The 115,343-nt window shown below is 35.0% G+C and carries 97 protein-coding genes, 1 tRNA gene, 5 rRNA genes, 1 other RNA gene and 2 riboswitches (2 of these 106 cut by a window edge); of the genes, 39 read left to right on the forward strand and 65 right to left on the reverse strand.

Going from position 1 to position 115,343, the window contains the following annotated elements; all coding sequences use genetic code 11:
- The 16 genes from LG295_RS12510 to gltB all read right to left on the reverse strand — a co-directional run.
- Positions 1 to 2,349: ribosomal RNA gene (locus tag LG295_RS12510) — 23S ribosomal RNA — on the reverse strand (it extends 574 nt beyond the left edge of the window).
- 287 nt (positions 2,350 to 2,636) lie between these two features.
- Positions 2,637 to 4,189, reverse strand: a 16S ribosomal RNA gene (locus LG295_RS12515).
- A gap of 254 nt (positions 4,190 to 4,443) precedes the next feature.
- A 5S ribosomal RNA gene (gene rrf / locus LG295_RS12520) occupies positions 4,444 to 4,558 on the reverse strand.
- A 79-nt stretch (positions 4,559 to 4,637) separates the two neighbouring features.
- A 23S ribosomal RNA gene (locus LG295_RS12525) occupies positions 4,638 to 7,560 on the reverse strand.
- 287 nt (positions 7,561 to 7,847) lie between these two features.
- Positions 7,848 to 9,400 (reverse strand): 16S ribosomal RNA (locus LG295_RS12530).
- The 16S, 23S and 5S rRNA genes sit together here, the layout of an rRNA operon.
- A 528-nt stretch (positions 9,401 to 9,928) precedes the next feature.
- A complete protein-coding gene (recR, locus tag LG295_RS12535) occupies positions 9,929 to 10,525 on the reverse strand; it encodes a recombination mediator RecR (protein ID WP_017723276.1) in 597 nt (198 codons plus the stop codon).
- Between the two features lie 4 nt (positions 10,526 to 10,529).
- Positions 10,530 to 10,847 (reverse strand): YbaB/EbfC family nucleoid-associated protein, encoded by a 318-nt coding sequence (locus LG295_RS12540; RefSeq protein ID WP_002484224.1) that lies wholly within the window; start codon positions 10,845 to 10,847, stop codon positions 10,530 to 10,532.
- Positions 10,848 to 10,935: 88 nt separating this feature from the next.
- Positions 10,936 to 12,651, reverse strand: a complete 1,716-nt coding sequence (gene dnaX, locus LG295_RS12545) for a DNA polymerase III subunit gamma/tau (protein ID WP_326018545.1) — start codon at positions 12,649 to 12,651, stop codon at positions 10,936 to 10,938.
- Between the two features lie 59 nt (positions 12,652 to 12,710).
- Positions 12,711 to 13,241, reverse strand: a complete 531-nt coding sequence (locus tag LG295_RS12550) for a GNAT family N-acetyltransferase (RefSeq protein ID WP_107557991.1) — start codon at positions 13,239 to 13,241, stop codon at positions 12,711 to 12,713.
- A gap of 193 nt (positions 13,242 to 13,434) precedes the next feature.
- Positions 13,435 to 13,704: signal recognition particle sRNA large type (ffs, locus tag LG295_RS12555), an RNA gene on the reverse strand.
- A gap of 107 nt (positions 13,705 to 13,811) precedes the next feature.
- Positions 13,812 to 14,537 carry a trehalose operon repressor gene (gene treR / locus LG295_RS12560; RefSeq protein ID WP_107531216.1) on the reverse strand — a complete coding sequence of 242 codons (726 nt, stop codon included), beginning with the start codon at positions 14,535 to 14,537 and terminating at the stop codon, positions 13,812 to 13,814.
- Between the two features lie 28 nt (positions 14,538 to 14,565).
- The gene (treC, locus tag LG295_RS12565; RefSeq protein ID WP_326029031.1) at positions 14,566 to 16,200 is read right to left on the reverse strand and encodes an alpha,alpha-phosphotrehalase; all 1,635 of its coding nucleotides are present in this window, start codon (positions 16,198 to 16,200) and stop codon (positions 14,566 to 14,568) included.
- 86 nt (positions 16,201 to 16,286) lie between these two features.
- A complete protein-coding gene (gene treP / locus LG295_RS12570) occupies positions 16,287 to 17,714 on the reverse strand; it encodes a PTS system trehalose-specific EIIBC component (protein ID WP_107531218.1) in 1,428 nt (475 codons plus the stop codon).
- Positions 17,715 to 18,119: 405 nt separating this feature from the next.
- Positions 18,120 to 18,212: transfer RNA gene (locus LG295_RS12575), tRNA-Ser, on the reverse strand.
- 56 nt (positions 18,213 to 18,268) lie between these two features.
- Entirely contained in the window at positions 18,269 to 19,732 is a 1,464-nt protein-coding gene (locus tag LG295_RS12580; RefSeq protein WP_107557988.1) for a glutamate synthase subunit beta, read from the reverse strand.
- 20 nt (positions 19,733 to 19,752) lie between these two features.
- Positions 19,753 to 24,255 (reverse strand): glutamate synthase large subunit, encoded by a 4,503-nt coding sequence (gene gltB, locus LG295_RS12585; protein WP_404476000.1) that lies wholly within the window; start codon positions 24,253 to 24,255, stop codon positions 19,753 to 19,755.
- 139 nt (positions 24,256 to 24,394) lie between these two features.
- On the opposite strand from gltB, the gene gltC reads away from it, so the two are divergent.
- From gltC to LG295_RS12600, 3 genes are all read left to right on the forward strand, one after another.
- Positions 24,395 to 25,282 carry a glutamate biosynthesis transcriptional regulator GltC gene (gene gltC, locus LG295_RS12590; protein WP_107531221.1) on the forward strand — a complete coding sequence of 296 codons (888 nt, stop codon included), beginning with the start codon at positions 24,395 to 24,397 and terminating at the stop codon, positions 25,280 to 25,282.
- A 93-nt stretch (positions 25,283 to 25,375) separates the two neighbouring features.
- Complete coding sequence (locus tag LG295_RS12595; RefSeq protein ID WP_107531222.1) at positions 25,376 to 26,491, forward strand: YibE/F family protein; 1,116 nt, start codon at positions 25,376 to 25,378, stop codon at positions 26,489 to 26,491.
- Positions 26,488 to 27,270, forward strand: coding sequence for a YibE/F family protein (locus tag LG295_RS12600; RefSeq protein WP_107531223.1), 783 nt, complete (start codon positions 26,488 to 26,490; stop codon positions 27,268 to 27,270). The genes LG295_RS12595 and LG295_RS12600 overlap by 4 nt, the downstream gene beginning before the upstream one ends.
- Positions 27,271 to 27,398: 128 nt before the next feature.
- On the opposite strand, the gene LG295_RS12605 is transcribed toward LG295_RS12600, so the two are convergent.
- Positions 27,399 to 28,643, reverse strand: coding sequence for an ammonium transporter (locus tag LG295_RS12605; protein ID WP_107557985.1), 1,245 nt, complete (start codon positions 28,641 to 28,643; stop codon positions 27,399 to 27,401).
- A 109-nt stretch (positions 28,644 to 28,752) separates the two neighbouring features.
- Positions 28,753 to 29,589 carry a GNAT family N-acetyltransferase gene (locus LG295_RS12610; RefSeq protein WP_404476001.1) on the reverse strand — a complete coding sequence of 279 codons (837 nt, stop codon included), beginning with the start codon at positions 29,587 to 29,589 and terminating at the stop codon, positions 28,753 to 28,755.
- 211 nt (positions 29,590 to 29,800) lie between these two features.
- Here LG295_RS12610 and LG295_RS12615 point away from each other — a divergent pair, with 211 nt between their 5' ends.
- Complete coding sequence (locus tag LG295_RS12615) at positions 29,801 to 30,076, forward strand: hypothetical protein (protein ID WP_107531226.1); 276 nt, start codon at positions 29,801 to 29,803, stop codon at positions 30,074 to 30,076.
- 142 nt (positions 30,077 to 30,218) lie between these two features.
- On the opposite strand, the gene LG295_RS12620 is transcribed toward LG295_RS12615, so the two are convergent.
- Both LG295_RS12620 and LG295_RS12625 read right to left on the reverse strand, forming a co-directional pair.
- Positions 30,219 to 31,205, reverse strand: a complete 987-nt coding sequence (locus LG295_RS12620; RefSeq protein WP_326018558.1) for a LysM peptidoglycan-binding domain-containing protein — start codon at positions 31,203 to 31,205, stop codon at positions 30,219 to 30,221.
- Between the two features lie 156 nt (positions 31,206 to 31,361).
- Positions 31,362 to 32,147, reverse strand: coding sequence for an arylamine N-acetyltransferase (locus tag LG295_RS12625; protein ID WP_326018560.1), 786 nt, complete (start codon positions 32,145 to 32,147; stop codon positions 31,362 to 31,364).
- Positions 32,148 to 32,478: 331 nt separating this feature from the next.
- Between LG295_RS12625 and ilvD the strand changes: the two genes are divergently transcribed.
- Complete coding sequence (gene ilvD / locus LG295_RS12630; RefSeq protein WP_107531229.1) at positions 32,479 to 34,179, forward strand: dihydroxy-acid dehydratase; 1,701 nt, start codon at positions 32,479 to 32,481, stop codon at positions 34,177 to 34,179.
- Positions 34,180 to 34,560: 381 nt separating this feature from the next.
- On the opposite strand, the gene LG295_RS12635 is transcribed toward ilvD, so the two are convergent.
- The 3 genes from LG295_RS12635 to LG295_RS12645 all read right to left on the reverse strand — a co-directional run bounded on the left by LG295_RS12635 (position 34,561) and on the right by LG295_RS12645 (position 39,304).
- Positions 34,561 to 35,112 (reverse strand): GNAT family N-acetyltransferase, encoded by a 552-nt coding sequence (locus tag LG295_RS12635; RefSeq protein ID WP_107531230.1) that lies wholly within the window; start codon positions 35,110 to 35,112, stop codon positions 34,561 to 34,563.
- 261 nt (positions 35,113 to 35,373) lie between these two features.
- Positions 35,374 to 37,623, reverse strand: coding sequence for a YSIRK-targeted triacylglycerol lipase (gene lip, locus LG295_RS12640; RefSeq protein ID WP_404476003.1), 2,250 nt, complete (start codon positions 37,621 to 37,623; stop codon positions 35,374 to 35,376).
- Between the two features lie 349 nt (positions 37,624 to 37,972).
- Positions 37,973 to 39,304, reverse strand: coding sequence for a sodium-dependent transporter (locus LG295_RS12645; protein WP_199186495.1), 1,332 nt, complete (start codon positions 39,302 to 39,304; stop codon positions 37,973 to 37,975).
- Positions 39,305 to 39,601: 297 nt separating this feature from the next.
- Between LG295_RS12645 and brnQ the strand changes: the two genes are divergently transcribed.
- Both brnQ and LG295_RS12655 read left to right on the forward strand, forming a co-directional pair.
- Complete coding sequence (gene brnQ, locus LG295_RS12650) at positions 39,602 to 40,903, forward strand: branched-chain amino acid transport system II carrier protein (RefSeq protein ID WP_107531253.1); 1,302 nt, start codon at positions 39,602 to 39,604, stop codon at positions 40,901 to 40,903.
- Positions 40,904 to 41,144: 241 nt separating this feature from the next.
- Positions 41,145 to 41,516, forward strand: a complete 372-nt coding sequence (locus LG295_RS12655; RefSeq protein ID WP_326020496.1) for a DUF1801 domain-containing protein — start codon at positions 41,145 to 41,147, stop codon at positions 41,514 to 41,516.
- 347 nt (positions 41,517 to 41,863) lie between these two features.
- Here LG295_RS12655 and LG295_RS12660 read toward each other — a convergent pair whose 3' ends face one another.
- Positions 41,864 to 42,844: a ketoacyl-ACP synthase III gene (locus tag LG295_RS12660; protein WP_326020498.1), complete on the reverse strand. Its 981-nt coding sequence runs from the start codon at positions 42,842 to 42,844 to the stop codon at positions 41,864 to 41,866.
- Between the two features lie 189 nt (positions 42,845 to 43,033).
- Between LG295_RS12660 and LG295_RS12665 the strand changes: the two genes are divergently transcribed.
- From LG295_RS12665 to LG295_RS12675, 3 genes are all read left to right on the forward strand, one after another.
- Positions 43,034 to 43,792, forward strand: a complete 759-nt coding sequence (locus tag LG295_RS12665; protein WP_326020500.1) for an SDR family oxidoreductase — start codon at positions 43,034 to 43,036, stop codon at positions 43,790 to 43,792.
- A 31-nt stretch (positions 43,793 to 43,823) separates the two neighbouring features.
- Positions 43,824 to 44,144 carry a hypothetical protein gene (locus LG295_RS12670; protein ID WP_107531249.1) on the forward strand — a complete coding sequence of 107 codons (321 nt, stop codon included), beginning with the start codon at positions 43,824 to 43,826 and terminating at the stop codon, positions 44,142 to 44,144.
- A gap of 200 nt (positions 44,145 to 44,344) precedes the next feature.
- Complete coding sequence (locus LG295_RS12675) at positions 44,345 to 44,692, forward strand: MerR family transcriptional regulator (RefSeq protein ID WP_107531248.1); 348 nt, start codon at positions 44,345 to 44,347, stop codon at positions 44,690 to 44,692.
- Positions 44,693 to 44,792: 100 nt separating this feature from the next.
- Here LG295_RS12675 and LG295_RS12680 read toward each other — a convergent pair whose 3' ends face one another.
- Positions 44,793 to 45,530, reverse strand: coding sequence for a carboxylesterase (locus LG295_RS12680; RefSeq protein WP_107531247.1), 738 nt, complete (start codon positions 45,528 to 45,530; stop codon positions 44,793 to 44,795).
- A 188-nt stretch (positions 45,531 to 45,718) separates the two neighbouring features.
- On the reverse strand, positions 45,719 to 46,252 hold the full coding sequence (locus LG295_RS12685; protein ID WP_107531246.1) for a hypothetical protein: 534 nt from the start codon (positions 46,250 to 46,252) through the stop codon (positions 45,719 to 45,721).
- Between the two features lie 307 nt (positions 46,253 to 46,559).
- On the opposite strand from LG295_RS12685, the gene LG295_RS12690 reads away from it, so the two are divergent.
- Positions 46,560 to 47,297: a poly-gamma-glutamate hydrolase family protein gene (locus tag LG295_RS12690; protein ID WP_318832417.1), complete on the forward strand. Its 738-nt coding sequence runs from the start codon at positions 46,560 to 46,562 to the stop codon at positions 47,295 to 47,297.
- Positions 47,298 to 47,462: 165 nt separating this feature from the next.
- The gene (locus LG295_RS12695; RefSeq protein WP_325999183.1) at positions 47,463 to 48,674 is read left to right on the forward strand and encodes an alanine--glyoxylate aminotransferase family protein; all 1,212 of its coding nucleotides are present in this window, start codon (positions 47,463 to 47,465) and stop codon (positions 48,672 to 48,674) included.
- A gap of 132 nt (positions 48,675 to 48,806) precedes the next feature.
- Here the strand turns inward: LG295_RS12695 and LG295_RS12700 are convergent, their stop codons facing one another.
- The 9 genes from LG295_RS12700 to allC all read right to left on the reverse strand — a co-directional run bounded on the left by LG295_RS12700 (position 48,807) and on the right by allC (position 59,406).
- Positions 48,807 to 50,018, reverse strand: coding sequence for an MFS transporter (locus LG295_RS12700; RefSeq protein WP_107531243.1), 1,212 nt, complete (start codon positions 50,016 to 50,018; stop codon positions 48,807 to 48,809).
- Positions 50,019 to 50,234: 216 nt separating this feature from the next.
- Entirely contained in the window at positions 50,235 to 51,194 is a 960-nt protein-coding gene (gene arcC, locus LG295_RS12705) for a carbamate kinase (RefSeq protein WP_107531242.1), read from the reverse strand.
- Positions 51,187 to 51,975: a DUF2877 domain-containing protein gene (locus tag LG295_RS12710; RefSeq protein ID WP_241961573.1), complete on the reverse strand. Its 789-nt coding sequence runs from the start codon at positions 51,973 to 51,975 to the stop codon at positions 51,187 to 51,189. Before LG295_RS12710 ends, arcC begins: the two co-directional genes overlap by 8 nt.
- A gap of 8 nt (positions 51,976 to 51,983) precedes the next feature.
- Positions 51,984 to 53,249 carry a DUF1116 domain-containing protein gene (locus LG295_RS12715; protein WP_107531240.1) on the reverse strand — a complete coding sequence of 422 codons (1,266 nt, stop codon included), beginning with the start codon at positions 53,247 to 53,249 and terminating at the stop codon, positions 51,984 to 51,986.
- A gap of 1 nt (position 53,250) precedes the next feature.
- Entirely contained in the window at positions 53,251 to 55,011 is a 1,761-nt protein-coding gene (locus tag LG295_RS12720; RefSeq protein ID WP_318832419.1) for an acyl-CoA synthetase FdrA, read from the reverse strand.
- A 15-nt stretch (positions 55,012 to 55,026) separates the two neighbouring features.
- On the reverse strand, positions 55,027 to 56,076 hold the full coding sequence (allD, locus tag LG295_RS12725; RefSeq protein WP_107557971.1) for an ureidoglycolate dehydrogenase: 1,050 nt from the start codon (positions 56,074 to 56,076) through the stop codon (positions 55,027 to 55,029).
- A 161-nt stretch (positions 56,077 to 56,237) separates the two neighbouring features.
- A complete protein-coding gene (gene allD, locus LG295_RS12730; RefSeq protein ID WP_404476009.1) occupies positions 56,238 to 57,269 on the reverse strand; it encodes an ureidoglycolate dehydrogenase in 1,032 nt (343 codons plus the stop codon).
- Positions 57,270 to 57,284: 15 nt separating this feature from the next.
- A complete protein-coding gene (allE, locus tag LG295_RS12735) occupies positions 57,285 to 58,073 on the reverse strand; it encodes a (S)-ureidoglycine aminohydrolase (RefSeq protein WP_039068471.1) in 789 nt (262 codons plus the stop codon).
- A gap of 100 nt (positions 58,074 to 58,173) precedes the next feature.
- A complete protein-coding gene (gene allC / locus LG295_RS12740) occupies positions 58,174 to 59,406 on the reverse strand; it encodes an allantoate deiminase (RefSeq protein ID WP_107531236.1) in 1,233 nt (410 codons plus the stop codon).
- 163 nt (positions 59,407 to 59,569) lie between these two features.
- On the opposite strand from allC, the gene LG295_RS12745 reads away from it, so the two are divergent.
- The 3 genes from LG295_RS12745 (at position 59,570) to LG295_RS12755 (ending at position 62,457) form a co-directional block, all read left to right on the forward strand.
- Positions 59,570 to 60,400 (forward strand): alpha/beta hydrolase, encoded by an 831-nt coding sequence (locus LG295_RS12745; RefSeq protein ID WP_325999187.1) that lies wholly within the window; start codon positions 59,570 to 59,572, stop codon positions 60,398 to 60,400.
- A 19-nt stretch (positions 60,401 to 60,419) separates the two neighbouring features.
- Entirely contained in the window at positions 60,420 to 61,670 is a 1,251-nt protein-coding gene (locus tag LG295_RS12750; protein ID WP_107557968.1) for a M20 family metallo-hydrolase, read from the forward strand.
- Between the two features lie 199 nt (positions 61,671 to 61,869).
- On the forward strand, positions 61,870 to 62,457 hold the full coding sequence (locus LG295_RS12755) for a histidine phosphatase family protein (RefSeq protein WP_107557967.1): 588 nt from the start codon (positions 61,870 to 61,872) through the stop codon (positions 62,455 to 62,457).
- A gap of 284 nt (positions 62,458 to 62,741) precedes the next feature.
- On the opposite strand, the gene LG295_RS12760 is transcribed toward LG295_RS12755, so the two are convergent.
- On the reverse strand, positions 62,742 to 63,242 hold the full coding sequence (locus tag LG295_RS12760) for a GNAT family N-acetyltransferase (RefSeq protein WP_107531232.1): 501 nt from the start codon (positions 63,240 to 63,242) through the stop codon (positions 62,742 to 62,744).
- 555 nt (positions 63,243 to 63,797) lie between these two features.
- Between LG295_RS12760 and LG295_RS12765 the strand changes: the two genes are divergently transcribed.
- From LG295_RS12765 to LG295_RS12775, 3 genes are all read left to right on the forward strand, one after another.
- Positions 63,798 to 64,364 carry a sigma-70 family RNA polymerase sigma factor gene (locus tag LG295_RS12765; protein ID WP_325999189.1) on the forward strand — a complete coding sequence of 189 codons (567 nt, stop codon included), beginning with the start codon at positions 63,798 to 63,800 and terminating at the stop codon, positions 64,362 to 64,364.
- On the forward strand, positions 64,357 to 65,187 hold the full coding sequence (locus tag LG295_RS12770) for an anti-sigma factor (RefSeq protein ID WP_325999190.1): 831 nt from the start codon (positions 64,357 to 64,359) through the stop codon (positions 65,185 to 65,187). Before LG295_RS12765 ends, LG295_RS12770 begins: the two co-directional genes overlap by 8 nt.
- Positions 65,188 to 65,323: 136 nt before the next feature.
- Positions 65,324 to 66,799: a Mur ligase family protein gene (locus LG295_RS12775; protein WP_325999191.1), complete on the forward strand. Its 1,476-nt coding sequence runs from the start codon at positions 65,324 to 65,326 to the stop codon at positions 66,797 to 66,799.
- Between the two features lie 63 nt (positions 66,800 to 66,862).
- Here LG295_RS12775 and isaB read toward each other — a convergent pair whose 3' ends face one another.
- Together isaB and LG295_RS12785 are read right to left on the reverse strand one after the other, a co-directional pair.
- The gene (gene isaB / locus LG295_RS12780) at positions 66,863 to 67,735 is read right to left on the reverse strand and encodes an immunodominant staphylococcal antigen IsaB family protein (protein ID WP_404476012.1); all 873 of its coding nucleotides are present in this window, start codon (positions 67,733 to 67,735) and stop codon (positions 66,863 to 66,865) included.
- Between the two features lie 191 nt (positions 67,736 to 67,926).
- Positions 67,927 to 68,547: a D-alanyl-D-alanine carboxypeptidase family protein gene (locus LG295_RS12785; protein WP_107557964.1), complete on the reverse strand. Its 621-nt coding sequence runs from the start codon at positions 68,545 to 68,547 to the stop codon at positions 67,927 to 67,929.
- 605 nt (positions 68,548 to 69,152) lie between these two features.
- Between LG295_RS12785 and LG295_RS12790 the strand changes: the two genes are divergently transcribed.
- Both LG295_RS12790 and LG295_RS12795 read left to right on the forward strand, forming a co-directional pair.
- Positions 69,153 to 70,634: a catalase gene (locus LG295_RS12790; protein WP_107531764.1), complete on the forward strand. Its 1,482-nt coding sequence runs from the start codon at positions 69,153 to 69,155 to the stop codon at positions 70,632 to 70,634.
- A 22-nt stretch (positions 70,635 to 70,656) separates the two neighbouring features.
- A complete protein-coding gene (locus tag LG295_RS12795) occupies positions 70,657 to 70,983 on the forward strand; it encodes a PH domain-containing protein (protein ID WP_107531770.1) in 327 nt (108 codons plus the stop codon).
- 55 nt (positions 70,984 to 71,038) lie between these two features.
- Here LG295_RS12795 and allB read toward each other — a convergent pair whose 3' ends face one another.
- Positions 71,039 to 72,400 (reverse strand): allantoinase AllB, encoded by a 1,362-nt coding sequence (gene allB / locus LG295_RS12800; protein WP_107531765.1) that lies wholly within the window; start codon positions 72,398 to 72,400, stop codon positions 71,039 to 71,041.
- Complete coding sequence (locus tag LG295_RS12805) at positions 72,390 to 73,880, reverse strand: allantoin permease (protein ID WP_107531766.1); 1,491 nt, start codon at positions 73,878 to 73,880, stop codon at positions 72,390 to 72,392. The genes allB and LG295_RS12805 overlap by 11 nt, the downstream gene beginning before the upstream one ends.
- A gap of 315 nt (positions 73,881 to 74,195) precedes the next feature.
- Here LG295_RS12805 and LG295_RS12810 point away from each other — a divergent pair, with 315 nt between their 5' ends.
- Complete coding sequence (locus LG295_RS12810) at positions 74,196 to 75,815, forward strand: PucR family transcriptional regulator (RefSeq protein WP_107531767.1); 1,620 nt, start codon at positions 74,196 to 74,198, stop codon at positions 75,813 to 75,815.
- Positions 75,816 to 76,005: 190 nt separating this feature from the next.
- Here LG295_RS12810 and LG295_RS12815 read toward each other — a convergent pair whose 3' ends face one another.
- Positions 76,006 to 76,518 carry a GrpB family protein gene (locus tag LG295_RS12815; RefSeq protein WP_325999193.1) on the reverse strand — a complete coding sequence of 171 codons (513 nt, stop codon included), beginning with the start codon at positions 76,516 to 76,518 and terminating at the stop codon, positions 76,006 to 76,008.
- A 360-nt stretch (positions 76,519 to 76,878) separates the two neighbouring features.
- Between LG295_RS12815 and LG295_RS12820 the strand changes: the two genes are divergently transcribed.
- Positions 76,879 to 78,318, forward strand: a complete 1,440-nt coding sequence (locus LG295_RS12820) for an MDR family MFS transporter (RefSeq protein ID WP_107531769.1) — start codon at positions 76,879 to 76,881, stop codon at positions 78,316 to 78,318.
- 250 nt (positions 78,319 to 78,568) lie between these two features.
- Here LG295_RS12820 and cspD read toward each other — a convergent pair whose 3' ends face one another.
- From cspD to xpt, 11 genes are all read right to left on the reverse strand, one after another.
- Positions 78,569 to 78,769, reverse strand: coding sequence for a cold-shock protein CspD (gene cspD, locus LG295_RS12825; RefSeq protein ID WP_011303913.1), 201 nt, complete (start codon positions 78,767 to 78,769; stop codon positions 78,569 to 78,571).
- Between the two features lie 363 nt (positions 78,770 to 79,132).
- A complete protein-coding gene (locus LG295_RS12830) occupies positions 79,133 to 79,333 on the reverse strand; it encodes a hypothetical protein (protein ID WP_107530727.1) in 201 nt (66 codons plus the stop codon).
- Positions 79,334 to 79,368: 35 nt separating this feature from the next.
- The gene (locus LG295_RS12835; protein WP_325999194.1) at positions 79,369 to 79,563 is read right to left on the reverse strand and encodes a hypothetical protein; all 195 of its coding nucleotides are present in this window, start codon (positions 79,561 to 79,563) and stop codon (positions 79,369 to 79,371) included.
- Positions 79,564 to 79,966: 403 nt separating this feature from the next.
- Positions 79,967 to 81,241 (reverse strand): dicarboxylate/amino acid:cation symporter, encoded by a 1,275-nt coding sequence (locus LG295_RS12840; protein WP_107530730.1) that lies wholly within the window; start codon positions 81,239 to 81,241, stop codon positions 79,967 to 79,969.
- Between the two features lie 1,190 nt (positions 81,242 to 82,431).
- Positions 82,432 to 82,590 (reverse strand): DUF4260 family protein, encoded by a 159-nt coding sequence (locus LG295_RS12845; protein ID WP_404476013.1) that lies wholly within the window; start codon positions 82,588 to 82,590, stop codon positions 82,432 to 82,434.
- Entirely contained in the window at positions 82,553 to 82,660 is a 108-nt protein-coding gene (locus LG295_RS12850) for a hypothetical protein (RefSeq protein WP_404476892.1), read from the reverse strand. Before LG295_RS12850 ends, LG295_RS12845 begins: the two co-directional genes overlap by 38 nt.
- Before the next feature lie 256 nt (positions 82,661 to 82,916).
- Positions 82,917 to 83,363 carry a terminase small subunit gene (locus LG295_RS12855; protein ID WP_107530732.1) on the reverse strand — a complete coding sequence of 149 codons (447 nt, stop codon included), beginning with the start codon at positions 83,361 to 83,363 and terminating at the stop codon, positions 82,917 to 82,919.
- A 68-nt stretch (positions 83,364 to 83,431) separates the two neighbouring features.
- Positions 83,432 to 84,973, reverse strand: a complete 1,542-nt coding sequence (gene guaA, locus LG295_RS12860; RefSeq protein WP_017723341.1) for a glutamine-hydrolyzing GMP synthase — start codon at positions 84,971 to 84,973, stop codon at positions 83,432 to 83,434.
- Between the two features lie 21 nt (positions 84,974 to 84,994).
- Complete coding sequence (gene guaB / locus LG295_RS12865; RefSeq protein ID WP_107530733.1) at positions 84,995 to 86,461, reverse strand: IMP dehydrogenase; 1,467 nt, start codon at positions 86,459 to 86,461, stop codon at positions 84,995 to 84,997.
- Between the two features lie 38 nt (positions 86,462 to 86,499).
- Entirely contained in the window at positions 86,500 to 87,768 is a 1,269-nt protein-coding gene (gene pbuX, locus LG295_RS12870) for a xanthine permease PbuX (RefSeq protein WP_325999195.1), read from the reverse strand.
- Positions 87,765 to 88,346 carry a xanthine phosphoribosyltransferase gene (gene xpt, locus LG295_RS12875; protein ID WP_017723344.1) on the reverse strand — a complete coding sequence of 194 codons (582 nt, stop codon included), beginning with the start codon at positions 88,344 to 88,346 and terminating at the stop codon, positions 87,765 to 87,767. The genes pbuX and xpt overlap by 4 nt, the downstream gene beginning before the upstream one ends.
- 251 nt (positions 88,347 to 88,597) lie before the next feature.
- Positions 88,598 to 88,700, reverse strand: a riboswitch (purine riboswitch).
- Between the two features lie 227 nt (positions 88,701 to 88,927).
- On the opposite strand from xpt, the gene LG295_RS12880 reads away from it, so the two are divergent.
- The 4 genes from LG295_RS12880 to LG295_RS12895 all read left to right on the forward strand — a co-directional run bounded on the left by LG295_RS12880 (position 88,928) and on the right by LG295_RS12895 (position 93,191).
- The gene (locus tag LG295_RS12880; RefSeq protein ID WP_107530735.1) at positions 88,928 to 89,341 is read left to right on the forward strand and encodes a general stress protein; all 414 of its coding nucleotides are present in this window, start codon (positions 88,928 to 88,930) and stop codon (positions 89,339 to 89,341) included.
- A gap of 273 nt (positions 89,342 to 89,614) precedes the next feature.
- On the forward strand, positions 89,615 to 90,280 hold the full coding sequence (locus tag LG295_RS12885; RefSeq protein ID WP_107530736.1) for a hypothetical protein: 666 nt from the start codon (positions 89,615 to 89,617) through the stop codon (positions 90,278 to 90,280).
- 121 nt (positions 90,281 to 90,401) lie between these two features.
- A complete protein-coding gene (locus tag LG295_RS12890; RefSeq protein WP_107530737.1) occupies positions 90,402 to 91,460 on the forward strand; it encodes a hypothetical protein in 1,059 nt (352 codons plus the stop codon).
- 351 nt (positions 91,461 to 91,811) lie between these two features.
- Positions 91,812 to 93,191 carry an L-cystine transporter gene (locus LG295_RS12895; protein ID WP_107530738.1) on the forward strand — a complete coding sequence of 460 codons (1,380 nt, stop codon included), beginning with the start codon at positions 91,812 to 91,814 and terminating at the stop codon, positions 93,189 to 93,191.
- Between the two features lie 113 nt (positions 93,192 to 93,304).
- Here the strand turns inward: LG295_RS12895 and LG295_RS12900 are convergent, their stop codons facing one another.
- From LG295_RS12900 to nfsA, 6 genes are all read right to left on the reverse strand, one after another.
- A complete protein-coding gene (locus tag LG295_RS12900; protein ID WP_107530739.1) occupies positions 93,305 to 93,484 on the reverse strand; it encodes a hypothetical protein in 180 nt (59 codons plus the stop codon).
- Between the two features lie 96 nt (positions 93,485 to 93,580).
- Positions 93,581 to 94,471, reverse strand: coding sequence for an L-serine ammonia-lyase, iron-sulfur-dependent, subunit alpha (sdaAA, locus tag LG295_RS12905; RefSeq protein ID WP_325999197.1), 891 nt, complete (start codon positions 94,469 to 94,471; stop codon positions 93,581 to 93,583).
- A 12-nt stretch (positions 94,472 to 94,483) separates the two neighbouring features.
- Positions 94,484 to 95,161 (reverse strand): L-serine ammonia-lyase, iron-sulfur-dependent subunit beta, encoded by a 678-nt coding sequence (gene sdaAB, locus LG295_RS12910; RefSeq protein WP_107530741.1) that lies wholly within the window; start codon positions 95,159 to 95,161, stop codon positions 94,484 to 94,486.
- A gap of 12 nt (positions 95,162 to 95,173) precedes the next feature.
- The gene (locus tag LG295_RS12915; protein WP_107557779.1) at positions 95,174 to 96,208 is read right to left on the reverse strand and encodes a PTS sugar transporter subunit IIC; all 1,035 of its coding nucleotides are present in this window, start codon (positions 96,206 to 96,208) and stop codon (positions 95,174 to 95,176) included.
- Positions 96,209 to 96,484: 276 nt separating this feature from the next.
- A complete protein-coding gene (locus LG295_RS12920; RefSeq protein WP_107530762.1) occupies positions 96,485 to 97,060 on the reverse strand; it encodes a hypothetical protein in 576 nt (191 codons plus the stop codon).
- An 80-nt stretch (positions 97,061 to 97,140) separates the two neighbouring features.
- Positions 97,141 to 97,896, reverse strand: a complete 756-nt coding sequence (gene nfsA / locus LG295_RS12925; protein WP_107530743.1) for an oxygen-insensitive NADPH nitroreductase — start codon at positions 97,894 to 97,896, stop codon at positions 97,141 to 97,143.
- 320 nt (positions 97,897 to 98,216) lie between these two features.
- Between nfsA and LG295_RS12930 the strand changes: the two genes are divergently transcribed.
- The 9 genes from LG295_RS12930 (at position 98,217) to LG295_RS12970 (ending at position 107,948) form a co-directional block, all read left to right on the forward strand.
- Positions 98,217 to 100,211 (forward strand): catalase, encoded by a 1,995-nt coding sequence (locus tag LG295_RS12930; RefSeq protein WP_107557780.1) that lies wholly within the window; start codon positions 98,217 to 98,219, stop codon positions 100,209 to 100,211.
- A 329-nt stretch (positions 100,212 to 100,540) separates the two neighbouring features.
- Positions 100,541 to 100,894: a helix-turn-helix domain-containing protein gene (locus LG295_RS12935; protein WP_107530745.1), complete on the forward strand. Its 354-nt coding sequence runs from the start codon at positions 100,541 to 100,543 to the stop codon at positions 100,892 to 100,894.
- Between the two features lie 166 nt (positions 100,895 to 101,060).
- Entirely contained in the window at positions 101,061 to 101,996 is a 936-nt protein-coding gene (locus tag LG295_RS12940; RefSeq protein ID WP_107530746.1) for a LytTR family DNA-binding domain-containing protein, read from the forward strand.
- Between the two features lie 99 nt (positions 101,997 to 102,095).
- Entirely contained in the window at positions 102,096 to 102,944 is an 849-nt protein-coding gene (locus LG295_RS12945) for an ABC transporter ATP-binding protein (RefSeq protein WP_107530747.1), read from the forward strand.
- Between the two features lies 1 nt (position 102,945).
- Positions 102,946 to 103,656, forward strand: coding sequence for an ABC transporter permease (locus tag LG295_RS12950; protein WP_107530748.1), 711 nt, complete (start codon positions 102,946 to 102,948; stop codon positions 103,654 to 103,656).
- A gap of 376 nt (positions 103,657 to 104,032) precedes the next feature.
- A complete protein-coding gene (ahpC, locus tag LG295_RS12955) occupies positions 104,033 to 104,602 on the forward strand; it encodes an alkyl hydroperoxide reductase subunit C (RefSeq protein WP_017723357.1) in 570 nt (189 codons plus the stop codon).
- Positions 104,603 to 104,618: 16 nt separating this feature from the next.
- Positions 104,619 to 106,142 carry an alkyl hydroperoxide reductase subunit F gene (gene ahpF / locus LG295_RS12960; RefSeq protein WP_107530749.1) on the forward strand — a complete coding sequence of 508 codons (1,524 nt, stop codon included), beginning with the start codon at positions 104,619 to 104,621 and terminating at the stop codon, positions 106,140 to 106,142.
- A gap of 673 nt (positions 106,143 to 106,815) precedes the next feature.
- Positions 106,816 to 107,436 carry an NDxxF motif lipoprotein gene (locus LG295_RS12965; RefSeq protein ID WP_107530750.1) on the forward strand — a complete coding sequence of 207 codons (621 nt, stop codon included), beginning with the start codon at positions 106,816 to 106,818 and terminating at the stop codon, positions 107,434 to 107,436.
- A 296-nt stretch (positions 107,437 to 107,732) separates the two neighbouring features.
- On the forward strand, positions 107,733 to 107,948 hold the full coding sequence (locus LG295_RS12970; RefSeq protein ID WP_318832433.1) for a hypothetical protein: 216 nt from the start codon (positions 107,733 to 107,735) through the stop codon (positions 107,946 to 107,948).
- A 41-nt stretch (positions 107,949 to 107,989) separates the two neighbouring features.
- On the opposite strand, the gene LG295_RS12975 is transcribed toward LG295_RS12970, so the two are convergent.
- Positions 107,990 to 108,568, reverse strand: coding sequence for a histidine phosphatase family protein (locus LG295_RS12975; protein ID WP_107530752.1), 579 nt, complete (start codon positions 108,566 to 108,568; stop codon positions 107,990 to 107,992).
- A gap of 123 nt (positions 108,569 to 108,691) precedes the next feature.
- On the opposite strand from LG295_RS12975, the gene LG295_RS12980 reads away from it, so the two are divergent.
- Together LG295_RS12980 and LG295_RS12985 are read left to right on the forward strand one after the other, a co-directional pair.
- Positions 108,692 to 109,057, forward strand: a complete 366-nt coding sequence (locus LG295_RS12980; protein ID WP_107530753.1) for a DUF4870 domain-containing protein — start codon at positions 108,692 to 108,694, stop codon at positions 109,055 to 109,057.
- Positions 109,058 to 109,213: 156 nt separating this feature from the next.
- Positions 109,214 to 109,549, forward strand: a complete 336-nt coding sequence (locus LG295_RS12985) for a DUF4889 domain-containing protein (protein ID WP_107530754.1) — start codon at positions 109,214 to 109,216, stop codon at positions 109,547 to 109,549.
- A gap of 107 nt (positions 109,550 to 109,656) precedes the next feature.
- Here LG295_RS12985 and LG295_RS12990 read toward each other — a convergent pair whose 3' ends face one another.
- The 4 genes from LG295_RS12990 to LG295_RS13005 all read right to left on the reverse strand — a co-directional run bounded on the left by LG295_RS12990 (position 109,657) and on the right by LG295_RS13005 (position 112,835).
- Entirely contained in the window at positions 109,657 to 110,997 is a 1,341-nt protein-coding gene (locus LG295_RS12990; RefSeq protein ID WP_107557783.1) for a PepSY domain-containing protein, read from the reverse strand.
- A 275-nt stretch (positions 110,998 to 111,272) separates the two neighbouring features.
- A complete protein-coding gene (locus tag LG295_RS12995) occupies positions 111,273 to 111,899 on the reverse strand; it encodes a LysE family translocator (RefSeq protein ID WP_107530756.1) in 627 nt (208 codons plus the stop codon).
- A gap of 295 nt (positions 111,900 to 112,194) precedes the next feature.
- On the reverse strand, positions 112,195 to 112,509 hold the full coding sequence (locus tag LG295_RS13000) for a multidrug efflux SMR transporter (RefSeq protein WP_107557784.1): 315 nt from the start codon (positions 112,507 to 112,509) through the stop codon (positions 112,195 to 112,197).
- Positions 112,509 to 112,835, reverse strand: coding sequence for a multidrug efflux SMR transporter (locus tag LG295_RS13005; protein WP_107530758.1), 327 nt, complete (start codon positions 112,833 to 112,835; stop codon positions 112,509 to 112,511). The genes LG295_RS13000 and LG295_RS13005 overlap by 1 nt, the downstream gene beginning before the upstream one ends.
- A 51-nt stretch (positions 112,836 to 112,886) precedes the next feature.
- Positions 112,887 to 112,985, reverse strand: a riboswitch (guanidine-I (ykkC/yxkD leader).
- A 289-nt stretch (positions 112,986 to 113,274) separates the two neighbouring features.
- Here LG295_RS13005 and LG295_RS13010 point away from each other — a divergent pair.
- On the forward strand, positions 113,275 to 113,499 hold the full coding sequence (locus LG295_RS13010; RefSeq protein ID WP_029378839.1) for a hypothetical protein: 225 nt from the start codon (positions 113,275 to 113,277) through the stop codon (positions 113,497 to 113,499).
- A 41-nt stretch (positions 113,500 to 113,540) separates the two neighbouring features.
- Here LG295_RS13010 and LG295_RS13015 read toward each other — a convergent pair whose 3' ends face one another.
- Entirely contained in the window at positions 113,541 to 113,960 is a 420-nt protein-coding gene (locus LG295_RS13015) for a GNAT family N-acetyltransferase (protein ID WP_107530763.1), read from the reverse strand.
- 265 nt (positions 113,961 to 114,225) lie between these two features.
- Here LG295_RS13015 and LG295_RS13020 point away from each other — a divergent pair, with 265 nt between their 5' ends.
- Positions 114,226 to 114,405, forward strand: coding sequence for a hypothetical protein (locus LG295_RS13020; protein WP_017723370.1), 180 nt, complete (start codon positions 114,226 to 114,228; stop codon positions 114,403 to 114,405).
- 255 nt (positions 114,406 to 114,660) lie between these two features.
- Here the strand turns inward: LG295_RS13020 and merA are convergent, their stop codons facing one another.
- Positions 114,661 to 115,343, reverse strand: the 3' portion of a protein-coding gene (gene merA, locus LG295_RS13025; protein WP_318832434.1) for a hypothiocyanous acid reductase MerA. 640 nt of this gene lie beyond the right edge of the window; the window shows 683 of its 1,323 coding nt (coding positions 641–1,323); its start codon lies off the right edge, out of view; it ends in the stop codon at positions 114,661 to 114,663.

Here is a 115,343-nt window from a genome sequence, read left to right on the forward strand (position 1 = left end):
TCTATGAATGATTTCCAACCATTCTGAGGAAACCTTTGAGCGCCTCCGTTACTCTTTAGGAGGCGACCGCCCCAGTCAAACTGCCCATCTGACACTGTCTCCCACCATGATAAATGGTGCGGGTTAGAAATCCAACACAGCGAGGGTAGTATCCCACCAACGCCTCCACGTAAGCTAGCGCTCACGCATCTCAGGCTCCTACCTATCCTGTACAAGCTGTGCCGAATTTCAATATCAGACTACAGTAAAGCTCCACGGGGTCTTTCCGTCCTGTCGCGGGTAACCTGCATCTTCACAGGTACTATGATTTCACCGAGTCTCTCGTTGAGACAGTGCCCAAATCGTTACGCCTTTCGTGCGGGTCGGAACTTACCCGACAAGGAATTTCGCTACCTTAGGACCGTTATAGTTACGGCCGCCGTTTACTGGGGCTTCGATTCGTAGCTTCGCAGAAGCTAACCACTCCTCTTAACCTTCCAGCACCGGGCAGGCGTCAGCCCCTATACATCACCTTACGGTTTAGCAGAGACCTGTGTTTTTGATAAACAGTCGCTTGGGCCTATTCACTGCGGCTCTCCTGGGCGTTAACCCTAAAGAGCACCCCTTCTCCCGAAGTTACGGGGTCATTTTGCCGAGTTCCTTAACGAGAGTTCGCTCGCTCACCTTAGAATTCTCATCTTGACTACCTGTGTCGGTTTGCGGTACGGGCACCACAATTCTAGCTAGAGGCTTTTCTCGGCAGTGTGAAATCAACGACTCGAGGAAACAATTTCCTCTCCCCATCACAGCTTGACCTTAAGAGTGCCGGATTTGCCTAACACTCAGTCTTACTGCTTGGACGTACAATCCAATAGTACGCTTCGCCTATCCTACTGCGTCCCCCCATCGCTTAAAACGAATAATGGTGGTACAGGAATATCAACCTGTTATCCATCGCCTACGCCTATCGGCCTCAGCTTAGGACCCGACTAACCCAGAGCGGACGAGCCTTCCTCTGGAAACCTTAGTCAATCGGTGGACGGGATTCTCACCCGTCTTTCGCTACTCACACCGGCATTCTCACTTCTAAGCGCTCCACATGTCCTTGCGATCATGCTTCAACGCCCTTAGAACGCTCTCCTACCATTGTCCTTACGGACAATCCACAGCTTCGGTAATATGTTTAGCCCCGGTACATTTTCGGCGCAGTGTCACTCGACTAGTGAGCTATTACGCACTCTTTAAATGATGGCTGCTTCTAAGCCAACATCCTAGTTGTCTGGGCAACGCCACATCCTTTTCCACTTAACATATATTTTGGGACCTTAGCTGGTGGTCTGGGCTGTTTCCCTTTCGAACACGGACCTTATCACCCGCGTTCTAACTCCCAAGTTAAATTGATTGGCATTCGGAGTTTGTCTGAATTCGGTAACCCGATAAGGGCCCCTCGTCCAAACAGTGCTCTACCTCCAATAATCATCACTTGAGGCTAGCCCTAAAGCTATTTCGGAGAGAACCAGCTATCTCCAGGTTCGATTGGAATTTCTCCGCTACCCACAACTCATCCGCTCACTTTTCAACGTAAGTCGGTTCGGTCCTCCATTCAGTGTTACCTGAACTTCAACCTGGTCATGGGTAGATCACCTGGTTTCGGGTCTACGACCAAATACTCAACGCCCTATTCAGACTCGCTTTCGCTACGGCTCCACATTCACTGCTTAACCTTGCATCAAATCGTAACTCGCCGGTTCATTCTACAAAAGGCACGCCATCACCCATTAACGGGCTCTGACTACTTGTAAGCACACGGTTTCAAGTTCTATTTCACTCCCCTTCCGGGGTACTTTTCACCTTTCCCTCACGGTACTGGTTCACTATCGGTCACTAGAGAGTATTTAGCCTTGGGAGATGGTCCTCCCGGATTCCGACGGAATTTCTCGTGTTCCGTCGTACTCAGGATCCACTCAAGAGTGAACAAACTTTCGACTACAGGATTATTACCTTCTTTGATTCATCTTTCCAGATGATTCGTCTAGTTTATTCTTTTGTAACTCCGTATAGAGTGTCCTACAACCCCAACAAGCAAGCTCGTTGGTTTGGGCTCTTCCCGTTTCGCTCGCCGCTACTCAGGGAATCGATTTTTCTTTCTCTTCCTGCGGGTACTAAGATGTTTCAGTTCTCCGCGTCTACCTTCAGATATGCTATGTATTCACATATCGATAACATGACATAACTCATGCTGGGTTTCCCCATTCGGAAATCTCTGGATCAAAGCTTACTTACAGCTCCCCAAAGCATATCGTCGTTAGTAACGTCCTTCATCGGCTTCTAGTGCCAAGGCATCCACCGTGCGCCCTTAATAACTTAATCTTTTTTGACTTTCAACACGAACAAGTCGGTTGAAAACCCAAAATGTTATTAATCTGTGAGTGTTCTTTCGAACACTAGCGATTATTTCTTTTTGAATTCAAAGCTTGTTAAAAAACTCTAATTCACTCGGTTTTGCTTGGTAAAATCATAAATTTTACTTACTTATCTAGTTTTCAATGTACAAAAAATGCAATGAATACTCCAATGAGCACTCAAAACTGAATACAATATGTCAATGTTATTCCTATTTCATCTTCGTAAGAAGATGTTTCCGAATATATCCTTAGAAAGGAGGTGATCCAGCCGCACCTTCCGATACGGCTACCTTGTTACGACTTCACCCCAATCATTTGTCCCACCTTCGACGGCTAGCTCCATAAATGGTTACTCCACCGGCTTCGGGTGTTACAAACTCTCGTGGTGTGACGGGCGGTGTGTACAAGACCCGGGAACGTATTCACCGTAGCATGCTGATCTACGATTACTAGCGATTCCAGCTTCATGTAGTCGAGTTGCAGACTACAATCCGAACTGAGAACAACTTTATGGGATTTGCATGACCTCGCGGTTTAGCTGCCCTTTGTATTGTCCATTGTAGCACGTGTGTAGCCCAAATCATAAGGGGCATGATGATTTGACGTCATCCCCACCTTCCTCCGGTTTGTCACCGGCAGTCAACCTAGAGTGCCCAACTTAATGATGGCAACTAAGCTTAAGGGTTGCGCTCGTTGCGGGACTTAACCCAACATCTCACGACACGAGCTGACGACAACCATGCACCACCTGTCACTTTGTCCCCCGAAGGGGAAAGCTCTATCTCTAGAGTTTTCAAAGGATGTCAAGATTTGGTAAGGTTCTTCGCGTTGCTTCGAATTAAACCACATGCTCCACCGCTTGTGCGGGTCCCCGTCAATTCCTTTGAGTTTCAACCTTGCGGTCGTACTCCCCAGGCGGAGTGCTTAATGCGTTAGCTGCAGCACTAAGGGGCGGAAACCCCCTAACACTTAGCACTCATCGTTTACGGCGTGGACTACCAGGGTATCTAATCCTGTTTGATCCCCACGCTTTCGCACATCAGCGTCAGTTACAGACCAGAAAGTCGCCTTCGCCACTGGTGTTCCTCCATATCTCTGCGCATTTCACCGCTACACATGGAATTCCACTTTCCTCTTCTGCACTCAAGTTTCCCAGTTTCCAATGACCCTCCACGGTTGAGCCGTGGGCTTTCACATCAGACTTAAGAAACCGCCTACGCGCGCTTTACGCCCAATAATTCCGGATAACGCTTGCCACCTACGTATTACCGCGGCTGCTGGCACGTAGTTAGCCGTGGCTTTCTGATTAGGTACCGTCAAGACGTGCACAGTTACTTACACATTTGTTCTTCCCTAATAACAGAGTTTTACGAGCCGAAACCCTTCATCACTCACGCGGCGTTGCTCCGTCAGGCTTTCGCCCATTGCGGAAGATTCCCTACTGCTGCCTCCCGTAGGAGTCTGGACCGTGTCTCAGTTCCAGTGTGGCCGATCACCCTCTCAGGTCGGCTACGTATCGTCGCCTTGGTAAGCCGTTACCTTACCAACTAGCTAATACGGCGCGGGTCCATCTATAAGTGATAGCAAAACCATCTTTCACTTTAGAACCATGCGGTTCCAAATGTTATCCGGTATTAGCTCCGGTTTCCCGAAGTTATCCCAGTCTTATAGGTAGGTTACCCACGTGTTACTCACCCGTCCGCCGCTAACGTCAAAGGAGCAAGCTCCTTATCTGTTCGCTCGACTTGCATGTATTAGGCACGCCGCCAGCGTTCATCCTGAGCCAGGATCAAACTCTCCATAAATGAATTATGATGTTTGATTAGCTCATAAAATACTAATTTGTGTTATCTCTAACACTTGTTTTGAACCAACAATTTAATGTTGTGTTCGGAATTAACGTTGACATATTGCAATTCAGTTTTCAATGTTCATTTCTTCAATCACAAGAAATAATTTTACTCTCTTTGACTTAGAAAGTCAAGAAGTTATTAAAATTATTTTTTTGTTTTTGGGTAAAACTTCCATAAAAAAACGACCCAAGGGTCAATATGGAATTGCCTGGCAACGTCCTACTCTTGCGGAACGTAAGTCCGACTACCATCGGCGCTAAAGAGCTTAACTTCTGTGTTCGGCATGGGAACAGGTGTGACCTCTTTGCCATTGTCACCAGACAATGAAATGTATGAAATTATACATTCAAAACTAGATAGTAAGTAAAATATGATTTAACCAAAACAAAACATTTAAAATTTGATTAAGTCTTCGATCGATTAGTATTCGTCAGCTCCACATATCGCTATGCTTCCACCTCGAACCTATTAACCTCATCATCTTTGAGGGATCTTATAACCGAAGTTGGGAAATCTCATCTTGAGGGGGGCTTCATGCTTAGATGCTTTCAGCACTTATCCCGTCCATACATAGCTACCCAGCGATGCCGTTGGCACGACAACTGGTACACCAGAGGTATGTCCATCCCGGTCCTCTCGTACTAAGGACAGCTCCTCTCAAATTTCCTACGCCCACGACGGATAGGGACCGAACTGTCTCACGACGTTCTGAACCCAGCTCGCGTACCGCTTTAATGGGCGAACAGCCCAACCCTTGGGACCGACTACAGCCCCAGGATGCGATGAGCCGACATCGAGGTGCCAAACCTCCCCGTCGATGTGAACTCTTGGGGGAGATAAGCCTGTTATCCCCGGGGTAGCTTTTATCCGTTGAGCGATGGCCCTTCCATGCGGAACCACCGGATCACTAAGTCCGTCTTTCGACCCTGCTCGACTTGTAAGTCTCGCAGTCAAGCTTCCTTATGCCTTTACACTCTATGAATGATTTCCAACCATTCTGAGGAAACCTTTGAGCGCCTCCGTTACTCTTTAGGAGGCGACCGCCCCAGTCAAACTGCCCATCTGACACTGTCTCCCACCATGATAAATGGTGCGGGTTAGAAATCCAACACAGCGAGGGTAGTATCCCACCAACGCCTCCACGTAAGCTAGCGCTCACGCATCTCAGGCTCCTACCTATCCTGTACAAGCTGTGCCGAATTTCAATATCAGACTACAGTAAAGCTCCACGGGGTCTTTCCGTCCTGTCGCGGGTAACCTGCATCTTCACAGGTACTATGATTTCACCGAGTCTCTCGTTGAGACAGTGCCCAAATCGTTACGCCTTTCGTGCGGGTCGGAACTTACCCGACAAGGAATTTCGCTACCTTAGGACCGTTATAGTTACGGCCGCCGTTTACTGGGGCTTCGATTCGTAGCTTCGCAGAAGCTAACCACTCCTCTTAACCTTCCAGCACCGGGCAGGCGTCAGCCCCTATACATCACCTTACGGTTTAGCAGAGACCTGTGTTTTTGATAAACAGTCGCTTGGGCCTATTCACTGCGGCTCTCCTGGGCGTTAACCCTAAAGAGCACCCCTTCTCCCGAAGTTACGGGGTCATTTTGCCGAGTTCCTTAACGAGAGTTCGCTCGCTCACCTTAGAATTCTCATCTTGACTACCTGTGTCGGTTTGCGGTACGGGCACCACAATTCTAGCTAGAGGCTTTTCTCGGCAGTGTGAAATCAACGACTCGAGGAAACAATTTCCTCTCCCCATCACAGCTTGACCTTAAGAGTGCCGGATTTGCCTAACACTCAGTCTTACTGCTTGGACGTACAATCCAATAGTACGCTTCGCCTATCCTACTGCGTCCCCCCATCGCTTAAAACGAATAATGGTGGTACAGGAATATCAACCTGTTATCCATCGCCTACGCCTATCGGCCTCAGCTTAGGACCCGACTAACCCAGAGCGGACGAGCCTTCCTCTGGAAACCTTAGTCAATCGGTGGACGGGATTCTCACCCGTCTTTCGCTACTCACACCGGCATTCTCACTTCTAAGCGCTCCACATGTCCTTGCGATCATGCTTCAACGCCCTTAGAACGCTCTCCTACCATTGTCCTTACGGACAATCCACAGCTTCGGTAATATGTTTAGCCCCGGTACATTTTCGGCGCAGTGTCACTCGACTAGTGAGCTATTACGCACTCTTTAAATGATGGCTGCTTCTAAGCCAACATCCTAGTTGTCTGGGCAACGCCACATCCTTTTCCACTTAACATATATTTTGGGACCTTAGCTGGTGGTCTGGGCTGTTTCCCTTTCGAACACGGACCTTATCACCCGCGTTCTAACTCCCAAGTTAAATTGATTGGCATTCGGAGTTTGTCTGAATTCGGTAACCCGATAAGGGCCCCTCGTCCAAACAGTGCTCTACCTCCAATAATCATCACTTGAGGCTAGCCCTAAAGCTATTTCGGAGAGAACCAGCTATCTCCAGGTTCGATTGGAATTTCTCCGCTACCCACAACTCATCCGCTCACTTTTCAACGTAAGTCGGTTCGGTCCTCCATTCAGTGTTACCTGAACTTCAACCTGGTCATGGGTAGATCACCTGGTTTCGGGTCTACGACCAAATACTCAACGCCCTATTCAGACTCGCTTTCGCTACGGCTCCACATTCACTGCTTAACCTTGCATCAAATCGTAACTCGCCGGTTCATTCTACAAAAGGCACGCCATCACCCATTAACGGGCTCTGACTACTTGTAAGCACACGGTTTCAAGTTCTATTTCACTCCCCTTCCGGGGTACTTTTCACCTTTCCCTCACGGTACTGGTTCACTATCGGTCACTAGAGAGTATTTAGCCTTGGGAGATGGTCCTCCCGGATTCCGACGGAATTTCTCGTGTTCCGTCGTACTCAGGATCCACTCAAGAGTGAACAAACTTTCGACTACAGGATTATTACCTTCTTTGATTCATCTTTCCAGATGATTCGTCTAGTTTATTCTTTTGTAACTCCGTATAGAGTGTCCTACAACCCCAACAAGCAAGCTCGTTGGTTTGGGCTCTTCCCGTTTCGCTCGCCGCTACTCAGGGAATCGATTTTTCTTTCTCTTCCTGCGGGTACTAAGATGTTTCAGTTCTCCGCGTCTACCTTCAGATATGCTATGTATTCACATATCGATAACATGACATAACTCATGCTGGGTTTCCCCATTCGGAAATCTCTGGATCAAAGCTTACTTACAGCTCCCCAAAGCATATCGTCGTTAGTAACGTCCTTCATCGGCTTCTAGTGCCAAGGCATCCACCGTGCGCCCTTAATAACTTAATCTTTTTTGACTTTCAACACGAACAAGTCGGTTGAAAACCCAAAATGTTATTAATCTGTGAGTGTTCTTTCGAACACTAGCGATTATTTCTTTTTGAATTCAAAGCTTGTTAAAAAACTCTAATTCACTCGGTTTTGCTTGGTAAAATCATAAATTTTACTTACTTATCTAGTTTTCAATGTACAAAAAATGCAATGAATACTCCAATGAGCACTCAAAACTGAATACAATATGTCAATGTTATTCCTATTTCATCTTCGTAAGAAGATGTTTCCGAATATATCCTTAGAAAGGAGGTGATCCAGCCGCACCTTCCGATACGGCTACCTTGTTACGACTTCACCCCAATCATTTGTCCCACCTTCGACGGCTAGCTCCATAAATGGTTACTCCACCGGCTTCGGGTGTTACAAACTCTCGTGGTGTGACGGGCGGTGTGTACAAGACCCGGGAACGTATTCACCGTAGCATGCTGATCTACGATTACTAGCGATTCCAGCTTCATGTAGTCGAGTTGCAGACTACAATCCGAACTGAGAACAACTTTATGGGATTTGCATGACCTCGCGGTTTAGCTGCCCTTTGTATTGTCCATTGTAGCACGTGTGTAGCCCAAATCATAAGGGGCATGATGATTTGACGTCATCCCCACCTTCCTCCGGTTTGTCACCGGCAGTCAACCTAGAGTGCCCAACTTAATGATGGCAACTAAGCTTAAGGGTTGCGCTCGTTGCGGGACTTAACCCAACATCTCACGACACGAGCTGACGACAACCATGCACCACCTGTCACTTTGTCCCCCGAAGGGGAAAGCTCTATCTCTAGAGTTTTCAAAGGATGTCAAGATTTGGTAAGGTTCTTCGCGTTGCTTCGAATTAAACCACATGCTCCACCGCTTGTGCGGGTCCCCGTCAATTCCTTTGAGTTTCAACCTTGCGGTCGTACTCCCCAGGCGGAGTGCTTAATGCGTTAGCTGCAGCACTAAGGGGCGGAAACCCCCTAACACTTAGCACTCATCGTTTACGGCGTGGACTACCAGGGTATCTAATCCTGTTTGATCCCCACGCTTTCGCACATCAGCGTCAGTTACAGACCAGAAAGTCGCCTTCGCCACTGGTGTTCCTCCATATCTCTGCGCATTTCACCGCTACACATGGAATTCCACTTTCCTCTTCTGCACTCAAGTTTCCCAGTTTCCAATGACCCTCCACGGTTGAGCCGTGGGCTTTCACATCAGACTTAAGAAACCGCCTACGCGCGCTTTACGCCCAATAATTCCGGATAACGCTTGCCACCTACGTATTACCGCGGCTGCTGGCACGTAGTTAGCCGTGGCTTTCTGATTAGGTACCGTCAAGACGTGCACAGTTACTTACACATTTGTTCTTCCCTAATAACAGAGTTTTACGAGCCGAAACCCTTCATCACTCACGCGGCGTTGCTCCGTCAGGCTTTCGCCCATTGCGGAAGATTCCCTACTGCTGCCTCCCGTAGGAGTCTGGACCGTGTCTCAGTTCCAGTGTGGCCGATCACCCTCTCAGGTCGGCTACGTATCGTCGCCTTGGTAAGCCGTTACCTTACCAACTAGCTAATACGGCGCGGGTCCATCTATAAGTGATAGCAAAACCATCTTTCACTTTAGAACCATGCGGTTCCAAATGTTATCCGGTATTAGCTCCGGTTTCCCGAAGTTATCCCAGTCTTATAGGTAGGTTACCCACGTGTTACTCACCCGTCCGCCGCTAACGTCAAAGGAGCAAGCTCCTTATCTGTTCGCTCGACTTGCATGTATTAGGCACGCCGCCAGCGTTCATCCTGAGCCAGGATCAAACTCTCCATAAATGAATTATGATGTTTGATTAGCTCATAAAATACTAATTTGTGTTATCTCTAGCACTTGCTTTGAACCAACAATTTAATGTTGTGTTCGGAATTAACGTTGACATATTGCAATTCAGTTTTCAATGTTCATTTCTTCAACCACAAGAAACAATTTTACTCTCTTTGACTTAGAAAGTCAAGAACTTTATTTGAAATTGTTTTTTATGTTTCGTTTGTATGTTTGTCGTTTTGTTTCGTCCGACAAGTAAATACTATACACGCATAAAAACCTTTTAACAACGGTAAAATTTACACTTACTCTCTTTAAAAATCTCCTTTCATCAACAAAAACCAAACTTTAATCCAATATTTATGATTAAAGTCCCTTTTTCATTGTTTTTCACTGCTAAAAAAGGACTAGTCTCCACAAAAATCCTCTTATAGTCATACTTTATTTTATTTTACATTTTTTTAATTTTATTTATAAAAATAAGGCTACTCCAAAAAGGAATAGCCTTATACGCTATTTACTATGCGTTTCATGCATTGCTACATCTCTGTTCTTCCCATTATAGCTTTAGATAATGTAACTTCATCTGCATACTCTAAATCTCCACCTACAGAAAGGCCTTGCGCTAATCTCGTTACTGTTACACCAATCGGTTTCACTAGTCTTGAGATATACATAGCCGTCGATTCTCCCTCTAAATTAGGATTCATCGCTAGTATCAATTCTTTAACTTCTTCGTCTTTTAAGCGATCAATCAAGCTAGGTATATTAATATCTTCAGGTCCAATACCGTCCATAGGTGATATAGAACCATGCAATACATGATACAACCCTTTGTATTCACGCATTTTTTCCATTGCAATAACATCTTTGTCGTCTTCTACTACACAGATGACAGATCGGTCTCTTTGCTTATCTTGGCAAATATAACATGGGTCTTGTTCCGTGATATGCCCACATACACTGCAATAAGTTAATTCTCTCTTAACATCTACAAGTGATTTGGCAAATTGAACAACATCGTCTTCTTTCATATCTAATACATGAAACGCCAGACGTTGAGCCGTTTTAGGTCCAATGCCTGGCAGTTTCATGAAACTGTCAATAAGTTTCGAGATTGGTTCAGGATAGTGCATGCGATCACATTCCAGGAATGTTTAAGCCTTGCGTGTGCTTACCTAAACGTTCTTGTGTAAGTTCATCTGCTTTATTCATCGCTTCATTTGTAGCAGCAATCACTAAATCTTGTAACATTTCAATGTCATCTGGATCTACTGCTTCTTCTTTAATTTCTACATCTAGCACTTCTTTATGACCTGATACAGTTACAGTTACCATACCGCCACCAGCTGTACCTTGCACTTTTTCTTCTTTAAGCTTTTCTTGCTCTTCGCCCATTTTCTTTTGCATTTTTTGCATTTGTTTCATCATTTGTTGCATATTTCCGCCACCGCGCATAATTATATCCTCCTTAAAACTTTTACATCACTTTGTTGTGATTTATCTTTTGTCTCATTATACATGCCTTTTTGAACATTGTCATGTATCACTCTTCATCTATAACATTTACAGTACTTTCACCGAATAAGTCTTTTGCTTTTTGAACAACATCTACTTCCTCAGGAGTTTGAGTTGTAGTTTGTTCGTCATTTCCCGCTTCTGTTGTTGAACCAGTTTTTCTATTTTGAAGATATTCTGTTCTCACTCTCATCCATTGATCTGCTGGCACCCCAACTACTTTAACTGTTTTATCTATAATATTACAAACGACATTTTCAATGTTCTCTCTTTTTTCATCATCTTTATTAACAATTTCACAATGAATCTCTTCTTCAAGCTTGATAAGCACATGGGTCTCACTAGCCGCAACCGGTTCAGAATTTTGTAACAAGCTAACTAAAGATTTCATATCATTATTTTTGGCATGATCGACAACTTCTTGCCAATGATCTTTCAATTGTTTGATATCATCTTTATTCGCTTTATCTAAAACTTTGGCAATTTGTTGCATTGAAAAGGCATTTTTAGCTTGTCCACCTTTGCTAGAAGTACGCTTTGTTTGCTGCGGTGGTGTACTTGTTGCTATACCATTTGCTCTAATTGATTTAAGCTCATTTTCAAGTTGTTCCATTCTTTGTAGCAACACATCATTATTAGGCTCTGTTGCAACACCTGTTGTAGCAACTGTTTGAACATGTTCAGGTGTTTCTTTAATCATTTCAGCTAATTTCACTAACAACACTTCAAAATGCACGCTTTGATTCACACTGAAACGAATCGATACAAGTGTATCGTTAATAATATCTATCATTTTATATAGTACATCTAACTCAAAATGCATTAATGCATCATATTCAGTTTCTACATTAGAAGTTTTATTCATAATCGTATCTCTAACAAAATAAATCATATCATTAATCAAACGATTTACTTCTTTACCTTGAGACACAAATTTATGGTACGTTGCAAAGGCGTTTCTTACATCTCCTTCTACAACCTCTCTAAATAATTCATCTAATGCTTTCGCATCTACACTACCCGTGACATTTAAGGCATCTTCTAAGGTCAAGTGCTCATCACCAAAAGCAATAGCTTGGTCCATAATACTTAGCGCATCACGCATACCACCTTCAGAAGCTTTCGCTATAAAATCTAATGCCGTTTCATCATAATCAATTTGTTGTTCTTCTGCTACAAATTTTAATCTCTCTACGATTTCATTTTGACTAATTGCTTTAAAATCAAATCTCTGTGCTCTAGAGATAATTGTAGGCGGAATTTTGTGAGGTTCTGTTGTCGCTAATATAAAAATCGCATGTGCTGGCGGTTCCTCTAACGTTTTAAGCAATGCGTTAAACGCGCCAGTCGTAAGCATGTGAACTTCATCTATAATATAAACTTTAAATTTCGACTCACTAGGTGCATATTTAACTTTATCTCTAATATTTCTAATTTCATCCACGCCATTATTACTAGCTGCATCAATTTCAATAACGTCTGAGTTTGTACCACGAGTGATACCTTTACAGATTGCACATTCATTACAAGGTTCTCCATCTGTACGTTCAAGACAATTAATCGCTTTGGCAAACACTTTGGCGATACTTGTTTTCCCCGTACCTCTAGGTCCGCTAAATATATAAGCATGTGATTGTTTACTTTTTGAAATCGCATTGCGCAGCGTTTTAGTAACATGTTCCTGTCCTACAACATCATCGAAACTTTGCGGTCGGAACATTCTATATAAAGCTTGATAATTCACTTTCGCACCTCCAATTACATTCATCAATCATTATAGCATTGTATTTTCTACTTTGAATATTAGTTAAAAGCTTCAGAATAAATTACATCACCTTTGGGTTGTTCAAGTAATGGATCCCATAAAAATTTAACCATAAAGCATTTTGATGGCACATCAAACGGATTAGAAATCTCAAAATCTTCTGCCTCTTCATAACCAAACTTACCATAATACGATGGGTCTCCCAATACAATAATCGTACTATAGTCTTGTGCTTTAGCCCGTTCTTCAACAGCTTGAATCAACGCTTTTCCTATACCTTTCCCTCTATAATCTACTAATACAGATAATGGCGCTAACGCTAAAGCGGTATAATGGTTATCTCCACTTACAATCGAAATTTCAGATAACATGATGTGACCTATGACTTCACCTTCATCATTTTTAGCTACAACCTCTAGTTCATAATTATATTCAGGTGCCTTCCTCAATTTTTTCACTAATTCTTGTTCATCGTGATTCGATTCTGCCACATCTGAAAAAGCCGCTTCAATAGCATCTAAACTTGTATCATAATCATTTTCAGTTAAAGTACTTAAATATATTTGCATGGCTATCCCCTCAAAACGTTTAGTTTTATTTTTAAACATTATAACATCAGTTAGCACATTTCATTTGTACGGATACTAAAACAACATTAAAAGCATTGCTTATATTTTAATATAAAAAAAGAGCGACTGCTATCAAAAGAAGTCACTCATTATATATGTATGTTTGAATTTTATTGTTTTTTTAAAATTAAAACCGCGCACCTTCGCTTCGAATACGTATCATAAACGTAACCAAAGTCGACAGCTAAACCTCGGCAACCCTACGGCACATACGATGATCCACTTAATGCTGCTTCCGTCAGGACCTGACATGGTTCATGGGTTCATATTGCATAGGACCGAGATCTTCAAACACTACGTGCTTTGGGCAGACTTCACAAAAACGTACCCTTAGCAAAGGAATTCAGTCTCGCGTAAAGCGGATTTCGAGTACAGGGAACCGCTACCTCCCCACCTAGCACGGCAAAATATATCATACTATATTCTTCTATCTGAATGCAAGCATTAGCTTTTCATTTAACAAACAGATTATTAGAACCATTCACAAAACGGTCATCTTATAAATAAACATTATATTTTGTGCCGTCTTGAGAAATCTTTAAATTTAAACTCTGTAGCTAAATGCCTAGATATATTATATTGGAATTGTGTAGTATCTTTGAGATGTACAATCCCCCGTACAGTAGCTGTATAAGGCGGCGTCACGTCACCAAACATCTCATACTCTAACTCGCCGAAAGCTTCAAATGTTATTGATTTATTTGAATAACTAATATCCAACCCTAGTACATTCTCTACATATGCATATAGAGACGTTTTTACAATATCCAAGGTCAAACCTGGAACAATTGCTTCTATTAAATAATCTTCATCAATTATCTTTACTTTGTCATTAATTTTTCTAGTACGAATAACATGCCATAGTACTGTGCTTTGGGTAACATTTAAAGCTTCCTTGACCCTTGGTACATCTCCTGCATGTATTCGTTCTAAAACTTTCACTTCAGTTTCATGTTGTAACCCTAATCCTTGTTGCACTTCTCGAAAGCTCGTTAAATCTGCGAATGGAAATTCTGTTAACCCTTGATATATTACAACCGAACCTTTACCACGAATTTTTTGTATCATTCCATCTCTCACTAATAAATTCAAAGCTTTACGGACAGTTTCACGTGACGCATCATAAGTTTCTACCAGTTCATATTCTGACGGTAATTGTGTACCATAAGATATGCGCGATTCGATGATGTCAGCTCGTAAAGTTTCATATATTGTAATAAACTTTTTTTGTGTCATATGCGCTCACTCACTACCCTTTTATAAATTATTGTGCTACCACTATTGCACCAAAGCCATCTATCACCCCATCCGAGATATTACCATGTTGCATCATCACTCGACCTTCAACATTTAAGTCCTCTGGTATAGTAACACTTTCTTTTGAAAAGTTCGCCACAACTAACCAAGTTTCACCTTTATAATGTCGTTTATATATAAATAACTCATCGTGTTCCATGTACAATGGTCTAATACTTCCATAAGTTATAATATCGTATTCATGACGCAAACGAATTAAATCTCTATAAGTATGTAAAATAGATTGATCATCTTCAATAGCAGCTTCAACATTGATTTGCTCAAAATTGTTAGGAATATCTATCCAAGGTGTTCCTGTTGTAAATCCTGCATTTTGCTCGCTTGTCCACTGTACAGGTGTTCGGGAGTTATCTCTAGATTTTTGACCTAATATTGTTAATATTTCATCTTCATCATAACCAGCTCGCTTCATATTATTATAAGCGTTCAACGATTCTATATCTCTGTACTGGTCAATACTACCAAAACCAGGATCCGTCATACCTATTTCTTCCCCCTGATATATATATGGTGTCCCTTGCATCATATGCAATACTGTTGCCAGCATCTTAGCACTTTGTTTACGTAAAGTTTCATTAGTATCATTTCCAAAACGCGAAACCACACGCGGTTGATCATGGTTACACCAAAAAATTGCGTTCCAACCTCCACCTTCATAAATGCCTAGTTGCCATTCCATTAATATATCTTTTAATTTATGAAAGTCTAATTTTGCATTTGACCACTTTTCGCCATTAACGTAATCCACTTTGAGATGATGGAAATTGAACACGCTATTCAACTCTTGACGTTCAGGCGACGTATATTTTATACAATGATCAATTGTTGTAGAAGACATTTCACCCACAGTCATTAAGTCTTTACCTCCAAAAGTACACTCATTCATTTCATGTAAATATTCATGTACATGTGGACCGTCTGTATAGAATTCTTTACCAATCTTTTCAGAATTTTTAAATTCCCCTTTTGAAATTAGGTTAATAACATCAAAACGGAAGCCATCTATACCGAAGTCTATCCAATAATTGATAATATCATATAATGCACCCCTTACTTTGGGGTTATCCCAGTTCAAATCCGCTTGAGTTACATCAAACAAATGTAAATAATATGCATCTGTCTTTTCATCGTATTTCCACGCATTCCCTCCAAACTTCGATTCCCAATTTGTTGGTGGTTGAGCATCAGATGACCTTTTAAAGAAATAGTAATCTCTATATTCACTATCGTTATCAGCGTACGCTTGTTTAAACCATTCGTGTTCTGTAGAAGTATGATTGATAACAATATCCATCATTACCTTTAAATCACGTTTATGAGCTTCAGCAACAAGTATTTCTAAATCTTCAATCGTGCCGAACTTCTCATTTATTTTATAATAATCACTAATGTCATAACCATTATCATTCATTGGAGATTCATACACTGGTGTTAACCAAATGTAGTCTACACCTAAATACTGTAAATAATCTAATTTTTCAATGATTCCTTTCAAATCACCTTCACCGTTACCTGTCGTGTCATTAAATGATTTCGGATATATTTGATAAACTACTGACTTTCTCCAATCACTTTGACTCATGGAATTACCACCTTTACTTATATTATTTAAAGAAGAAAAACCCGCTAAGTCGTTTTAGCGAGTTTAGTTGTATTGCTTTAGCGTGCTTATTCTTCTACCATTTCTTTCGCTTTATCTTTACTAAATTTTGACAAAAATACTGTTAGAATTGCCGGAACCACAATTGCCAAGAAGGTACAGACAAGGTAGATACCCCAATACTCGCTTTTAATTGAGATGAAAGCAGGAACACCACCGACACCAACACTACCAAGTACACGCGTTGCACCAATGATCGCTCCTAACACACAAGATGTTGATATCGCTGCGACAAACGGATATTTCAATGGTAAATTGACACCAAATAATGCCGGTTCCGTCACCCCTAAGAAACCTGAAACACCAGAAGTCATTGCCAAACCTTGTTCTTTGCCCATTTTACGTCTTCTATAAACAAACCAAGCGCCGAACGCTGCTGACCCCTGACAAATATTAGATATCGCCAAAATTGGCCATAAGTATGTTCCACCGAGCTCACTACCCATAAGTTGGAAATCAACAGCCAAGAACATATGATGTAATCCTGTAATAACAAGTGGTGCGTATAACAAACCATAAATAGCACCACCTAACCAACCAGCATGTTCAAAGACGAACGTCACACCATTTGTAATACCAGTACCTAGCCATAATGCTACAGGACCAATCACAATAAAGGCTAAGAATCCTGTTATTAGTAATGCAATTGGACCAACAACTAACATTTTAATTGAATCGTGAATATGTTTATTTAAGAATTTTTCAATTTGAGCTAAAACATACGCTGCAAGCAAAATCGGCAACACTTGTCCTTGATAGTTTAGTTGCTTAATTTCTAAACCAAAAATATCCCACGTAGGAATGTTACCTTTTGCAATATCATACTGCGAAACAAGCTGTGGATTCATTAAAATCAAACCTAACACTAAACCAAGTATTTGACTTCCTCCGAACACACGCATACTACTCCAACCAATCAATGCTGGCAAGAATATGAAAGCTGTACTAGCAATGACGTTAATAATATTTGAGATATCGCCTAATTGTGGAAATTGTTCAACAAGTGGCTTCGATCCAAATAAATCTTCCATTGTGAGTAAATTATTAATCCCCATAAGTAAACCAGCAGTTACAATCGCTGGCAAGATTGGTATAAAGATATCCCCAAGTAACTTAATCAATCTTTGAATAGGATTGCCCTTTTTAGCTGCCGCCGCCTTTGCATCATCTTTAGATGATTCACTAATCCCCGTTTCTGCTATCAGTTGCTTATAGACTTCATCTACCGTTCCCGGCCCAATAACTATTTGATATTGGTTATCCGCTTTAAACTGGCCTTTCACTAAATCGTTATTACTCAATCGGTCTTTGTCCACTTTATCATCATCTTTCAAGACAAGTCTCAAACGTGTAACACAGTGTGTGGCTGTGTCCAAATTATCTTTGCCCCCAACAGCTTCAACTATATCTTGCACGTCTTTCTTTTTAACGGCCATGACGATCCACTCCCTTATACTTTTAACATTACAGAAATTATAACTTGTCTAGACAAGTTTTGCAAAGGCTTTCATAAAAATCCACACAAAACTTTTATCCCATCGCACAAACATCCATAACAAACTGCATTATTACTAAAAGTGGGAATTAGCAATTTAACGGCTTCACTTAGTTATCAACTGTCTATTCTTCATCAAAACACATTTCTTTTTCATTGAAAAAGTTACCATTTTAATTTTATAACTTTAAATTCCTCATCCAGTAAAGTACTGATAAGCATAATTTTCTAGATACCTTCCTATATAATCATGCAGTCTTAAAAAACATATCAAAAAAGGCAAGGATTCAATACGAAATTGAATCCTTGCCTCATCTATTCATTAGTCTTGGTTTTAAAAATATAATGGCGGAGGAAGAGGGATTCGAACCCCCGCGAGCCGTTAAGCCCCTGTCGGTTTTCAAGACCGATCCCTTCAGCCGGACTTGGGTATTCCTCCAAACACAATACTCATCATATTATAGCCATTTGTAAAAGTCAATCAAAATTACAAAGTTACACTAATGTTTTTTCATTTAAATAAGAATCTACAGAATCTGCTACCGCTCTCCCCTCTTGTATCGCCCATACAACTAAACTTTGCCCTCTTCTAGCATCTCCTGCAGCGAATATGTGCGGTTGGTTTGTTCTAAAATCTTTGTTATCAGCTACAATTTTATTGCGTTCTGTTTGAATATTAAAAGCATGTGGCACTGTTGTTTCAGTACCTACAAAGCCTATAGACAATAGTACTAAATCCGCTGGCCAATGGCGCTCAGTACCATCTACAACTACCATACCTTCATCAGTTTCTTCGAGAATTTGTGTATAGACACCTTTGACATTACCAATTCTATCCACATCATAGCGCATTGTTTGCACACCATAAGCTCGCGGCTCAAAACCAAAGCGTGATTGATATTCTTTATGTGCATAATCCATTTTAAACACAGGCATTGCTAACGGCCAATACGTATTCTCATCAAATTCAATTTCTTCTGGTTGTTTTGTATATTTATTAAATTGCACGATTGATTTACAATTTTCACGCAATGCAGTAGCGACACAGTCTGCCCCTGTATCTCCTGCTCCGATTACGACCACATTTTTACCTTCAGCAGAAATAGATGGTTCATCGATTTCACCGTTTAAATATTGACCTTGTTCTGTTAAATAATCCATCGCAAAGTGAATACCTAATCCCATGCGTCCTTCTAAAGGTAAATCTCTTGCGTTTTGTGAACCGGTACATAAAATAATTGCATCATATTGCTCGTTAAGCGTTTCTTTGCTAATATCCACGCCAATTTCTGTATCTGTTTCAAAACGTATACCAGATTCTTCCATCACTTTTATTCGGCGACGTACTACATCTTTATCTAATTTCATATTAGGTATACCATACATCAACAAGCCTCCAGCTTCGTGCGCACGCTCGTAAACTGTTACGTTGTATCCTAATTTATTTAATTCATCTGCAGCAGTTAAACCAGCTGGACCACTGCCTACTATAGCTACTGATTCGTCTTTACGATGCTCTGGTACTGTCGGTTTCACCCAACCATTTTCAAAAGCTTCATCAATAATAGTTCTTTCAATCCCTTTTATAGCTACTGATTCACGATTAATCTTCATGACACAAGATTGTTCACAAGGCGCTGGACAAACACGCCCTGTAAATTCAGGGAAGTTATTCGTTTCGTTCAACCGTTCATAGGCAGTTTTGAAATCTTGCCTATAAACAAGGTCGTTCCATTCTGGAATATAATTACCTATAGGACAACCAATGGTTTCTCTACCAAATGGTTCTCCGGTTTGGCAAAATGGTGTGCCACAATCCATACAACGAGCACCTTGTTGTGCCGCTTCGTCTTTCGTGAATCTTTGTTGAAACGCATCGTGACTCTTCAAACGATCAACCAAAGACAACTCGTGCAATTCTTGTTTATCATAATTCATAAATCCTTTGAATTCGCCCATGATAAATCCCCCTTCTAAAATTAATATACGGCAGTCAATTGTTGCTCTGATTCTATATATGTGCGCTTGTCATTAAAAGCATTCAATAAAGCTTGATCAAGTTCTGTTTCATTTTGCTTTTGTAAATCGATTTTTTGCATCATTAGTTTATAGTCTTTAGGGATTACTTTAACGACTTTATCTGCAACATGTTCAAAGTTAGCTAAAATATTTTTCGCCTTCGTACTATTTGTATACTTCACATGTTCTTCTAACATAGACTTCAAAACATCATATTCTTCTTCGACAGTAATGAAATCGAAATCTAAGCTGTCCAGTTTATTTTCTGATTTAAATTGCTCTATATCAGATGGGAAGATATAACTCACACCGCCACTCATACCTTGGCCAAAGTTTTTACCTACATCACCTAACACAACAACTCTACCACCAGTCATATATTCAAGACCATGATCACCAATACCTTCAACAACTACTTGCACGCCACTATTTCTAATACAGAAACGTTCTCCAGCTTTACCACTTATAAAAGCTTTACCGTGAGAAGCACCATAAAAACAAACATTACCCACGATAATTTCGTCTTCACGTTGTTGGTTTGGCGCCTTAACAATCACTTTACCACCAGATAAACCTTTACCTACATAATCATTAGCGTCTCCTGTATGATGAATCGTTAAACCACTCGGTGTATAGGCCCCTAAACTTTGACCTGCATGACCAACAGTTTCAGCATAAATCGAATCTTCAGGCAACCCGTCTTTACCATGCGCTCTTGTAATGGCACTACCAGTGATAACACCTACATCACGTTGTTCGTTTTTCAATTGATATTGACCACTAAATGATTGACCATTTTCAATCGCAACTTTAGCATCTGGATAGAATTCTGTTAAATCAAAGCCTTCGTCGAGATGGTGGTTTTGCTCTACTTTTTTAAATCTTTCACCTTCGTGTTGATACAACAAAGCTTCAACATTCATCGATGCTGCTTTAGGACGACTGTTAGCTAGATTGCTCTTACGTGTTAATAAATCAGTTCTACCTACAAGTTCGTCTACAGATTTTAATCCAAGTTCAGCTAGTATCTCACGCAATTCTTCAGCAACAAAATGCATAAAATTAACTACATGATCCGCTCTACCGTTAAACAAGGCTCTCAAATCTTGATTCTGTGTAGCAATACCTACAGGACAAGTATCCTTATGGCACACACGCATCATAATACATCCGAGTACTACTAATGGCGCAGTAGCAAAACCAAATTCTTCAGCACCTAGCGCACATGCATAAGCAACATCTTTACCTGTAAGCAACTTGCCATCAGTTTCTACTTTCACTCTTGATCTTAAACCGTTCATCATTAGAGTTTGATGCGTTTCCGCTAGACCAATTTCCCATGGCACACCTGCATGTTGAATACTCGTTTTAGGAGAAGCACCTGTACCTCCGTCATATCCACTAATAACAATCTTATCTGCATACGCTTTAGCAACACCAGCCGCAATTGTACCTACGCCTGTTTTGGACACAAGTTTCACCGTAATGTTTGCGTCTTTATTTGCATTTTTTAAATCATGTATTAATTGTGCTAAATCTTCTATTGAATAAATATCGTGATGTGGCGGTGGTGATATTAAACCTATACCTGGTGTTGAACCTCTTACTTCAGCTATCCACGGATACACTTTAGTACCTGGTAATTGTCCGCCTTCCCCTGGTTTAGCGCCTTGCGCAACTTTGATTTGTATTTCTTTGGCATGTTGTAAATAATCACTCGTCACGCCAAAACGACCGGATGCAACTTGTTTAATTGCGCTAGAACGATTACGGCCTTCTTCATCTACAATATAGCGTTCCGGGTTTTCCCCACCTTCACCGCTATTACTTTTACCACCCATTTGGTTCATCGCTTCAGCTAATGTTTGATGTGCTTCTTCAGAGATTGAACCATAACTCATTGCCCCTGTATTAAAACGTTGAACAATGGCACTTGCAGGCTCAACTTCACTGATATCAATAGCTTGTTGCTTTTTAAATTCCATCAAGTGTCGAACATGATCAGTGCGTTTATGATTAACTTCATGTGAAAATGATTTGAATTTTTCATAATCATTTAATCTACATGCATGTTGCAACAAATGAATAGATGTCGGGTTAAAGGTATGATGTTGACCTTGTTTACGCCATTGGAATGTACTTCCTGATTCAATATATTTACTGGTAGGTGTTTGTCTTGCTTTATTTTCCTTATCTATCATATCTATGGATATACCTGAAAGTTTAGTTTGTGTACCTGTGAAATATTTTTCAACAACTTCAGATGATAAACCTACTGCTTCAAAAATTTGTGCCCCTTGATAACTTTGAACAGTTGAAATACCCATTTTAGCCATAACTTTTATCACACCTTCAGATAATGTATCTGTATAGGTTTGAACATTTTCAGAAATATCCCCTTCTAAACGCTGATTTCGCACTAACTGCTCAATCGTACGTTGTGCTAAATAAGGTACAATCGCATTTGCTCCATATCCTAGCAAGCAAGCAACATGATGTACTTCTCTTGTTTCTCCTGACAAGGCTACTATACTCGTGCGCATACGTAACCCTTCTCTAATCAACAACTGATGAATATGACTTACTGCTAATAGCATCGGCATCGCATATCCTTCATTAGCATTCACTAATTCACGATCATCTAATACTATGATTTCTTCGCCTTTTTTAACAGCATGAATCGCTTTATCTCCTAATTTCTCTAAAGCTACCTCTAAATCATTTTGATAAATCGTAGATAAATGTGTAACATTAAATCTACTCTGTTCAATGACTTCTAGTTGCGCTTCTGTTAAAACTGGTCGTGCTAATTGAATACGGTTCAATACATCTTCATTCGGATTCAATAAATTCCCTTCGCTACCTAGATAAGATAGTTCACTCGTAACTATTTTTTCACGGTAAGCATCGATAGGTGGATTCGTAACTTGCGCAAATAATTGCTTGAAATAATTAAATAATGTTTCATCTTTTTCATTTAAAACCGCAATCGGCACATCATACCCCATTGCACCTATTGGGTCTTTCTTATTTTCAACAATTTCAGTCAGGTATTTATCCATTTCTTCTTTTGTATAAGCGAACTGTTTTTGTAAACGTGTTAAACTTTCATCGCTCCATTCAGAATTTTGATACGCTACTTTATCCAATCCTAAATCTACCTTAAATTGGTTCAACCAACTTTCATATGGATGTTCATCTGCGATACGCGCTTTCAATTCATTATTTTCTATTACTTTATTTTGTTTAAAATCAACCAGCAACAACTTCCCTGGGTTTAATTGACCTTTAAACGCTACATTATCTTCTGGTACATCTACCACGCCAACCTCCGAAGAAAAGACGATATAATTATCTTTCGTAATCGTATAGCGTCCCGGTCTTAAACCATTTCTATCCGTTAACGCACCAATCTTATCTCCGTTACAAAAAGAAATCATTGTAGGTCCATCCCACGGTTCCATCAGATAACTATAAAACTCATAAAAAGAGCGTACATTAGCATCATTAGCTTTATTGTATAACCAAGGTTCTGGAATCATCAGCATCGCTGCTCTTTCAGGTTCCATAGCTAACGATAAAAATTCTAATGCATTATCTACAATGGCAGAGTCACTACCATCTTCATCTACAATTTCCTTAACCTTATCTTTATCGTCACCAAATATTGTTGCTATTAAATCATTTTGTCTTGCTCTCATCCAGTTCACATTACCTTTTATAGTATTAATCTCACCGTTATGCATGAGCAATCTGTTAGGATGCGCACGTTTCCAACTCGGAAACGTATTTGTACTAAAACGTGAATGCACAAGACCTAACTTCGAAACGTAAGTCTCATGATTCAAATCTTGGTATAACGCTTTTATTTGATCTGAGCGTAACCAACCTTTGTACACAATGGTTCTATGAGATAAGCTTGTAAAATATAAATTCAAACGCTGTTGATTAGCGTAATTTTCAATTTGTTTACGCGCTAAAAATAATGTTCTTTCTATGTGTGATACATCGTTTAACGCAACAAATACTTGTTGTATATGTGGCATAGTTTCAACTACATGCGATGCGATTGCATTCGTATCTACAGGAACATCTCTATAACCAATGACACTTAAGCCTTCTGCTTCAAAGTGAGCATTAAATTGCGCTTCATGTTGAGAACCAGCTATCTTCTCATTAGTAAAAAACATGCCAACCGCATATTTACCTTCAGCCGGCAAATCAAAGTCAACTTTTGTTGCAAAGTATTCATAAGGCACTTCTGTCATAATACCGGCGCCATCGCCAGTAATACCATCAGCACCAATTCCCCCACGATGATCTAACCTACGTAACATCTCTAATGATTTTTCAACAATCTCGTGATTTCTCTGATTATCCATATTGGCATAAAATCCTATACCACATGCATCATGTTCTTCGCGGCCATCATATAAGCCTACTTTTTCACCATATTCAAGCATGACCCTCACCTCTTTTACGAAAATTCTGAATATTAAATTAAGTAAGTAAACTATATAGCAGTTGATTAATCTGTTCAATATATAAATTAGATGATATCATTCTAATTATTAGAATGATTTGGAATAGGAGTTATTAACTATGGAAATAAAACAATTAAAATATTTTATAGAAGTAGCTAAAAGGGAGCACTTGTCAGAAGCTGCACTTGAATTAGACATTGCACAATCTGCCATCAGTCGACAAATCACGCAACTTGAAAAAGAATTACAAGTTACATTATTTAAAAGAGAAGGACGCAATATTCACCTCACCGATGAAGGTAAGCATTTGTTTACAGAAGCGACTAAGATTATCGATCAACTCGACGAAACTATACGCTTGTTTCATAACCAATCTGAATCAAACCACTTTATCATTCGCATAGGTTATGTCGAAAGCTATATTTCTCAAGTACTAACTTTATTAATTCAAGCCTTTGAAAATAAAAGTGATTCAGTAATTGAACCCATTCTAATGGAAGAAAATGATATACTCAATGCTTTACTCACCGATCAAATCGATATTGCTTTTACAGAGTTAACGCATAACCTTAAGCAAAACCCTTCATTAAAGATTAACCCTTTATTCGAAGAAAATTTTCATATCTATGTTCCAAAAGATGATCCCATTACCATGGCAACTAATCCGCCGTTAATCCAATTTTCAAATAAAATGATTTACGAACTCTACGCCTTACCTCAAAACATCAGGCAAACATTGGAAAAGGTCGTCGAAACGCCAATACGTACTGTTACGCATACTCAGATCGCACAATATTTACTTAATAAAGAACGTGGTTACATCATCGCCCCCTCATATCATCTTCTAGATAAAAACCCACAAAAATGGGTAGATATTTCTCTAGAACACACAGAGCTAAGACGTACGATTTGTAGTGTCGTCCGACAAGACAATCGTAAAAACGATTTACAATTGATGCTGACAACTATAGAGCAATTATTAAGCCGTAGTGCGACTTATCATTAATGCAGACTCAAAACTATAGCCTATAAATCTTTGAATTCAATAAAACTGGGGCGTATAATCACATTGTCTAAAAATAGAGAGGATTGAGTCAGCTTGAATTCAGCTAAAAAAATATTGAAGCGCCCTTTCAATTGGGTTATCTTTGCTTTTTGCATCATATTTTTAGGAGTTTTTATTTTCACTTTCGTGAACGCTAAATTTTACGATATACCTATAGGTCAAATTACCAATATTGAAAATAAATCTACATCCCAAATTACAGATGAACATCATAACAAAGATACGAAACATAAAGAACAGTTAACAATCAAAATACTCAACGGAAAATACGAAGGTAAAACGACTACCATTCAAAATCAATACATTGAGTCCCAAGCAGACAGTGAAGCTTATTCCACCAACGACAAAGTGTTGCTACATATTGACGATAAACTGAATAGTGCATATATCACTGAAAAGAAACGCGATAGCCTAATTGTCGCCGTTACAGGTTTGTTTTTATTAACTGTATTGCTAGTAGGAAGAAAAATCGGTTTACAATCAATTTTATCGTTAGTGATTAATACAATGGTCGTTGTCTTAGCAATTTACATTCATAATCAGTACCCTAACATCAGTTTATTCGGTTTGATAAGTATCGGTATTTTCATTTCAACGATATTAACTTTAATCTTAGTTACAGGTTGGCAATGGCGAACACTCATTACAATTATCAGTACGTTACTCGGTACATTCATCTGTGTCGGCATTACACAATTAGTGATACATTTTACTGACGGTTCAGGGATAAAGTTTGAAACTATGAGCTTTTTAACGTTACCACCTAAAGAAGTATTTCTCGCTTCTGTATTAATTGGTACCTTAGGTGCTGTAATGGATGTCGCGATAACTATCGCAAGTGGTATGGCGGAAATTTTACGGCGTACGCCAGACATCAGTATGACGCGTTGGGCATTAGCTGGACGCAATATTGGACAAGATATCATGGGCACTATGACAAATATCTTACTCTTTTCGTATTTATCAGGTAGCTTACCCATGCTACTCATATACTTAAAAAATGCAAACACCATTACATATACTATTTCTATGAATTGGTCACTTGAAATTTCCCGGGCAATCACAGGAGGTATTGGCATCGTATTAACAATTCCAATTACAATTTTATTGATGCAACTATGGTTTAAAATGAGAGGTGCTAACCAATGAGTGCTATAACAATTTTAGGTCTAATATTGCTAGTATTAATGCTTATATTCGGGGGTAAAAAAGGACTCATCTCTTATATGACACTGTTCTTGAACTTTGTCATCCTATTAATCGCAATTGTCATCATTATATTTGGTGCACCGATTTACCTAGTCACGCTTATATTTTGTATTATTATCGCAGCATGTAACTTATTTATGTTGAATAGTTATAACACTAAAACTAAAGCTGCATTTTATGCGACAATTTTAACTACAGTAATATTAATCTTGGCAATTTATTTTTCTGTTTCAATCGGTGATTTACAAGGCTTTACGACAGAAGAACAAGACGAGACTTATATTTTTTCAATGAATATCGGTATCGACATGGTCAAATTCATGGTCTTTACAATTGTGTTGGCCGTCATTGCAGCCGTGATTGATTTAGCGATTACGATAAGTTCTCCAATGTGCGAATTAAATGAAACAAATCCCGAATTAACGCAGAAAGAACTATTCCATTCTGGCATGCGCGTTGGCAGAGAAATATTAGCAACTTCAGCAAACACCATTTACTTAGCTTATTTTGGTGGTCAACTGACATTATTTTTCTGGTTCTTCAAACTTAATTATTCATTTGGCCACATAATTAATTCGAAAATTTTTGCTCAAGAATTTATTTCAATTCTTTTAGGTGGAATTGCTGTAGCCATTAGCATTCCAATTACGGCATGGTTAACCTCCATCTTAATTAAAAAGCAAAAGTCATCCGAAGCACAAAATAACCAATCAATTTAACTTGAACCTATCGAGATTAGAACATGTATTTATGTCTATATCTCGATAGGTCTTTAATATATTCGACCTTCCAATTTGCACCTTACATCTCACATCAGACCTTATTCGTAAACCGTAAACATTCGATCTTAAGAACGTCTATTCAATTTATTCAATTCGCCACTGAAATATGCATTTTCCCCATGAACTACATAGTCTAGACCTTGTTCTTCTTCAACTTTATCCGCAGCAATCTCGCTAAATAGACCAATTACTTTTGCAATAATATATGTAACTAATCCACTAAATATAATCGTTACGACTACTGCCAATATTTGAACCATTACCGCCTGTATATTACCGCCAAATAGCAAACCATTCGAAATGCCGTCATTAACTTTTTGTGATTGGAATACACCCGTTAATATCGCGCCGATAACACCACCGATACCATGGATTCCAAATGCATCTAAGGCATCATTATATTTTAATTTCACTTTGATATAATTAATCGCAAAATAACAACATACGCCACCTATTAACGCAATTAATATAGCACTTGTATAATCAACAAACCCTGCTGCAGGTGTGATTGCTACTAAACCTGCTAGCATTCCAGACAACATACCGATTAAGCTTGTCGTCTTTTTCATCCAATATTCTATAATCGACCAACCTAATGAGCCTGCGCTCGCTGCTAACACAGTATTAATAAATGATGTCATTGCGATATGATCAAATGTTAACGCACTCCCTACATTAAACCCATACCAACCAATCCATACGAATATGCCACCTATTAATGAAATAATAAGGTTATGCGGTGGTCGTTTATCAAAATTTTTGCCTGCGCCTATCATCACTGCTAACACGAGTCCCGAAACACCGGAAGTGATATGTACTACTGTCCCACCGGCATAATCTATCGCACCAAGTTGATCAATCCAACCGCCGCCCCACACCCAATGCGCTACAGGGCTATATACTAAAATCACCCATAAAAACACAAAAATAAGATAAGGTATAAACTTCATTTTTTCTGCAATTGAACCAGATAATATCGAAACAGCAATTGTACAAAACATCATTTGGAATAGCATAAATAACCCTAGAGGTACGTGTGGTGATATTTCCGTTTGCGTATCAAATCCAACATGTTGTAATCCCAAATATGTAAAATCACCTAAGATTGTATTTCCTGAACCGAAACTCAAACTAAAACCAAGTATTACCCAAGCAAATGTAACAACTACAATAGCAGACATACTTTGCATCACTGTGTTCAAAACGTTTTTGGACTGCACTAAACCTCCATAAAATAAACTCAATCCTGGGGTCATTAACCATACTAATAACGTACAAAGAAATAAAAATAATGTATCATTCATATTCATACTGCTCACTCCTTTGTAGAAGATCTTACCCCCTAACAAATTAGATCGCAAAAATGCGTCACATAAGATAACACAGCGTGTTAAGTTATGTGACGCTCTCATTCTCTTTTTATAAATTTTGTTTCAAAATATATACTGGACGCCCTTCTAATTTTGAGGTTCCTACGTTTTGGTAGCGACATTGTTGGTATAATTTTTGAGCTATTTCATTATCCATATTTACTGTCAAATAGATTTCATCTACATCAGGAAAATATTGCCTTAAATAGTTAGGTAACGATTGAATGACTTGTTTACCATAACCATGACCTCGATAATTCGAATCAATGCTAAATGATCTGAAAAATATCGCGTTTTTATTGTTTGAATAAGGTGCAACGCCATCCCCTTCATGCAATGTAAAGAAACCAACGCATTCCGACCTCGCATTATATACTAATGTTGGATGGCGTTCTTCATCATTAGTAGCAAGCTTAATATTTTCTTCGGGGGTTTTTGTAAACTTTCTATCTTCTGCTGAAATATTGAACTGTTTTATTTCTGAAATAAGCGCCTCTTCATAAGGTACAATATTAATAGTTTCGCAATGTTCTGATTGTGCATCAATCCACGTTAAAACTGCTGGTGCTATTTTATGACGTTCTGATTTATGTATCCATTGCATATCTGTAATTTCCTGATCAGGTTCAATCGCATCCCAATTTATATTCATCGTAGTACGATAGCAATTCAGTTCTGTTTGTGTGTTTTTCTGAGGATATGCTTCTCCAACGACTGTTTGAAGATAAACAAAAGATGATTCTGGTAAATCAATTTGTAATTCTTCTTGCACTTCTCTTTTTAGTGCTTCTTTATATGATTCATTCGCATCTATCTTACCGCCAGGGAAATAATACTTTTCTCTATTCCTAGCTTGAACGAGTAATAAATACTCATTATATTCCACTACTAAACAAACACATTTAATCACTTTGCACCACTCCATCCCCTATATAATCGTACTATTTTTATATGAACATCGCTTATGTTATCATATTTCAATATTGTATACACCTTATGTTTTAAGCAACATTAGACACTTATATATCAATTGTAAGTTTATAAAGTGTTATAATATTAAAACAAGATATACATTTTAAAATGGAGGGTTTAATAGAATGGCTAAGAAAACAAAAATCAATCGCATTTCAAATACAGTTAATTTTGTAGGCATTGCAGTAGAAGGTTTCAATTGGTATGCCTATCAATCAAAAAACAAAAAACTAATATATGCTAGCATGGCAATTACAAGCGTGGGAGCAGTGCTAGACTTTTATACCGCTTTAAAATCACCGCGAAAATTCGCAAAAATATTTTCAACTTTCACACTTGCAAGTACGCTATTCACAACAGCGAAACGTGTTAAATCTTTACGCAAAGAGAACGCATCATAACATAGTACGGTTTCTGTTAAAATAACATAACTTCAATGTCACAAGTCGTACACCATTCTAATTGATGTTAAAAACTCATATAAAAAGCTCGTATTACAGTTACACGTTTCATACTGTAATACGAGCTTTTTGCTATATTTATTTAGTGAATATATTTATACGATTTAACTTGTGATGCTGGGATTGTTCTATAAGTCACTGTACCAGGTGCAGCAGAATAATTCATTTCAGATACAGTAATACTACCATTCGAATTTACTGATTCTACAAAAGCAACATGCCCGTAATAACCTAAATCTGATTGTAAAATAGAACCCACTGTAGCATTATAATCCACAGTATAACCATCAGCTGCAGCACCAGTGTCCCAACTATTAGCATTCCACCAATAAGTACTGATACCTTTACCAATTTGTGCACGTTTATTAAATACATGCCAAGTACATTGTCCCCAATCATATAGATTAGTATGGTTGAATACAGGTGAGTAATATCCCGATGTTCCTGTAGATCCTGTTGAACCAGAACCTCCAGTTGATGCAGTGCCTGATACTTTCAATTTTTGACCAGGATAAATATTAAAGTTTGTTAGACCATTTAGACTCATAATTTTTTGATATGTAGTGCCATATCTTGCAGCAATCGCTGATAATGAGTCACCACTCTTAACTGTATAAGTTGTTGTACTTCCACTACTTGTATTTCCTGAAGTATTCGAACTACCAGTTGATGCAGTGCCTGATACTTTCAATTTTTGACCAGGGTAAATATTAAAATTCGATAAACCATTTAAACTCATGATTTTTTGATAAGTCGTTCCATATCTCGCAGCTATACCTGATAATGTATCACCTGATTTAACTGTGTACGTCGTTCCAGTTGATGTGTTTGAAGTCGTGTTCGAACTTGATGTCCCTGACACCTTCAATGATTGGTTTGGAAAGATAACATTTGAACTTAAATTATTCAATGACTTCAATTTGTCCACTGAAGTATTGAATTTATTCGCTATTGACCATAATGAGTCGCCACTCTTAACTTTATAAGTTGTAGCGGCATCTGCGTTAGTTGATGAAACTGCTGCTAAGGCGCTTGTGCCTATTACAGTAGCAATAATTTTTTTACGCACTTATGTAAACCTCCTACTATATATATCTATTACACTTCGTGTCTATACTCACTCCTTTATTATACATTGTAAAAATGTACATTAGTATATTATTTATATGACATTATGATTACAAAAGAGAACGTAAAAATATAAAACCTGTAATATACAACTTATTTATGACCGTTCAAACGTTAATATATTTACATTATCAATACCAAAATAGTTATCTAATATCGCTAAATAATTATCACTTGTCACAGGTTTCTTTACTTTTTCACCATAGTTTGTAATGGTTAAATGGGAATTAGACAATGTTATACGGCCATGATTGGTTGCTTTACTTACTATTAATTTTTTCACAAATATAGAACTAGGGTTGTGTTGATTATACGTTATCCCCTCTTCAAAATCTGAAATATTTTTAGGTGCATCCGTCGCTTGATATTGTATTTGCCATCCATTATCTTTATACTTACACATTTCAATCGTTTGTGTATCTATATAGGAAGCTCTGAAATAACCATTGATATCAGTAACGACTTCTTGTCGATTCGATAAAGGCATTGCCTCTTTAGGTACATCCGCATATCCAACATCAACTAAATAGTCTTGTTGATTTACCCTTACCTTGAGCGCCATATGAGAACCTGCCATCGCCCAACCATTTCCTGTATTAATTGTCGCAGATATCATATCTACATTAAATCCTTTTCCAACTAAATAATTTTTGAAAAAGCGATTTTGTTCATAACAAAAACCACCTCGATGTTCTTGGAGGATTTTGTAGAGCATAGACGCATCATTAAGTGCAATCGGTTGCTTATTTTGGACATTTATATTTTCAAAAGGCACATGCGAAACATATTGATGAATATAATGATTTAATGATAATAAATCAATTCGATTATATTTTTCTGTATCAATTTCTAAATAATTCTCTAATTGACTAAAATCTGTCATTTTAATTCCCCCTCAACTTATACTATCCTACAATACACATATATTTTAATCTAAGAACATTATTTCAAACAATTTTTTGGATTTTCAAAAAATGGCTTAGTTCCTGATTTTTACAATATTAAATTCAGGGTATGACAATATATATAGATTATGATAAGTTTGACATTAATCCGATATACAGATAATGTGTACTTTCGATACTTTTTAAATAACATCAGAAACCAACATAACTTTATTCGTTTTTTAGTTTTTTAGTAAAAGACGTATGATTAACTATTAAAAATTCTGATTTTTCTAACATTATAAAATAATATATCTAGGGGGTTATCACTTGGCTAAAGATCAAGAACAACAAACAAATCAACAAGATTTACGTATACGAAGTAAAGTAATTAGTGAAGGTGTCAGTAGAACACCTAACCGTGCTTATTTACGCGCACTCGGTTTTGAAGATGAAGATTTCCAAAAACCTATGATTGGGGTCGCAAGTACTTGGAGCGAAGTTACGCCATGTAACATGCACATTGATGGTCTAGCACGTGCATCTAAACAAGGCATCAGTGAAGCAGGTGGTTCTCCGTTAATTTTCAATACAATTACAGTTTCAGACGGTATCTCTATGGGGACAGACGGTATGCGTTTTTCATTACCAAGTCGTGAAATCATTGCAGATTCAATAGAAACTGTTGTTAGTGCTGAAAACCTTGATGGCGTTGTAGCTATAGGCGGCTGCGATAAAAACATGCCTGGTTGTATGATTGGAATCGCTCGCTTAAATTTACCTGCCGTATTCGTTTACGGTGGAACGATTTTACCCGGAAAATTAGATGGCAAAGATTTAGACGCCGTATCTGCATTTGAAGGTGTCGGACAATATAATAATGGAGAAATTGATAAAGAGGCTTTACATAAAGTAGAATGTTCTGCATGTCCTGGCGCTGGTTCTTGTGGTGGTATGTTTACTGCTAACACAATGTCATCAGCAATTGAAGCAATGGGTATGAGTTTACCAGGTAGTGCCTCACATCCTGCTGTTTCTACGAATAAAGCAAAAGATAGTAGAGCAGCCGGAAAAGCAGTTTATGAATTATTAGAAAAAGGTATTTATCCAAAAGATATCATGACTAAAGAGGCTTTCGAAAATGCAATTACCGTTGTAATGGCGTTAGGGGGTTCAACAAATGCTATTTTACATCTACTTGCCATCGCACATACAATCGAAGTGGATTTAACACTAGATGATTTTGAGAGAATCCGTAAACGCGTGCCTCATATTGCTGATCTGAGACCAAGTGGTAAGTATGTAATGGCACACCTTGACGAAGTAGGTGGTATCCCCGCTGTTATGAAGCTACTTCATGACAAAGGATTAATTCACGGCGATTGCTTAACTGTAACTGGTCATACAGTAGCTGAAAATTTAGCTGATCAAACAGACCTAACTGATAATAAAGAAATCATAAATTTCGAAGAACCTAAACATGCAACTGGGCCCCTTGTTATTTTAAAAGGTAACCTGGCTCCTGAAGGGGCTGTAGCTAAAATCTCTGGCCTTAGTGTCACTTATATCAAAGGACCTGCACGTGTCTTCGATTCAGAGGCGAAAGCCACTAAAGCTATACTAAATGATGAAATCAAACCTGGAGATGTCGTCGTTATTCGTTATGCAGGTCCTAAAGGCGCACCAGGTATGCCTGAAATGTTATCTGCATCCTCTATTCTTGTAGGAAAAGGGTTAGGCGAATCTGTAGCATTACTTACAGATGGTAGATTTTCTGGCGGTTCACATGGACTAGTTATAGGTCATGCTGCGCCAGAATCTCAAGTCGGTGGACCAATGGCGCTCTTAGAAGAAAATGACACAATTACCATTGATGCAGAGAAACTTGAAATTAGTTTCGACGTTTCCGAAGAAGAACTTGAACGTCGCTATCAAAATTGGGAAGTTCCTCCTCTAAAAGCAACAAAAGGCACACTCGCTAAATATGCTAAACTTGTCTCTTCAGCATCAAAAGGCGCAATTACTGACTAAATACCATTATAATATCAAGCAAAAAAGTCTTATTACAAAGTGTTACTAATACATTGTAATAAGACTTTTTGCTATATCATGTGCATTTATTCACAAAAAGACACTTTAGAATGCGCAATTGTTTATTTATTTTATTTTTAGTCATCGGAGAATGATTTTTCACAACTTAGGGAATATCAAACAAAATTGAACACAATTGTATTATATTTAACTTAACAAAACAAAGCGAGGTGAGTTACATGAGCTTTATCATTGATATCATCAAAAAAATCGTTGGTTTATTCACAGGTAAATAATTTCTAAAAATTATTTGAGACCGAGACATTTAATTGTTTCGGTCTCGTTTTTATTTTGCTCATTACTTTATAAACTATGTAGTATTTATTCTCGCACTGCAAGCCATTCAAATTTTAGTATACCCATTTTAATAGCATCAAAATATTGACCATTCACGCTTCTTGCTTGTCTAATTCTAGCTTCCTCTTGCATTCCAACTTTTTGAGCAAGCTTAATCATTCTTTCATTTCCTGACCATGTCGAGATTCCCAATCTATGAACAAAATCTTTCTTAAATAAATAATCAATCCATAGTTGAAATACTTCTGTGCCAATATTACTCTCCCAATAATCACTGTCGTAAATAACGATACCTATTTCTAACCAGTTGGTATTTTTATCTATCCAATATGAACCGACAGTCCCTATAAAATGACCTTCTACCATAATCGCTAAAGTACTTTCTACATTTGGGTAGATATAACGATTTTCCTCTAATTCTTTCATAAATGATAATTTATCTATTTGCGGTTCCTCAATATATGGACCATTCCATTTTTTTGCCTTTTGTTCAAGCTCTTCATATTTCCAATAATAGAAATCATCCATAATCGCTTCATCAAGCGACGCTAAAGTACCTTTTGAAAAGCGTATCATTGCATCCCTCCTAACCTCATCATTACGTGTTAGTATACTTTAAACTAACCCATACTCAAAATGCAAAAAGGGCCAGGCATAAACCAATAATTACAAATTGATTTCAATGCCTCGCCCTCTTGATTATAAAAATTAGTTTAACCTTGTTATACCGTCATATTAATCTTTAGAAAAATAATGTTTTAATCACACGAAATAACGAACCTAATAAATCAAATAAGTCTCCTGTCATGACCATTACCTCCATTATTTTAATTTTATTTAAGCATCAAATTGCTCGTTCCGAACTAAATCTGCTGCTAAATTATGCCAAAACTGTTGCAACTCTTCAGTTGGATGATTGGAATCAGTAGAATCTTGTCCCACAAAATCAACATGGTCCCAACCGTGTTTAATTGGAGTCACTTGCCATATACCTTTTTTCACTTCATTTGTTGCTTCCGTATAGGCTTGATTAAATGGATGTTGTGATGAAATAGTAGATACTAATCCGTCATTTTCACGCCATTCTTTTTCTGCAGCTTTACCAATTACATTGCCTGTTATCGTAAATGGTAGAAACATATTAATGTCTGATTTTTGATTTCCAAGCAAAGTAGGTCTTGTTGATTCTCCTGTATAGGTTTTATAGACAATATTAGGGTTTAACGATGTGTTTTTATTTAATTTAGCAGCCCCTTCCCTCGTCAAATCATAAAAACCGTTATCTTTTGTTTTCCACAATCCACTATTTTGAACGCGTTGTACATATTGCGCGTATGTTTCTCCTTCTCTCTGTTTAAGTCCCCATTGGCCAAAACCAAAATCCACTTTTGAGTTTTTATTACCTTTGAATTTAGCGTAATCAAACGCTAATTGTCTAACAAGAGCTTCATTACCTAATGCATCTGCAGCATGTGTACCATTATGCGGCGTACCTATGGTAGTAATTGAATTCACCATGTTATCGTTATTCCCTTGGAAAAGTGGGGAAACTTCACCGCCATGCTCTTTTTGATATTCTATCTCTGCTGGGTTACCATTACGTAATAATTCTTCAAGTTGCCTTACTGTTTGACCGCCCATACTATGGGCTACTAAGTGCACTTTTTTTCCTGGTTGCCAATCTTTATATACACCTTCATATGTTTTACCATAACGTTCATGACCGTATTTCTCAGCATGGGCTGCACCATAATCTACCGTACCGCCCTTGATATAGTAATAAAGCTCAACGGCACGATCATAGTTACTACTTAATGCACCAATACTCGCCTCGTATGCTTCATAACCATTACTTTCTAAATCTTGGCGGATATCCAATTTATCTCCACCCCAATAATGCGCTAATACTGCTGGGTTAATATCATCAGTAAAACCATTGAACCCATGTACTAAAATGATAGGATCTTGGTTTTTATACTGTCCTTGTTTCGCGGTTTTATTAGGTTGTTCATTTGCTTTTTCTACATTTTGTTGAGTTTGGTTCTTCGGCGTTGCTACCGCATTTTCTTTCAACGTATTTAATGCTTTGTCAGGATTATCCTTATTATCATGTTCAGAATCGTGATTTGCAGCTTGATTTGGTAATTTATCTAAGGATGTTCCCTCTTTTTTATTTTCATCATTTTTGACAGATTCATTTAATAGCGTTTGATTGTTTTCTACCACTTTGTTTTGTTTAGCGTCTTTATAATCCACATGACCTTCTTGTTCTTTCACTTTATCTGTTGCATTAAATTCTGGATCCACTTCTGAAGCTTCTTGTTCTTTCGCTTTATCTGTTGCATTAAATTCTGGATCCACTTCTGAAGCTTCTTGTTCTTTCGCTTTATCTGTTGCATTAAATTCTGGATCCACTTCTGAAGCTTCTTGTTCTTTCGCTTTATCTGTTGCGTTAAATTCTGGATCCACTTCTGAAGCTTCTTGTTCTTTCGCTTTATCTGTTGCGTTAAATTCTGGGTCTACTTCTAACGCTTTTTGTTCTTTCGCTTTATCTGTTGCATTAAATTCTGGATCCACTTCTGAAGCTTCTTGTTCTTTCGCTTTATCTGTTGCGTTAAATTCTGGGTCTACTTCTGACGCTTTTTGTTCTTTCACTTTATCTGTTGCGTTAAATTCTGGATCTATTTCTGATTCTTCTTGTTCTTTCGCTTTATCTGTTGCATTAAATTCTGGATCTATTTCTGACGCTTTTTGTTCTTTCACTTTATCTGTTGAATCGTTAACATTATTTTTACTATTTTGTTGATCTTTATGTAAGCTAGTATGAGTTGCTTGATTGATTTTTTCATCATTCACTTGTGTTTCATCATCATTAACCGGTGTATTTGTGTTATCATTCACTAAATTTTGATGTTCATCATCTCCCAAATGATTCCCATTTTGTACTTGTGCGTCCGCTTCACTTTGATTATTTTCTTCAGCAGCTTCTACAGTCCCTACATTCAAAAATAATAACGAGCCAATTAAAATTGAAGAAGCGCCGACAGCAAATTTACGTATACTATACTTATTTCGTTTCTTCTCCATATACAACACCTCTAAATTTCATGATTTTAAAACACAATTTAATTAAAAGGACAGACTAAATGAAAAAGTTAATAATAAAACGCGGTATTAGTTCAAAAAATTTACCTATCAATGCTTTCATACCACTCACTCCTTCCTGAGAAAGCGCTTACATTATTTGAGAAAAATTTTATTTATCAAAAGAATTTCCAATAAATTGTTAAAATCTTTATAATTAACAACCAAAAACTTTCAATAAATAATTTAATTAGATTTTACTAAATAAACTATTTTTAGTCAATAACTGATTACAACTAAATAATACGCAATTAAAAAATTCTCGAAGCAACAAGCAACGAGAATTTTCCAGCTATATAAGTTGAACGATGAATATTAATACGATAACTACTGGTAAAACAAATTTAATTAAGTAGTACCATGGCATAAATAGTTTAAACCTGTCTTTTCCAAAATGTGTTTTCAACTCATGTTTATCTAATAATTGACCAACTACAAGCGTCGTTCCTAACGCACCTAATGGCATCAAAATATTTGATACTAAAAAGTCCATATTATCAAATATTGTTCCAGCACCAAATTGGATACCACTTAAACTACTAAACGACAACGTGGCCGGAATACTAATGATAAATACTAAAATGCTTGCACAAATTGCTATAGACTTACGTTTTGAATTATCATTTTTAGTAAAGTTAGATACATTTAACTCAAGTAACGAAATCGATGATGTCAGTGCAGCAAATAAAAATAGAATTAAAAAGATAAAATAAAAACCTTGTCCATAAGCCATTTGATCAAAAACTTGTGGTAATACTTTAAATAATAATCCAGGCCCCTCAGTAGGACTATATCCAAAAGCTGCAATGGCAGGGAATATTGCTAAACCTGCTAAAATAGATACCAAAATATTCATTCCTACAATTGAAACAGCAGATGTCTTAATCGTCATTTCTTTTGAAGCATAGCTTGCATAAGTAATCATTCCCGTCGTACCTAGAGATAATGTGAAAAATGACTGCCCTAGTGCAAATAATACACCTTCCATAGAAATATCTTCTAATCTAGGTTGCAAGATATATTTCAAACCTTCCCACGAGCCTTCTAAAGAAAGTGATTTAATGACGATGACAATTAGAAAAACAAATAATAACGGCATCATAAATTTAGAAGCTTTTTCTAATCCTTTTTCTACTCCCATCATTACAATAACCATTGTTAATAAGATAAAAATACCTTGCCCCACTATCGTTAACCATGGGTTTCCTATAATAGATTCAAACTTTATACTTCCTAATGTACTATCGCTAAAAGTTACTATTTGGAAAGCTACATTCAAGATATAGATAATAATCCAACCACCTATAACACTGTAAAAACCAAATAATATAAATACAGCTAAGTTACCATTCCAGCCAATCATATTGAGCCATTTTTTCCCAGTCAATTTTTCATAAATTTTAGTTGTGTATGTTTTACCCATTTTCCCAACTGTAAATTCCATCATAAGTAATGGTAATCCAACGAAAATGGTAAATACTAAAAACATTAGTAAAAATGCGCCACCGCCGTATATCCCAGCCATATACGGAAACTTCCACATGGCACCTAACCCTATTGCGGAACCAGCACTTGCTAAAATAAATCCTGTTGAGGATTTCCACTGTGATTGTTTATTCATAATTCTACATCCTTTGTATTTTACAAAACTTTATTGCGTTAAAGCGTTTGTGTGACATAGCATCTACTATACCATTTTTCCACCTTTGTCTCAATATGTATTTTCAGCAACTAGAGCTAAAAACTTGTCACTACAGCTATTAATTAACTTAAAATTTTTCGAATATTTCATGACTTTTCCCACATACAATACTTTAAATATTAAAAATTATCTGACATTTTATTGAATATACTGTTTTTTTATGTTAAAGTAGCATGTGTTTTGTGCAAGATAATCTCCTTGAAATTGAGGTATATAAAAATGAATAAACTTATCCTAATTTCTGGTCTAATGTTATTCTCATTTTTCTTTGGCGCCGGAAATTTAATATTTCCACCTATGTTAGGTTACACAGCTCAAGAAAATATGTGGGTTTCTATGACTGGATTTGCTATTACCGGTATATTACTACCTTACTTAACAGTTATTGTAGTTGCCTATATGAACGGTGGCGTAGAAAGCATCGGTAACAAAGTCCATCCGATATTCGGTACGGTCTTTGCAATCTGTATTTACTTATCAATCGGTGCATTATACGGTATTCCTCGTGCTGCTAACGTTGCCTACGAAATTGGAACAAATCATATATTACCCGTACATAATCATTTCACTTTAATTGTATTTTCATTAATATTTTTCTTCGTTGTTTATATTATTGCTTTATACCCAAGCCGTATTATAGATAATTTAGGTAAATATTTAACACCCATTTTAATAATTATTATCGCAATTTTATGTATATTGGTAATTATTAATCCAGAAGGCTCTATTGGACAAGCGAGTGGTGAGTATGCTCAAACACCCTTAGTTTCAGGCATTCTACAAGGGTACTTTACGATGGATTTAGTAGCTGCTTTAGCATTTTCGGTAGTCATCGTCCAAATGTTTAAATTAAATGGTGTTGATAATCAAAAGACACTCGTCAAGCACGTGATTAAAGCAGGTTTAATATCAGCGATTTTACTGCTCGTTATTTATTTTGCACTTGCTTACGTCGGCGCTACAACAAGTCATCCTGGATTCAAAGATGGTACAGGTATTTTAACGTTCAATTCTTTACGTGTATTTGGATCTATAGGTAATTTATTATTTGGTATCATCGTAATTCTAGCATGTTTAACTACATGTATTGGGTTAGTCAATGCCTGTGCCGCATTTGCTATGAAGAAATTACCAAAAGTATCTTATAAAAAGTTCGTATTGGTATTCTCTTTACTTGGTTTTATTGTTTCAACGCTAGGTTTAGAGCTTATTTTACAGATCGCTGTTCCATTGTTAACTTTTATTTATCCAACATCGATTGTATTAGTACTTATTTCTTTAGTTGGCATTTTCATTCCATTTGAAATGAAATTTGCCTTTATCTTACCGACTATCGTTACACTCGTTATCTCAGTGTTACAAATACTAAATGATTTCAACTTGTTTAAATCACTTAATACGTTATATCAAAAATTACCATTAGCTGATATTCAATTAAGTTGGTTGATTCCATTTATCATTTTACTTGTTGTCGGTTTAATTATTGATTTTTTAAAAAGAAATACTGTAAAGCCATCATAATCTTGAAAACTTTTAACTGTTAATATAGGAAACATAAGTAATAGTCTTTTGACTTGTTTTAATACTTGTATTTTAACTTAGCAATTAAAGGGCGTGAAGATATGAAATCATGTTATTGAATTCATATCTTCACGCCCTATTTTTATATGTTATCTGAGGATAATATCTATTGAATTTGTTATGATAGCTAATAAGTAATTAAAGCAATATTCCATATAAATAAAAAGAATGGAGTTTTAATATGAATGAATTCAAAGATTTTTTAGAGTCTATTGATCATGCATCACACAAAGAGAAAATGGAAGCCATTTTCAATTGGATTTCAGAAACATTTCCAAACCTTGAAACTACAGTAAAGTGGAATCAGCCAATGTACACAGATCACGGGACTTTTATCATTGGGTTTAGTAAATCAAAAGCACATTTCTCAGTAGCACCTGAATCAAAGGCGTTAGCTGAGTTCACCAAAAAAATAAAAGCCGCTGGTTACTCACAGACAAATAATTTATTCCGCATAAAATGGGACCAAGATATTGACTATGCCTTATTAAAAGAAATCATACAATACAATATCGATGATAAGGCTGATTGCGCAACATTTTGGCGAACGTAATCCAAACATTTTCAACATAAAAAAAGAGACACTCTAACTTCATAGAGTAGGATCTCTAATTAACCTCAGTACAAAAGTTTTATAACTTTTGCTTACTGAGGTTATTATTTGATTGCAGACTAATATCAAAACAACCAAAAGTTAGTTTAAGGTGTTTCATTTTTTAATCTTTAACATAGTATTCACATTAGTTTGGAATTCATAATCGACTTTTACTTCTTCTATTTTACAACCTAGCTCAGACAAATACTTTATTATATCGTCTAGCTTCTCATAACGTTCACCTTTTAAATTAACTAAATGAATGGTCACACTCAAAAGTATTCGTATTTATCTTATGTCATCACCTATAACGTCCACTTAATTAAGGTAGATGCATATGCTAATCCACCACCAAATCCAACTAGTAATACTAAATCACCTTTTTTAATTTTATTCTCTTTAACCGCTAGATCAATGGCCAACGGAATTGTGGCTGAGGACGTATTGCCATAGTATTCAAGACTTTTTAATGCTTTATCTCTTGCTATACCAGATTTATCACATATAGATTCAATCATTCTAGCGTTCGCACTATGTGGTACAAACCAATCTAAATCTTCTTTCGCGTAATTGGCTTTATTCAAAGTCTGCTCAATAATTCTCGGTACATTGCCTACTGCCCATTTGTACACACCACGGCCATTTTGAACAATAAACCCTGGATTTGCTAACGCTTCGTCAAACATTGCTTCAGATAATTCCGAACAATATAAATGATGACCTTTGTTACCATCTGAGCCAGCATCACTTGCTATAAAACTCGTCTCATCTTCATTGTATTCTACTAAAAATGCACCTGCCCCATCTCCGAATAATATGCATGTGCCACGATCTTTGTAATCTGTAATCTTAGATAATGTTTCTGCTCCTATAACCAAAACTTTCTTATTTTGACCTGAAGTTATGAGACCATTTGCAATATTAAGACCATAAGTAAAACCAGCACAAGCCGCATTAATATCTATTGCACCTGCATTTTCCAACTCTAACTTAGCTTGTACATAAGAAGCGACACTTGGCGTTTTATAATCAGCTGTTAATGTTGCATTCACAATCATATCCACATCACTTAAATCGACTTGATATTTCTCTTGTAAATCCAATACTGCTTTATAACTAATATCGCTTGTATATTCATTTTCTTTTGTAATTCTTCTCTCTACAATTCCAGTTCTTTGTTGTATCCATTCATCTGACGTATCTACTATATTTTCAAAATCATGATTGTCCATTATTTGTTCTGGAACGTAGGAACCCTGTGCAGTAATTTTGGCAAACGAATTCATCTGATCATCCCCTTTAACTATAATAATTATATATTTCCATATTATTCATGCTACTATTTTCACAAATAAATTTAAATGATAATTTTAATTATAAATTTATAGATTTAAATAAAAAAATCATCAAAAAGCTTGCTTGACATTGCGCTCTAAGGTTTATTGTTGAAATATATTCAAAGGAGGTTTTATAATATGGGAAAATTCAATAGTTTAAATGACAAAGTTGTAGTAATTGCAGGCGGTGCAAAAAACCTTGGTGGCTTATTAAGTAAGACTTATGCTGAGCAAGGAGCCAAATTAGTGATTCATCATCACGATGAACAATCTTTGGATGAAGCTCAAGACACTCTTGCACAAGTTGAATCACTAGGTGGTGAAGGTACATTATTTTCTGGTGATTTAACGCAAGTGAGTAATGTTGAATCCTTATTCCAACACGCTCAAAATACTTTTGGAAAAATCGATATTGCTATTAACACAGTAGGAAAAGTGCTGAAAAAACCTATTGCTGATACGAGCGAAGAAGAATTTGATAACATGACAGATATTAATGCGAAATCAGCTTATTTCTTTATAAAATACGCTGAAAAAGCTATGAATGACAACGGTAAAATTATCACGCTAGCAACTGCTTTACTCGCTGCTTATACAGGTTTTTACGCTACTTATGCAGGAGGTAAATCACCCGTAGAACATTACACACGAGCAGCTTCCAAAGAATACATGGATAGAGGTATTTCTGTTAATGCTGTTGCTCCTGGACCAATGGATACACCTTTCTTCTATCCACAAGAAAGTGAAGAAGCTGTTGCTTTTCACAAATCACAAGCGCTTCACAACCAATTGACAAATATTGAAGACATTGCACCCATTATTACTTTCTTAACCACTGATGGTTGGTGGATTAATGGACAGACATTATTCGCAAACGGAGGTTACACTACGCGTTAATGTATATAATAAATTAGGAGGTTATTATACTATGTATTACTTTGTAGCTATATTTAAAGATAATGAAACAGAAATACAAATCGTTTCAGAAGAAAGTATTATCGACGACAAGCGCATTACAATTCCTAATGAAAATTATGTGAATGCTTTGGCCGAAGAAATCATAGAATTATCTCATCAAAACCAGTTGTATCATAACGATATTAAACGCATCGGTTTATGTATCAATGATTATACGTTAGTAGGCTACGACACAATGGACGCATTACAAAAAGATTTAGCATCCACATTTGGTTTTGAAGCTATAATCGACAATAACTATGAACATTTATTAGCAGCACTTATTAAATAGGACAAAGATTAACTTCAATTGAAACATTCTATAAAATAACTACACAATAGAACATTCACAAGTGCTTTAGTATATCTAAATTTACATGTTTTTTGTTTCTCAGATATATCATAGCTCTGTGTTTTAAGAAGGCAGGAATACAAACATAATGTTTAAGTTGTGCGACCTTCCTGCCTTTCTATATTTTAGGAGGAAAATGTATGCAAGTAAAAAAAGCAGCCGAACAATTAGACATGAGTGAACACACGCTTCGCTATTATGATAAGGCCGGACTTTTCCCATTTGTTTCAAGAAATCAAAATGGTTATAGAGATTTTTCAGAAGAAGATTTATATTGGATTGAATTCATAAAATGTATGAGACAGACACATATGCCCGTCTCAAAATTAAAGGAAATTGCTGAATTGTATCATCAAGGAAGCGCTACTAAACAAAAACGTAAGCAAATATTTTTAGACCATCAACAAAATTTAATAGAACAAAAGAAGATTATTGATGAAGGCTTACAAACATTAGCAGAAAAGTTCAAAGTGTTAGAAAGTGAATAAATTCAAGCCTAGAAGGAACTATATATCATAGCGCTAAGCTTCAGCAAAAATTATTAAAATACAACTATCTCATTACGCAAGTTAATGCTGTATTACAGCATTAATAGTCTTCAAAAAACGCAATAATATCTTGTTCAACTTCAAGGTGGCCTTCACCGTAGGTCATCAAATGCTTACACATCTTATAACCATCAACTTCTTTATGTTCATGCTGAATTTGATTATAGATATAGTCGGCGCTCGTTTTATATGAAGCATCATCTTGCTCACCATACTTAATAGCAATCGGAGCCGTGATACGATCTAAATTTGACATGACATTTTCAACTAATAATTGAAATTTTTGGAGTTCTGGACCATAGTTAGGAATTCTTTTTAATTGAGTATCAATTTCTACTTGATCTAGACCTAACAACTGCCCTATACGTTGACCATAATCTTCAAGCCTACCAGAAAGTCCCGCATCACTTTTTCTGTATGGCGTTGACATAATAGCTATAGCATTAATGTCATACTGTTCTGCCAATTTCAATGATAATATCCCCCCTAAGGAGACGCCACAGACATTTATTTTTGAATAACCTTTATCTTGTAAAAATTGATAACCCTCAATCGCATCATTTAACCAGTCATCCACATCATAATCCATCAATGTGTCTAGCATAAGTCCATGACCTTTGTATGGTGGCACATAACATGTAAAGCCAGCTTTGTTTAATTTTGTGGCCAATAACTTTACATCTCGAACCGTGCCTGTAAATGAATGTAGTAATAATATAGCTTTTTCTGCTTCATGCTGTTCCAAAAATATTGGATTTGGTGCCTTTATGTTTATCATCTATTGTCACTCCAAGTTTTAGTTTCCTACTGTATTGTAATTGAAAATTACTTATCCCTCAAAGTAATCCGTTTAAACACCTATATTTCTCACTGAAACATAAACTCCCTTTAATACCACACATCGTCATGTTGCTGTATTAAAGGGAGTTCATATTTAAATATTTACACACTTCTCTTAGTTTAATGTTACTGCGTCATATTAAAAAATTGTAATTCATAGATTGATTTATCATTATACGCATTAAAGCTATCTATTTTACCGTTTAAATATAGCTCTTGTGTTTTTCTACTAACATTATGTTGATATGACAACTTAACGTTTAAGTCAGATTCATAGCCATTGTTTTGGATAGTACTTTCAATTTCAGAAAATACATCTTTATTTATTGGCAATAAATATCCTTCTTTACTAGGTAGAATATTTACATATTTAGTTTGTAACACTTCTTGTTCACCAATATAAATTTCAATTTTTATATTCTTCGCAGCACCACCACCAAGATTATATAGCTTTAAATAATCTTGTTCTGACTGGCTTTCGATACCAACATTTTTCAGTTGCAGTTCATTTTTGTCTCGTGTAAGCAATATTTGATTAAAACCAAGTGCTGGTAAAAAGCTAATCTTCATTTGATAAAGTTGCACACTGACTGACACAAAGTAAAAGAGTGCCATGATAAAAGTACCTAAAGAACCTATAGCCGATATAATGTTTATCATTATTTTAACACCTCCAAATTTTTTATGCGAGGCAGGATAAGCATTGTAACATACATCAATTATAAAAAAAACGAGCTACTTATAAAAGTAGCCCGACAACTAAGAGGAGTCTGCATACATGCCAAAGGACATGTTACAGACCTGCCTCTTAATTAACATGCCCTAAGGCATGAAAATTCATTGTACAACGCTTTTAAATTCTCCGCAACATATCTTTTAAATAAAATTATATAATTTTTTATACTTTAACAAAATTTATGATAATATTATATTTATAAAATATTTTTAATACGTATAGGAGTTTATTATGTACTTTTTAAAAGCAATTGCCTTACCCTATTTTAAATGCATACGGGCTATAGCACTATGCTTGTTTGCAACCATCACTTTTGTCACTATTCTACCTTCTTCTAACGTTTATGCCGCCGATTTATATGGCTCTATGTCAAAACTTATGGACGATACTGAATCTGGTGTAGATTGGCAACTATCGTATCGTAATAATCAAAGTAATACATTAATTGCCGCTATACATGGTGGCAACATTGAAGCGGGTACAACAGAATTATCCACGTTAACTGCAGCTCTAGGTAATTATAATTATTATTCATTTCAAGGTATTCGTACATTAAATAATGCCGAACTGCATGTCACGTCAACAAACTTTGATGAACCTGTCGTCGAAGACATGCAACAAGAAGTTTCAAATTCGGTTATGATACATGGGGCGAGTGGTAGTGAACCGGCGGTTTATATTGGTGGTAGAGATGAGCAACTTAAAACATCTATAGAAAATGCATTACTTGCAAAAGGCTTCAATGTTATAGAATCACCCTCTCACTTAGAAGGAGAATCTAGTCAAAATATAGCTAATAAAAATGCTAAAGGTGCAGGTGTTCAATTAGAATTAACTTATGCACTAAGACAGTCCTTTTTTAATAATCAAAATTTATCTATGAATTCTCGCTCTAATGAAGCAAATTGGAGTATTACAATGTATACATTTGCCGAAGCTATTCATCAAGCACTTGAAGCAAATGGTTAACTTTATCAAATATGGAACATTATTGTAAAATCATTCATAAACACTCAATTTTTGTAATATTCTCACAAATAACAAATTATTTTTCATCATTTTTGACGATTAACTCTGTTATTTATTAGAGTATAGTATATACTGACACAATTTATAGAAAATGAGGTTAATAATATGGATGATTTGAAAATAAACAAAAGATTAATTATGACCCCTGGCCCCGTAAGTGTAGACCCTCGTGTCTCTCAAGCAATGTCTAATTCAATTTTAGGTCAATTTGATTATGAATTTGTAGACATAATGAATAAAACGATGGAACTCATTAGAAAATCCTTTTTAACAGACAATCAATGGTCATTTCCTATCGATGGAACAAGTCGTGCAGGTTTAGAAGCCGTTATCGCTAGTATCGTCAAACCTGGTGATACCGTACTTGTCCCAATCATAGGTAGATTCGGTTACTTGTTTACTGAATTAGTAAAACGTGCAGGTGGTGTCGTACATAATATTCAAAAACCAATGGGTGCCGTTTTTGAACAAGCAGAAATCATTGAAGCTTTAGATACTGTGAAACCCAAAGTACTCGCTATTGTACATGGTGAGACTTCTACTGGTCGCTTGCAACCGATTGATCAACTAGGTCGTGCTTGTAAAGAACGCGGCATTTATTCAGTTGTTGATGCAGTAGCTACATATCAAGGTATGGTTATTCCAGTAGATGAGTGGGAACTAGATGCCGTCATCGGTGGTGCACAAAAATGTTTATCTATACCTTCAGGCATTACACCAATTACATTTAACGACAGATTTAGTGAAGAAATCAATAAACGTAAACGCGTAGAACTTGGTATCCGTTCCAATGAAAGTACAGAACAAGACCACTTTATACGCAGTAATTATCTCGATTTAACACAATTACAAGATTATTGGAGTCCTAAGCGATTAAACCACCACACAGAATCAACGACGTCGATTTACGCGCTATATACTGGTCTGAAAATAGCATTGACTGAAGGCATTGAAGCACGTGCCGAACGTCATGCATATCACCAAGAAGGCCTGAAACAAGCATTGAAAGCTTTAGGTTTAGAAATATTTGGTGATGAAACAAATGAAATGAAAATGGTCATCTGTGTTAACATTCCTGATGGCGCAGACGATAGTAAATTTAGAGAAGGCTTGTTAAAAAATTACAGTATTGAGATTGCAGGATCCTTTGGTGAACTACAAGGTAAAATTTGGAGAATTGGTATCATGGGTTATGCTATTGAAAAGCAAAACATCTTAACATTCTTATCTATATTTTCACTTTACCTAGCACATCAAGGCGTACAAAATTTAAATCCCGAAAAAGCTATCGATACACTATTAGCTTATTACGCATAAAAACCAAAAGGAGAGACCTAGACATTAATCAATGTCTAGGTCTCTCCTTATATATGCAGTAATCACCTAATTACATGAATTAAATTAACTGCAGAAAATAATTTCACATAAATATCATACCAACCATACTTATTAGTGATCTTCTACAACTCTATTTTTAGCAGCTGGATAACCAAAAATAAAGAATAGTGCTGACATCACAATTAAAGCAATAATGCCTGAATCCCAACTTTCCGTAGCATCATGAAGATAACCAATCAAGAATGGCCCAACAGCAGCAATTAAATAACCAACAGATTGACCAAAACCAGATAATGAAATACTACCATCACTTGTACGCGCTCGAATTGAGAAGAAAGTCATACATAAACTGAAACAAGCACCCATCGCTAATCCTGCAATGATAATACCAATAATCAGTAGCACTAATGATTGTGTAAAGAATAAACTAAATCCTACCAAGAATAGCACCGTAATAATCACGACTAATATACGTTGGTCTTTCAATTTAGAAGCGATAATCGGGAAGGTAAAGGTCATTGGTACTTGTGAAAATTGGTTGAGCATTAATAAATATCCTGCCGTAGAAGGATCCAATCCTCTATCTACAAGAATTGATGGTACCCAAGCCACTACGGTATAAAATACCATCGATTGAAATCCCATGGTCAACGCAACCATCCACGCCAGTTTAGATTTCGTTATGGCTACCTTTTTGGGTCTATCTTGTTGATCCGCTATCGCCGTTGCTTTCTCTAATTTTACACCTTTTCGTGCTTTAGGTATCCACAGTATGATTGCAATAACCGCAAAAAGAATCCAAAAAGATAATGACAATCTAAAACCTAATGGCGTTATTTCTGACAGTGGAAAGCTTAAACCACCGCCTAAGCCAGCAGTAAAATTCATTGTTCCACTATAAATACCAGTAGCTAGACCAATTTGCATCGGGAAATACCATTTAACATAACTTGGTAACACCACATTGCCGAATGCAATAGCAATTCCAAGAATGAGTGTGCCAATTAAGAACAAAGTGAAATCTCCTGCAATACGTAAATATAGTGCAACAATGAGTAGCATCGTAGAATACAATATTGTACGAGACATGGTTAATCGAGCAGTTACTTTTGAAACGAATGGCGAAACAATTGCAAAAATAATCAGCGGTATCGTAGTCAAGATGCCTGCAACACTGTTATTAATTTCCATAACTTGTTTAATTTCATCAACTACAGGACCGACCGACGTTAATGGTGCACGTAATGTTGAAGCAATAAAAACAATTGCAAGTATCACGCCCCAATTATTATTAACTTTATTGATGCGGTATGGGTCAGTCATCTTATACCACCTTTCTTAATTCTCTATTTTTATATTTATAATGATGAAGCGGGACAGTAATCTAATATTTCATTTAGATTTCCATTCCCGCTCACAAAACGACTGACTGATTAAAAATTACAATACAAACACAATGAACAATCAGTGTTTTATAATTAATGTTTATGATACATTTCAATCAAAGTAGTATCATTTTGTTCATATTACTTTTTCCAATTAATTTACCGCTTCTGTTGATGGCTCCAATAAAATACGTGTGCCAGCTTTACCTGCTAAAGCATCTATCGCATCATCTAATGAACAAATAATCGCCTCTTTACCCATTTCAGCAAACTGAATTGCCGCTTCTATCTTAGGTAACATACTGCCAGCTGGGAATTGTCCTTCAGCAACATATTGCTTCGCTTGTTCAACAGAAATCGTTTTTAGTTTTTCTTCGTTTGGTTTTCCAAAGTTAACACATACGTTTGAAACGTCAGTTAACATTACAAATGTATCGGCATCAACTTGTTCCGCTAATTTTAAACCTGAGCGGTCTTTATCAATTACCGCTTCGACACCTTGTATATTACCATTGTCGTCTTTATAGACCGGAATACCGCCACCACCTGAAGAAATAACGACTGCTTGGTCAATAAGTGACTTGATTTGATCTACACCATGGATAACTAATGGTTCTGGCGAAGGAACGACACGACGGTATCCTCTACCTGCATCTTCTACCATTACGAAACCATGTGTTTCTTCTAAACGTTGTGCTTCTATTTCATCAAAGAATACACCAATAGGCTTAGTTGGATTATTGAATGCAGGGTCATCTTTATCTACTTCTACCATTGTCAATAACGTTACTACATTACTGTCGATATTTAAAGACTTCAAATGATTTTTTAATGATTCTTCCATCATATATCCTATAAAACCTTGTGATTCCGCATTACAAGCATTAATTGGTAAAGGATCGACAATGTCTTTAGCCGCTTCATTTTGTGCAATTATATTCCCTACTTGAGGCCCGTTACCATGCGTAACCACAATATTGTGTCCTTGCGCTTTTAATTCAGCCATTTTTCGTGTAGCTGAATACACATTATTATATTGATTTTCGTATGACGCTTCTTGCTTTGGTTGAAGAATTGCATTACCACCTAAAGCTAATACTACACGTTTACTCATACGTTCCACTCCTTAAAGTTGTTGCTATAAATATCCCATACAATGTATCTTTTCCAGAAGATGATCCTACTTCTAACAGTTGATTCATGTGATACACCGTTGGTTGATATTGCAACGCTAATATTTTTGAACTAAACAATCCTTTTAATGCACTATCCAAAAAGGCTGTAGCAACTATTGTTGTTAACTGTTCTTGAATAAGTTCCTGTATAATCTCTAAATTCCCATCACATATAAAAGGCTTCATGAAATGCACAAATAGCATACCCGTTAATATATCGTCGCCTGAAGGGGTTAAACCTTGTCCTCTTCCAACCAAATAACGCAATGAAGATTTAACTGCCTTATCATCTTCTTGTTTCAATGTCTCCATGATGGACTGCATTTTTAAATAAGAAAAATCTCCCTTGTTATACTCTGAAAAGTCATATGTCGTGATGTTTTCATGCAACATTGACCATAATAATGGATTTGAATTTAGCTCAACCTTACTCGCATGTACCGCTTGATTACGCCAAACCAATTGACAATTATCGATTATAAACATTGCATTTGCAGTTATTTTTATAGGTTGATTCACAGCAATGTTTTCTAACAGTTGTTTTTTAGTTTGATGATCTACAGTAACACCAAATGGAAACGTACCATTTTCATCACTACCTATAAAAATAAGTTTTTGATCATCATTCACAATGTTGAAGCCTTTTTCAAAAATACTATGCACATAAAACGTTTGTTGCTGTTCGAGTATTTCCTGGGCAATTGCCCCTATTGAACGCACATGAAAAATCACGCTTTGAAGCCTAATTTTTCTGCATATGCCGTAATTGCTTTTTCAAAACATTCGATTGGCGGATGTACTGTTCCAGCACCAATTTGACCGTAACCTGCAATTTTATGTGCAATACCTGTATTAATTACGGGTGTGATTCCTGTCTCTACTACTTTTCGCGCATCTATACCTAAACATGCACCTTTAAAGTTCCATGTAGGGATTGCAAAGTTAGGATTTTCACCGATACAAATTTCAGTCATTTCGTTGCTGATTTCTAAAGCATCATCAAATCCACCTGTACCTACGAATCTTGTTACTGCAGGTGCAGCAATCATTGCCATACCGCCAACACCAATAGTTTCAGTAATAGCAGAGTCACCAATATCCGTATTAGCATCGTCTGCAGAATAGCCTGTGAAATATAAACCTTGAGGTGTATTTACCGGTGCAGTGAACCATTCGTCACCCATTCCAGCGATGCGCACACCAAAGTTTTCACCATTACGACATAATGCAGTCACAACTGTACCATGTTCAATTGTACGTGCAGCATCCATCATAGCTTTACCTGTTGCCATCGCAATATTTAAGAAGAACTGGTCTGTATCAGCTAAAAATTGAAGTACTTCTGTACGTTTATCTTGTTCTACATCATCTAATGCAGCGATAATTGGTGTTACCTCTTTTAGAAATGCTAATGAAGCGGCTATATTACGTTGGTGGAATTCATCTCCCATCGCAATGGCTTTCGCAATCAGTACATTTACGTTCAAACCATCTTTCATTTGTTTTAAAGCTTTACTAAGTACAGGACCTAAAACATCTTTCATCCAGTGTAAGCGGTTTACTACTGTTTCGTTGTAAGCGCCAAAGCGTAGGACTGCACCAATACCTTCATTCATTTGGCAGTAAGCTTCATTACCAGTTTCTCTATTTTCTACAACTAAGACCGGCATATTTGCTGAAGTAATACCACCCATTGGTCCAACAGCTTTAACATGATGGCAAGGAATAAATGTGATTTTATCGTTTTCTAGTAATGAACGTGCATCTTCTTCATTGTTCGCCCATCCTTCAAACAAGATAGCGCCTACACATGATCCTTGCATAGGATCTGTCATATTTTCATATTTAATCGGTGGTCCCGCGTGTAATAGCACGTGCTCTGTTAATTCAGGAATTTTTGATTTCGCTGGCACTACATCTACTAAAAACGGTGCTGCAGCAATCATTTTATCTATAACCGCTTGGTTTGCTTCATCTATTGTTTTGTAACCCATGTTATACCGTCTCTCCTTCGAAATTATTTAAATATTGGAGTACTTTCATTAGTTTTTCGTCTCCGCCAGCAATTGGACGCCAATTAAACTGTACAACTTCTGCGCCACCATCTTGAATCGCTGATGTGAAACTTTGTAGTCCGATATTAATTACGCTAGGTGTCATATTGATTAAATTCATCACTTTCTCATCAACAGTTAAATCTACTTGCTCCACTTCAAAAGATTTTATTTCACGGTTTGGTTGCGTCACATTACTACCAATAATGTTTAACGCTGTACGTACCATTTGATCATTCGTGTCACATACTACAGCTCCAGCTGCTTCTAAAGTATTGATTTGTTCATGATAATCTTGATGATCATGCTCTGTTCCAACTACAGTTGCTAATACTGCTAAAGAGCGTCCCTCTTCTTTTACTTTTTGAAGAATGTTTTTAATTGTTGGTGCTAATTCATTTGCCATATCATCATGACTGCCATAGCCAATGACATTATCTAACATAATGACTGCAGTTGATGGATCAGCTGATGATGTTTCTAACATTTCAATACGTTTTGATGGGTCAATCATTGGATGTGGTCTACCTTGCGTATAGATATCATCACCTAAATCAATAATTTCATGATTTCCACCTTTGTATGAATAACCTTCTGGCGTTGCATCTGTTGAATCATCACCTAATGTATCTTTAACTAACATCGCTGCTTCAGATGCTAAAGTACCTCCAGAGTAATAACCCTTGATACCATTTTGTTTTGCGTTTAAAGTCACCGAGATATTCTCTTTCACATGTGGTTTGAATTGTGGTGTTTCATCATTTGAAAGTTGAACAGATATACGAGCAGCCTCTTCCAATGTATACGCATGATAAATGTTTTCTTCAGTATACGTAGGTTTTGAACCTAAGAATAAAGTAACGACTGGTTTATCAATATTACGTAATAGATTCAGCACTTTTTCTTCTACTTCTTTAGCTGGTGGCTTAGAAATAACAGTAATCACTTTAACTTTTGGATCTGAATTTAAAGCTTTTATGCTATCTAACATTGTGATTGCGCCAACTTCAGTTGATAAATCACGTCCACCTGTACCTAATGCGTTCGTTACACCTTTACCTTCTCTATCGATAATCGTTGTAACTTCTTGAATACCTGTACCTGATGCACCTACGACACCGATATCACCTTGGTTGACTGTGTTAGTAAACGCGAGTGGTAAACCATGAATAATTCCGGTACCACAGTCTGGTCCCATAACTAGTAATCCTTTATCATGGGCAATTTTTTTCAGACGTACTTCATCTTCTTTAGCAACATTGTCACTGAACATAAAGACATTTAAATTGTGGTTTAAAGCATTTTCTGCTTCCATAGCTGCATATTGTCCAGGAATAGAGATTAACGCAAGATTAGGGTTATTAGCTAATTCTAACGCGCGCTTCCAGTTTGAAGCTTCATCTTGTTTTTGTGCTTTATCATCACTTTCATTTTTACCTTTTAATTCTGCTTCTACTTCTTGATCAATTTCTTCAACCTTATCTTTATCATCAGTATCAACAACGATGACAATGTCGTTTGGTTTCGCTTCTTCTAGCTCAGGTGTACCTAAGCCAGATGATTTGAATATATCTTTATTAGCAGGTGTCCCCATCATAATAGATACTTTATTAACACCTTCAATAGCAGATAATTTATTTGATAGTAGCATTAATACAATTGAATCTTGATACGTATTTTCTTTAATTATTGTGTATAACATCTTATGCCTCCATTATTATTCTGCGAATCTATTTTTTCCATGGTAACGATCATAATGTACATCATCCGAAATTAAGTATTCATAGATGTCATCAACAATTTCTATACCATTTTCGTCATATTTTTCACTGCGCATACGACCACGTTCACCAGGATAGAAAATTTCACCATATCCTTCCGCAGCAGGTTGTGCTTTAAGTTCATCTAACATAGTTGAAATGCGTGTCTTAAACTGGTCTAAGTCAGTGAAAAACGCCGGATTTATTACAATATGCAATTGTCCTAAATCTCGTCCCTTAGTTAAATCTTTATACATTGATGATACGTGTACACCATGAGGGACACCTAATAAACTACCGGATAGAATATCGACCATCATCATTAAGCCATAACCTTTAGGTCCAGCTACTGGAACAAGTGCATGTACATCTCTAGCGTCAGTTGTCGGCTCGCCTTGTGCATCAACTGCCCATGTATCTGGGATAGATAAATGTTTCGCTCTTGCATCAAGTACTTTCCCCCACGCTTGCACTGTCGTTGCCATATCAAATGTAATAATACGATCGTCATTTGATGGTGCACTAAATGCAATAGGATTAGTTCCAAAGTAAGGTTCTGTACCACCAAACGGCACTACCATTGGATCTGATTGACACATACTAATACCAACCATGTTCTCTTTTGCAGCCATTTCGACGAAGTAACCCAGTGCCCCACTATGAGAAATGTTCTTCATACCAACAACCGCAACACCGCTTTCTTTAGCCATTGCAATAGCTTTTTCCATTGCTTGTTTCGCAGCTTGGTGACCAGGGCCATTGTCTCCTTCAAAGACTGCAGCTGAAGGACCTGTTTGTTCAAATTGATAGTTTGGATTAGCTGTTATACCACCTTTAGCAATACGTTCTGCATAATACTCAACTCTGACAGCACCATGAGAATGGATACCTCTGTGATCTGCAAATGTCAATACGTCGGCAACATCTTGTGCAGCACTTTCATTTAATCCAGCTTTTACCAATTTATTTTTCATGAGTTCAAGTAATTGTTCTTTCGATACACGCATATGAAAACCTCCTCACTTTATAGTCAATTCCACTAATTTTTATCTACGTTTAGTCTATTTATTGCATTAAAAAGGAAGCTACTTGGGAGAGTAAGCTTGGTCTTTAAATGTACGGCCTCATACATTTCATAACGTTCCCATTTCACTTCCTTTAGTTTTATTTAATACAGTTGCTCTGATACTAAATAGTCATAAATACTTTCAGCGACTGGAATACCACTTTTAGCATAACGATGTTTTACTGTTTCCTGGATTTCTCCAGGATAGTAGACTTGTTCAAATCCTTGTGCTGGTTTGATATCATGTAACTCATCAACCATTTCAGAGACTTTTTCTAAAAATAATGTTTCATCTCCAAAATAAGCTGGATTGATTACAATATGAAACTGCCCTAATCTACGGTACTGGCTTAAGTCCTTATACATTGAAGTGACGTGTTGACCGAATGGCAATCCTAGGAGGCTACCTGCTAAGATATCCACCATCATCATTAGTCCGTATCCCTTAGGTCCTGCAACTGGCAATAATGCCGCCACTTCGAATGGATCGCTTGTCGGTTCGCCTTGGTTATCCACCGCCCATGTATCTGGGATTGATTTATGTTTGGAACGCGCATCCAAGATTTTACCCCATGCTTGCACTGTTGTTGCCATATCGAACAAAATAGGTTCGCCCGATTGTCGCGGTGCAGCAAAGGCAATAGGATTCGTGCCGAAGTATGGCTTCGTACCACCGTATGGGACAACCATTGGATCTGATTGACATACTGTAATGGCTACCATTCCTCGTTTTGCAGCTTGTTCTGCAAAATAACCAATAGCGCCACTATGACCCATTTCTTTAATGCCTACCATACCAATACCGCTATTCTCAGCCATGGTGATAGCTTCTTCCATTGCCTGATACGCAACATAATGCCCTACTGCATTATCTCCAAAATAAGTTCCAGCTGAAGGTCCATTTTGCGTAAATTCAAAACTAGGTTCTAAATTATAACCTTGCTTTGAAATACGTTCTGCATAATATTGCATACGCACGGACCCATGAGAGTGGATGCCACGCTCATCAGCAAATATCATAAGGTCAGCCGTTTTGTCTGCTTGTACTTCAGGAAGACCAGCTTGCGTCAATTTTTTCTTGAACAGTTCACGTAATTTATCTCTTTCAACGTATACTAACGTCTCTTCTTCCATCGTTAACAACCTTCCTTAAATTTCAATATCTCTATTAGCATCTTTTGAATAGATATATGCAAATGGTTCATCTAAACCTACTGCATATGTCGCTTGAGGCGCATAGGCACCCATAAAGATATAATCTCCTTTATCAACTGGCATCCATTCATTATCTAAGTTGTACATGCCACGTCCACTTAAGATATACGCACCGTGTTCTTGTACATGTGTTTCGATATAGCCATGAGACGCACCCGGTTTAAATGATAAAATATGAATATTCATATCATACGCAAGTTCTTTTGGTAAAAGATCTAAAATTTTCACTTCTTCCATACCTTCATATGGTTCTTGCACCATGTCATTAACATTTCCAGTAACTACTTCTGGTGTATATCCTTCTAATGGCTGGTAACGTTTTTTGTATAAAAATACTCTACTATCGTTATTTTGGTTACTGTTTTCAAACGTCATAACTTGATGAGCTGGAACATATAAATAACCGCCTGCGCTTAACTCATACTTTTTATCATCTGCATATGCATTAATGTTACCGTATTCAACATAGATAAATGTTTGTACGCCGTTACCGCCAAAGCCTTGTTTGTTACCGCCTTGATTTTTCAAAGTAACTAAATAATCAACAAAACGAGCGCCTAACCTTGGAGACCCCATGATCGTTACATCACAATCTTCGAAACCTGGCACTACATTATTAACTAAGCCATCTGGCGTAATTACTGCATAATTATCCTTTTTAATTACTGAACGTGTTTCTAATAAGCCTTCTCTATAACCTTGATTGTGGTTTAAATAACCCATAAAAACATTACTCCTTTTCTCTTTTTGGAATTATTATTTTCTCGTTAAAAATTGCTAAACAATCATTGTTTAACTGCTTTAATCCGTAGTCATTTAACGCTTATTCTTTATAAGCAAGTTGATACAATACTTGTTTGAGCACCTCTATACCTTTAACCAAATCTTCAATATTAGTCTCTTCTGTAACATTGTGACTCACACCATTAATAGATGGGACAAACAACATTGCGGTCGGTAGGTATTTAGCAAAGATTTGAGAATCGTGCCCTGCACCTGATGGCATTATTTTACTGTCATTAGAACCAACTACTTGTTCAGCAGCTTGTTCTACTACTTTGACTAAACTTTCATCCATCATGGTCGGCGCTTCGTCCATCCATAAGTTAATGTCGTATTCGACACCTTCTTGTTCTGATACCGTTTTGATGCAATCATCAATCGTTTGCGCAAAATCATTCAACGCTGCTTGATCGATGTGTCTACAATCAATTGAAAAAGTAACCTCACCTGGCACTACGTTCACTGTGTTTGGCACTGGGTCAACACGGCCAAAAGTAATAACTAGTGGGTCTCCAATCGCTCTTGCTTTATCAGTTAGCTCTGTTGCGATTTTACTGAAAGCAACTACTGCATCTCTTCTTAATCCCATCGGTGTTGTTCCCGCATGGTTTGCTTCACCTTTCAAATTAATCGTGTAACGCTTTTGTCCAACAATGCCATTGACGACGCCGATTGCTTTCTTCTCAGTTTCCAATACTTTTCCTTGTTCAATATGTACTTCAATAAATGACTTAATATAGCTATAATCATTATCTTCACTGCGATAATCAAAACCAGCGTTATTCATCGCTGCTTTAAAATTAATACCTTCACCATCAGCAATGTCATTCACGTCTTCACGATTCGCTAAGTTAAAGAAATTTTTGCTTCCCCAAAACGCATACGGGAAACGGCTACCTTCTTCTTCAGCTAACGCCAAGACTTCAAGTGAACGTAGTGGTTGACCATGCTCAGCTTTCAATGATTGCATTGCAACTAACGCTGCTAATACACCAAACTGACCATCTAAATGACCACCTTCAACAACAGTATCAATATGTGACCCAGACATAATTGTCTCTTCTGGATATTTGCTACCTTCAATACGTCCTTTTAAATTACCGATACTATCAAAACTAGCTTCAAATCCTTCTTTTTCTAATGTACGTTTTAATTCATGTACAGCATTTGACCACTCATCTGAATATAGTAAGCGTGTAATACCGCCACCGTTTAATCCACCAAAACCGGTGAATTTTTTATCTAAAGATTCAAAAGAAGATCGTATGTCCATTAAATTCAACTCCTTTTTCATTTCACAACCAATTATAAGCGTTTACATTTTAGTTATCATTCACATTTCTAACAATAATGGTTAAGACTTTTATTCGATTTATACAAATACTTCTAAACATTTCTTTGAGATACTATAGTTAGCAAATTTTATATATAGGAGGGTGATAGGTTTGTCTCAATATCATTCTGAAATGATGACTGAGGATGGATTCACCTTACCTTTCACAGTTATTGAAGCAAAAAGCAAACATGCAAAAGGCGTTATAATGTACTTTCATGGTGGCGGATTAATCTTTGGGAGCCCTGACGATCTTCCGCAGAATTACATAGACTTATTAACACAAGACTTTCACCTCGTTCTTGCTTCTTACCGTCTCGCACCTGAAAGTAATATAAATACAATTATTGGTGATGCTTTACTGCAATATGATGCGACTAAACAACGCTATCCATCATTACCTTTATTTACATTCGGTCGTTCAGCAGGTGCTTTTTTAGCAATGATTGTCGCAACACATCGTCAGGTTGATGGCATTGTTGATTTTTATGGTTATTGCCGTGTACATGTACCATCATTTTTAAGACCAAATTCACGGTATCAAGCACTATCATCTAAAATCACCCCTGAGATACTTAACCAATTGATTCAACAGCAACCGTTAACCTCTGGACCTATGCAAGCCAGATACCCTATTTATATACATGCACGTGGAGAAGCTAAATGGTTAGATTATTTAGGCATTCAGACCTCAACGCAAAGTGATTATAATATTTCACCTCAGCAACTCAATCAATTTTCACCAACGTTCATTGTCCATTGTATCAATGATCCAGATGTGCCATATAGCGAAAGTGAATATATCTATCAAAACGTGAAAAATTGTCATATGGAAACTTTAGAAGATAACCAACATGACTTTGATAGAACAGTAAATGAAACTAGCATTAATTTATATAAGAAGGTCGTACATTTTTTAAACCAACTCATTTAATTGAAGGAGACTGTTTATAGTGAATTTACAAAATGTCTTAGATAATTTTCAAACGTTTAATAACTTTGCTCGAAACGAACGAAATGGTGGTATTAATCGTATCGCATTTACACACCCAGAGAGGTTAGCTGCATTAAAGTTTTCTATGTTATGCCAAAAAGCTGGATTAGACGTATATTTTGATTTCTTCGGAAATGTCATTGCACGCAGAGAAGGTAAAGACCCATCTTTGAAACCTGTAGTTTTAGGTTCTCACATCGATACTGTGAAAGATGGTGGCCAATATGACGGGTTACTTGGTGTACTAGGTGCTTTAGAGGTGATTGAACATTTAAATACACATAAAATAGAAACTGATCACCCTATCATCGTCATTGCTTTTGCCTGTGAGGAGTCAACAAGATTTAACGAGGCTACATTAGGAAGTAAATACTTAACAGGTAAGATGACTAAATCGGATATGAAATATATTAAAGACAATGAAGGCAATATACTTTATGATGTCGTCGAACCCTTATCACAAGATATGCACGGCAAGGCTGCATTATTTGAACGTAACCAAATTAAAGCTTTTTTAGAGCTGCACATTGAACAAGGCCCAATCCTTGAAAAGAACAACAAAGATATTGGTATTGTCACAGATATTGCTGCCCCTCACCGTTTTAAGTTGAATATCCAAGGTGTCACGAGTCATTCTGGTTCTACTCCTATGCCTATGAGAATCGATGCACTGACTACTTCGTCAGAAATTATTTTAAGTATTGAATCTATAGGGCAAGCTTATCATGACCAAGGCATTGTTACGACAGTTGGTTACGCTAATGTATATCCAAATACGATGAATGCAATTCCAGGAGAAGTCACTTTGCTTATTGATATTCGTGGAAAAGACCTAGCAGTACGTGAACAAGTTGTTACAGAAATCCAACAACAAATTCAAGCTATTACTCAAAAACGTAAAACAGTATACCATTTAGAAGATTTAGGTCAAGACGACCCACGAAGTTTCAATCATAAAATGGCTCAAATTACTGAACTGAGTTGTCTTCAGTCCGACTATAGTTTCCGTTATATGTATAGTGGTGCAGGCCATGACGCGATGAATTTCGCACCTATTTGTCCCACGAGTATGATTTTTATTCCTTGTAAAAAGGGCATTAGTCACTCACCAGAAGAATCTGTCACTGAGCAACAGATAGCCAAAGGTATTCAAGTTTATATAGATACAACGATTGAGTTAGCCAAACTAGAAACAATACTAGAAGATTAATACATCTATTGTAAATGTTGCTTTCGTTGATTTTCTCCAAAATAATAATATAATTAACAACTAAAGTGAGTATCCTATTACACAAATAGGTTTCTCACTTTTTTACGCACAATATTTTATGAAAAACTTTACATGTTAAAATTAAATTTTTAACTTCAAAATACTTTTAAAGACTATACAATGACAGAGGTTGATTATAATGACGAAGATATGTTTTATCAGACATGGAGAAACTGATTGGAATACTGCTGGGCGATTACAAGGACTTACAAATACCCCTTTAAATGAGAAAGGTATAGAACAAGCCAAAGCATGCGGCCAGTATTTAAAAGAATCACATTGGGATGTAATACTTACAAGCCCATTATCAAGAGCTAAAACAACTGCACAATGGATTCAACATTACTTAAATATTCCATTGATAGAAAACGACGCTTTTATCGAAGTTTCTTTTGGAGATGCTGAAGGGTTAACTCCAGAAGAACGCAGTGCAAAATTCCCTTCACTCATTTATCCAAATAAAGAAAAAGAAGCGGTAATCAAAGACCGCTTCTTAAAAGGTATAGATTTAGTTAGAAGTAATTACAAAGATAAAAATATTTTAATCGTTTCTCACGGGGCCTTTATAAACGCCATATTTCATCATTACTCAAATGGCAATATTGGAACCGGCATCACAAAACTTACAAATGGCAGTATGAGCACACTAAAAATTACTGATGGTCATTATACTATTATCAATTATGACCAAACTTCACATTTGCCGATGCAAAGCTCAGGCATCTAAAAACATTAAACGCACGAAACAGAAATCTAATATAATTAAAAAGTTTCGTTTTCCTGCGATATAGCTAGATTTGAAAGGGTTAAATGATTACCTGAGCCTTCACTCATGCATAAGTCCCACTAACTCTTAAAATCGAAACACCTGAATTAGTACTCACGTATAAGAGATACTAATTTTTAAAAGTAGAACACCTGAATAAAACTCAGGTGTAAGAAACGCTAACTTAATAAATTAATAAGTGCTGCTTTAAAAAAAGTAGCTCTTTAAAGCATTGGGTTTAACAGTTAGTATTCACTTCTCAAAATAGCGTAGTTTAATGTATCACTATATTCTCCGTCTACTAGTCTATTTTCTCTAAATAAGCCTTCTAGCTTCATTTCTAAATTTTGTAAGACCATTCTTGCCGCTATATTATTTGAATCAATAGATGCCCATATTCTGTTTAGTTTCAGCACTTTGAAAGCATATTTTATAATGGTTTTAGCTATATTTGTCGCAATACCATTGTTCCAATAATTCGGATGAATAATAAATTCAATTTCGGCGCTTTTATTCCTTTCATCTATAGCTAATTGTATCGTCCCAATAACTTTATCAGTATCAGGATTAACTAAAACATTATAAACAAAATTCGAATCTTTATTTATAACTTCGTCAATAAATTGCTTTGTCTCCTCATTACTTTGAGTACTCCAAGTTTGGTACTTAGTTACTTCTGTTAAATTATGTAATTCATTTATGTCATCTATATCTGTATCTATTAAATCTCTAGAATAGAAATCCATATTTACCCTCCTAAGATTTTAGAAATCAACTATTATTACTACCTTATTCATATCATTTTTGCAGCTTGAATCATTTATAAATTAGGTTTATATATTAAATTGAATCAAGTATTTTATCAGCCACTGGTACATTAAATCTTATCAATATAGAATTTATTTAACTTAAATATTCAATACTGTCACTTTAATTTATCATAGGTTAAATAGTACTAAAAATGAAAACATTCATGTTAGTGATTGTATGCACTAAACACGGTGGCCCTCAATTTAAACCTTATTGATGGACAACTTTAAAAACACCAACAAACTAATAATTTGTAATTATATTTGTATTAATTGATTTACTGTAATTTCAAAATTTAAATTTATTAAAAATAACCATTAATAGATATTATAACTTTATATATACACATTAGTTAAATATTAAGTTATCATTTAATAATAACTTAATATTTAGCATTTTTATTTTATCAATATATTTCATTAAAAGTTCACCCTGATTGGTGAACTTTTAATGTTCAAATTACGTAATTTTATATACAAGGAGGGGAAGACATGCTAGATGAAAATGATCTATATAAACTGATTGTTGAGAAAAAGGATAGCCAAAGTCTAGAAATCCTATATGATCGGTACGAGTCATTGTTATTTAATTTGGCTTATAAAATCACTCAAGACAAGCAATCTAGTGAGGAAATCTTACAAGATATTTTTATGAAAATTTGGCATCAAAAAGCAATTTTCAAATCTGAAAAAGGTAAATTATCAACTTGGCTCATTACATTATGTCGTAATGGAGCAATTGATATTGTAAGAAAACGAAAAATCTCAGAAAGTGAATTCAACGAAGAATTTCAAGGATTACAACTGAGCGGTTTACCTGAATATGATTTATTAGATAAAGAATGCTCAGAACAAATCCAAGAAATGATTTCATATCTAAATAAAGATCAACAAGATATCATTGCTCTATTTTATTATAAAGGTTTAAGCCAAAAAGAAATTGCACATAAATTAAACACACCTTTAGGTACTGTAAAGAGCAGATTAAGATTATCAATACAACATTTAAATAACTACTTTAAAAACATTTCAAGAAGGGAGCGTGAAGAAAATGAATGATAAAAAAGTTGATAAAATATATGATTATTTTAATGGCAAGTTAGACGAAAACGAAAAAGAAGAAATTGAACAAGACTTAAGTTCATCTTCTGAAAGTAATGAAACTTTGGATAGCATTAATATTCTTCATGACACGCTTCCTTATAGTAATAAAGAAGTCGAACCTCCAACAGGTATGAAGCAAAGAATATTAGACGCAGTTATTAATGAGGAACATGAAAATCAACAGGATAAAACCAACGATTTCAATAAAGACGCCACACCTTTCCACAAGAATAATAACCAAAATTCAAATGAATCTAAGCAATATAAAGAAAACAATATAAAAACAAAACAAAGCGATTATAAGCAAATTAAACGTACGCCCGGCAAAAAACTTTCTATAGGAATTATGGCAGCATTATTACTGCTATCTCTAATTGGCAATGGCGTTCAATACTTTAACCACAAAGAATCACAAAAACAATCATCACCGATGATTAATACCAATGATACACACGCCATTAATTTGAAATCTATGAATGATGAAAAAACACAAGGTCAAGCTTATGTATCTAATGGCAAGACTAATAATAAGTTAATGGTCGAAGCTAACGATATTGAAGCAACAAAAGGTAATGAAGTTTATCAAGTTTGGATCATTAAAAATGATAAACCATATCCAGCTGGAACATTCGCAACTACAAACAATAAGGGTATGGTCGTATTCAACTTAAATGACATTGATGTAGACAAGAACGATACTATTGCAATCACTCTTGAACCTTCACCAAACAACCCAGAACCGAAAGGGCAAATGGTTATGGCTAGTAAAGAAGTTTAATAAAATTATCTGAAAGGATCACAAATTTATGTGATCCTTTTTTAATTTTCATACGTATATTTCTCAATTACATTTTTAATAAAATCATGATTATATTTGTATAATAAGAAACTCACTAAAAAGGTGGAGAAAAACTATGAAAATTACAATTAAAGATATCTTGTCAGTTATTGAACAAAATACAGTTAAATCTTCAAAATGTGTAAAATTGGATTCAGAAGTCGTTTGTGAAAAAGTTACTTCAATGTACCAAGATATAAGCCAATCTACCCTCTTTATGCTAAAAGATTCAGACAACGTAACATATTATGCACAATGTGCTTGTAAAATGAATCCATTGCTTGTGGTTACCGATGCAAATCCTTCAAAATTTAACCATTTTGGATACAACCTACCTATTATTTTTATAACAGATTTTCCAGAAGTAGCTAATAACTTAGTCAAATTATTTTATAAAAGAGCCATTGAACATATGAATTTCATCGCTGTAACAGGCACAAATGGCAAAACAACAACTAGTCATATGATTGGCAATTTACTTACTAAACTTGATAAAAAAGTGGCTATCATAGGGACAATGGGAGTATACGACTGTAATTATAGTAAACTTAACTTTAACCACTCGACTCAAACTACACCAATGTATTTCGAAATGGCTGAGATTATAAATTATTTTTATAATGAAAATTACGATTATATCGTCTATGAAGCTACTTCTATAGCTTTGGAACAACGCCGGACAGATTTCATCAAAAATGACTTAGCCGTTTTTACTAATTTTAGTCCAGAACACCTTGAATATCACGGTACAATGACAAATTATTTAAATGCTAAACTAAGATTAAATAGCTTAAGCTCACTAAATTTAGTTAATTTAGACACGGTAGAATATCGTACTATTTTAAAAGATGAACAACATTTTTCCAGTACACAAGACGCATATTATGAATATCATATCGATAATGACACTATTGGTATTGAGATTAATGATGATGCGTTTACAATTACACCAACCTTTAAAGGGGGACATAACTTTATAAATTTAGCTACAAGTATATTTGCTTTAGATAAATTAGGGTTTGATTCAAAAGAAATTGTAAAAGTTGCTTCAATAATTGAGCCGCCACTCCATCGTTTTCAAATTATAGAAATAGATGCTTATACGATTATATTAGATTTTGCACACACTGCTTTGGCCATTAAAGAATCTATAAATAACGCTTTGAATTATAGTAAAAGTATTAATAAGAGCTTAAACACGATGGTTACAGGCATAGGTTTGAGAGGTTTAGATAAAATAAAATTGACTGTAGATACTTTGCCTAAAGGTATCCACAAGTTGATGATTGCTGCGGAACAAGTAGGCTACGAAGACCCAGAAAAAATCCTCCGTTTTATGTTTAATCATTTACCAGATTGCTATAAAACAAGCAATATTTTGCGTGGCTCCTCACGTAAAGAGGGAATAAAGTCACTTTTACAAGCAACAGATAAAAATAATGAGATTATTTTACTTACGGGGATAAATGAACCACAAAATTATAGAGGTAAAAAGTATGATCATGATGATCAAGAATATGCAAAAAAAATATTACAAGAACTAAAAACTTAAACAATAACACTAAAAAAAGCCCCTTAAATCGGGACTTTTTTTATGCTCTTATGCACATTCAAACTAACTAATCATTACTTTCATTAAATAACCTTGCTTATCAAAGAAAGCTTTATACATACCGTTATTGGTTTCGTAAGTCATATATGAGCCATCCGTTGTCTTGCCTTCATCCACCATATGATTCGACATATGCGCTTTTTCAAACATCTCTTTACTTACCGTATCTGGTTTCGTTTCAAAAGTTATATGAATTACTTGTCCATCTTTATTCATATCAATCATTGAGTCATAAACTGTTTTACTTGATGCAACATCCTTATCAGATGTAGCAGTATTAACTTTATAACCATCAATCATAACATTGTCGTACTGTAATGCTCTTACAAAATCATAATCTTGAGTAAATTGCCCGTCATATGTTGTATATCCATTATAATTATAATATGGCATCATTGTTGTTTGTTCCATATGATTCATTTGCTCGTTCATTGCCATGTCTTGTTGGTTCATGTTGTTATTCATTTGTCCCATTTGCCCGTTCATTGACATGCCTTGTTGGTCCATGTTGTTATTCATTTGTCCCATTTGCCCGTTCATTGACATGCCTTGTTGGTCCATGTTGTTATTCATTTGTCCCATTTGCTCGTTCATTGCCATGTCTTGTTGGTTCATGTTGTTATTCATTTGTCCCATTTGCTCGTTCATTGCCATGTCTTGTTGGTTCATGTTGTTATTCATTTGTCCCATTTGCTCGTTCATTGCCATGTCTTGTTGGTTCATGTTGTTATTCATTTGTCCCATTTGTCCGTTCATTGCCATGTCTTGTTGGTTCATGTTGTTATTTGTTGTCGTATCGGCTTGAGCTGATCCAGCTCCTAAAAATAAACTTGTTGCTAATAATGATGATGAAATCATTAATGTTTTATTATTCATAAATCTCCACCCCTTTTTTAATATTTTATGAATGTTTCTTGTTGTGTGTTTCTTCTTAGTCTTACGCTTAAAAACAAATGACTGTTTTACTTACAATAAAACGGATTGCTTTGCGTAATGCCCCCTTTTTTATTCTACTTACTAAGACATACGTATTTTTGCTACTTTAAGTTCACTTTTATAAAAATTATTTAAACTAAATCAAAATATTCTTCTAATGTAAGGCCAGTATTTTTTATTTCTTTTGCATCTTTTTTTCCCAAATATCTTAAATGCCATGGTTCGTACATAAATTGTGTAATATGCGCTTTACCTTCTGGGTATCGAATAATAAAGCCATAATTATGAGCGTTATCCTCCAACCATTTACTTTCTTCTGTATATTGAAACAACTCTTTAGCTGACTCATGTAATCCTGGAGTAGCAACATCAAAAGCAAGACCAGTCTGATGTTCAGAGAATCCAGGTTTAGCACTATAAAGTTGCGCTTTTTTTAAACCATCACGTTGCACGTACATCTTAAACAATCGCATTTGTTTAAGATATGAACGAAAACCACTTATAATAATCAATTGAAACCCTTGTTTATCTGCATCACTAATCATTACTTTTAAAGCATTTAATGCTTCTAATTTTGGAAATGGCGTATAAAATGGAGAAATTCTATAATCTTTATTTACAATAATATGATTATTACAGTAATATGCTCCGTTCATTTTTATAATATTATTATCATAGTGCTTTTGTTTTTTATTTATGAAATAAATTATTGCAGTTGAAATTATAGCTACACCCGAGATTAATTTTTTCATATACTCATCCTTATCATCACATTTTTTATTAAAATAATTTTAAATCTACTTATCTAACGTTATTCCAATGTATGTTTTATGCACTTTCAACCTCTCCAACATCTGCATCATGATGTCGACACTCTAATTGACTCCAAATACTTAATCTTCTTTTGTTCAACAACATTACATTTAATAAAATGATAAATCAATTAGAAATACAAAACATAAAAACAGATATAAAAATTGAGCTTGATATTATAATCTATAAATTTCAATTATAGATAATTATTATCAATTAAAATGGTTTTTTGAGAAAAAAATATGTACTTCACCGAATTTTTAGTTATAATAGATTATAACAATTATAAAAAGATATTAATTATAATTAGCATCATAATTTGGGAGGTTTCAAGATTATGTAAAAAACGATCTATCAAGTTTTTATTTTAGAGTTATAAAAACAACGCTAGTTATGTTTATACGACTTTCATTGTCGAAAACGCTGTATAAAATATGACTTAATATAAATTTGAATCTCTGTTTCCAACACATTTTTACTAGAAAGGATCCAAATTCATTTATTTGATGATAAAAAATATGATTAAAATAAAGGAGATTAAACTATGAATAAAAAGTTAACAGGGCTATTTGGAGCTCCCGTATCAGATAGAGAAAATAGTATGACTGCAGGCCCAAGAGGTCCTTTATTAATGCAGGACATTTATTTCCTTGAACAAATGGCACACTTTGATAGAGAAGTCATTCCAGAGCGTCGAATGCATGCTAAAGGGTCAGGTGCATTTGGTACTTTCACAGTAACAAATGATATAACACAATATACATGCGCAAGTATATTTGCTGAGATCGGTAAACAAACAGAAATGTTTGCACGATTTTCAACTGTGGCAGGCGAACGTGGTGCAGGCGATGCAGAACGAGATATTAGAGGATTTGCTTTGAAGTTTTATACAGACGAAGGTAATTGGGACTTAGTTGGTAATAATACACCCGTATTCTTCTTTAGAGACCCTAAATTATTTCCTAGTTTAAACCACGTGGTTAAACGGAATCCAAAAACAAATATGAAAGACCCACAAGCGAACTGGGATTTCTGGACATTATTACCAGAAGCGTTACACCAAATTACAATCTTAATGACAGATCGTGGTATCCCTAAAGGCTTTAGAAATATGCATGGTTTTGGTTCTCATACATACTCTATGTATAACGATAAAGGCGAACGTTTTTGGGTTAAATTCCATCATAGAACACAACAAGGTATAGAGAACTATTCTGCAGAAGAAGCAGAACAAGTGATGGCTAAAGATAGAGATTCTTCTCAAAGAGATTTATTCAATAATATAGAACAAGGGAATTTCCCTAAATGGAAAATGTACATTCAAGTAATGACGGAAGAACAAGCTCGTAATCATAAAGATAATCCTTTTGATTTAACTAAAGTTTGGTATAAAGATGAATATCCCTTAATTGAAGTTGGTGAGTTTGAATTAAATCGAAACCCTGAAAATTATTTCCAAGATGTTGAACAAGCTGCATTTGCACCAACGAACATCGTTCCAGGTTTAGATTTCTCGCCAGATAAAATGTTACAAGGTCGACTATTTTCATATGGAGATACTCAAAGATACCGTTTAGGTGTTAACCACTGGCAAATTCCAGTTAACCAACCTAAAGGTGTCGGTATGGAAAATATATGTCCATTTAGTAGAGATGGGCAAATGCGTATCTTAGATAATAATCAAGGTGCTAGTACACATTATTACCCAAATAGTAACGGTGCATTTGAAGATCAACCACAGTACAAAAAACCAGCTTTAGATATTCAAGGGCAAGCATATGAATATGACTTTCGTGAAGATGACGATAATTATTTTGAACAACCTGGTAAATTATTCCGTTTATTATCATCTGAAGAACAACAAACATTATTTAAGAATACTGCGAATGAAATGAATCCCGTTACCGACGCATTAAAACACCGCCATATCAGACATTGCTATAAAGCAGATCCTGCATACGGTCAAGGTGTAGCCGAAGCTATGGGAATTGATATTAATGAAGTGGACTTAGATGTCGCAGACTAAAATACAAGAAAAAGGTGACTATATGATATTAGATAACGTAAATCCAGAAGATTTGTTTCCTACTGAGAAAAAAGGACCTGCCATATTAGGGAAAATGGAGTACCCTATCAATGGTAATGTAAAAACATATGATGCTGCATATATTGCAACAAATGAACGCCTTATCTTAAACGTAGATATGGATGGCCAATTTTACTATAGAAATATTCGTTATGACGAAATAGAAGATGTTCAATTAGATAATGATACGCTAACCATGCGTTTTAGTATTGGTACGTTTCCAATTACAAATTTAAATAAAAAGGACGCCGAACCATTCATAAGTTATATCGAAACTAAGCGTACTTAAACAAAAAAGATGACTTCTACCAATGATTGCGTAGAAGTCATCCTTTTTATTAAGCTTATATAAATTGTCCGATACGTTTTTCTGAAACGCCAGTTTCTTGGTTGTAAATTTCTTCGCCTCTTAAAATAGTTTGCGTCACTTGCGCGCCAATTTCACGACCAATATAAGGGCTCATCTTATTACGATATGCTAAATCTTCTGCTGTTAAAGTATATGGTGCATTAGGTTTAATTAATACAAAATCTGCATCTTTCCCAACAGCTATGCTACCTTTTGCTTCCAATCCAAAACGTTTGGCAGGTGCTGTAGCAATAATATCTGCAAATTTATTTAATGACATATTACGCTTTTGAACACCTTCATCAAATAAAATATCAACATTATTTTGTAACCCAGCTATACCGCCCCATGCTTCAAAAGCATTATCTGTATCTTTTAAATCGGGTGTACAAGGAGAATGATCGGAAGTAACAAATCCAATATCACCATTTAGCACGCGATTCCACATACCTTCTAAGCGTGATTTTTCTCTAATTGGCGGAGAACATTTTACGACTGGACCAATGTCATCTAATTCTTCCTTGTAGAAGTAAAGATAGTGTGTACATGTTTCACATGAAATATCTACACCTTCTTGTTGAGCTTTGATAATTTCATCTACACCTTCTTCACAAGCAACATGTACAATATGTACACGACAACCAGTTTCTTTTGCAAATAAGATAATCTTACGAATTGGCTCAACTTCAGTAAATACCGGTCTACTATCGACATATGCACTTAAAGTTGTTTCACCGTTATCCTTAGCAATTTCACCTAAACGGTCAGTAATCGTTGCATTTTCAGCATGAATAGAAAGTAATTTACCAGTTTTAGCAATTTGTTTCATACCTTCGTATAATGAATAATCATCCACATTTTCAAAGTCACCTTCTATTGAACGATCACCACACGTTGCTAAAAACGCTTTATATGCTACGACTCCTGCTTCATCTAACTCTTGAATACCGCCGTTTAAATTATATGGTACTAAACCGCCATAACTCGCAACATCAACTGACAATTCATCTTTACCAGCATCAAATTTTGCTTGAATAGAAGCTTGATCCGTTGTTGCAGGTACTTGGTTTAAAGGCATTTCAATAAATGACGTTACGCCACCTTTTGCTGCTGCGCGTGTACCAGTAACATAACCTTCCCAGCTATCACGATAACCACCGCCTGGTTCAGTAATATGCACATGTGCGTCTACCATACCTGGTGATACGATTTGATTCTGAGCATCAATAACTTGTTCAGCTTCACCTAAATCTTGACCAATAGCAGCAATCTTGCCATCTTTAACACCGATTTCTACATTTTGCTGACTATCTTCTAAAATGACTAATCCATTTTTTAAAATTAAATCATATTTCATTATAATTCACTCCTTCTTGTTTTTTTGAAAATAATTTAACTGAATGGTGTAAAACAATATAAACTAAACTGGATATAAAGAATCCAATAAACCATGAAAAATCAGAAATCACCTTGAATGCTGGTAAGAATCCGAGCAATGAAATAACCACACCTACTACCGTTGCAATATAGGCAGAAATATTAACTCTTTGTATTTTTATATCTTTATCATGTAAATCAAAATACAATTTATCAATATCAATGCGACATTTAGATACTAAGTAGAAATGTACTATCATTACACCTGCAACAGGCCCAAGTATGGCACCAATAGCATTTAAGAATAAAAAGATGCTATCCTCATTTTCCATCATTTTCCATGGCATAATAACAACACTTAATACAGAAGCAATAACTACGCCACGTTTATAATTAATCCATTTAGGTAACAACGCACTTAATTGATATGCAGCTGGTATAATATTACTCGTTGCATTTGTAGAAATGGTTGTCATTAATAGTACCCCTGTCGATATCAAGATCGCCCAGAAATTACTCCATTCATTAATAATCGTTAAAATATTCCACTCTTGATGGCCTAAGTAAATAGAACCACCAATGATAATAAACACACTAGCGATAGCAAATAACACATGCGCAACTACTATACCGGAAATCTGACCAATAATTTGTGTTTTAGTAGATTTAGCATTTTGTGTGAAATCAGATACACTTGAACCTGGTCCAGCCCAAACACCTAATAAAGAGTTGAAGATTAAAATAAATGATAAAATGGCTGGATATATAATACCGTCTGTTTTTGTTGATATTTCATAGTTCATAATATTGCTGAAACCGCCAGCAACAGTCACACCCCATATTGCCATACCACCAAACACTATATAAATGAGCGGATTTAAAATAGCAGTGAATTTATTCAGTATGTCACCACCACCAAATCCAATTGCAAAACTAATTGCCCAGAAAATTAAAAATGCGATTAACCCTGGTACCGAAATACCTAGAATTGAAATGCCACTTCCAATGTTTTCAAATCCTGGGAAAATCTTATTTAATAAAATAAGTAACGCTTGAGAACCAGCAAATGTTTGTAAACCAAACCATGCGATGCCAGCTACAACACCACGTAAAACACCAGGCAATTTAGCCCCGATATCTCCATATGTATCACGTAACTGCATTGCGAAAGGTATTCCGTATTTAGAACCAGCATATCCATTTGAAACGAGTAATAGTGCAATAACAAATGAACTTAAAATCAAGGCAAATATGACTTGTAATGGTGATAAACCTATTAATAGAAAACCACCTACCGCTGTATAGTTAGGTATATTATGAACAGCGCCCATCCATAAAGTGAAAAAGTTGAATGCTGAATTATTTCGTTGAGCTGATGTCTTAGGCATTATATCTTTATTATAACCACGCTTTTCAAAGAAAGCTTGATTATAAGCCGTTTCATTATCCTGTGTTCCCATCTGTATATCTCCTTTGCTTCAATAGGCTATAACTATCTTAATCAATCTTTACTTTACATTTTATTACGTATGTAAGCGTTTTTCTTTGTTAGTAATGACATATATTGAGTAAAAAGTTATATATTTCGAACAAAATATGTGTATAATAATTTTTATATAACATTATTTTTGATAAGATTTATAAAATTATAGACGTATTTACGATGTTTATAAATATACCATTAGATTAATAAACATACAAACATAGCTATATTTACTCGTAAAATATAATAGTATGACTCATAATACAAGAAGGCGGAAACGGAGGATTAAACCATGACTACACTTAACGAAATTTTGTCCGTTCCTCAGTTTAAAGAGTTAGAACTGATTAACAAAAACGGAGATTTATCATCAGAAGTTTCAAGCTTAGATATTACTGAAAATAATGATATTAAGCATTTTACTTCTCAAAATGCTTTTATTCTTACAACTGGCGTATTATTTCAAGATAACCAAGAAGATTTAAAAAGGTTAATTAAAGACTTACATGATATTAATACAGCTGGTCTCGGCATAAAAGTTTCAAGGTTTTTACATGAGATAAATAAAGAGGTTATAGATTTTGCAGATAAATTGGAATTCCCTTTAATAGAAATACCAGAAAGTTGGAACTTAGGTGAAATTACACACCAAATTTCATCATATATTTCAGACTCAGAAACTGGAAAATTAAACTACGCATTACACATTCAACAAGAGTTAAATCAGCTTCTTATCAAAGGTTATAGTATTAATACAATGATTCAACGAATGAGTAAATTACTTGGTGTACCGATTATTCTTTTTGATCCTTTCAAAGCACCAGAAGCGTTAAGCCATCATTATAATCAAAATAAACTTTTAACTAATGAACATGTCGGTTATTTTCTTAATTATTACCAACAATCAACTGTTTACGATAAAAATAAACAAGTATTTGAAAACAAAGACCATGTCATATTCAAAGTTTTAGGATATACGTACTTCCCGTATTATTTAATGGTTTCACAAGTCAATAAATTGTCATATCCATTCAGTTTATTGACTATTGAACAAGTAGTTAGCGTATTGAGTTTCGCTTTATACAAAAACACAAAAATCGAAGAAGCCGAACAAAATGATATTAATCGCTTTTTTGAAGCACTCGTTAATAACCAAAACGACCAAACGCTTTCAATCAAAAAGCATAACGATTTACTGAAACGCTATAATATTTTCGATTCTGATTATTATCAAATCATTATTTGTGACATTGATTCACTGAATAGCTTAGAGAATAGCTATTACCTTAATGAAAGGTATCAACTGACATTTCGTTGGCTACAATATATGCTTACCGACCTTGATGATTATATCAGTATTTATAAAATACCAAGTACGAATCGCTTTGCTATTTTATTACAAAACCGTCACGACTATTACTACGACTATCTTAAACGCCTTCAAAATAGTTTTGGAGAACATTTTGAAGGTACGATTTCTTTTGGTATTGGCAATGAAGTTACAGAATTCACACAAATAGCTTCGTCATATTTTGAAGCTAATGAAGCTTTTGAAAATGGATTAATAAGAGATAAACAAAACTTCATCTCTTATTATCATTCCAAAGATATTAAAGAACTCTTACAGTTAATACCAAAAGAGAAATTACGTCCATTTATAAAACATACTTTAGGCCCATTGAGTTACCCTAAAACTAAAAAAGACTTAGAATTAAAACAAACATTACAAGTCTATATGGACAACCAGTGTGATATAACTAAAACTGCAGAAAAGATATATATTCATCGTAATACAGTTAAATATAGAATTAATAAATGTAGCAATTTAATCGGAGTGAATATTGAAGACCCAATGCATTCATTAAACATTCGTATCGCTTTATACGTTTCTGACATCACTCAATTTGATTAAACTCCTATAAAATTATCTTAAATAAAGACATAGAGTAGAAAGCAAATTTTTTAATTGATTACCTGAGCTTGCGCTCATGCATAAGTCCCACTTCTCTAAAGAGCCACTTCTTAATTTGTTAAGTTAGTGGCTCTTACACATGAGTAGTTACTCAAGTGATCTGCTTTTAAGAGTTAGTGGGACTTTATAATTATTTCAAATACCAATTTAATGCAGCTTGTTCTAATTTTTTCATAAAAGTATCTTTTCCATCACAATAACTTTGCCTATCATCAGGAAATTGTTGTGCTAAGCGTTCTTTTAATTGTTCGTATTCACGTGCACTCTCTTTATGTTTACGTAAATAATCACTTTCCGCTATATGGCGGTTAATTTCATACATATTATCCTGTTGAAATATATGCATATGATGCGTACGTGGATTTCCACCTTTTATAAAAAATCTTCTCTTTGTAATTCCATTTTCGCCCAATGATGTATAACCCAAGTTCATCAATACTTCATTATAGTCATCAATTTTTTCTATTTTATTTACTACTACTAACATATCAATAATAGGTTTAGCCTTTAAATTTTCAACAGCAGTACTCCCAATGTGATGTATTTTAATGACTTCTTCACTTAAAATAGCTTCGATATTTGATTTCTCAATTTCAAATAAAATCGGCCACTGTTTTTGATAGTGTTGTACTTCAATTTCCATTATAGTCACTTTCCTCCCAATATATTTCATCATCTCTTAAAATCCCTTTATTCTTCTAAACTAAATTATATCTTTAAAATTGATAGTTATAAATTTATTTTCAATTCAACAGATAAAGTTACTTTCATCCTGCACGCCATGATGACACTATTTTTTCTATATTAAATTCAATTTAATTGTATATATGAATTTTGTTTCCATTCATTATAATAATTACATTCAATCAACTTCATATTTACATAATTATTTTTTTAAAGTTATTACTTTTAATATTAGATTTTTAAACCGAATGGTTTGCTTTGCTAACTTAAAAGGATTAAAATTTATCGTTGGGATGTTATAAAAGGAGATGTAATTGAAATGTCGGAGAATGGAATATCGAACAAAAAGAGAAATACAATCATTTTAGTTATGCTCAGTAGTGCCTTTGTTGCAATGCTTAACCAAACATTACTCAACACAGCACTGCCAGCCATCATTAATGGCTTAGAAATAACTGAAACTACTGCTCAGTGGCTCATTACAGGATTTATGCTTGTTAACGGAATCATGATTCCTACGACAGCTTTCCTCATGGACCGCTTCCATACAAGATCACTCTATATTTTTTCAATGAGTGCGTTCTTACTCGGTTCTATTATAGCTGCACTTTCGCCGACATTTGGTTTACTAATGTTAGCACGAGTGATTCAAGCTATAGGTGCAGGTATCTTGTTACCATTAATGCAATTCACTGTCTTCACCCTCTTTCCAGCTGAAAAGCGTGGATTTGCCATGGGGCTTACAGGAATTGTTGCGCAATCAGCACCAGCGATTGGCCCTACTTTAACTGGTTTTCTAATTGATACATTTAGTTGGAGAGCACCATTTATCGTAGTAGCAGTAATCGCTATCATTGCATTTATTATTGGTATCATTTTTGTAGAAAGTAACAATGAAACTAAACGCACTGAATTAGATAAGACTTCAGTGATATATTCTACATTTGGTTTCGGACTAATGCTTTACGGCTTTAGTAGTGCTGGCAACCTAGGATTTACTTCACCAATCGTTATCATTTCATTAATAGTTGGACTTATCATTGTCGGTATCTTTGTCTTGAGACAAATTAGAATAGACAATCCATTATTAAATATGCGTGTGTTTGCAAACAGAACTTTTTCATTATCTGCGTTCGCTTCAATGGTTCTATTTATTGGTATTGTAGGTCCTGCATTATTGATACCTATGTATATTCAATCAGGACTTGGCCTATCAGCAATACTTTCAGGTTTAGTCATCTTACCTGGAGCTGTGGTTAATGCATTTATGTCTGTATATACGGGTAAAATTTATGATAAATATGGACTGAAGATATTGGCTGTCCCTGGATTTACCTTATTAATTATTATGACCATCCTGCATTGTTTCTTAACTACAGACACACCTTATTGGTATATTGTTGTCATCTATGCAGTCAGAATGTTTGCTGTTGCGTTAATTATAATGCCATTAAACACAATTGGTATTAATGCATTAGAAACTAAAAACATTTCACACGGTACTGCTATTATTAATTCATTAAGAATTATAGCTGGTGCAATAGGTACTGCTATTATGATTACAATCTTAACTATTGTTAGAACAAACTACGTAGAAAATGCTAATGGTAGTCACACAAAAACTGAAATAATGCAACACGCTACCGTACTTGGTGTAGACGCTGCATTTGCCTTCACAACCATTCTAATGATTATTGGTTTCATCCTAATGTTGATGATTCGTACTAAAAAAGAAACGATCAATAGTCGAGAATTATAACGTAAATCATTAAAGGAGCGAGCATATGAGATTAACTTTTAATGTCATATGTCCGCTCCCTTTTTGTATTTTATTAATTGATATTTAATAACAAGCTTCTATCGCTTTTTCTAAAAATAATTGAACATAACTCATTATAAAAAAATAAAACCCCTTAACGCACCAATCTATGCGTTAAGGGGTTAATGTCGTATTTCTTATTTAAATTTGCATAAAAAAAAGACGAGTTATACTCGTCTTTCAGCCGTTATTATAATTTAACAACGTTAGCTGCTTGAGGACCGCGGTCGCCTTCAACGATTTCGAATTCAACAGCTTGTCCTTCTTCTAATGATTTGTAACCTTCTTGAGCGATTGCTGAGAAGTGTACGAATACGTCGTTTCCACCTTCAACTTCGATGAAACCGAAACCTTTTTCTGCATTAAACCATTTAACTGTACCGTTATTCATAATTAAATTCCTCCATATGTGCTTTTGCACGAATATTTGTAATCTGTCTTAAAAAATCAAAAGGAGTAAATTCAAAAGAATAACTCTACAAATCAATTTCACGAACTAAATTACTTAATACCTATTATAACGAGTAATCATTCATTTGTACACCCTAAACCGTAAATTAGTTTATTAATTTAATTTTTAGTAACGATATAGTGTATTGTTCTATTTATTTTTATTCTTGTATATAGATAAAAATTCAACATACACCCTTAAATTTCATAGCTCACATCACCTAAAATAATAGTTTTCTACTTTTAAAATAATTTATTCTTTAAAAAATACAGAATCGTATTTTTCTCTTTTCTAAACTTAAAATTAACCCACAATTATCGCGATGATGAATAAAATAACAGATATGATGAGTGATGACCACAGGTAAGGTGACATGCGGTCTATCATTCTTTTATATTCATGATCAGGAGCCTGCGCTTTTTTTAATTTCAAAAGTTTCATTAATAAATATAATGCTCCTGCCATATTTATTAAAAATATAATAATCAATAATGTAATTGCCATAATATGTAATTCCTCCTATGCGATTGGTTCATTTGTTAAGTTCTTTCTTCTCTAAATATATAGAATGCCTTATATAGTAAATAAATAGCATTTACCATCGTAATCAATGCAAGTACAATAAGTACAGTTTGGCTAGATGTAGATATACCAAAAGCAACTAACAGTACTAAAACAATAGTGATAAAACTAGAAATTAAAAAACCAATACCTAATTTATTTTTTTGTTGCATATTATCGCACCTTTTACTTTAAGAACATTTTTGAAAATCTAAATTTGTGTTATCTTATAGGAAATCATAACACAATTTACTTTTTATAAAAATCTACAATCGACATAAGGAGAGGCACACAGTGAATCTTACCTTTAAAATTCTAGTAGGTATTATCTTTGTTAGTATAATGTCTTGGAATAATACGATACAAACACGTCAAAACGTAAATAAAAAAGCATATAAAGAACAGGCTCACCCTATGAATGGAAAACAATTTCGTTTCATACTTTTCTTAAACATCGTTGTGGTTACACTTCTTTATATACTTCTAACGTACACTTATTTTTAATATAAAATGAATCTAATTTTAAAAATTACATAAAAACACCCTCCCTTACAATCTGTAAAGGAGGGGCATTTTCTATATTGTCTTCAGATACTCTTCGCCTTCTTTTTTATTGTAAACACCTTCTGTTTTAGCAATAAAGATTGTAGCTACTGAGTTTCCTAATACGTTAACACATGTTCTAAGCATTTCTAAAATTCTGTCTACACCTATAATAAGTGCTAAACCTTGTGGGTTTAATCCAACCGAGCCTAATGTTGTTAATAATACTACAATTGAAGCTCCTGGCACGCCAGCCATACCTTTTGATGTGAGCATCAGCGTAATCATTAAGATGATTTGTTCACCAATACTTAAGTCAACACCATATAATTGAGCAACGAATAACGCCGCAATGGATTGATACATGGCCGCGCCATCAAGGTTAAACGAATAACCAGTTGGTAACACAAAGGATGCGATATCTCTAGGAACACCAAATCTTTCCATTTTTTTCATAACTGTTGGTAATACAGCTTCTGAACTTGCAGTTGAGAATGCAAGCATTAAATCATTTTTCAACAACTTGATGATTTGCGTAATCTTCACTCCACAAATTCTTGAAACAATACCTAATACAACGAAAATAAAGAAAAACATTGCAATGACTACTGTTAAGCATAATTTAAACAGTGGGATTAATGCTGATAATCCAAAAGTAATAATCGTTGTCGTAATAAATGCAAATACTGCAATTGGTGCTAATAATAATACTTTACCAATCATCCAGAATACTGCTTCTAATGCGCCACCTAAAAAGTCTTTAACAGGTTGCGCTTTTTGTCCAATAGCAGCTAACGCCAAACCGAAAAATACTGAGAAGAATATGACCGGTAAAAGCTCTCCAGATCCAAATGCTTCAACTACGTTAGTCGGTATAATATTAACAATTGTATCGATTAAATGATTTCCATATGTAGTGCTTTCTGCTGCCTTAGCAGTTGATTCATATTTTGAAATATCACCTTTAGGTAATAAATCAGGATTTAGTCCTTGACCTGGTTTAAATAAGTTACCAAATATTAATCCCATAAAAATTGCAAAACTTGTCATAATAACAAAATATAATAATGTCTTACCGCCATAGCGTCCAATCGTTTTTGTATCTCCAACATTTGAAATAGATAGTGCTAAAGAACAAAATACAATAGGTACTACTAACATTTTAATTAAATTTATAAATACATCACCGAATGGTTGTATATAGTTAATTACATCTTTATTTCCATGTAAGATACTACCTAAAATTACCCCTAATACCAATGCTATGATAATTTGCGTAGGTAGGTTTATTCTTTTAATTACTTTCACTCTTGTTCATCCCCTTATCTAAGCTAACATTTGCATAAATGCTAGTTTTCTACAAAATACAGTTTATCATAAAGAAAATTTCACTCATATATTAAATTTACATGATTCTAAAAATTATTTATGATTTTTGTACAACTAGGCTATTATATCAGAAATTTGTGTATTTTAGTTAAAAAAAGAATTCCCCTTCAGCCTTATGCCTATAGGAGTTCAAAGATTATTAGAACACAATAAGAAAGCGCTTTTTACATTATACACAAATTTGTCGAAAATAGCTTTTCACATACAAAATTAGAGTTATTTGTTTTAATATACGTCATTTTACAATACAACTTCATTATTTTTATATGTGCCTTAAATTGAACTAGATTGTTTTATCAATAACCTAATATCGCAACGATATGCTAAAATCTTCTTTGCTTTTATGAAAACCGACGACCATAGCCACCTCATTCTTTGTTAATATAAAATTATGCTTTAAATATATCGCACACGCAAAAAAACATTAATGTTTCATAAAAATTTTCACAAAAAAGGAGACGTCATAATGGCAAGACATAAATCTAGAGGTCGTCCCAAAAACAAATATACTGTTATAGTAGCTAATTTACCTGTTATAGTGTTTTTTACCTATATGAATATTAATAACATATTAAAAAAACGACAGTACTACAATAAAATAACACTTGTTAATAATAGTACGTTTTTCATAAATATCCTCCATATTAAGATGATATTATTTTAATATGGCGTTAGAGCTATTAAATCAGTCCATAGTAGTATCATGCAATATAATTAACTTTATAAGAAAAAATATCTTTATTTAGTCGTGAATGATGAATGTTTAAAACACAAAATATTGGAATAAGTACTTTACTACTTAAAAAGTTTTAAAATATTAGATTTTAGAAAACAAGGCGCTTCTAGGTGATTTTAAAAACCTTTCCGTTTAATTTGTCTGTATGTAAAAATGATAAATATGACAATAAATATCCCCTGTATACTTCTGATTAAAGTTGAACTAAAACCTAATATATAATACCTAAAGTCTCTCCTACAATAGGAACAATGATATTAAATATTAATAGTAACAACGTAATTATTCCCACTAAAATTTGTTGAGATTTTGGAATAATATCACTCCATTCTACACAAGATATAATATTCTACTAAAGTAATAATGGCTACCGTTAAATTTTTAGGGTGGTAGTTGTATTAAATTCAGATGCATATTTAAGACCAAATCCAAATGACCTAACCATACTTTTATGTAAAAACCAGATTAAAGCTATTTGAAGTAATAATCCCTCTCTAAATATTAAATATAATGAAACAAATAATATAGGCACTATATATGTGTGACCAACAAACATTGTACACTTTACTCCCAATTTCCTTATTGATCATATAACCCACCATAAATATGTCTGGTACTAATAAAATAATAAAAACATCCAACTTGAAAAGCCAAACATTAAATACACAATCACCATTACAATGATAAGAAACAAAATTTATCTTTCAAATTATCAATAATTAATTTACTGAAAATTTATTTTTTTATTTCTCTTCCTCTAATTGTGATAGCAGCCTTTATGGAAACTTATTTAGCCGAACTTGTATTAAATTTATTAACATGATGATAAGCCCATTATCATTGATAGTGGGCTTATTTCTAGTCCTCCAATGGAACATCATTAACAAATACTGGTCTATTTGTGTGCTTATCAGTAGCTTGTTCTATTTCCTTATCCAATTCTTCATCGCCATCCCATTTACCAACATTAATGATTACTGGTGTATCTCCAGTGAGCTCATGCTTATCAGTAAATAAAGTATGGTATTTACCAAGTAGATCATGTGCTTTCAAACAATCACTAATTTTAATAGGTACTTCTATCATCTCAACGCTTTCATTATAGATAATATTGTACTTGCCTGTGTCTGGATTCTTAATGTATTCACCACGTTTAGTGACTACCTCTTTTATTTCTGTTTCTTCTCCTACTGCTGCATTAGACAGAATATATAGTATTTCATTCTCAGCATGCACATGATTATCAATAACCTTGCTTTTAAATCCATTATCCGAAAATCGTTCTACTATATCTCCATTTTTCACAAACTATTTCAAATCCACAAAAATAACCCCTTAAGCCTATGCCTAAGGGGTTTCGTCATTCTATACTATTATTCCCACTCAATTGTACTTGGTGGTTTAGATGTAATATCATAAACAACGCGGTTAACGTGATCAACTTCATTTACGATACGACTTGAAATCTTTTGTAAGACTTCCCAGTCGATACGTGCGAAGTCACTTGTCATGCCATCGATTGAGGTTACGGCACGAATACCAACTGTATGGTCATACGTACGGTAATCTCCCATAACACCTACTGATTGGATACCTGGTAACACTGTGAAGTATTGCCAAATTTCACGTTCAAGACCTTCCTCACGGATAACCTGTCTTAAAATCGCATCAGATTCACGTACAATTTCAAGTTTGTCTTCAGTGATTTCTCCAAGGACACGTATCCCTAAACCTGGACCTGGGAACGGTTGTCTCCAAACTAAGTGCTCTGGAATACCTAATTCAATACCTAGTTCACGCACTTCATCTTTGAATAGTGTGTTAATAGGTTCGATTAATTGGAATTCCATATCTTCAGGTAAACCACCTACATTGTGGTGTGATTTAATTGTTTGAGCAGTTTTTGTACCTGACTCGATCACATCTGTATAAAGTGTACCTTGCGCTAAGAAATCTACACCTTTTAATTTAGATGCTTCATCATCAAAAACATAGATAAACTCATTACCGATGATTTTACGCTTTTGTTCTGGGTCAGATACGCCTTGTAATTTACTCATGAAACGTTCTTGTGCATCTACACGAATAATATTCATGTTGAATCCTTCACCGAACTGCTCCATAACCATGTCGCCTTCACCTTTACGTAACAAGCCATGATCTACAAAGATACATGTAAGTTGATCACCAATAGCTTTGTGTAACAATACTGCTACTACAGATGAATCAACTCCACCGCTCATAGCACATAACACTCTACGGTCGCCAACTTGATTACGGATTTTTTCAACTTCGATTTCAATGAAGTTTTCCATTGACCATTCACCAGTACATTCACATACGCGACGTACAAAGTTACGTAATAAGTCGTTACCATATTCAGTATGACGTACTTCTGGATGGAATTGTACACCATAAATACGGCGAGATTTATCTTCAATCGCTGCATAATTTGTACTTGGGCTATCAGCAATAACTTCAAAGCCCTCTGGAATCTCAATAACTTTATCTGAATGACTCATCCAAACATTTTGTTCTTCCGGTAAACCGAAGAATAATTCATCAGTTTTAGCGTTGATGATTGCTTTACCATATTCACGTTCATTGGCACGTTCGACTTTTCCGCCTAATAATTTAGTCGTCAATTGCATACCATAACAAATACCTAAAATCGGCACTCCTAAATTGTATATTTCTGGATCAATTGTGAACGAATCTTCCTCATAAACTGAGTTTGGTCCACCCGAAAGGATAATACCTTTAGGGTTTAATTGTTTTATTTCTTCCATACTAATCTCATGGTCGTGTAACTCACTATATACGCCCATTTCACGAATACGTCGTGTAATTAACTGATTGTATTGGCTACCAAAGTCTAAAACAAGTATGAGCTCTTGCTCTTTCGCCATTTCCATAACTTTAAATCTCCTTTTAACTTAGAATGAATAATTTGGTGATTCTTTTGTAATTTGAACATCATGTGGATGGCTTTCTGCTAAACCAGCAGGTCCCATGCGTGTAAATTGAGCTTCTTCTCTTAATGCTTCTAAGTTTTTAGAACCAGTATAACCCATACCAGATCTTACGCCGCCCATAAGTTGATAAATAGTGTCTTGTAGTGCGCCTTTGTAAGCGATACGACCTTCAATACCTTCTGGAACGAATTTTTTAGGTGCTTTGTCTTCTTGGAAGTAACGGTCATTTGAACCACTTTCCATTGCGCCTAATGAGCCCATGCCTCTATATACTTTGTATTGTCTACCTTGGAACACTTCAGTTGCGCCAGGGCTTTCTTCAGTACCTGCAAGTAAGCTACCTAACATAACTGCATGTCCACCAGCAGCTAATGCTTTAATGATATCTCCTGAGAATTTAATACCACCATCTGCAATAATTGCTTTACCATGTTTACGCGCTTCTGTAGCACAATCGTAAACGGCTGTAATTTGTGGGACACCAACACCTGCAACAACACGAGTTGTACAAATTGAACCAGGACCAATACCAACTTTAACTACGTCAGCGCCCGCTTCATATAAAGCTTTTGTACCTTCAGCTGTAGCAACATTACCTGCTATTAAAGTCACTTGTGGGAATGTTTTTTTAATATGTGTAACTTGTTCTAATACGCCTTTAGAGTGGCCGTGTGCTGTATCGATAACTAATGCGTCTACACCAGCTTCAACAAGTTTTTGTGCACGGATATCAGTATCTTTCGCAATACCGATTGCTGCACCTACTAATAATCTACCATGTGCATCTTTAGCAGAATTAGGGAATTCAAGAACTTTTTCAATATCTTTAATTGTAATTAATCCTTCTAAACGACCTTCTTTAACTAATGGAAGTTTTTCAATTTTATGTTGTTGTAATAACTTCTCTGCTTCATCTAATGTCGTACCTACAGGAGCTGTAACAAGATTATCTTTTGTCATTACGTCTGAAATTTTAATTGAAAAGTCTTCAATAAAACGTAAATCACGGTTTGTAATGATACCAACAAATTGTCTAGTCTCTTTATTATCAACAATTGGCACACCTGAAATGCGATATTTACCCATCAATGCTTCTGCTTCAAAAACACTTTCTTCTGGAGTTAAATAAAATGGATTTGAGATGACACCATTTTCTGAACGTTTTACTTTTTGAACTTCGTCGGCTTGATCTTCAATGTTCATATTTTTATGAATGACACCAAGTCCACCTTGTCTAGCCATTGAAATTGCCATTTTTGATTCTGTAACTGTGTCCATACCTGCAGATACGATTGGAATATTCAGTTTAATACCTTCTGATAATTGAACACTTAAGTCCACTTCTTTCGGTAATACATCTGATTCTGCTGGTAACAATAACACATCGTCAAAAGTTAAAGATTCTTTTTCAAATTTATTTTCCCACATACTTGTACAGCCTCCTAATTAATTGTTTTATAGTTCTATTATTTCATAATTTCCGTGTCTTGTTGATGTTTTATGCCATTAAAAAAGAAATTCAAAACAATTGCTGAAATTGCACCTAGTACAATACCGTTTTGAGTTAACCATGCAAATTGTTCACCTAAGGCGTCAAACGCTTGAGGTACTGCACTTATACCCGTCCCTAGTCCTACAGATACAGCAATAACTAACAAATTATTTTGATTCTTAAAATTAATATTACCTAATATACTAACACCATATGCCATCACCATGCCAAACATAGCTATCATCGCTCCACCTAATACTGGTAAAGGGATCATGTTTGCTAATGCACCTAATTTAGGAATACACCCACAAATAACTAATAATATAACCATACCGTATATTACTTTATTCTTTTTCGCACCTGACAATGATACTAAACCTACATTTTGTGAATATGCAGTATAAGGGAATGCGTTAAAGATAGAGCCCAAGATGATAGCAATACCTTCTGCTGTATAACCTTTACGGAAATCTTTGCGTTCCAAACGTTTACCTGTTATTTCACTTAATGCATGATATACACCCGTTGATTCTATTAAACTTACTAATGCCACTATAAAGAATACAAGTGTCGCCCCGAAGTCAAAGCTGAAAGTTGAAAATCTAAACGGTTGCGGTAACGCAAACCAATGCGCAGTACCAATTTGATTTACATCTACGATTCCAAAGAATCCAGCTAGCACTGTCCCCACAATGAGTCCGATAAGTATAGCGATAGATTTCAAAAAACCTACAGTAAAACGCTGTACGAGTAAAATGACAACCAAAGTGATGACACCTAAGATGATATTTTTAGGGTCACCGTAGTCTTTAGCCCCTTCTCCTCCTGCCAAATAATTCATTGCAACTGGCATTAAGTTAATCCCGATAATGGTTACCACACTTCCAGTAACAACTGGAGGGAAGAACTTCACCAAATAAGAAAAGAATGGTGCAATGATTACAACTAGAATCCCCGACAAGAAGAGCGAACCATATAAGTCACCAATACCTTTAGTTTGACCAATTAAAATCATTGGTGCCACAGCAGTAAATGTACAGCCTAATACAATCGGCAAACCAATGCCTGTTCCTTTCCATACTTGCAAGAACGTCGCTACACCACACATAAATATGTCCACTGTAACTAGGAAAGCAATTTGTTCAGATGTGAAGTCTAAACTTGTTCCTACAATAATAGGTACGAGTATTGCCCCCGCATACATTGCTAATAAATGCTGTAAACTTAAAATGAAGGTTTTCATGCTTCTTCGCCAACGAAAGTAACTTTATTTCCACTTAGCGAAGCCACTTTGCATAATGATGAAACGGTTAAACCTGCTTGTTCCAAACGTTCTCTACCAGGTTGGAAACTTTTTTCTACTACAATACCTATCCCAACTGTTGTACCTTTGGCTTGTTGTACAATTTCATTTAAGCCTAACGATGCATCTCCATTGGCTAAAAAGTCATCTACGATAAGTACTTTATCATTTTCATCTAAAAACTCTTTAGACACAATCACTGTACTTGTCGTATTTTTAGTAAAAGAATGTATATCTGCCTGATAAACATCTTTTTTCAGTGTGCTCGGTTTTGCTTTTTTAGCGAATAGGCAAGGCACATCAAAGTGCATAGCTGCCATAATCGCCGGTGCAATACCAGACGCTTCAATTGTTAAAATTTTTGTGATGCCCTCATCCTTAAACTGCTCGTAAAAAGTTCGCCCTACATCATGCATCAATTTGGCATCGATTTGATGATTTAAAAAACCATCTACCTTTAAAATCTTTTCGTCAATGACGACACCATCTGCTTCGACTTTCTGCTTCAACAAATCCACTCGTAAAAAACCTCCTCATTTTGTGTACAAAAAAAACCCTAAACTAACTTAGTTTCAGGATCTATGAGTGAACGTGCAATACTATAGATAGCTATTATCCTAATTTCAAACGATGTCTAAAGAGGTAAGATTTTACATTCATTTCCCTATTAAATATGTAAAAAATATGTTTATAACATCGATTATGAGGAAACGGTTTAAAAAGTATAGTCCAATATGTACAACTTTTTAAATCATTTTTAATTGCTAAAGCATTGTATAGGTTTACCCATAGTCATGTCGTTAATGGCAACATGGTAGAAACTTCTAAAGCCGTATCCTTTAGATTATATGAGTTAGATAAATTATTAACTGATGATAGCAAATTTTGGTACATTTTTCAATATACTTATTGATTGTAAGCGCTTTTTAAAAGGTGCTTCAGCGTACTTTCTAAAATTAAGTAAACGCTACCAATTGCGTTAAAATGTTGTTTGCCAGGTGTAAAACTTCGTTATATAATTAAATTGTATTCGTTTCGTTATTTAAGTTACTGGGTAAACACATAATAATTAATAGAACAACGGATGGAGGAGCACAAAATGTCAGAATTCACTATTATTCAAAAAAGCGAAGAGTTAATTGATGCAGTCAAAAACAAGATTGCAGAGGGTTATCATGAGTCAGAAATTTCTGTTATCAGTAAATCAAAGCTTCATATCGACGAGTTGCATGATTCCGAAGTAAACTTAACAGCTACAAGCGGTTCTTTCAGTGATAAAATGGCGAAAATGTTAACTGGTGAAGACGGTGAAGAGGTTGTCTTAGCCTATTATAAATTGTCCGACGCTGAAATGGAACGCTATAAGAAAGAAATCTTAGACGGTCACTATCTTGTCGTTGCTACGAAGGATGAATCTTCACATGAAGAAGTAGAAAATGCAAATGCAGCTTATGAAAATGAAACAGTAGTTCAACATCATTATGCTGAAGAATCTAATGGACCAAAATCCTAAACTTAAAGTTCATAAATTTACAGTTTGGGCAATTAACATAATTCACTAATTACAAAATGACATATGCCAACATTGGCAGTTATCTAAAATGCACTTGTAATAAACATCACAAATGACTAATTTATATTTTGGGAGCGAACCAAGAAAATCAATTGTAAATTTTGATTTCTGTGTCGCTCCTTTTTTATTACCAAACAATACTTCCACCTATAAATTACATTACAAGTTTTGCTACTATGTTATAATGAACGCAATAATTTCGGGGGTGTACATATGAAATTTAAAATTATCACGTCAATTGATGATCCCTTCTTCAAATCAGCCATGAATTTGTATGATGCTAAATTTGATATCGGATTATCTGAATACGAACAAATATTCAAACAATCACTTAAAAACGAGCACACTAAAGATGATTATATTTTTTTAGTTGGCATCGAATCAGATACTGTCGTGAGTTTGGCAACTGCGCATTATGAGGCAACAACAAACTCAGCATTTTTAATCTACTTAATCGCCAATGACCAACCGAATCACGATGAACTCATTACTGAAACGCTTGCGCGTATCCAAAAAGAAATCAATATCCTATCAAACCAACTACATGAACACGACGTTAACTTTATTATGTTAGAAGTAGATAAAGAACCTGAAGAAATTTCTGAGGAAGACATACCTATCTTGGATAATAGACGCCAATTTCTATATCAACACGGATTCGAAAAACAATATGACATTAGTTATTTAGCACCAAATCTTGAAGGATATAGCGAAGGTAAACCTATGGATTTATTTATAAAATCTAATATTGAACTAACCAAAGATATTTATGGTCCTAGTATTAAATCAAACTATATCCTCAAATATGTCTTTGCCAACAGAATCTCTAGAAGTATTATTTATCCATTACTAGAGGAAATGGATTTACGTAAATCATAGGAACCGCCACTTGAAATCACTATTAAAACAGTTTAAACTAGCATAGAGGTAAGACTGACGTTTCACTAACCGAAGACAAACGTCCGTATACATAAATTTATTAATGAAAGGACTTATTTCTATGTTAACCAAAGAATTTGCACAACGTGTTGAGCTAAGTGAAAAACAAGTCCGTAAAATCGTTCAACATTTAGAAGAACGCGGTTACCAACTTAGTAAAACAGAATATCGTGGCCGTGAAGCTACAGATTTCCAAGAAGAGGATATTGAGTTATTCCAAGATATTGCTGAAAAGGTAAAACAGACAAATAGTTATGATTTAGCTTTTGAAGAATTAGAGAAAGAAAAGGACTTTTTACAAGTATTAGTTAAAGACGATAGTAGTCATTTACCTACAGACCAAAATGTTTCTAAACTTGTAGATGATTTACGTTCTGAAATTCAAAAAATGCGCGACGAACGTCATATGCTTGGACAAATGATTAACCAAGTCCATCAGCAACAGCAAGAATTACATGAAATGCAAAATCAAATCACTTCTAAATTGGATGCTAATACTGAATCATTGCAAGCCATCCAATCTTCTACTAATGAAATTAAATCAACTCAAAACGCTATTCAAGATTCACAAAAAGAGCAATCTGAATTAGCTAAATCAAATGTTGAAACTGCGCATATTGCCGCTTCACAATCTACAAATGCTCAGAAAGACGATACTTTAACCGAAACTTCAACTGAATCAGTAGATACAAAATCATCTACAGAATCTCAGACAGAAGCGAACAAAGAGGTTAACGATAAAGTCAAAAATGAATCATCAGACAATGTTGCTTCAGATAGCAAACCTGATGATACTATAGCAAAGGCGCATACTGACGAATCCGAAATCACACCAGTGAGCGAACAATCTACTTCTGATGCTAGTACTGGTAAAGTAGGACAACCAAACTCAACTGAAGCGAAGTCAGCTGATCAAGTTACAGATGCTACTACCGCTACTGATGAAGAAAATGAATTATCAACGTCAGCAACTGATGATACAACAATTAAAGATGAAATAACCGAAACAAGCACTCAAGATGCAACAACTACCAATACAACTTCTTACACATCAACTTCATCTGAAGAAGCGCCAAAAGAAGAACGTAAAGGTTTCTTTGCTCGTTTGTTTAATTTATAAAACTATCATTATTAACCTAAAAAGTACTATAATTAAAATTCAGTCACCACCGAAGACAACATCATTCATTATAAGAGCGAAAATATATAATCGTGTTTTAGGACTAGATTATATATTTTCGCTTGTTTTATATCTAAATCTTCCATAATTCATTTATAAAATCCTAAAGCACCCTCTCCTTATTAATATCGTAGCAGCTTTTATATAAACCCAAGTTTCATTATCAGAAAATAAAGACATTTTAATTCCGCAAATTTCTTGAGTAATTAACTTGAATATTATTGAGTTTGCTAATATCCTTAGTATACGTATCGGATTAAAAATTAATTAAGAAAGTGTAGGTCCTTTTTTATGTTATTGACTATTCTTAACATCATTATTTTTGTGGCCTTCCTCATCGGATTATATATAATGGCTAGAAAACACGTTTCATTTCCAAAACGTGTTTTCTCTGCTTTAGGTATCGGTATCTTTTTTGGTATCGCAGTACACTTAATCTATGGTGTGGACTCTAAAGTTACTAAACAAACTATGGATTGGTTTAGTATCGTTGGTGATGGCTACATTTCATTATTACAAATGATTGTAATGCCTTTAATATTCATTTCAATCGTTTCAGCATTCACGAAAATTAAAGTAGGAGATAAGTTTGCTAAGATTGGTGTTTATATCTTTGTATTTCTTATAGGTACCGTTGCAATATCTGCAATAATTGGTATTATCTCAGCACTTGTATTCGGTTTAGACGCTTCTTCTATTGATTTAGGTGGCGCCGAAAGTTCAAGAGGTAGCGAACTTGCGAGTCAAGCTAAAGATATGACAGCCAATACATTACCGCAACAAATTTTACAATTATTACCTAGTAATCCATTCTTAGATTTTACTGGTCAACGTACAACTTCTACAATCGCCGTAGTTATATTTGCAGCGTTTATAGGTTTTGCATTCTTACGTGTTATGCGTAAACAACCAGAGAGTGGCAACTTACTTAAACGTGGTATCGATGCATTATACAGCTTAGTTATGGCAATCGTAACGTTCGTATTACGCTTAACACCTTATGGTATTTTAGCGATTATGACTTCTACAATTGCTACAAGTGATTTTGCGGCAATTTGGACTTTAGGTAAGTTCGTAATTGCGTCTTATGCAGCCCTTATCGTAATGTATATTATTCATTTAATCATTATCTCAGGTATAGGTTTGAACCCAGTGACATTCGTCAAAAAAACTGGCGAAGTACTATTATTCGCCTTCACCTCTCGTTCTAGCGCTGGTTCATTACCCCTTAATGTTCAAACACAAAAAAATCGCCTAGGCGTGCCAGATGGAATTGCAAACTTTTCTGCATCCTTTGGTTTGTCAATTGGGCAAAATGGTTGTGCCGGTATCTATCCTGCTATGCTTGCAGTCATGGTAGCACCAGCTGCTGGCGTAGAAGTTAACTTACAATTTATATTAGCTGTAATTGGCGTAGTAATCATCAGTTCATTTGGTGTAGCTGGTGTTGGCGGCGGTGCTACATTCGCTTCTATCATTGTATTATCTACATTGAATTTACCAGTTGCACTAGCAGGTGTCTTAATCTCTGTCGAACCATTAATCGATATGGGTCGTACAGCATTGAATGTTAATGATTCTATGCTTGCTGGTACAGGTACAGCAAAACTAACAAACAACTTAGATCAAGATACTTATAACCAAAAAGAATATGCTGAAATTGCAAATTAATACCAAATGATTTGCTACTGCTCACTTCACATATTCGATCTATTTAAGAAACATTGAAAAAGGTAGGTATACACGCAATGTATACCTACCTTTTTTATTATGCTCAACTAAGATTATTTATTTCGCTTAAGCTCTATCATCAATTTTATATAATTAAATAGAAAAACAAGAATTAAACTTAAAGATAATGACTTTAACAGTAGGTTGACCCACGTACCCTCTGCTGTAAAGTAATGTGTCATTATGCTACATATAATAAACGCCAAAAATATAAGCCCCAATTTAAATAACATGTCTCCCACCTCTTTTAATATAGTTTAGTGGGAAACATGTATTTTTTCAATTTAATTTTTATTTATTAATAAGTTTACTTATTTTTAAACTAAAGACTATGAATTAACCGTTGATTGTCCAAAGATTTTTCTCTTAATAGCTTCTCCAGTAGGCGTACCTGCTAAACCGCCTATACCCGTTTCACGTAATGAAGCAGGTAAATTACGTCCTACTTTATCCATAGCTTCAATGACTTCATCAACAGGAATTTTGCTTTCAACTCCTGCTAATGCAAGATCAGCTGAAATCAATCCGTTTCCTGATCCTATGGCGTTTCTCATAACACAAGGAATTTCTACCAAACCAGCAACAGGATCACATACAAGCCCTAATAAATTGCTGATAGCTAGTGCCATTGCATGACCACTTGCTTGTGGTGAACCTCCAAATATCTCCACTGCTGCCGCTGCTGCAATCGCAGATGCTGAACCAACTTCAGCCTGACAACCTCCTATAGCACCTGCCACGCTAGCATTATTTGCAATTACCTTTCCACATAACGCCGCAGCAAATAGGAAATCAATCATTTGATCTGTAGTTAAATGATGTGATTTTTCTAACTTAAACAGAATTCCAGGTATAGTTCCCGAGGAGCCAGCCGTAGGAGTCGCACAGATAATACCCATTGCCGCATTAACCTCATTAGTAGCAATGGCCCCTTTTAATGCTTCGACCATTTCGTAACCAGACAATGCATGTTCTTGCTCATTATAAGTTGCTAATTTAACAGCGTCCTGTCCCGTATAACCTGTAACGCTTTTCACGCCTTCACCAGTTGTACCTTTTTCTACCGCTTCTCTCATAATATCTATATTTTGTTTCATAAGTGCTCTAACTTCATCTCTTGAAATGCCTTTTAATGACATTTCTTCACTAATCATAATTTCTGCAAAAGTTGTTTTATTTTCCACTGCATAATCAATGATTTCTTGCATCGAATTTAGCATATTGTCACTCCTCTAATGTATATATGAAAAGCTTAAAGCATCGTATCTTTCCCGTAATTCATCTATCGTTTCAATTGATAACTCTTTATTCAAATGCAACGCAAGTAAACATTTCCCTTCATTAATTGTCTTTATTTCTTCATTAATATCTATCTGACGTTCTATCAAATCATTAATGATATGGTTTATCATAGATATATTCGCAACGCCCTCTACTACTAAAATAGGTAAGCCATGATTCATTAATATACACGCACCATCAACGTGTATACTTTTTATTTTAATAGCACCCCCACCAATCGAAATACCATTAATTTCTACATGTCTACCACAACAATCTAATTTTACAAGCGCACAATTAGGGTGTTCTCCAAGGCTTGCTCCAGATTCTTCAATAATTTCCACTTCTATATCACGCTCTTTTGCAATTTCCGTGGATTGTTTAATGCGCTCATCAAAGGTCCCAAAACCTAAAGCACCTCCCGCTATAGCCAAATCTGTTCCATGTCCCTTATGCGTGGAAGCAAACGACTCGTAATAGTGAATCGTAATTTTTTGTGGCTCACGTTGCAACAAGGTGCGGGCAGCATTACCAATTTTAACTGCGCCTGCTGTATGAGAACTCGACGGACCCATCATGATCGGTCCAATAACATCAAATGCACTTTGATAATCTTGCTTTCTAGCCATCATTACATCTCCTTAATTAGCATGTTTTTTCATTCGCGGTAAATTGAAATTTAGACTTGTCATATTGAATTTATTTATCGTTTTACCTATAACTAGGCTTAAAAGAATACTTGTTATTGAAACAGTAACAATAGTGATCGTCGCACGAATTGGATCGTTAAAGCCGAATAGTACAATGGCTCCTGCAATCGGTGTCGCCATACCTGTCACATTTATGACTAATCCACTAAAAGTCACTATACATGCGTTAACAACACCAATAATTGCATTAGTTCCATATAATTGTAGTGGATATTTAGCTATAATATCTATTTGTGTCAATGGTTCAATAGCTACCGCAAAAGCTTTAGAGCTGTTACCAATTTTTAATTGTTTAAACATAATAAAGTTAACAAATGAACTTCCTGTACATGTCAATGCTCCTATCGCCATTGGTAAACCAGTAAGTCCTAATAAACTCGTCAACACCATTGAACTTAATGGCGTCATGCCAGTTACAGGTATAATTAAACCTAATATTGTTGCAAGGACGTATGGGTTATTATCACCCACAGCCGTAACTGCGCTACCTATTTGTTGTAACAGTGCAATAACACCAGGGCTCATCATACTAGCTAATAAGAAAGCCGTTGCTGGCGCAAACAAAATAACCGTAATTAAATCCAAACCTTCTGGTACTTTCTTCTCGATAAATTTAATTACAAAAGCAATCATGTAAGCTGCCAAAAACGCAGGTAAAAGTTTGAAATCATGTAATACCAGTCCAACAATTACTGCAAAAACTGGAGAAACTCCCAATTTCAAACATGTCAGAAAGCCTACAGCAACACCGCTTAAACCTCCTGCCAAATCTCCTATTTCTTGCAAAAATTTAATATCAAACACGCCACCAATCGCATAACTCAAAAATGCTTGTGGCAAAAACGTTGCACAGGCGGCTCCCGAAAGTGCCTGTAGCCCCTTTTTACCGTAAGGTGCAAAATTCAAAAACAAAGTCATTGCTAGTAAGACAATTAACAAAGTACCTACACCTAAAATAATATCCATTGCTCAAAACCTCTTCCTAAAATTTTTAATTGCATTTTTAAATATTTCACAATTCAATAATATTGCTTAGTGTAAGCACTTACAATATCTATAAATCGATTTTTCTGAACTTTTTGTGAATAAATTCACAAAAAGTGAATTAAATAAGTTTTTGCAATTTTGAACTTGCTGGATTGTAAGGTTAGGTTGAATCAGGATCAACACAATTCTCTTTACAAATAAAAAAAGCTTTTCAATCCCTCATATAACGATGATGAATTGAAAAGCTATTTTTAATTAATATACTGGTTTGAAAGGCCCCCATGTTATTCGGTGTTTACCGTCTAAAGGAATCGTATCAATTGATTTAGATACATCATCAAACCATTTTAAGAATGCGGGGTATTTATCTAACTTAGCCTCAGCGCTATCTAATGATACATCATGTAAATACCACGCTTTACTTTCGAATTCGTATTGAACTTGCGCATAGGCAAGCCGCGTCATATTAACACTATCATACAAACAGTTTACTTGTTTCGCTATAATGGGCGCTTGTGATACTAAACTTTGAGAAATAACCTTTTTATGATCTTCATTATCTAAGTCATTCCACATTCTCAACTGGCCGTCCATTTGGAAAAACATATCAATTGTAGGTTCTTTTTCATCAAAAGAAACCAAGATGAAGATACGTTCAGCAGTGTAATCTACAGAATTAATGGCACCGACAACGAGTTTTTGTGCCACCTTTGCCCAGTATTCTTGAGCCTCTTGAGGGGTGAGCTGACTTTTCGATGAATAAACATGCTTATCCTTATCATCTTGAACTTCCGGATCCTTCGACTGTTTTTTAAAAAGCTTATCGAACATGTTCAACTTCACTACCCCCTTTCCAGAGAATGAATGGCACATTAAATACGCCTAGAATACACAGGCTATTTCAAGGTGCATTATTTTCTTATAAATCCTGATTTATTTAACTGTTCTAACATATCTAACCTTTGTTTCGAACTCATAAAGTTTGCAATTTGATTAGACCATGTTTCTGAACGTTCTCCGTTTGTGCGAGCACTATAGTAATCACTAACTGTTTGGTCATAAGCTTTTAATTGTGCTCTTTGAGATTCTACATCATTATCGTATTGGTTTTGATGGAAAACATGTTCAATTGGTAAACGAGGTTTAGGACTACCATCCTCATCATCTTCTGGAATACCTAGTGCCATACCAAATAATGGGAATGTGTGTTCAGGCAAGTTTAATACTTCTCGTACACGTTCAACATCATTTCTTAAAGATCCTAAATAAACAATACCGTATCCCATATCTTCAGCTGTAGCAGCAATGTTCTGAGCTACTAATGTGGCGTCAATGGTACCGACAAGTAAGCCTTCTGCTGATTCAAATGACGTTTCCATGTCATGTTTTGATTCTTGGTTAACGATGGAATGTCTATAATAATCCATTACAAATACAAATAAATACCCATTTTCAACCACATAAGGTTGCCCTGATACTTCTTTTAAATCTTCTTTTACTTCTGGATCGTTGATACCAATAATTGAGTATGCTTGTAAGTAACTAGAGGTTGAAGCACTTTGTCCCGCTTCTATAAGTTGTTTGATATGCGATTCTGAAATAGGTTCTTTCTTAAATTTTCTAACTGAATGATGTTTCTTCAGTAGGTTATATACGTGTTCAGACATCTTTCCACTCCTCATTTCTGTAAATATATACCCATAGCATAACAAACACACATTTCCATTGCTTACATTCTGTTTACCCGATTTTCACGATAGTTAAAAGGTTTAAATGTAATTATCTTTAAGTTTCTATAAATACTTTGCTGATTACTATAAAATTTTAAAACATCACCAATAAATATCTTTTTTAAACGGTAATATAAACATTCACACCGAGGTATAATTTTAAACCTATATTGTACATAGATAATTATAGATACATGTTTCTCTTTTGTTTTTAGTGGAAAACAAACAATGAAAGTTTTATTTAAGGAGGGTTTCATTTGGTTAATAAAAAACAAAAGCAATTAAATGAAGTAGAAAAGCGCAATGACGATAAAGCGATGACTACAAATAACGGTGTTAAAGTAAGCGAAGACGAAAATACTTTAACGGTTGGTGAACGCGGCCCCAGTTTATTAGAAGACTTTCATTTTAGAGAAAAAATTATGCACTTCGACCACGAACGCATACCAGAACGTATCGTGCATGCTAGAGGTTTTGGCGCACATGGCGAATTCAAAGTATATGAAGATTTATCTAAATATACCTCAGCAGACTTTTTAACTAACCCTGATAAAACTACACCTGTCTTTGTTAGATTTTCAACTGTACAAGGCTCTAAAGGCTCACCAGATACGGTTAGAGATGTAAGAGGTTTTGCTACTAAATTCTATACAGACGAAGGTGTTTTTGACCTCGTTGGTAATGATATTCCTGTGTTCTTTATTCAAGACGCTATCAAATTCCCTGACCTTATCCACGCAGTAAAACCAGAACCCCACAACGAAATACCACAAGGTGGCTCAGCGCATGATACTTTTTACGATTTCTTCGCCCAAAATCCAGAATCCACACACACAACTGTATGGGCAATGAGTGACCGTGGTATCCCTAAGAATTTCAGACAAATTGAAGGCTTTGGTATCCATACATTTCGCCTCGTTAATAGCGAAGGAGATTCATATTTTGTAAAATTTCATTGGAAACCACTACAAGGCTTAGAATCTTTAGTTTGGGATGAAGCTCAAATGTTACACGGTAAAGATGTAGACTTTCATCGTAAAGACTTATATGAATCTATTGAAAAAGGCGATTATCCAGAATGGGAATTGGGCTTACAAATTATTCGTCCCGAACAAGAATTCGACTTTGATTTTGACATTTTAGACCCAACTAAAATTTGGCCAGAAGATCAAGTGCCCGTTAAAATAGTGGGCAAAATGACATTAAATCAAAATGTAACCAATGTTTTTGACGAAACGGAACAAGCCGCCTTCCACCCCGGCCATATTGTACCCGGTATTGACTTCTCAAACGATCCATTATTACAAGGTCGTCTATTCTCATACACTGATACTCAAATTTCTAGGTTAGGTGGTCCAAATTTTAATCAAATACCAATTAACCGTCCAGTTAATGAAGTCCACAATAATCAAAGAGATGCTATGCATCAAATGAATATCAATAAAGGACAAGTGGCTTATCATAAAAATGCACTCAATAACAACGACCCACATACAACACCTAAAAAAGAAGGTGGCTATGAACACTATCAAGAAAAGGTAGAAGGTCACAAAATCCAAAAACGTAGTGAAAGTTTTAAAGATTATTATAGTCAGGCTAAGCTATATTTAAATAGTTTGACGCAACCTGAATTTGACCACACTGTAGATGGCTTCTCTTTCGAAATAGGCATGTGTAATTCTGTTATGGTAAAACAAAACGCAGTGAATCAACTGAATAAAGTTGATCGCACATTAGCAGAGCGTGTTGCTGAAAATGTTGGTGTTGAAGTGCCTAATATAAACGAAGAAGTTAAATCAGATGCACAAGATAGTCAATTAACAATGGAAAAATTCGACATTCCATTAGCTGGTCATTCTGTCGCTGTAGTAGTAAATGGAGATATCAGTGCTGAAACATTGAAATCTTATGCCAAAACATTTACGGAAAACAAGTTAAACTATGCGTTTGTCGGACAACACCCTAAAGATATATCAGAGTCGTTTGGTATCACAGAAACATTTGATACTGCCCATCCGACATTATTTGATAGTCTGATAGTACTATCAGATGGTAGTGAAATACTCCCAGCTGCTGAAGAATTTGCAGAACTTACGTATAAACACAACAAGCCTATAGTTGTAAATGAGTCCGCAGCAAAAGGATTAACAAACGCTAAATTAAATTTTGAAGCACCTGGTATATTCGTTTCTGATGAACCACAAACTATCGTACAAGCATTCGACCGTAAAAGATATTGGAGTAGAAAATGATTAGAACATCCACTGTTGCCATATCAATTGATATAGTAACGGGGCAAGGTATTTCCGCATGCATCATTTGATAAGCACTCTATAATATAGGACGAGAAAGAAATCAGATTTTTACTAATTGATTTCTTCCTCGTCCTTTTTCATTAATAAATTAACATATTGGGTAAATATACATTAAATTATCAATGATTTTTAATATTTTTATCAATATTAGCTACAAAACCTTTGCTAATGTACTAATGCAACCTCCAGTTGCAACCATAGTAAACCATTTAGTGCGTGACATTATTAACCAATCGTTTTACTTTTTATTAAAAGGAGTGATTCACATGGAAATTGGTTCAAGAATTAAGGAGCAACGTGAACTCAAAAATTGGTCTCAAGACGAATTAGCAGAAATATTAAATATATCGCGCCAGAGCATATCTAAATGGGAATTAAACAAAGTTTATCCTAGTATTGATATGCTAATAAAAATGAGCGATTTATTTGATGTATCTTTAGATGAACTTATCAAAGGAGATAAAGACTTAAAAAAGACCATTATAGAAACATATCAGCAACCTGTTTCAACACAGTCTAACAATCATCCTATGAATGGGTGGGAATTCTTAGCACGCTATTGGTGGTTATTCTTCCCTGTTGCTGGCGTGCTCTGGTGGATGATTCAAACATTTATTTAATAACTATTTACGCCTCCGTTTATTAATCATTTAAAACAAAATAACTAAAATAAGAGAGAAGCAACAAAAGGCCATTTATTACCCTCTCTTATTTAATTAAAAAAGAATACATAACGATATAAGATTGTTATACTATGTTACAAATACATTAAACGAGGTGTAGGTAATGGTTAATCATGTGAAGTTGTTTATATCACCAAATAAAACAGTAGAACTTAAAGCTAATTTAACTACCATAATTACAGAAAACGAATTTCAAGATACTATTATCAACTCAAATCATGAACACAATAATTTTAAGACATACACGCTCATGGAACCTCTTCCAGAACGTATGACTGTTATAGAAGTCATTAAATTTTGGTGTAAGTGGTATGATGCCGATATAAATCAAGAAACTATATTGTATAAATTCAACCTCAACGTATCGAACCATAAAAAAATCAAAAAACTTACAATTTCAGAACTTAAACTGTTACACATTGTTAAACTGATGCTTATGCCCGAATCTAGAATCATCATTAAAGAACCTTTACAAAATATCACAATTGAAACAAAGCATACTATTATCAACTTGCTGAATGAGTTAAGTCATTCCAATACAATTATTACATTAACTAATCATACAGAAGAAGCCCTACTAGTTAGTAAGTATTGTTACCGTCTTAACAAAAATGCCTTTAAACCTGTTGAACTATCAAATGATGAATATGAAGATAATGCTCCACCACAAACAGAAACACAAAATCATTTAAGCCGCCAACAAATCAGACGTCTAACGGTAAAAACAAATGAAAAAGTAATGTTTCTAGACCCTATAGATATTGATTATTTAGAAGGACAAGATGGCAAAGTTATGATTCATGTTGGTAACGAACAATATATTCATGATACGACTTTACAAAACATAGAAAAACTTATAATTCCATATGGCTTTTATCGTTGCCATCGTTCATATATTATTAATTTGCAAAAAGTTAGCGAAATCATTTCGTGGTCTAAAAATAGTTACTCTATTCGATTAAACACTTCGAAAGATACACTTATCCCATTATCAAGACAAAAAGCAAGCGATATTGAACAGTTTTTCAACATTCATTGATAACATTTCACTGCTTTATAGATACAATTCATCTCCTTTTGACTGTGCCACAGACTTATTAGCGGTAAACTGTCATTAATTTCAAAAGGAGGTTTTTTCATGGATAATGTTATTGAAATGAAAAATATATCAAAAACATTCAAAAATAAATCGGCCATTCAAAACATGAATTTCAAAGTTAAAAAAGGTGAAATATTTGGTTTTCTTGGGCCAAGTGGTTCTGGTAAAACAACTACAATCAAGATGTTAACCGGTTCCTACCGGCAGTCTAAAGGTAGTCTAAACGTGCTAGGATATCAAAACGAAGCAATTGGCTCCAAGGGATTTATTGATAAAATAGGCATACTATCAGATCATAGTGTTGCATATGAACGCCAAAGTATTCATGGTAATTTGAAACTATTCGCAAAACTAAACCAAATTCCATTAAAAAAAGTAGATGAAGTTTTAGATTTTATCGGGTTAATCAAAGACAAGAAAACATTATTTAAAAATTTGTCAGCTGGTATGAAGCAACGTGTATTATTAGCAAAAGCTTTAATACATGAACCTGAATTGCTATTTTTGGATGAACCTACCGCTTCATTAGATCCTTTAACCATTCAGCGAATACACAAAGGGCTTAAAGAGCTAAACGAACGTGGTACTACAATATTTTTAACCACGCATAACATGCAAGAAGCTAACGACTTATGTCATCGTGTTGCTTTTATAGAATCTGGGGTACTTAAAGAAATGGATACTCCTGAAAACTTTAGGTTTAAACATTCAAACCATACAATTAAAGTTATACACAACAATAACCAATCTAAAACGTTACCAATGACGTACGAAGCTGCACAATACATTTCAGATACGCTTGAAACAAATGACTTAAAATACATCTCATCTGATTTACCTACATTAGGTGACGTATTTTTAAAAATCACAGGAAAGGAGCTTGTTTAATATGAGCATCACGCGTCTGTCTGCACTATTAGAAAAAGATTTCAAAGAAACTACACGTAATCCTTCTATCATTTTTATGCCACTGATTATATTATTACTTAGCTTCTTCTACAGATTTATAATGTCCGAAATAAATGACGTACCTTCTGCAGTAACTACTATGCAACTAATTATAATTAATATGTCATTTATATTGGTAGCCACTGCAACCATCATCAATATGTTTGCCGAAGAAAATGAAAAAGGAACATTAAAGGGGCTAATAGAATCTCCTGCATCAAAAGTAGAAATACTAATATCAAAAGTGATTATCATGACAATGCTAACTATAATTGCATCCATTTTAAGCTTAATCATTCTCGGTAACTCTATCGAATTTGCCTTTCAAACTTATATTGGTCTTGTGCTTATGTTAACTTTCTATCTTGCATTAGGACTAATATTTGGCCTATTGTCTAATAGCCCGGGCACCGCTACTTCGTTTATGATGATACCGTTCATACTTTTCGGCATGTCTTCTATTTTCGAAACAATGAGTGATACATTGAACCTAGGTTTCTTTGAACAATTGTTAAAATATTTACCTTTTGGACTTGTTTTGGGAATAGAAACAAATCACACATATTTAAACTTACTTTATTTAATAATTTGGTTAGTTATCAGTATTATTGCTTTAAAATTCGTTTATGATTACAAATTCCGTAAAAGATAAAATGTTCATAAATTTGTAATAATTCTATTTACCCCTATCAAATCAACACTAAATAAACATATAATCATTTAAAGTAGCCTTTCTTCTCATTTTCATTGTTTAGTTGAGAATAAAAAGGCTATTTTTAATCTATAGGCAGTTTTCCCAAAAATAAATACGCCAACTTCATAGGTGTAAATTTGCACCAACAAACTCAGTCACACGTTCGATTACAAGGCACCTGTCTACTATTCATCTTAACGAGCTTTCTTTGTTGACGAAAATAATGGGAAATGCAATAATAGTAAACGAAGATTAGAATTATTATAATTAAGAAATAATAATTTAACACCATAATTCTAATTAAAATTCAGTTCAAAAATAGGAGGATGTTTTTATGTCTTTAATAAATAAAGAAGTTTTACCATTCACAGCTAACGCATATGATCCACAAAAGGATGAGTTTTTAGAAGTATCAGAAGAAATTTTAAAAGGTTCTTGGAGTGTAGTTTGTTTCTACCCAGCAGACTTCTCATTCGTTTGCCCAACTGAATTAGAAGATTTACAAGGTCAATATGACAAATTACAAGAATTAGGTGTCAATGTATATTCAGTATCAACAGATACACACTTTGTACACAAAGCTTGGCACGATCACTCAGAAGCAATTAACAAAATTCAATATACAATGATTGGTGACCCATCTCAAACAATCACTCGTAACTTTGATGTATTAGACGAAGATTTAGGTCTTGCTCAACGTGGTACTTTCATCGTTGACCCTGACGGCATCGTACAAGCAGCTGAAGTAAACGCTGACGGTATCGGTCGTGACGCAAGCACATTAGTACACAAAATCAAAGCAGCACAATATGTACGTCAACACCCAGGCGAAGTTTGCCCAGCAAAATGGGAAGAAGGTTCAGAAACATTACAACCTGGTCTTGACTTAGTAGGTAAAATCTAAGGAGGCATTGATTTAAATGCTAAATGATCAGCTTAAATCACAATTACAACAATTACTTCAATTAATGGAAGGCGATGTTGTATTAAAAGCAAGTCTTGGTACTGATGACAAGTCTAACGAACTTAAAGAGTTATTAGATGAAGTCTCTGCAGCTTCTTCTCGCATTACTATAGAAGAATCTGACTTAAAACGCACACCAAGTTTCTCAGTAAATAGACCTGGAGAAGAAACCGGCATTACTTTTGCCGGTTTACCTATGGGTCACGAATTCAATTCACTTGTACTTGCATTATTACAAGTAAGTGGACGCGCGCCTAAAGAAGAACAAGCCGTGATAGATCAAATCAAAGCACTAGATCAACCACTACACTTCGAAACGTATATTAGTTTAACTTGTCAAAAATGTCCTGACGTTGTTCAAGCATTAAATTTAATGAGTTTATTAAATCCTAATATCACACATTCAATGATTGACGGCGCTATCTTTAGAGAAGAATCTGAAGATATCATGGCAGTACCAGCAGTTTTCTTAGATGGCGAAGAATTTGGTAATGGGCGTATGACAATTCAAGATATCCTTGCAAATTTAGGTAGCCAAGCAGACCCAGCAGAGTTCAATGATAAAGATCCATATGACGTGTTAATCGTTGGTGGCGGTCCTGCAAGTGGTAGTGCCGCTGTTTATACAGCTCGTAAAGGATTACGCACTGGTATTGTTGCCGATCGTATCGGCGGACAAGTGAATGATACTGCAACAATTGAAAATTTTGTCACTGTTAAAGAAACAGATGGTCCAAAATTTGCCTCAGCATTAGAAGATCATATAAAACAATATGACATTGATGTAATGACAGGCATTCGTGCTAATGAAATTGAAAAAACTGATAGTGGTATCGTTGTTTCTCTTGAAAATGGCGCAAAATTAACAAGTAAAACAGTTATCATTTCAACAGGTGCACGTTGGCGCAAGCTTGAAGTACCTGGCGAAGAGGCATTAATTAACAAAGGTGTTGCGTTCTGTCCACATTGTGACGGGCCTTTATTTGAAAATAAAAACGTAGCCGTAGTCGGTGGCGGTAATTCAGGTGTCGAAGCAGCAATTGATTTAGCAGGTATCGTTGAACACGTCACACTATTGGAACGTAATGCTAGCCTTAAAGCAGACAATGTTTTACAAGAACGTTTAAATAGCTTACCTAACGTAACTGTTATTAAAAATGCACAAACAACTGAAGTACTTGGTGAAAATGCTGTAACTGGTATTAAATACCAAGATAAATCTCTCGGTGAAGAACACACATTAGAACTTGAAGGTATTTTCGTCCAAATCGGACTATTACCAAATACTGAATGGCTTAATAATTATGTTGAACTAAATGAAGCGAATGAGATTATGATTGATCGTAAGAACGCTACAAGCATCCCTGGTATTTTTGCAGCTGGTGATGTTACTGACGATCGTAATAAACAAATCATTATCTCAATGGGCGCTGGTGCAAATGCTGCATTAAATGCCTTTGATTATATCATTAGACATTAATTATTCTGTCAAAATGATTTCATAGTGAGTGGCCAACGAAATCATTATAAAAAATATGATTGTCGTGCCACCCACTTACATATAATTAAGAACAACCTCCAAAGGGAGTGCGATGACGAAATTAAATTCATTAAAAAAGATTTCGTTATTCACAGGCAAAGATAACTAAGTTTATAAGGGATAAAAGCGTTTAGCTTAGCTAAAGCTCATGTATAAATCCTATCAACGAAATATAATCATTTAGGCTGGGACGATTAAAACTTATCCCAGCCTATTTATGCATGTATCCAGTTTTTCAAGGCCCCCCATTCGTCCTCCCCATATTTAAATATAAGTTTTATCTCAAACAAATCTATTACTTATACTTTTCCACCCATTCATCCTCACCTCTGTTCAGATTAATACAACCAAATTTTATTACAAACAACAAGGCACTATATACCACCTTCAATAACATTTTAAAGTTAAAATCCAATGAATATTTTAACTTTAATTATAATAAATTTATTGTTTTCTTATTTTGTTCAAAAGATTGTGCGTTTATTATTTAATCACTTATTCAAATCAATAGCTCTAAATGATACGCTTAAGTTATAATTTTTATAAAGCGCGTTTAAACATTCACTATATTGTTATACCCGTACGATTATTATTAAAGGAGCCATTAAAATTTATGAAAAAAAGTATATTACTATCGTTAGTGCTAGTGCTAACTGTTATACTCGCAGCATGTTCAAACGATAAACCTAAAGATGACAATAGTCATAGCGAGAGACATGCACCTAAAAATGTGAAGAAAATCACTGAAAAAGATATCTTTAACTCAGATAAAAAAGGTGAAACTTTAAGTGAAGCTGAAACAAATAAAGCTATCAAAAAATACTTAGATGTAAACTCTGACATTATTGATAATAAGTATCTGCTTCAATATAAAATAGATAAACAAATTGGTACAGATAAAAAAATTACTGATGAACAGGCTGAACGTTTATCTGATTTATCACATAATGCGGTTAAAAATGATGTAAGATTTAAGAAATTCGTAGAAGATAATAAACTCCCACAAGGTTATCAAGAAAATGTCGACCGTATTATCAAATATTTCACCGCTTTAAATACCACAATTAAAAATGCGGATGAAGATATAGAACAATTAGACTACCAACCACAGAATGAACTTAATGTTGTGGATGTATCTACTAAATACGCTGGAGATGTTAATGGGAAACAGCAAGATAAAATCAAAAAATTCCTAAAAGACAAAGGCATTGAATCTGACGCTGTAGATAAATAACCTGAACGTTTCTTAATCGATTGAAATCAAAAGCATGTAATTATAGGATTATTCTATTAAATTACAATATGATTACAAGACAATTGTTCTTGATAACAAAGGCTTGAACGTCATTTTTACGTATAACACTCAATTGACCTGACTTATTTCTGTAAAAAACCTTACTTAATTGTAAGGTTTTTTAACATAAAATCCCTTTTTTTCTCAAAGTAACATTTGTTAAGATTAATTTAAGTTAATAAACAAATGAATAGAAGCACAGCCACTCAGTAATAATTCTAAGGAGGCACACCTTTATGGTTTTAACTATTTTAATAGGTGCAATGGCTGCTATCTTCATAGCTTTTAATCTCTTTGAGAAGAAAGAAAAACATGGTGTTGTTTCATTTAAAACAATCGCCCTTAGTGTAACTTACGTTATACTTGCCGTTATTGTCGGCAGTTTTTTAGACAATATCAATACAATATTCCAAGGATTTCATGATAGCTTAACAGCAGCTAAAAGATATTAACCTGAACCGACAAAGTCGTAGTTCAGGTTTTTTGTTTGTGTTTATTTTTCTAACTCGTAGGGTACACAATTTTCAATTTTACGCTCAATCACCGTTGCTTGCGTATCATATCTTAGATAGACAAAGCAGCAACGAAGCACGACCTGATGTGCAACAATTACAATAGTTTCTAAACTATTATCTACTTCATGTTCAAAAAATTGCGTTACACGTTGCAATACGTCTGCATAACTCTCCCCACCTGGTGCTTTTTGGCTAAAGCTATGACGAAACGATAAATAATCCTCATCATTAAAATAACGTTCATATTCAGGTTTTTGTTCAATTTTGTCCACCATTTCCCCTTCAAACTCACCAAGTGAACGTTCTCTTAACGAAGAGGTCACAGTTGCAGGAATAGCGTTATCGAATATCGCATTATACGTCTGCCTAGTACGCAGTAAATCTGATAGATACACATGATCTATGTCCTTTTTATTAAAATAACTTTGCAGTAACTGTGCAGAGCGTGTTCCCTTCTCCGTTAACGGTACATCTAATTGCCCACAAAAGTAATTTTTACCTTCTTTTTTATCATAATTTGATTGTGATTCACCGTGGCGTACTAAATATATTTTCATATGTCTTCCTCTTCTCTTTTATAAACATTGTTCCACAATTGTACCTAACAAAAATGTAATATTAAATATCTCCACTATATTTATATCTAAATTATTGTTACTATCCTATCTGAGGTGATATAAATGAACGAACAAGTTACACAAAACAATACACAAAGCGAGCGCATACTTGCATCTATTAGCTATTTCAGTATATTTTTCGCACCTATTATTGTACCCATAATAATCTGGATTTTTGCTGACAAACCAACTTCTATACATGCAGCAAAATCGCTGATTTATCATATTATAACTTACATCGGACCTATCTTTTTAATCATTAGTGCCGCTATGGGTGGTATTGTGATTGATTCACAGAATACAACTGTTAGTTTAGTAGCGCTCGCATTAAGTATACTACTATTTGCAATTACTATTTGGTATACGATTAAAAATATTTACCGTGGCATTAAAGTGCTCATTTCAGATTCAACACTTTATAATCCTTAATCCTATATTTAATTGCTATTGGTCTAAAACCCATTTTGAATTGTACATTTTCTTATCAAGTTGTAATTAAAATATGACAAAGTTCAAAACAATTTAAAATATTGTATACTTAGACAGTAATATCTTTTATGCTTAAAGTTAAAGGAGACTGAGAATATGAGTAAAAAATTAACAATATCTTTAATTAGTATTTTAGTTATTATTGGTTTAGCTTTCACGATATTCATGATATTTTCTGGTCAAAAAGATACTTATTATGGCTATATGTCTGAAAGTACAACTGCAGAAAAAGTTGTTAGCGAAAAAGATGGCATCGTAACGAAAAATGTCAAACTTGAACATGACGATGATTTCAAACCTAAAAAAGGTGATTTTGTAAAGTTAGTATCTAAAGATGATGGTAAATCATTCTACAAAAAAGAAGTAGTAAAACATGATGATATCCCTCACGGATTAATGATGAAAATTCATGAAATGGATATGAATCACTAATTTTATAATGACGCATGTTTCAAACATAACAGTCCTAATTAAAACGGGGTGTAACACAAGATCAAATTAACTAATTTGATTCTGTGTCACACCCCTTAACTATGCCTTTATTTCTTCTGTTTATTTCTTCGATCTTTATAATATAATAAAGCTTCAATAATAAATACGACAATCAATGAGAAACCAAATAACGGCATCAAGATACCAAGTACAATAAGTACGATAGCCAATGGAATTGACATTGGTTTTTTAACTCTTGGTGGTACCTTTACGTTACTATCTTTCATTTTTTTTATCCATGATGTTAATCCTAATCCAACTGCTGTTAGTAAAGCAATACATACAAGTAAATTAATAACTTTATTAGCTACACCAAAGAGATGACCTTCGTGTAATGGTATGCCCCACGTAAACCATTTTCCGATAATGCCATATTCTTCATACTTCACTTTCCCTAAATCTTTTCCATTATATTGATCTAAATATAACGTTTGCTCGTCATATGGCGAAACATCTAACCCAGTGACACCTGTATTACTACCCTTAGAAACTGTAAAAGCTGCTGATTCATTAGATGGATAAACAATAGAATATGGTTTATCTATGCCGTTCTTTTTGGCTTCAGTAGCTACTTTATCAATCGAAATTTGATTTTTAATATCTGTCCTCGGCATTTCGCCACCACCGTGGTGAGCAGCATGGCTTTCTGAAGCAGGTTGTTTATTTTCACGCGTTGCCCAAGGAATTTCATTCACATCCGATTTTGGAGGATTAATAGCTAATTCTGATTGTCCCAATTCTCCAGAATTGTCCATCACATTTGCAATCTTAGCCCCCATATAGCCTGACCAAGGTAAACCAGTCAGCACTAATACAAATACTGGTATTGCTATAACCACACCTAAAATACCATGCCATTTTTGGAATCTTAGTTTTTTATTTTTATTTGATATTAGTTTTTTCTTAATAAGCATATATGTCCCTGAAAGAATCATAAAAATTGTCCAACATGCAGTTAATTCTACAAGATAATTTATAAATGTATTTTCGGTGAATAATGAACTATGTATATTTCTTACAACATTTGCGTATGTATGTTTAGCATTTTGATCTGCTACTATTTGATTATTTTGATCTAAAAATACATAACGCTGATTACCTGCCATGTCATCCAATGTAATACGATTATTATATGGCTCATCCATCATACTTACTTTACTGATATAAAATCCATCAAACTTATCTTCTACTTCATCTACAGCTTCATTCAATGTTTGATGGGTTTTGATGGAACTATCTCCGAAAAACTCTGTTTTATATATATTATTTTCTACTTCCTGAAAAAAGAGATAACCAATGCCCGAAATGGTTAATGTAATTAATAATGGTGTTATAAATAATGCAGCATAAAAATGTAATCTTTGTAACGGATTAAATATATTTTTCAAAATTCTTCCCCCTTCTCCCTTAACATTATAAATAAACAACAAAATTATTATGTAGATAATTTGTGAATATTTTATAAAAAATTGCATTTAATCAGTTAATCTCTTTTAAAGTTAATTGCATTTTTCTAATACCTTATGTTCTGTATTATATCGACTTTCAAATCATTAAAAAAGGAACGGAATTGAAAACAAATTTTGCAACTTGATTTCACATTTCCGTTCCTATTTTGCATGTGTGTGTTTATATTTGCCAACATAACATGATGCTATTTTCATTAACTACTTTTACTGAATAATAAATTAAGTGATAAGCCAATCAATATTGCACCAACTGTATAATCAAAAATTGCCTTTACAGTTCTATTAGCAAATAATAATTTAATATACTGGAAAATATAAACACAAAATATAAACCACAACAGAATAACAGTCGTAACAATTGCTGATAATATGGCAATCTGAGACGTTACCCCTTCTCCAGTAGTTAAAAATTGAGGCAAAATACTTATGTAATAAAGTAATGCTTTAGGGTTTAAAATCGTACTTAATAAACCTTGTCTATAAGAACTCAAATAACTAATTTTTTGAGCTCTCATCTGAGACGTAGAAAAATTCATACCCTGGCGTGCGCTAATAATACTTCTGATACCTAAATAGATCAGATAGAATGCACCTAATATTTTAATAGTCATGAAAACATAGTACATATTTGCCAAAATAAATATGATACCAAATACTGCTAATAATGAATACAGTACATGACCAGATGTAATACCTAAAGCTGCCATAGCACCATTGCCTTTTCCAGAAGTAATAGAATTTTTCATTACTACGAAAAAGTCTGGACCAGGTACAATAATAATCATCAAAGTAATTGTAATAAAAGCCGCAAGTCCTTCCATATCCAAACACCCACCTTCCTGCTTTATGGTATCAATTACAATGTGTGTCTGCAACATGAATAATCTCATATTTTAACTGTCTTTTTATTGAAGATATAGGCTTAACTATGATATATTAAAGGTGTAGTTGGAAACCGACTACTAGTCTTTTATATTCATGAACATATTACTCTTAAGGCGACACTCATGTGTCGTCTATTTTTTTAATTTAAGGACATATGTACAAAATCCCCCCCTCTCATTTTCACGAATTTGCATACACTTCATAACGTCCTCATCTTCATTTCAAATCATTTTAACTTACTAATTTCAAACCTACTGTGCTTCCTAAAATCACTAAAATACATATTACTCTCTTAATATCTTTAGATTCTTTATAAAATATCATACCTACTAATGCGCCACCGACAGCACCTATGCCTGTCCATACTGCATATGCTGTACTCATAGGTAATACAAGCATTGCTATTGATAATGCCAAAAAACTCATACTAAAGAAACCAACTAAACCTATTAATGCACGAAATTTCCCACTATTTACATATGCGTTTAAAAAAGTAATACCAACCATTTCAAAAAGACCAGCAACTACCAATAATATCCAAGCCATTATGTTTCTCCTCCTTTACTTGAAGTCACTAATTTCAGACTGATTACTCCAACTAATAACATAAATATCAAAATAACTTTAATCATGCTGAAAGGGGCACCGAAAAAGACAAAATCAAATATTGTTACACCAGTAGTCCCCAATCCTACAAAAACTGCATAAGCACTTCCCACAGGTAACCACTTTGATGCTTTAATTAATAAATAGAAACTTAAAAATATAGCAATCATTGTAAATACCCATTCAATTACTGATGTTGCATGAGTTAAACCGATGACCCATCCAACTTCAAATAGCGAAGCAATAATTATTTTTAACCAATTCATAACGAGTCCTCCTTAAAAAATAAAAAAGCCCGAGAGATAGTGTTAACTACTATCTCCCAGGCTTTTATCCTTCCGTGTCACATATAAAAATGTGGCTTTCTCTCGGACCAGACCAAGTCATATCATTGCGGAACCCTAGAAAGCATTTATTTAATTCAGTAAATCGTATCAAATTACTTCATATTTTTCAACAATTACTTTCCAACTTCCCTAATTTAAAATTATTATAATTTATAAATAGTTAAAGTACACGCTTACATATATTTTATACTTAAAATTTGTGTTTTTTTGAGTCTAAACCCTCTACATTTGATTAATTTTAATGTATACTAAGTATTAGATAATAACAATTATAATCTAGAAGGGAATTACTGACATTCATTCTCAATTATTTCACTTTGTTACTAGGTTTAAAAATTTATAAAAGCGAGGGATTTTTATGCAACTTCTTAATTACAAGATGCACAATGACGAACTTATTGCCACAGTGTTATCGGATAAAAAACAAGTGTTCAAATACACATTTGATGTTACAACACCTGAATATGAAATCTTAGATGTTCTCGAAGAAATTAACGATTACGTAGACAATGGTCAGCATCCATTAGGCTGTTCTTTACTCAAAAACTATTCTTATGAGGACGTGAGTCACAATATTTTATAATCTAGATTACACACCAAAAAGATGAGTATAGCTGTTAATTACTAAACAGTATACTCATCTTTTAATTTTTCATTAGTATATACAGCCATACCAGTTTTTAGATGCTTGAAACCTAACTGTCTGTAAAAGCCTTCATATCCTGTAGTCGCAATTAGATGCACACAAGACAACTCTCCTAAATAAACCAATATGCTACGTATAATGTCTTGACCGATACCTTGTTTTTGATATGACACATCTACCATTACATCATAAATTGCTGCGTTAAAAACACCATCCGACATCGCCCTTGCAAATCCAATAACTTTCCCTTGGCATTTTGCAATAATAACATGTGTTGCCGTGTTAAAAATTGTAATCACTTTTTCCTGATCATGACCTATCCAACCATTATCATGATAAATTTGAATAAGTTCGTCTACATCTTTTATGTCTAACGCATATTCATAATCAATATTCATTTCTACACCGTCCAATCAAATTCACCGTATATTTATCTAATTTATATTATAATCTAATTTGAGCACTGTTAGTTCCTTTTTTTCTTTTCATCATCTTAACGTAGCTCATTTATAGTTAATAATTCCTTTCGAATATTCAGTTTACTACTTTTCAAGCATATGCTTACAAAAAAATGCTTTAATCGATCAGGTTACTACTTAGTAATTGGAGGGTAAATACATAATAAAGAGATTGTAATAAATATAAATCAAGGAGGGACACATCATGTGGATAGCTTCAATTGTTCTTATTATTGTTGGTATTGTGTTACTCATTTTGAATAAACGTACTTCTAAAAAAGAAGGTGTTTCTAAAAAACAAAGTTATATTAGTATCGGGGTTGTATGTATTATCGTTGGTGCTTTCTATTTCGTAGGACAAATTATTAGAGTGATAGTTTCATGACAATTTAAAGTAGTCCCGCTAAAATACTTAATATACATGCTCAAAATATAAAGAGGGAGTGGGACAGAAATCAAATTTTCTAATATAGATTTCGTAGTCCCACCCCGGCAAGGGTGACTAGGATTGAAAAAAGCTTGATATAAGCGTATTTTCAATTCAGTCACCTACTGCCAAATTGAAAATGAGCCTTAGACATCTATTTATGTCCCAGGCTCTCTTATATCTATGTCGTAAAACAGATATTCCTTTTAGCTACTACATATTAAATAAATCATTAAACGATTCTACCATTGTAGGATGTGTGTATATGTTTTCTTTTAATACTTTATAAGATAATTTTTGATCTATTGCCAATTTGATTAAGTTTATAATTTCTTCTGATTGTAAACCGTATAAAGATGCACCTAAAATTTCTTCGTTATCTTTATTAACAACTGCTTTAAACAGTCCTCTGGTATCATTGTTTATTTTATGTCTAGGGATTGTATTAACAGGTATAGCATTTTCTATCACATTATATCCTTGTTCTTTCGCTTCTTCTCCTGTTAATCCAACGCGTGCCAATGGTGGATCTATAAATACTGTGTAAGGTACGACGCCACGATTTTCCGTAGAACGTTGGCCTTCTCCAAACAATTGCTCTTTTACAATTCTAAAGTCATCTAATGAAATATATGTGAATTGCATGCCTCCTTTGACATCACCTAATACATAAACATCGGATGCATCTGTTTGTAGATATTCATTCACTATAATTTCACCATGGTCACCAATTTTCACATCAGTATTTTGAAGATCTAAATCAGTATTAGGTTTACGTCCTGTTGCTATCAGTATAGCATCAGCTACATACTCACCATTTGATGTGTGCACAACTGTACCTTTATCTGTATCCTCAAATTTCTTAGTATCTACATTTAAGACGAGATTTACATTTT

The organism is Staphylococcus pseudoxylosus (assembly GCF_044794325.1).
Lineage (GTDB): Bacteria > Bacillota > Bacilli > Staphylococcales > Staphylococcaceae > Staphylococcus > Staphylococcus pseudoxylosus.

What these genes read in the sequence shown, in the direction of transcription:
- LG295_RS12680 (WP_107531247.1), bottom strand. Translation starts at nt 45,530, where the DNA reads ATGATAAACATAAAGGCACCAAATCCAATATTTTTGGAACAGCATGAA.
- LG295_RS12665 (WP_326020500.1), top strand. Translation starts at nt 43,034, where the DNA reads ATGGGAAAATTCAATAGTTTAAATGACAAAGTTGTAGTAATTGCAGGC.
- LG295_RS12700 (WP_107531243.1), bottom strand. Translation starts at nt 50,018, where the DNA reads ATGACTGACCCATACCGCATCAATAAAGTTAATAATAATTGGGGCGTG.
- LG295_RS12550 (WP_107557991.1), bottom strand. Translation starts at nt 13,241, where the DNA reads ATGCAAATATATTTAAGTACTTTAACTGAAAATGATTATGATACAAGT.
- LG295_RS12970 (WP_318832433.1), top strand. Translation starts at nt 107,733, where the DNA reads ATGGTTTTAACTATTTTAATAGGTGCAATGGCTGCTATCTTCATAGCT.
- treP (WP_107531218.1), bottom strand. Translation starts at nt 17,714, where the DNA reads ATGGCCGTTAAAAAGAAAGACGTGCAAGATATAGTTGAAGCTGTTGGG.
- LG295_RS12835 (WP_325999194.1), bottom strand. Translation starts at nt 79,563, where the DNA reads ATGCAACAAAAAAATAAATTAGGTATTGGTTTTTTAATTTCTAGTTTT.
- LG295_RS12950 (WP_107530748.1), top strand. Translation starts at nt 102,946, where the DNA reads ATGAGCATCACGCGTCTGTCTGCACTATTAGAAAAAGATTTCAAAGAA.
- LG295_RS12580 (WP_107557988.1), bottom strand. Translation starts at nt 19,732, where the DNA reads ATGGGCGAATTCAAAGGATTTATGAATTATGATAAACAAGAATTGCAC.
- LG295_RS12850 (WP_404476892.1), bottom strand. Translation starts at nt 82,660, where the DNA reads ATGGTGGGTTATATGATCAATAAGGAAATTGGGAGTAAAGTGTACAAT.
- LG295_RS12720 (WP_318832419.1), bottom strand. Translation starts at nt 55,011, where the DNA reads ATGTTATACACAATAATTAAAGAAAATACGTATCAAGATTCAATTGTA.
- LG295_RS12755 (WP_107557967.1), top strand. Translation starts at nt 61,870, where the DNA reads ATGACGAAGATATGTTTTATCAGACATGGAGAAACTGATTGGAATACT.
- LG295_RS12760 (WP_107531232.1), bottom strand. Translation starts at nt 63,242, where the DNA reads ATGGATTTCTATTCTAGAGATTTAATAGATACAGATATAGATGACATA.
- LG295_RS13010 (WP_029378839.1), top strand. Translation starts at nt 113,275, where the DNA reads ATGCAACTTCTTAATTACAAGATGCACAATGACGAACTTATTGCCACA.
- ahpC (WP_017723357.1), top strand. Translation starts at nt 104,033, where the DNA reads ATGTCTTTAATAAATAAAGAAGTTTTACCATTCACAGCTAACGCATAT.
- LG295_RS12915 (WP_107557779.1), bottom strand. Translation starts at nt 96,208, where the DNA reads ATGGATATTATTTTAGGTGTAGGTACTTTGTTAATTGTCTTACTAGCA.
- cspD (WP_011303913.1), bottom strand. Translation starts at nt 78,769, where the DNA reads ATGAATAACGGTACAGTTAAATGGTTTAATGCAGAAAAAGGTTTCGGT.
- guaB (WP_107530733.1), bottom strand. Translation starts at nt 86,461, where the DNA reads ATGTGGGAAAATAAATTTGAAAAAGAATCTTTAACTTTTGACGATGTG.
- LG295_RS12815 (WP_325999193.1), bottom strand. Translation starts at nt 76,518, where the DNA reads ATGGAAATTGAAGTACAACACTATCAAAAACAGTGGCCGATTTTATTT.
- LG295_RS12670 (WP_107531249.1), top strand. Translation starts at nt 43,824, where the DNA reads ATGTATTACTTTGTAGCTATATTTAAAGATAATGAAACAGAAATACAA.
- LG295_RS12890 (WP_107530737.1), top strand. Translation starts at nt 90,402, where the DNA reads ATGTTAACCAAAGAATTTGCACAACGTGTTGAGCTAAGTGAAAAACAA.
- LG295_RS12975 (WP_107530752.1), bottom strand. Translation starts at nt 108,568, where the DNA reads ATGAAAATATATTTAGTACGCCACGGTGAATCACAATCAAATTATGAT.
- LG295_RS12690 (WP_318832417.1), top strand. Translation starts at nt 46,560, where the DNA reads ATGTACTTTTTAAAAGCAATTGCCTTACCCTATTTTAAATGCATACGG.
- LG295_RS12885 (WP_107530736.1), top strand. Translation starts at nt 89,615, where the DNA reads ATGAAATTTAAAATTATCACGTCAATTGATGATCCCTTCTTCAAATCA.
- allB (WP_107531765.1), bottom strand. Translation starts at nt 72,400, where the DNA reads ATGAAATATGATTTAATTTTAAAAAATGGATTAGTCATTTTAGAAGAT.
- LG295_RS13020 (WP_017723370.1), top strand. Translation starts at nt 114,226, where the DNA reads ATGTGGATAGCTTCAATTGTTCTTATTATTGTTGGTATTGTGTTACTC.
- LG295_RS12615 (WP_107531226.1), top strand. Translation starts at nt 29,801, where the DNA reads ATGGCTAAGAAAACAAAAATCAATCGCATTTCAAATACAGTTAATTTT.
- LG295_RS12820 (WP_107531769.1), top strand. Translation starts at nt 76,879, where the DNA reads ATGTCGGAGAATGGAATATCGAACAAAAAGAGAAATACAATCATTTTA.
- lip (WP_404476003.1), bottom strand. Translation starts at nt 37,623, where the DNA reads ATGGAGAAGAAACGAAATAAGTATAGTATACGTAAATTTGCTGTCGGC.
- LG295_RS12775 (WP_325999191.1), top strand. Translation starts at nt 65,324, where the DNA reads ATGAAAATTACAATTAAAGATATCTTGTCAGTTATTGAACAAAATACA.
- LG295_RS12635 (WP_107531230.1), bottom strand. Translation starts at nt 35,112, where the DNA reads ATGATACGCTTTTCAAAAGGTACTTTAGCGTCGCTTGATGAAGCGATT.
- treC (WP_326029031.1), bottom strand. Translation starts at nt 16,200, where the DNA reads ATGAGTCAAAGTGATTGGAGAAAGTCAGTAGTTTATCAAATATATCCG.
- LG295_RS12880 (WP_107530735.1), top strand. Translation starts at nt 88,928, where the DNA reads ATGTCAGAATTCACTATTATTCAAAAAAGCGAAGAGTTAATTGATGCA.
- LG295_RS12790 (WP_107531764.1), top strand. Translation starts at nt 69,153, where the DNA reads ATGAATAAAAAGTTAACAGGGCTATTTGGAGCTCCCGTATCAGATAGA.
- LG295_RS12715 (WP_107531240.1), bottom strand. Translation starts at nt 53,249, where the DNA reads ATGGGTTACAAAACAATAGATGAAGCAAACCAAGCGGTTATAGATAAA.
- LG295_RS12810 (WP_107531767.1), top strand. Translation starts at nt 74,196, where the DNA reads ATGACTACACTTAACGAAATTTTGTCCGTTCCTCAGTTTAAAGAGTTA.
- LG295_RS12830 (WP_107530727.1), bottom strand. Translation starts at nt 79,333, where the DNA reads ATGGCAATTACATTATTGATTATTATATTTTTAATAAATATGGCAGGA.
- brnQ (WP_107531253.1), top strand. Translation starts at nt 39,602, where the DNA reads ATGAATAAACTTATCCTAATTTCTGGTCTAATGTTATTCTCATTTTTC.
- sdaAB (WP_107530741.1), bottom strand. Translation starts at nt 95,161, where the DNA reads ATGGCTAGAAAGCAAGATTATCAAAGTGCATTTGATGTTATTGGACCG.
- allC (WP_107531236.1), bottom strand. Translation starts at nt 59,406, where the DNA reads ATGGACATACGATCTTCTTTTGAATCTTTAGATAAAAAATTCACCGGT.
- LG295_RS13015 (WP_107530763.1), bottom strand. Translation starts at nt 113,960, where the DNA reads ATGAATATTGATTATGAATATGCGTTAGACATAAAAGATGTAGACGAA.
- LG295_RS12980 (WP_107530753.1), top strand. Translation starts at nt 108,692, where the DNA reads ATGAACGAACAAGTTACACAAAACAATACACAAAGCGAGCGCATACTT.
- recR (WP_017723276.1), bottom strand. Translation starts at nt 10,525, where the DNA reads ATGCACTATCCTGAACCAATCTCGAAACTTATTGACAGTTTCATGAAA.
- LG295_RS12945 (WP_107530747.1), top strand. Translation starts at nt 102,096, where the DNA reads ATGGATAATGTTATTGAAATGAAAAATATATCAAAAACATTCAAAAAT.
- LG295_RS12785 (WP_107557964.1), bottom strand. Translation starts at nt 68,547, where the DNA reads ATGAAAAAATTAATCTCGGGTGTAGCTATAATTTCAACTGCAATAATT.
- allD (WP_404476009.1), bottom strand. Translation starts at nt 57,269, where the DNA reads ATGGAAGAAGAGACGTTAGTATACGTTGAAAGAGATAAATTACGTGAA.
- LG295_RS12965 (WP_107530750.1), top strand. Translation starts at nt 106,816, where the DNA reads ATGAAAAAAAGTATATTACTATCGTTAGTGCTAGTGCTAACTGTTATA.
- LG295_RS12655 (WP_326020496.1), top strand. Translation starts at nt 41,145, where the DNA reads ATGAATGAATTCAAAGATTTTTTAGAGTCTATTGATCATGCATCACAC.
- LG295_RS12920 (WP_107530762.1), bottom strand. Translation starts at nt 97,060, where the DNA reads ATGTTCGATAAGCTTTTTAAAAAACAGTCGAAGGATCCGGAAGTTCAA.
- LG295_RS12675 (WP_107531248.1), top strand. Translation starts at nt 44,345, where the DNA reads ATGCAAGTAAAAAAAGCAGCCGAACAATTAGACATGAGTGAACACACG.
- pbuX (WP_325999195.1), bottom strand. Translation starts at nt 87,768, where the DNA reads ATGAAAACCTTCATTTTAAGTTTACAGCATTTATTAGCAATGTATGCG.
- gltC (WP_107531221.1), top strand. Translation starts at nt 24,395, where the DNA reads ATGGAAATAAAACAATTAAAATATTTTATAGAAGTAGCTAAAAGGGAG.
- guaA (WP_017723341.1), bottom strand. Translation starts at nt 84,973, where the DNA reads ATGGAAATGGCGAAAGAGCAAGAGCTCATACTTGTTTTAGACTTTGGT.
- LG295_RS12695 (WP_325999183.1), top strand. Translation starts at nt 47,463, where the DNA reads ATGGATGATTTGAAAATAAACAAAAGATTAATTATGACCCCTGGCCCC.
- LG295_RS12985 (WP_107530754.1), top strand. Translation starts at nt 109,214, where the DNA reads ATGAGTAAAAAATTAACAATATCTTTAATTAGTATTTTAGTTATTATT.
- ahpF (WP_107530749.1), top strand. Translation starts at nt 104,619, where the DNA reads ATGCTAAATGATCAGCTTAAATCACAATTACAACAATTACTTCAATTA.
- isaB (WP_404476012.1), bottom strand. Translation starts at nt 67,735, where the DNA reads ATGAATAATAAAACATTAATGATTTCATCATCATTATTAGCAACAAGT.
- LG295_RS12805 (WP_107531766.1), bottom strand. Translation starts at nt 73,880, where the DNA reads ATGGGAACACAGGATAATGAAACGGCTTATAATCAAGCTTTCTTTGAA.
- LG295_RS12600 (WP_107531223.1), top strand. Translation starts at nt 26,488, where the DNA reads ATGAGTGCTATAACAATTTTAGGTCTAATATTGCTAGTATTAATGCTT.
- nfsA (WP_107530743.1), bottom strand. Translation starts at nt 97,896, where the DNA reads ATGTCTGAACACGTATATAACCTACTGAAGAAACATCATTCAGTTAGA.
- LG295_RS12625 (WP_326018560.1), bottom strand. Translation starts at nt 32,147, where the DNA reads ATGACAGATTTTAGTCAATTAGAGAATTATTTAGAAATTGATACAGAA.
- LG295_RS12900 (WP_107530739.1), bottom strand. Translation starts at nt 93,484, where the DNA reads ATGTTATTTAAATTGGGGCTTATATTTTTGGCGTTTATTATATGTAGC.
- arcC (WP_107531242.1), bottom strand. Translation starts at nt 51,194, where the DNA reads ATGAGTAAACGTGTAGTATTAGCTTTAGGTGGTAATGCAATTCTTCAA.
- LG295_RS12685 (WP_107531246.1), bottom strand. Translation starts at nt 46,252, where the DNA reads ATGATAAACATTATATCGGCTATAGGTTCTTTAGGTACTTTTATCATG.
- LG295_RS12940 (WP_107530746.1), top strand. Translation starts at nt 101,061, where the DNA reads ATGGTTAATCATGTGAAGTTGTTTATATCACCAAATAAAACAGTAGAA.
- treR (WP_107531216.1), bottom strand. Translation starts at nt 14,537, where the DNA reads ATGACACAAAAAAAGTTTATTACAATATATGAAACTTTACGAGCTGAC.
- sdaAA (WP_325999197.1), bottom strand. Translation starts at nt 94,471, where the DNA reads ATGCTAAATTCGATGCAAGAAATCATTGATTATGCAGTGGAAAATAAA.
- LG295_RS13005 (WP_107530758.1), bottom strand. Translation starts at nt 112,835, where the DNA reads ATGAATTGGTTAAAAATAATTATTGCTTCGCTATTTGAAGTTGGATGG.
- LG295_RS12540 (WP_002484224.1), bottom strand. Translation starts at nt 10,847, where the DNA reads ATGCGCGGTGGCGGAAATATGCAACAAATGATGAAACAAATGCAAAAA.
- LG295_RS12765 (WP_325999189.1), top strand. Translation starts at nt 63,798, where the DNA reads ATGCTAGATGAAAATGATCTATATAAACTGATTGTTGAGAAAAAGGAT.
- LG295_RS12795 (WP_107531770.1), top strand. Translation starts at nt 70,657, where the DNA reads ATGATATTAGATAACGTAAATCCAGAAGATTTGTTTCCTACTGAGAAA.
- allD (WP_107557971.1), bottom strand. Translation starts at nt 56,076, where the DNA reads ATGCGTGTATCGAAAGAACAATTACTTGAACTCATGAAAAATAAATTG.
- LG295_RS12995 (WP_107530756.1), bottom strand. Translation starts at nt 111,899, where the DNA reads ATGGAAGGACTTGCGGCTTTTATTACAATTACTTTGATGATTATTATT.
- LG295_RS12660 (WP_326020498.1), bottom strand. Translation starts at nt 42,844, where the DNA reads ATGAATTCGTTTGCCAAAATTACTGCACAGGGTTCCTACGTTCCAGAA.
- LG295_RS12770 (WP_325999190.1), top strand. Translation starts at nt 64,357, where the DNA reads ATGAATGATAAAAAAGTTGATAAAATATATGATTATTTTAATGGCAAG.
- LG295_RS12605 (WP_107557985.1), bottom strand. Translation starts at nt 28,643, where the DNA reads ATGAATATGAATGATACATTATTTTTATTTCTTTGTACGTTATTAGTA.
- gltB (WP_404476000.1), bottom strand. Translation starts at nt 24,255, where the DNA reads ATGCTTGAATATGGTGAAAAAGTAGGCTTATATGATGGCCGCGAAGAA.
- LG295_RS12935 (WP_107530745.1), top strand. Translation starts at nt 100,541, where the DNA reads ATGGAAATTGGTTCAAGAATTAAGGAGCAACGTGAACTCAAAAATTGG.
- allE (WP_039068471.1), bottom strand. Translation starts at nt 58,073, where the DNA reads ATGGGTTATTTAAACCACAATCAAGGTTATAGAGAAGGCTTATTAGAA.
- LG295_RS12895 (WP_107530738.1), top strand. Translation starts at nt 91,812, where the DNA reads ATGTTATTGACTATTCTTAACATCATTATTTTTGTGGCCTTCCTCATC.
- LG295_RS13000 (WP_107557784.1), bottom strand. Translation starts at nt 112,509, where the DNA reads ATGGCTTGGATATTATTGGTAGTTGCTGGTCTTTTTGAAATGGTTGGT.